The sequence below is a fragment of the Pelosinus sp. IPA-1 genome (assembly GCF_030269905.1).
Taxonomy (GTDB): Bacteria; Bacillota; Negativicutes; order DSM-13327; family DSM-13327; genus Pelosinus.
Window position 1 is genome coordinate 634,385 of sequence record NZ_BSVC01000001.1, and the last position, 115,343, is coordinate 749,727.

The following is a 115,343-nucleotide window of genomic DNA, read 5'->3' on the forward strand; positions in this document are numbered from 1 at the left end:
TTTTAATCACCTCCCAAGTGATAGGGATGAAAAAGTAGATTTATTGATATTATACATGTCGATAATTCATTTATGGAAGTAGTGTTATTTAATTCATATAGTTTCCCTGAGTATATTAATGCGATATATTTAGCTTTATAGACATTTTTTTTTGAAGCTATCTTGATGGAGGAAATTGAGACAGTCGTGTTAACAAAAGGGATACCGGGTGAACCTTGCCCCATTGCCAAAACACTTGACGTGATTGGAACCAAGTGGACCTTTTTGATTATTCGAGACTTACTCATCGTAAAAACGATGCGGTTTAGCGAATTGTTTAAGATCTATGGACGAGATAAGCCCGAAAAATTTAGAGGTTGTAGGACTTTATTATTGGATATAAGGTTGTTCAAATTGCCAAAAGGACCCGAGTGGTCCTTTTGGCTTATTAATTAGTTTTATTTTATAAACATTGGGCGTTTATTAGCCAGAGACTTTAGAAAAGGTTATTTAGTTACATCACATTGGTGTGAAGTAACTGAAATAACCTTTTTAACTGAATGGCTTTTGATGTAATTGTCAATACTATAAATAGGCTTCCAAAATAATTACTGGAGGTGATTATATGGGTAAGGGAGTAATGTCCCAAGAATACAAAGATAAATTAGCCCATGATCTTGGCTTCGGTGAGAAAGTGGAAGACGGAGATTGGAGCGATGTCACTACCGGTGAAGTCGGATCTATGGTACGTGAGGCTATAAAACGCGGTGAGCAGGCAATGATAGAAGAAGCAGAAAAAAATGGTAACAGTCATCAAAATATATAGTAGTCCTTTAGTCCAGAAGTTTTAAAAAACTTCTGGACTATACTTTCTATAGTAAGGGAATGTGCTTTTAAGGAGATGCTTTATGAAGTTACTTTTACATCCACTGCCAATACGGATTTTTCATTGGGTATTGTTTATTTGTATTATGGTACTATTATTTACTGGATTATATATAAACAGAGCTTGGGACATGGTACTACTGCCAATGCGAGTCAATCGAAAACTTCATACCCTTTTTAGTGCCGTCTTAATCGTGAATCTAATGGGGCATTTGTATTATTATTTATACACGAGAAAAATCACTGATGTTATATTTACACTTCGTGACTGGGTAAATATACCCAGTTTTCTACGTTATGTTTTCTTTATTAAGCCAGATCACCCTAACTTTGGTCGTTATAATCCAGGACAGAAGTTATTGTTTTCCTTTTGGTTTTTAACAATAATAATTGCTGCTATTACAGGCATCATCTTATTATTCCCCGAAAATTCTCAATGGTTTCAGCGAATGTTAGGTGGGTTAAACATCATTCGAATTTTGCATTTTTACGTAGGAATCTTTTTTGCTATGTCGATTCCCCTACATTTATATCTTGTATTTACAGAAAGTCCAGCCAATTTACAGGCTATGTTTACTGGATATATTAACAAAGATATAAAACCCGAGATAATCAAAAAAGAAAAGGAAGATCCAAGTATTTAATGTTAGGCTAGAGAGTCATAGGCGGTTTATGTTCTGGGGCATCTATCATATGGACGGCGCAGGTAAAGCAAGGGTCAAAGGAGCGGATTACCCGACCAATTTCTATTAGATCTTCTGTATTGGCGACAGGTGTATCTAGCAGGCTTTCTTCGACGGGGCCCCGTTTTCCTTGATTATCGCGAGGGGAAAAGGTCCAAGCGGTTGGTGTAACAATTTGATAATGTACAATTTTACTATCCTTTATTTTGATCCAGTGGCCTAAAGGTCCACGCATTGCATCTGTTAATCCAGCACCTTCACCCTGCATTGGCACCGCATATTTTGAAAGAGTAGGGCCACCAGGGACAAGCTGGCTAATCCAATCTTGCGCCATGCGGCATATTTTAAGTGTTTCGCGGGCACGTGTGATGATTCGATCCATAACGCCTGTGCCCCGTTGATATTCGCCACTAATCCAAGCCCTGGCAAGCGGACCTCCTTCAAAAGCATAACCCTCATAGCGAGGAGATTTTATCCAAGAATAAGCTTCTGCTTTATTTCGATCGGGTACTGTTTTTCCTTCTATAGGATTACGTGTTTCTTGGTCATCCTGGTACCAACTATGTTTTATGTCTTCACCAATTTTACTGGTATCAAGGGGCTGTACCTTACCTTTTTCAAAAATAACACCCGAAGGAAATTCCCGTTTGCCAGTTATCGGTTGGGGAAACATGCCGTAGGAGATCATATTACCTTTAGTACTGCCGATAGTATAGTAATCTTTATAATAATCGGCTAAGACGGCCACATCATAGAGATAGACGTTTTCAACCCAGTCCGTTAGTTCCTGTAAAATACCTAGGTACGCACTGATGCGATCAGCGGATGCTTGCTCAGTGACTCCAGTAACAAGAATTGTTTGCTGCATTGGAATTTTGGCACCAAAAATCGCCAACATTTCATGGGCACGCATCGCCTTGAGCATACCTTCTTTTGTATGAGCCATTAATTCGTCAGTCAGCTTTTTGGGTAAGCGATAGTCACCTTCAAGTCGAGGCGTATAGGGAGGCATGTTTGGACCTTTCAAATAATCATAAATGGCCAGAACGTAAAAATGACGGATCTGATTTTGTATAATATCTGCTGCAAAAATTAAATTGATGATGTGCTGACCATTTAATGTCGGTGATAATCCAAAGGCCTGCTGCATGGCAAATGTAGCAGTTACAGCATGTGCGCTGGAACAAATTCCGCAGATACGTTGTGTTAGAAGCGCCGCATCACGTGGATCGCGTCCAATCATCATTATTTCAAATCCACGAAACAAAGTAGCCCCAACTGTGGCATCCACTACTTTACCATTTTGAATATCAACATCCACTCTAAGGGGTTCGTGTACCCTTGTCATAGGGAAAATTACTTTTTTTGTCATACCTTTTCAGTCCTCATTTTTATCTTTGCCTTGAAGGATTTCAGCCAACTTACGTCGCCACCACTTGCGGTGTCGTACAGGATGATTCGCCTCTAACTTTCTTGTTTTAGCAAGTAAGGCGTTTTTTTGTTTTGTTAGCTCTTCTAATTCTTTTTTCGCTTGCTCTAGTGTCTCAGGTTCCGAGACTTCGAGAGGTTTGGTACCATCAACATAATGCTTATGTATTCGTTTTTTGTATATTCCAACCGCAAAATGTGTGGCAACGCCGCCTGTACCTAGAGCTACCATCGCTGCGCCGATCTTCTTTACATTTAATGCCGTGAAAGGAGTTTGAATGTCTGGTAAGTGGTTATAAAAAGGCATCATTCCATCTGGAAAATTAGGACTGGCGCAGCCAATGCAGGGAGCGCCAGCTTTGACAGGCCAATTAACATAATGATTCCACTGGCGTAGAGGGCAATCGGCATGAGTAACAGGACCTTTACAGCCTACCCGAAACAAACAACCCTCGCCACCAGGAAAATCAGCAAATATTCCATCCTCAAATTGCTGACGTCTTTGGCATAAATCGTGAATCGTTTTGCCAAAGAACATAAGGGGACGATTATAACTATCCAATTCGGGTACGCCATAAAACAAAAGATGACTAAAAGTTCCCGTCATCCAATCAGGATGAGCAGGGCATCCAGGGATATTGATCACTCGCCTATTTACTACTTCCCATACACCTTTCGCGCCAGCAGGGTTAGGATGAGCTGCGGAAGGGCCACCGAAGGCAGCACAATCACCAACAGAAATCACATATTTTGCTTTTGCCGCAATATCCATTATTGCTTCTAGACCTGTCACCATTTTGCCATTTCTGAGAAAGACTTCATTATAGCGGCCGTTATCAGCTGTCATTACAGATCCTTCTACGACAAGCCAAAACTTTCCGGCTTCCTTTTCTAACGTTTCTTCTAAAGCTTTGGTGGCATCTTCACCATTGGCAACATTTAATAACCAATGATAGCGAACATCTAGTATTTCTGACAGTAATTGTTCTAAGGTGGGGTTCACGGCATTTTCTAGTGATACAGAATTTCCCGTGCAAGAGCCAAGTTCCAGCCAAATTACAGGTGCCTTGTTGGTTTTACTTTGCGCAATGGCATTATGCATGATAGGAATTAGGTACTCTGTTAGGCTCATTCCCACAGCCGTCGACATACATAAACGAATAAATTCTCGTCTTGAAAGCATAATGAGTCATTCTCCTCAGTGTCACTATACTGTCTAGCTTTTCCAAGATTGCCTGAATTTATGTGAACGTGGGAAAATAACCCACATATCCTTCAAGAATAGCAATAATAAGGATATGCAATACTACTGTAAGGGTGATTTGTATGTTAACAGATTGGTATAAGGCGAAGAAACCACGCAAAATCGGAAAGCAAGGTAATCTGCATAATGAGAGCAGTAACGTGAAAAAATATGACGTTATTGTGGTTGGCGCGGGTCCCGCAGGAGCTAGCGCTGCTTATTTTATGGCAAAAGAAGGACTGGATGTTTTGCTTTTAGAGCGAGGACCTTTTCCGGGGTCTAAAAGCTGTGGTGGTACTTCACTGATTGCCGAACATACTCACAAATTATTCCCTAACTTCTGGGAAGAATGTCACTGCGAACGTATTGTAATCCAACAAGGTTATTGGTTTATGACAGAGGATTCGTTACTGTCATCTTCTTTTCAAAGCATGAAACTAGCTGCCGCTCCTTATAATCATTTTACAGTAAAACGCAGAAGTCTTTATCAATGGCTTGTTGATAAAGCTAAAGCCGTTGGGGCGTTTGTGTATTTTAATCATCATGTTGCAGAAGTAATATTTGACGGTACTCAAGCGATTGGCGTTGAAGTATCATTACCACAAAAATCTAGATTCTTTGCGAATGTTATTATTTTAGCTGACGGAGCCAATTCTTTGGTCGGTGAACGCTCTGGACTTATTCCTAGAGTATCACCCGAAAACTTAGCATTGTATGTAAAAGAAACCATTGCCCTCCCAGCCCAGGTCATTGAAGAGCGGTTTAATCTGTCTCCTGGTTATGGTAGCTTGATTGGGTTGATCGGTTATCCTACGGCTGGTTTTAATGGCACTGGTTCAATACATACTTTCAAAGATAGTATTAATATTAATGTTGGATTGGCAATTTCTGATTTTGCCATATCAGGCATTCGTCCCCATGAACTCTTAGACCGCGTAAAAATGCACCCTTTTATCCAAACTCTATTGATTGGTGGCAAGACAATCGAATATGGGGGCTCGGTAATTCCAGAAGGTGGGTATCATGCCATCCCGAAACTAGTTCATCCAGGTTTACTGGTAATTGGCGATGCCGCATCCCTAGTTAATGGCACCCATGGCATAAATTTGGCAATGTGGTCGGGATTCTTCGCTTCCCGAGCAGTTTATGAAAGTAAAAAAAACAGGGATTTTTCAGTAAAAAAATTATCGTTATATCGTACCTTGTTAGACGAAAGTTTCGTTATGCAGGATCTAAAAGCGAATGCCAAAATTGCCAGTCTTCAACGTGAATTACCTTATTTATTCGACTTATATACCAAGATAGCGAATGATACAGCCTATCATGTAGCAAAAGTATATTCGATGCCCAAAAAAGCGAAACGTAAATTTATTTTTAAGAAAATAACCAGTATCCAGCCTATTCTTAAAATGGCTAGTGATATATGGAAAATATTGAAGGTAGTAAAAGGATGAATAAAATTGATGATCGGCTAAAGTTTCTTCATTATCAAATCGATGAGGATTGGCAACATGTGATTGTTATAGACGAGGCGATTTGTCAAAATTGCCATAATAAACAATGCCTTACTTTCTGTCCATCGGGTGTATTTAGAGAAAATAAAGAAAAAAAACAACCGCTACTCATACTGTATAAACAGTGTATTGAGTGTGGCGGTTGCCGTCTGATTTGCAATAACATTGATTTTTCTTATCCCAAGGGGGGATATGGTGTTCTATTTATGGAAGGGGAGGAACAACTATAAAAGGAACTTAGTCATCTGATAAGAAATTAGCTTGTCCTTGTGAAAAGGAACCAATTCTTGCGAGTGATTCCACTCGGTAACCAGCTTGCGCTAATTTTTGGGCTCCAGGTTGGAATGACTTTTCAATTACAATTCCTATCCCTACAACCGTAGCATTTGCTTGTTTAACAATATTAGCCAAACCTGCAGCAGCTTCGCCGTTAGCTAAAAAATCATCAATAATCAGGACCTTGTCCTCTTTTTGCAAAAATTGCTTTGAGACAATAATGTCATTGCTTTCATTTTTTGTAAAAGAATAAACCTTTGTGGAGTATAAGTTATCATTAACAGTAACCGATTTCTTTTTGCGTGCGAAAACAACGGGTACTTTAAGTACCAGCCCTGCCATAACTGATATTGCGATTCCTGATGACTCAATAGTTAAGATTTTGGTAATTGACTCTCCTTCAAAGCGGCGAGCAAATTCTTCTCCGATTTTCATCATAAGTTCAGGATCAATTTGATGATTTAAAAAGGAATCAACTTTTAGCAAAGAATCATTTAGAACTAAGCCATCGGACTGAATCCTTTGTTTTAGTAAATCCATATAGCCTCCTTTATTTGTGGGAACAGTATAGTAAATAATTAACAAAGCCCTGACAGGGAAATTCGCCTTAAAAGATGAGCGAAAATTCCTCGTCAGGGCTTTTACCCTTCGATATAGTGTATTAACACTTGCATCACTGTTCACAACCACTATTTAAACATAAGACTGATTGTCTCGATAGTGTGGAACCCTAGATGCATTTTCACCCGTAGAAGGCAATTCATGGTTGCCTGTAGAAACTTTTGGGCCATATCCCCAAAAATATACGAGAATGTAGTAACATGTGAATTTATTCTAGCAGTCTCAAATCTCATTGTCAATGAAGAGTAAGACAAAAAGTTACTTATTTTGCGTTACGAGAATGTCTTATAAAAAAATGCCCCATTATTTCCTGGAAATAGTATAAGTTGGTGGTTATTAAAATAATAGGAGTGAGAGCGTATTTCTATCAATCTATATCTTTAGGTAGATGCATTTATTTAAATAATATTTTATATTAGAAGTAATTGATTTGACTATATCAGCAAGTGGCAGGAAAAATAGCACACTTTGTCAAAATCTAGCCGACTATTTAGATAGAATGAAGGATTACTAGTGAAAATGAAGAAATGATACACTAATAGTCTGTAAGTATTGGTAGTAGGAGGATAGCTGTGTGTCAAAAGTACTGGATATAATCAAAAAAGCGGAAAGCACTCATTCTTTAACCAAAGAAGAAATCGTAGAATTACTTAATTATGATGAGTGTGACCAAGAATTATTTATGGCAGCTGATAGGGTGCGCAGTCAATTCGTGGGAGATCAAGTACACTTGCGTGGTTTAATCGAGTTTTCAAATATCTGTCAACAGAACTGCTGCTATTGTGGACTAAGAAGGGATAATGCTAAAGTTAAGCGATATAAGTTACTGCCTAACGTCATTATTGAACTTGCTAAAAAAGCAAAAGATTATGATTATAAGACGGTTGTTCTGCAATCGGGTGAGAGTCAATCCTACACTGTAACTGAGATGGAACATATTATTCGCAGTATAAAGGCATTGGGATTGGCTATTACATTAAGCCTTGGTGAGAAAAGTAAAGAGGAATACCAAAAATACAGAGAAGCCGGTGCTGATCGGTATTTGCTTAGGATCGAAACTACGGATGAAAAAGTTTATGAAAGCTTACATCCAGGCATGAGTCTTACCAATAGAATGCGGTGTTTGGTTGATATAAAAAATCTTGGGTATGAAGTAGGAACTGGATGTTTGGTAGGACTTCCGAATCAAACGATGGAATCATTGGCTGGGGATATTTTATTTTTTAAGTCCTTGGATGCCGATATGATTGGACTAGGTCCCTTTATCCCTAATGAAGATACACCATTAGCGCAGGAGGTAGGTGGCAGTTTTACCCTTAGTATTAAAGTGATGGCTATTACTCGATTGTTGTTGCCCGATGCGAATATACCAGCGACTACAGCTATGGAAACTCTAAATAAAAATGGTCGTATGATTGCATTGCAAAGTGGTGCCAATGTTGTTATGCCAAACGTTACAGAAGGTGAGTATCGAGAAATGTATATGCTATATCCTGGTAAGATTTGCATTAATGATACACCAAAACATTGTAGAGGTTGTATTACAGGCAAAATTCAAGGGATTGGTAGACAGGTATCAACCGAATATGGTTATCGACAAAGAAAAAAATAGACTACATCTTTGCAGGAATATGCAGAAAAATGAAGAAATATGTATAGTGGTTTTTGGATTAATTTAGATAATTATATATATTATTCATAGGTTATACCTGTGAATAGAATTTTAGGGGGCTGTAATTTTGGAATTATCGACAGTATTAGGTGTTGTAGTTGGTTTCGTGGCTGTTGGCGTTGGGATGGTACTTAAAGGGGCAAATTTGGCGGTGTTAATTAATCCAGCGGCTTTTTTGATTATTCTCGCTGGTACAGCTGCTTGTTTGTTAAATGCTTTTCCTATGGAAATTCTTCAAAAATTTCCGACGCTAATTAAAATGCTATTTAAGAAGCCGGAGTTTATGTCAAAGGTTGATATGCTGAAAATGTTTGTGGAATTATCCCAAACAGCAAGACGTGAAGGTATTTTGGCACTTGAAAGCCGTGTAGACGAGGTGCCAGACGTTTTCCTTAAAACTGGTTTGAGTATGGTTATTGACGGTCTTGATCCGGACTTTGTAGGGGACGTATTGGAAGCTGAAATTCAGGGAATGGAAGAGCGACATCGTGTAGGAGCGTTAATTTTTTCCCAGGCCGGCTCCTATGCTCCAACGTTAGGGGTACTTGGTGCGGTAGTTGGTTTGATTGCTGCATTAGGAAATTTGAATGATATCGATGCTCTTGGACATTCTATTGCAGCTGCCTTTGTTGCTACTTTACTAGGGATATTTACCGGATATGTTATTTGGCATCCATTCTCAAATAAATTAAAAATGATGTCAAAAAAAGAAGTTGAAATAAGGAAGATGATGGTTGAAGGGATACTATCCCTGCAAGCTGGTGATTCACCTACAGCAATTGAAGCAAAACTTACTGTGTTTATTTCCCAAACAGAGAGAAATCAGATGAAGGCCAAAACGGAGGAAGCATAATGTCCAGACGGAAAAAACATCATGATGCTCATCATGAGGAACACATGGATGAATCATGGCTCATTCCTTATGCTGATATATTGACATTGCTGCTTGCACTGTTTATCGTGCTATTTGCATCGGCTCAAGTAGACCAAAAGAAATTTGATCAAATGGCTTATTCTTTTAATGCAGCTTTTAGTGGCAGCCCCTCTGTTTTTGATAACAATCGGGCTATAACGCCAGAAGTTGATGCTTCTAAGCCGAATCAAAGTACGCTTGATAGTACTACAGAGCAATCACATCTAAAAGAAACTGTTCAACTTTTAGAGATTAAAAAACAAATGGATCGTTATATTCAAGATAATAATTTATCTGGTGATCTAAATACTCTACTAACTGAAGACGGTCTGATGATTCGTATTAAGGATTCTGCATTGTTTACTTCAGGAAGTGCTGATCTGCGTCCCGAATCCTTGCGTTTGGGTGAAGAGATTGGCAAGTTATTAGCCCCATTATCGCAAAAAATCGTTATCTCAGGTCATACCGATAACGTACCAATTAACACGCGGGAATTTCCTTCTAACTGGGAATTGAGTGCAAAACGATCAATTAATTTTATGAAGTTCCTACTAGGTAAGGAAAGTAAATTACAGCCTGAAAAGTTTAGTGCGATTGGGTATGGCGAATATCGTTCACTTGAGCCCAATGATACGATTGATGGACGTGCGAAAAATCGACGCGTAGAAGTGCTCATTATGAGAAATTTTAAAATGTAAGTAAAAATGAAGGACTTAGCGATAGCTGAGTCTTTCATTTTTGTGTCTATTAAAATTTAGCCGCTTGTATTGGCAAAACTCGGTCAATACTGATACAATGCATAATAAAGAGTAAATTTGGAGTGACGTTAGTGATTATTGGTACTGGTATTGATATTATTGAAATTGATCGTATTAAAGCTGCTATTATACGCCAATCCTTTGTAGAGAGAGTGTTTACTTTAAGTGAACGAGAGTATTGTGAAAGCCGAGGCTTGCAAAAGGCATCTTCTTATGCAGCTCGATTTGCTGGTAAGGAAGCGGTAATGAAAGCCTTTGGTACGGGTTTAGCAGGTGGAAGTCTTCAAGATATTGAAATCTTTCTCAATGACAAAGGGTGCCCATATGTAAATTTAAGCGGTAAATTTGCCGCTTTGGCTAGAGCTTTGGGGGTTAACTCAATTCATATATCATTGACACACGCGCGGGAGTATGCCGCCGCACAAGCTATTTTATGGGGAGGTAAATAAAGATGAAAGTAGTGACAGTTGCCCAAATGCGAAAAATTGAGCAGGCAGCAATTGAAGAATATGGTATCCCCGGTATTGTTCTCATGGAGAATGCTGGTGTAGAAGTAGTAAAGCAAATAGAAAATGTACTTGGTAGTATACATAATAAAAGGATTTCTGTTTTTGCGGGTACTGGTAATAATGGAGGCGATGGCTATGTTGTCGCTCGGCATCTATATAACCAAGGTGCTAAGGTTAAGGTTTTTTTAATTGGAAGTAAAGCCAGTGTTGTAGGAGATGCATTGACTAATTTGCAGATCATTACTTACATGGGAATTGATGTACTAGAGGTAACTAACTCTCATGATTGGGATAAAGTAAAAATAGCGATGACGTTCACTGATTGTTTAGTAGATGCATTATTAGGTACAGGTTTTGCAGGACAATTACGAGAAAATATGACACAAGTTGTGGAAAGTATTAATAAAATGAATAAGGTGACGATTGCAATTGACGTGCCAACAGGTGTTGACGCGGATACTGGTCAAATTCAAAGTGTAGCAGTCAAAGCTAGTCATACAATAACCTTTGCCTTGGCGAAACAAGGACTTTTGCTATATCCAGCTGCTTCTTATGTTGGGGAGTTATGTGTTGCTGATATTGGAGTTCCCAGGTTGTTATTAAGCGATCCTCAAATTCAGCAAAATCTTATTACGAGTAAAGATGCTCGGGAAATATTTTCGAAGAGGCAACCAGATGTCCATAAGGGGAGTTGTGGAAAAGTCTTAGTCGTAGCTGGTTCTAAAGGTTTGACTGGCGCTGCTGCTCTTGCTTCTGATGCTGCGCTGCGTTCTGGTGCCGGCATGGTGACCTTAGGTATTGCCGAAAGTTTGCATGAAATTATGGAAATCAAATTAACGGAAGTTATGACGAGTCCTTTACCGGAAGCCGGAGATGGCTTTGTTGGAGAAGATGCTTTTGATGAAATTGTAACGCTTTCTTTGAAAAATGATGTAGTGGCTATCGGCCCTGGCCTAGGAAGACAGACAGAAACATTAGAGCTTGTGCGCCAAATCGTGAAAAATGTAGAGAAACCTTTAGTACTCGATGCAGATGCTCTATATGCACTAATTGACCATACTTCTATTTTATTAGAGGCGAAGTCAATGCCTGTGCTGACGCCTCATCCAGGAGAAATGGCGCGTCTTGTCGGTTTAACACCAGAAGAAGTAAATCAGGATCGGATTTACATTGCTAGGCAAGCTGCTACAGAGTGGGGAAGTATCGTTATTTTGAAAGGTGCACGAACAGTTGTAGCATTTCCAGATGGTGAGGTATATATTAATAGTAGTGGTAACGCTGGTATGGCTACAGCTGGTGCTGGTGATGTTTTAACTGGGGTAATTACAGGACTTATTGGTCAGGGGTTATCGAGCCACGAGGCCGCATTAGCTGGTGTGTATCTTCATGGATTAGCTGGAGACATTGTTGCTAGAGGTGGAATGATCGGTATGGTGGCCAGTGATCTTATTAAAGCATTGCCAGCAGCAATATTTGGAATTCAAGAAAAGGACTAAGCATAAAATAACCTTTTTTCATGCATACTTAATGGTGGTAGGTATATTTTCAAATATAATTTGCAGCCGGTTATCATCCGCCAAATGATAAAATCGTGTATAAAAAAATTGACATTTGTATATAAAAAAATTATAATCAATCTATATGAATGTATGTGTTAACTGGCGGGGGTGAAGGCGTGGCAGAATTGAGGCGTATTATGATTAGTATCCCGAATAGTTTGCTTCAAGAAGTGGATGGTATTATTGCTATAGAAAAATTAAGTCGGAGTCAATTTGTGCGCGACGCTATGCGTCTTTGTATTGAAGAACGTAAACGTAAAGAAGTGTATGATAGAATGCGTAAGGGATATCAGGAGATGGCGGGAATTAATCTGACATTAGCTGAGGAAGGATTGCTGGCTGATGCAGATACATTTGAAATGCCTACCCTGCTGGCGGAGCGTGAATAAAAATGGTCGTAAAACGTGGGGATATTTATTATGCCAATTTAAGCCCGGTAGTGGGTTCGGAACAAGGAGGGCATCGTCCCGTTTTAGTCATACAAAATGATGTTGGTAATAAATATAGTCCGACCGTTATCGTGGTAGCCATTACTTCACAAATTTCGAAAGCTAAATTGCCGACTCATGTAGAAATCAATTCGAAACAATCTAGTTTGGAAAAAGACTCCGTTATTTTATTGGAGCAATTACGTACTATTGATAAACGTCGATTAAAAGAGAAAGTCTCTCACTTAAATGATGATATTATGAGTATGGTTGATGAATCGATAAAGGTGAGTTTGGGTTTGGTTGAGGTATAATTTGTGATCTAAAGTGAACTGTTTTATTTTAACAAACAACTAGGACTTGGTGAAAACCAAGTCTTTTTAGTTAGAAAATGATATGTTGTGAGGAGTTTTATTATGATACGTAGATGGTTAGCAGTATTCATGTTGCTAATATTTGTTACTATGGTTGTAGCAGGTTGTAGTAAACAAAGTGTAAAACCAGCAGGGCAAGGGGGGCAAAAGCAAACTAGTTCAGCAAGTTCACCTCTTACTGTGAAGGTACTAGATATTGGACAAGGTGATGCGATTTTAATCCGCGTAGCTGGGCAAACTGTATTGGTTGATTCAGGAGATATTAATACTAGAGAAAAATTGGTGCAATACATAAAAAAAGAGGGCATTACCACAATTGATAAGGTAATCATTACTCACCCACATGCCGATCATTTAGGCGGAATGCCAGGAGTGTTAGATAATTTCAAAGTTAATCAGATTTACGATAGTGGACAAACTACGACCACTGCCCTGTATCGTCAGTATTTAACCCTAGTAAAAAAGAAAGAGATACCTTTTACCGTGCTTACTGCCGGTACTGAGATTGTTATTACTGATGATATTAAACTTAAAATTCTTGCGCCAGAAAAGCCATTTATAACAGAATCGGAGTTGAATAATAATTCTATAGTTACTAAACTGGTTTATAATAACTTTTCCATGCTATTAACTGGAGATGCGGAAAAGGAATCGGAAAACCGCATGGTGAAAACCTATGGAAATGAGCTTAAAAGTACTATATTGAAAGTTGGACATCATGGTAGCAACACCTCTTCGTCAATTGAGTTTTTAAAAATCGTAGCCCCGGAAGCTGCTATTATCTCATTAGGTGCTAACAACGATTATCACCATCCTCATCCCTCTACAATGAAAAAATTAAATGAGGCCAAGGTGAAAGTATATCGTACAGATACAGATGGGACGGTAACAGTAAATAGCGACGGAAAAACTTATACAATATCAAAGGAGCAGTAATATGAAGGTTCAAGCTGTCATTGATCGTTTTGAAGGAAGTAAGGCAGTATTATTAGTAGGTGAGGATGAAACGCAGGTATCATGGCCTTGCTGTAGCCTACCTAGTGAAGCGGCAGAGGGAGATATATTGCAGATTGCCTTGGAGGTTGATCAGCAAGCTACTAATGCGGCAAGGCTAGAGGCAGAGAATCTCTTGAAGGAAATTGTAAAGAGGAATCAGGAAAGCTAATGCTTTCCTGATTTTTTTTGTATTAAAGAATTTTTGATTTGAATTAGAGGAATAAGATATCCACCTACTTTGATCCCAAAAAGGCTTAAATCAAGCTGATTCTTATAGGTGTAAAAAACAGTCATAGTCTATGAGTGAATGTAGGAATTTAAAATAAAATTAAAAATTCTGAAAAAAGTGAAAATGATAGCAGGAGTTTTTTACCTTTGGAAGAATAAGTAATGTAAACGTTTACAAGATACAAATAGGAGTTTTTTAATGCAGAATGATAAGCAGGTTCTAAAAAATAAAACAATTAAAGATGTAGCGCAATTAGCTAACGTTTCTATAGCAACTGTTTCCCGTACATTAAGTGGTAAAGATAAGGTATCACCATTGCTAGCAGAACGTGTATCGGCAGCCATGAAAGAATTGCAATACCAACCTAATGATGTAGCCAGAGCATTAAAGATAAAAGAGTCACGCAGTATTGGGCTTATGATTCCGGATATTGAAAATCCATTTTTCCCAGCGTTAGTAAGGGGAGTGCAAGATGCTGCTAAAATCCATAATTATGCCGTTATTTTATGTAATACAGACGGAAGGCTAGAAGAAGAAAGAAATTATATTCATTTTTTGTATAGTAAACGAGTAGACGGTATTGTTTTTACTGACAGTGTTTATAACAAACAAAGTATTTCTCTCTTAGATTCTTTAGGTATTCCTGTTGTTCTCCTGGATAGACGAGTAAGTGGAATTCATGCCAGCACTGTTACTTCTGATAATCGTTTAGGTGCTTTTTTGGCTACGGAACATTTGATTCAATTAGGTAAGAAACGGATTGCATTTATTAGCGGGCCTTTAAAGCTGTCTTCTGGGGCCGATCGGGCGAGTGGTTATCAAGATGCCCTTGTTCGTTATAACATTCCGTATAATAAGAATCTAGCGTTTATTGGCGCGTTTACTTACGAGAGTAGTTATAAGGCAGTAGAAGATTTACTATTTAGTCGAGAAAAGTTTGACGCAGTATTTGCTTCTAATGATCTGATGGCAATTGGTGTTATTGAATGTTTAGCTAAATATGGTATAAGGGTGCCAGAAGATGTAGCGGTGGTTGGCTTTGATGATATACGTATGGCGGCATGGTATAAACCTTTGTTAACGACGATTCGGCAACCTGTATATGATATGGGGCAATATGCAGTGAAACTTTTAGTGGAGCATATTACGGGTGTAAGAGAGACTTATTATGAAAAGATATTTAAGCCTGAACTTATTATTCGTCAGTCTTCAGGCAGTGTGGAGGAAAGAAAATGAAGGATTTGGCAAAACCGATATTGGTTGTAGGTAGTTTAAATATGGACTTAGTAATAAGGGTAGCAAACTTACCGCTCAGGGGAGAAACAATTTTTGGAAAAACGTTTACAACCTTTCCAGGTGGCAAGGGCGGCAATCAAGCAGTGGCTGCATCTAAATTAGGAGCTAAGGTCACGATGGTAGGGGCAGTCGGACGAGACGATTTTGGCGACAAACTGCTTTGTAGCTTGTCAGAAGGGAATGTAGATACTTCCTACATAAGCAGAACAGAGAATTCTACTGGCACGGCGTTAATTACAGTGGATGATAATGGTGCTAATTCTATAGTTGTTGTGCCTGGGGCCAATAATGATTGTTTTCCAAGTGATATAGACAAAGTATTAGACTTAGTAGAGGGGCCGGGCATTCTTTTAGTGCAAAATGAAATACCAGAAGAAACGGTAAGATATGCGATTAGAAGAGCTAAGGAGCAAGGGTGGATTACTATTTTAAATCCTGCACCCGCTCGTCAAATTGATAATGAATTACTATCTATGATTGATATTATTATTCCAAATGAGACGGAGGCAGCTGTCCTTACTGAAAGTGAAGCTGGATCAGAGGAACAAGCTGCACAAAAATTATTAGCTAGAGGTGTTGCAGCTGTTATTGTTACATTGGGTAATAAAGGAGCGTTATACTGTACTGCAAAAGAAACTTGCTATATTCCAACCTATAGGGTGAAGGCTGTAGATACAACTGCGGCTGGAGACGCTTATGTAGGTGCCTTAGCTACTGCCTTAAGCCAAGGAAAGACAGTATTAGAGAGTGCAAAATTTGCTACTGCTGTTGCTGCATTATCGGTGACCCGAGCGGGTGCGCAGCCTGCATTGCCATGGCGAGAAGAAGTGGATGAATTTATTAGTAAGCAGGAGGAAAAGTAATGAAAAAAACTGGCGTATTAAATCAAGGAATTAGTGAAGTAATTGCTGGTATGGGACATGGGGATATGTTGGTTATTGGTGACTGTGGTTTGCCAATACCTTCTGGAGTGCGTCGTGTTGATTTGGCTTTAACTCATGGAGTGCCAGGGTTTTTAGAAACTCTTCAAGTAATTTTGCAAGAGTTAGAGGTTGAAAAGGCCGTGATTGCCACAGAAATGGAAACCATAAGTCCTAAAATGCTTGAGTCTGTAAAGGGGATAATGGGCGGCGTACTTTTAGATAAGTGCACCCATGAAGAATTTAAGGAAATGAATAAGAGGGCAGTAGCAGTGATTCGCACTGGTGAGTGTACACCTTATGCGAATATTATTCTAAGGTCTGGTGTTAATTTTTAAAGTGCGGGGGTGATAACAGTATGGAGCAGGAAATTATTTTACGCATGAACAACGTTAGTAAGGCTTTTCCAGGAGTGCAGGCACTGGATAGTATTAATTTTGAGCTCCGCAAAGGCGAAGTTCATTGCTTATTAGGAGAAAATGGTGCAGGTAAATCAACATTAATTAAGATTTTGAGTGGCGCTCACCAAAAAGACAATGGAACAATTTTTTTACATGGAAACGAGGTAGACATTCGGGATGCGCAAATGTCGCGTGATCTTGGGATCAGTACTATTTATCAGGAAATGAGCTTAATTCCAGCGATGAGTGTGGCAGAAAACATATTCTTGGGAGAGGAAATTGTCAAAAGCTCCTTCTGGATGGTAAATAAAAAAGAGATGGAGAAACGGACGCAAGCAATTTTCCAAGAAATGAATATAGATATTGATCCTAAGAAACTGATTAAGGAAATCAGCACGGCTCAGCAGCAAATGGTAGAAATTGCTCGATCTTTAGTTAAGAAAAGACAAATAATTATTATGGATGAGCCAACTTCATCAATTAGTGATAAAGATACTCATGAGTTATTTCGGATTATCCGCAAGTTGAAAAGTCAAGGAGTGGCAATTGTTTATATTTCTCATCGACTACAAGAGCTAGATGAAATTGTAGACAGAATAACCGTTATGAGAGATGGTCGAGATATAGGGACCGTCAATATGAAAGATGTGACGATTGACAAACTTATTAACATGATGGTGGGACGAACATTAGAGAAGATGGATAAACCAGTTAGTGACCATATTGGCGAGGTCATGCTGGAAGTAAAGAATATTAGTTGGGGTAATAGTGTACAAGATGCGAGTTTCAGCCTGAGGAAAGGCGAAATTTTAGGTTTTGCAGGCCTGGTTGGCGCTGGTAGAAGTGAGTTAATGAGACTTATCTTTGGTGCAGAAAAAATGGAAGCAGGCAAAGTAGTACTACATGGACAGGAAGTGGAAATTAATTCTCCTATGCAAGCCATTAAACATGGAATTGGTTATTTAAGTGAAGATCGCAAAAGAGATGGTCTCGTTCTTATCATGGGGATTGATCAAAATATTACGATGGCCAATTTGGCAAGTGTTTGCAAAGGCTTTCTCGTTAGCCGAAAAAAAGAAAACTTGGAAGCTAATAATACCATCAAGTCTTTAAACGTAGCTACTAGTTCTGCAGATAAGTTAGCTAAATTTTTAAGTGGCGGAAATCAACAGAAGGTAATTATAGGTAAATGGCTTTTAACGGATTGTGAAGTGCTAATTTTTGATGAGCCTACTCGGGGTATTGATGTAGGGGCTCGGGCGGAAATTTATAAATTAATGAATGGGTTAGCCGAAGCCGGCAAGAGCATTATTATGGTATCTTCCGATTTACCTGAAATTCTAAGGGTTAGTAACCGAATTATTGTAATGAATCAAGGACGAATTGTTGGTGAATGTAATAATGACGGTACAGTTGCCCAAGAAGATATTATGCCGTTGATGTTAGGGGGGATTAGTAATGTTTCATAAAATTACAGATCGATTTGGCATAGGAATTGCCATTATTATTTTATTTATATTTTTGTCGATTAGTAGTCCGCATTTTTTAGAAATTAACAATCTACTTAATATTTTATTACAGGTGTCTATTTCTACGATTATTGCTGTAGGTATGACTTTTGTAATAATGACTTCTGGAATTGATTTGTCGGTAGGCCCATTAACTGCTTTTTCCAGTGTAATTATCGGATTAACACTGCATTTAGATATAGGGATAGGTATACCTATCCTTACAGGAATTTTGGTTGGCGGTCTCTTGGGGCTTATTAATGGTGTATTAATTGCTCGACTTAAGATTCCAGCATTTATTGCTACTCTTGGCATGATGAGCGTTGCGAGAGGTGCAGCTCTGTTTATTACAAATGGGCAGACCATTCATATGTTTCCCAGTGAGTTTCGTTTTTTCAGTGCCGGCAGTATTGAAAAAATTCCAATTCCAGTCATTTATGCTCTAATTGTGGTAATTCTAGCGGTTTTTATTTTGAATTATACTAAATTTGGAAGATATATTTATGCGATTGGTGGTAATAAGGAAGCTGCTCGTTTATCGGGAATTAATGTAAAGGCAGTGGAAACTTGGGCCTATATCATCTCTGGTATAACTTGTGGTATTGGTGCTGTCATATTGACTGGTCGTTTGAATGCTGCCCAGCCGATTGCGGGTATTGGATATGAACTAGATGCGATTGCAGCAGTTATTATTGGTGGTACTAGCTTAAATGGTGGTGAGGGAACGATTACAGGTACGTTGATGGGGGCAATCCTTATTGGAATGTTGCGTAATGGGTTAAACCTTTTAAATGTCTCACCTTTTTTGCAACAAATTGTCATTGGCAGTGTTATCGTCGGTGCTGTGTTTTTTGACCAGTACAGAAGATCACGAAAAGATAGTAAAGCCGCTAAAGGACTTAGCAGAAGCAACGAAATTACAGAAGGTAACAATAGTATTACACCTAAACTATGATGCTTATTTCTAAAAAAAACGGTGGTGGCCAATTAGGCAAATGGCAATGCTGTTTGGTAATTGTGACATAAAACCATGCCCTTAAGTGGCAAATGAGTCCTTTGCCGCTTCTAAGGAATTTACAGGTGGGTACACAATCAATATCTTTTGAAAATTGAAGGGAGAGTTGAAAATGTCCATGTACAAAAAAACATTAGCGGTTGTGGTTGGCGTAGGAGTAATGGCTTCTTTATTAACAGGATGCGGTGGAACTGGTAGTGATAAACCAGCTGCTAAAACAGACAAAAAGGAATTAAAAATTGGTTTTGTTATGAAAACCCTGAGTAATCCATTTTTTATGAGTATGGAAAAGGGGGCGCAAAAGGCTGGAAAAGAGTTAGGTGTTAAATTGGATGTACAAGTAGGGCAGGAAGAAACTTCAATTGAACAACAAATTGCTATTGTAGAAAATATGATTGCAACTAAGGTGGATGCAATTTGTATTGCCCCAGGTGGATCGAAAGAAATTGTGCCTGTGTTGAAGAAGGCACAAGATGCTGGTATTCCAATTATAAATATTGATAATCGTATTGATGGTGATGCTGCTAAAGCAGCTGGTTTGAAACCGATTCCTTATGTTGGCGCTAGTAATATGGATGGTGGTTATTTAGCGGGTAAATATTTGGCCGAGCAACTCAAAGGTAAAGGTAAGGTTGCTATTATTGAGGGGATTCAAGGTGTTGATAATGCAGAGGGCAGAAAAAATGGGGCTAAAAAAGCGTTTGCTGAATATAAGGATATTCAAGTTGTAGCTTCTCAATCTGCAAATTGGAAAACCGAAGAAGGACTCAATGTAATGACAAACATTTTACAAGCCAATCCAGACTTAAATGGTGTATTTTGTGCGAATGACATGATGGCCTTTGGTGCCATTCAAGCAATTGATGCAGCAGGTAAAACAGGGAAAATAGTAGTTACCGCATATGATGCTTTGGACCAAGCTAAAGTTTATATTAAAGAAGGAAAAATGGTTTCTACTGTTGACCAAAAGCCAGATGATCAAGGTTATTATGGCGTAAAGTATGCAGTTGATTTGATTAATAAGAAAGAAGTTCCTATGGAATACATGGTAAAGTTGGAAAATATCACAAAATAAACATTCTTCTGTGCTCACCTAGGGGGTTGGACGAAGGACTCTAAAATAGCCTATACTCATTAAAAGGACTTGATTCAAATGAGTTATACTCAATCTGAATTATAGTCTTACTTATCCAAACTTAGCCGCCCTAAATTTTCATGAAATAAGATGAATTTCGTAGAGCGGATTATACCGGGTAAAAGGCCATAGCTGTATTTTTACAGTTGTGGCCTTTTTTTATTATGGGATCGGAAAGAGGAAGGTTTTCTTAGCTTTAAAAGTTAATCTTTATGCCGTTGCAGGAATTTTGTCAATCAGCGCGAATTTTAATAAAAGAACTCACAATATTGTTTTTATGCGGGATAAAACATAAAAATTGTCTTGTGTTTTGTAGATTTTTAGATGTCTTTCACATACGGAGGTGTTAAATTTGCGTCGATTTCGCTCTATATTTCTAAGCCTGCTTTTATTTATGATGTTTTTTGTACCTCAAATAAGCATGGCAGAAACGTTGGATAATAATGTACCTGACGCCAGGCCGGCTGCTAGCGTACCTATATTGAAATCAGCTATTTCATTGCCAGTGGCTGGGGCTGCTACGACAAATCAGCTAAACAGTGCTCGTTGGTTGGTGCATAAAGATGCTGTAGAGGGAACCAGCAAGTTACGACTGGTGATTGATACAAGTGATCCAGTAATAGTTAGTAGTACTTTAGATGGAAATGGCCCACAGTTAGTTCTTGATATAAAAGGTGCGGTAGTGGGCGATTTAGATGATTCCATCACTTTAGACGGTCAAATTGCTGAAAAAGTTAGGTTTATCAAAAAAGATGGTAATAATAGTCAGGCCATTGTGGACTTACCTGCTATGATTGATGATGGTGATTATAAAGTATTTACTTTGAAGAGTGATACTGCTAATAAGAAATCTTTTCGTGTTGTAGTGGATATTAATAAACCTGTACCTAAGGTAGTATACAACTTTACTCCTGGTCTAAGGAACAAGGTAATTGTCATTGATCCTGGCCATGGCGGCAGTGATCCTGGCGCAATCGGTCCCAATAAAGTGCAAGAAAAGACAGTAACTTTGGGAGTTGCACAAAAGGTAAAAGCAATGTTAGAAAACGCGGGAGCCAAAGTATTGATGACTAGGCAGACCGATGTAGATGTATATGGACCGAATGCTAGTGCAGTGGACGAACTAAAAGCAAGAACGATCGTTGCAAATAATAATAAAGCAGATGTTTTTGTCAGCATACACATTAATGCCTTTTCCAATCCAACAGTAGGTGGCACGGCTACCTATTATTATCAGAAAAGCAATTATGACGCTTTGTTAGCAACTTGCATTCAAGATGGTTTGGTGGCAACGGGTGGTCTTCAAGACCGAGGTACTTATCCTGCAGGATTTTATGTAATAAAACGTACTACAATGCCGTCAATACTAGCGGAGCTTGGTTTTATTTCCAATCCTGCCGAAGAAAAATTATTGAGTACATATCAGTTCCAGCAACAAATGGCGCAAGGAATTGTTCAAGGATTGGACAAGTTCTTTAGTCAGGCCGCTAAAAGGGGAGGTGGCTTATAATGTTTCCTAAGAGAATATTTCTAGTTGTTATGTTACTTCTTATGACAGTGATGCTAGGCGGGTGTGATAATACAACTCAACAGCCACCAGTTCCTTTGCAAAATGAAAACCCACAGCAGCAAGCTGCGCCAATAGAGGGAGCTACTGTTACACCTTCTTCAGTGGGACAAGATACGATGAAGATGACAGTATATTATGCAACCAAGGATGCGCTAAATTTAGTCGGGGAGCAGTATGTCGTTCCAAAAAACACTCATCCAGCGCAAACTGCGATGGAGCTATTAGTGGCTGGAACAAAGAACCCAGAATTGATTTCTGTAATTCCTGCTGGTACCAAATTACGAAATATTTCGGTGAAAGACCATATTGCTTATGCTGATTTCAGTGATCAATTAGTAAAAAATAACAAGGGCGGTTCAGCATCCGAGATCTTACTAGTAGCCTCCATAGTGAATACGTTGACTGAGTTTCATGACATAAAAAAAGTGCAAATTATGGTAGAGGGTAAAAAGATCGATACCATATCGGGGCATATGGATATTGGAGAACCTTTAAGTCGTTCTGAAAAAATTATAAAAAAGTAATATTTAGATAGCGAAAAAAGCGTGAGTAACAGCAGTAGTCTGATTTCAGATTACTGCTGTTGCCTATATACAAGAATGGTGCATTAAAAACTTAGATAAATGGTGATGATAATAGGTAAGCTTTAAAATTCGGGGAGAATAATAAAAAGATGCAGGAATTTTTTACTATTAAGCAGAATCGTTATATATTTATACTGGTTGGGTGGTGACTAAAATGGAGCTGAAGCAATTAGGGGAATTTGCCTTAATTGATCTAATAAAGAAAGATACAATTAAAAATAAGGGGAATGTTGTGTTAGGAATTGGTGATGATGCAGCTGCCCTTTTGCCAAGTCCTGGTCAATTGCAATTAGTAACAACAGACATGTTAGTAGAGCAAGTTCACTTTGACTTACGTACAACCACCCCTCGGCAGCTAGGATATAAGGCCATCGCTGTAAATTTAAGCGATATTGCTGCAATGGGCGGAAGCCCTAGACATGTAGTTGTATCGATTGCTTTACCCAAGCATTTGTCGGTAGATTTTGTCGTTGCGTTATATGAGGGTGCGAAAGAAATTTGCGAGGAATTTAACGTTAATATTGTGGGTGGCGATACTGTAGCAAGCCCTCAAGGGCTCATTATTAATGTAACTGCAATGGGAGAAGTAGCGCCAGAAAAACTGCAAAAACGATCAGGAGCCAGTGTGGGAGAGCTGCTTGTAGTGACTGGCACCCTTGGTGACTCAGGCTGTGGATTAGATCTTTTGCAAAAAAAAGAATGGAAAAAGTACGATTTCTTTATGCCATTAGTAACAAAGCATTTAGTACCGTTACCTCAGGTAGAAGCAGGTGGAAAATTAGCCTCTTTCGGGACAACCAGCATGAATGATATTAGTGATGGTTTGGCAAGTGAAGTAAATGAGATTGCTAAAGCTAGTCAGGTAGGAATGAGAATCTATAAAGATAAGATTCCATTATCTTCTGAATTGAGAGATGCATCATCTAGATTGGATAAATCTGGGATTAAATATGCTTTGTATGGTGGTGAAGATTATCAGCTAGTCTTTACCATTTCATCTGAGAATTTTAAATTACTATCGCAAGGTAGTGATAGGTTAAACCTAACGGTTATTGGTGAAGTGGTTGAAGAACAGCAAGGGGTGAGACTTGTTTCTGAGGATGGCAAAGAAACTCTGTTAGAACCAAAGGGATACAATCATTTCCGTTAAGCGAGGTAATTAGGAGGAACAATTTCTTATGTTAGAATTTAAAACAACCTCGCCTGAGGAAACCTTTGCATTTGGGCAATGTTTAGCAAAGGTATTATCGGCGGGACAGGTAGTATGTTTAGTAGGGGATTTAGGAGCAGGAAAAACTCTATTGGTACAAGGACTGGCAGCTGGATTAGATATACAGGATGCCATAAATAGTCCAACTTTTACTATTTTGAATGTATATGAAGCCAAGTTTCCTGTATATCATTTTGATTTATATCGATTAGAGGATGCAGAAGAATTATATGATATTGGATTCTATGAATACACAGAGGGTGATGGTCTTTCCATTATCGAATGGCCAGACAAATTCCCAGATCAATTGCCTGACGAATATTTATGGATTGAAATAAATTCGGATTTTGTAAATAATGGCGGTAAGGTAAATGAGCGGGTGATTCGTATTTCTGCTCTTGGTACTGCTTATGAACACATTTGTGAGGAGCTGAAACAGATATGCCCATTCTTGCCCTAGACACAGCTACCTTAGTATCCAGTGTCGCTTTGGCGACAAATGATACATTGTTAGCAGAGATTACATTACAAACAAAAAAAACGCACTCAGAATTACTAATGCCTCATATAGTCAAACTACTAGATATGGCAGAAGTAGGAAAGAGTGATATTAAAGCAGTTGCTGTTAGTATTGGCCCAGGGTCCTTTACTGGCCTGAGAATTGGTTTATCAACGGCGAAAACCCTGGCTTATGCTTTGAATATTCCTCTTGTAGGGGTGCCAACTTTGTCTGCGATGGCCTATGGTTGTCCAGTACCAGGTGTGATTTTAGCTCCTATGCTTGACGCACAAAAAGGCAATGTATACCAGGCATTATTTGAATGGCAGCAGGGTGAGCTAAAGGAAATTGAACCTGCAATTGTAATCCATGTAGATGACGCATTGGAAAAATTAAGCCAGCTGGATCGTCCCGTTATTTTACTTGGAGAATCCGCTGTGATGTATAGAGAAAAAATAAAGCAGATAGGGAAAAATTTAATAATAGCAGCACCTCATATTATTATTCAACGAGCAAGCAGCGTGGCTGGCTTAGGTCATAAATTAATAGCACAAGGCATACAGCATGATGTTATGAATTTGGAACCTGTATATGTTAGACGTTCAGAAGCTGAGGTGTTGTGGGAACGTCGTCATGGAATCACAGTATGAATTCAATTTCCATAAGACGTATGAATGCCTTAGATATTGATGGTGTACTCTTTGTGGAACAGCAGTCATTTACTACACCTTGGTCACGTGAGGGATTTGTTAATGAAATAAACAATGATTTATCCTATTACTTAGTAATGGTTGAAGCAGGTCAGATTATTGGATATGCGGGTATGTGGCTCATTGTTGATGAAGCGCATGTTACCAATGTGGCAGTTTTACCAACACATCGAGGGAGAAAACTCGGAGAACAGTTAATGACTGCTCTTATTGAGCATGCTAAAAAACGGGGAGCCCTTCGAATGACACTAGAGGTGCGTGCATCAAATGAGGTTGCTCAAAATCTGTATGGGAAATTCGGTTTTGTGCCCCAAGGGAGAAGGCGTAATTACTATGTTGAGACAAAAGAAGATGCAATTATTATGTGGTGCGATTTCCCGTAAAAAAAGAGCCACTTGCGTGGCTAATAGGGTGATTGATGATACTTACAATATGTAGCAGATAATAAAAGTGTGACAATACTTTTAGATTGTGTCAGATAGAAGAAAAGATGGAGGCCATTGTTTTGGAAAAAATGCAAGAAAATCACAAACCTTGTTTAACACTGGCTTTAGAAACCAGTTGTGACGAAACATCCGCAGCCGTAGTGGCTGATGGGCGTGTAATTTTATCAAATGTCATTTCCTCTCAAGTACCAGTACATCAAAAATATGGAGGGGTAGTTCCGGAGATTGCCTCTCGTAAACATATCGAAAATGTGATTCCTGTAGTTGACCAAGCTTTGCGTGACGCAGGTGTAACATTTAACGATATTTCAGCTATCGGTGTTACTTATGGTCCAGGTTTAGTCGGAGCTTTGCTGGTTGGCGTGTCCGTTGCCAAAGCCTTATCTTTTGCGACAGGTATCCCATTAGTTGGGGTCAACCATTTAGAAGGGCATATTTTTGCTAATTTTTTAGCTCATACTAAGTTAGAGCCACCTTTTATGGCCTTGGTTGTATCAGGAGGACACACTTCCTTAGTGCATGTCAAAGGGTATAACGAGTTCGAATTGTTAGGTCAAACCCGAGATGATGCTGCGGGTGAAGCCTTTGATAAAGTAGCAAGAGTTATGAAGCTGCCTTACCCAGGGGGGCCTTACATTGATCGTTTAGCCCTGACAGGTAATCCAGAAGCCATTGCTTTTCCAAGGGCTTTACCTGGAAAAGATAGTTTTGAATTTAGTTTTAGCGGATTAAAGTCAGCAGTACTTAATTATTTGAATAGTGCTGCTCAAAAAGAGGAAGAAATCAACAAGGCAGATGTAGCTGCTAGCTTTCAAGCTGCCATAGTAGATGTATTAATCAGCAAGAGTTTGCAAGCAGCAACGAATTGTGGTGTAAAACAAATCGTCTTGGCCGGAGGAGTAGCTGCTAATAGCAGTCTTAAAGCGAAAATGGAAAGTGCATGCCAAAAGGCGGGCTTTTCTTTATATTTCCCAGATATCATTTTATGTACAGATAATGCGGCAATGATTGCTTGTCGGGCCTATTATCAACATCTCGTTGGAGATTATGCGGACTTACACTTGAATGCAAAGCCTTCTCTAAAATTAGGTAACCGGTAAAGGGTTTCCATTACATAAAAGAAAGCGCCCGTAACCAGTAACAAGGAATTTTTAAGGAATAAGTGGAATAAGTATTTATAGTATTTTACATACAGTAGTTAGAATAGATGGAGGTACATATGGGAGTGGCTGGAGATGTTTGTCGGAAAATAACTGCATTAGCCCCTGCGCAAATAGCAGTATTAGATAATATTTGTGCAGTGTTAGGACTGGCGAGTGATCTAGCTCATGCTCAGGTTACCTTATATGCTAAGGCACGAAATGAAAATTTCCTGGTGATTGCTGCCCAGGTAAAGCCAAATACTAGCTTTGTACAACACAAGCCGAATTTACTTGGGAGTACTGTTTATGCTTCTGAAGAGCCGCTTATTTGGCGCAGCATTTCCAAAGGTGAGGCAATTCATGGGCAACGTGAATGGGCACTTGGCATGTGGATGGAAATGCAAGTCTATCCTGTACGGGATGCAAGTGGTAACGTAATTGCAGCGATCAGTTTTGAAACCAGTTTGGAAGAATCTCATATGGAAGGTCATCAATTGCTTGTAGAGACTGCTCAACTATTGCTGTCAACAGTGAAAATACCAAGCAGTAGTAAGTATTATCGATCTTTATCAGCGAGTGATGGTATTTTGATAATCAACGAACAAGGAAAGATTGTTTTTGCTAACTCAACAGCGGAGAGTATTTATAAGGTTCTAGCTGTAGGGTGTATTGTCGGAAGGCGTATTTATGATCGTCAGGCCAATATGGGATTAGCCCAGAAGGCGATAACCGTGCAAGAACCTTGTGAGACTGAATTAACTGCTGGAAATATGATTTTAGTACAAAGGGCCATTCCTATTGTCGTTAACCGGGTAAGTGTCTGTACAGTGATGATTTTGACAGATGTTACCGAATTAAAAAAGAAAGAAAAAGAGTTACTAATAAAATCTGCAGTCATTCAGGAAATACATCATCGAGTAAAAAACAATTTACAAACCATTGCCAGTTTGTTAAGGTTACAAGCAAGACGTACCAAATCACAAGAAGTAAAAGCAGCTTTAAGGGAAAGCGTAAACCGTATTTCCAGTATATCTGTTGTTCATGAATTTTTATCACAGCAAGATGCAGAGTTTATTGATGTGGCAGAAGTCGCAAAAAATATTCTCGATTTAGTCATACAAAACATGCTGGAACCCGATTTCAACTTGCAAACTATTTTCAATGGGGAAACAGTAGTATTCCCTTCTGAACAAGCTAGTAGTTTGGCACTCGTCATCAATGAACTCATTCAAAATTCAATAGAACATGGTTTTATTGGCAGGCATGAAGGTATCATTGGGGTGGACATTACGACGATGGAAGACAAGTATAAAATTGAAATATATGATAATGGTATTGGTATGCCACCAACATTTAATCCACAATTATCGAATAGTTTAGGATTGCAGATTGTACGCACTCTTATTGAAAGTGATGTTGGCGGTAGTTTTGAAATGTATACAGATCAAGGTACCCATGCTTGTATTACCATTCCCCGTAAGGTGGAGGGAGGAGTTTGAAAATGGAACCATTGCGGATTGTAATTGCAGATAATGAATCCATAATTCGAATGGATTTAAAGGAAATTCTAGAAGAGGCGGGTCATACAGTAGTAGCTGAAGCTTCTGATGGTTCACGGGCCGTTGATTTGGTCCGTCAATATAGACCTGATTTGGTTATCATGGATATTAAGATGCCAGAAATGGACGGTATTACAGCTGCCAAAATAATTTCTAACGAAAAACTTGCTCCAGTATTATTGCTTACAGCCTTTAGTCAAAAAGATATTGTAGAAAAGGCCAAAGATTCAGGGGTTTTGGCTTATTTAGTTAAGCCTGTGAAAGAAGTTAATTTATTCCCTGCAATGGAAATTGCTTTATCACGTTTTCAGGAATTTGCCGAATTAGAACAAGAATTAGAAAATGTAAAACAGTCCCTTGAGACTAGGAAGATTTTAGATCGTGCAAAAGGAATACTAATGGATGCATATAACTTGAGCGAAACAGAAGCATATAGGCGTATTCAACAGTATAGTATGAGTAAACGCAAAGCAATTAAAGATGTGGCTGAATCCATAGTGCAGGCAGCAACTAAGAGAAACTAAAAGTAGAAAAGCAGGTAAATTTATATTTTTTTTAAAAAATACTGATTTTTACCATGAAAACACTTGCTTTTTCTTGCTGAATTTTATATCATAAATTATGTGATTAGCACTCGCTAGCATTGAGTGCTAACAACGTTGCTACTATAATACACATCATGAAGGAGGATATTTCAATGATTAAGCCGTTAGGTGACAGAGTGGTCATTAAGGTCTTAGAGGGTGAAATGAAAACAAAAAGTGGTATCGTATTACCGGATACTGCAAAAGAAAAGCCACAAGAAGGAGAAATTATCGAGGTTGGTACTGGTAAAGTATTAGAAAATGGCCAACGTATTGCTCTTGATGTAAAAGTTGGCGATAGAATTATATTCTCCAAGTACGCTGGTACAGAAGTGAAATTCGAAGGACAAGAATATCTGATCGTAAGTGAAAGAGATATTTTAGCAGTTGTACAATAATAAAATTATTAATTAGGGGGATTACATAAAATGGCAAAGCAAATTTTATTTGATGAAGATGCACGTCGCGCGCTAGAAAGAGGCGTTAATGCTCTGGCAAATGCAGTAAAAGTAACATTAGGACCTAAGGGGCGTAATGTTGTACTTGATAAAAAATTTGGTGCTCCTACCGTTACAAACGATGGTGTAACAATTGCTCGTGATATTGACTTGGAAGATCCGTTTGAAAACATGGGTGCGCAACTGGTGAAAGAAGTTGCTACCAAAACTAATGATGTAGCAGGCGATGGCACTACTACTGCAACCTTATTAGCACAAGCTATGATTCGCGAAGGTATGCGTAATGTAGCAGCAGGTGCAAACCCTATGATTATTAAAAAGGGTATTGAAAAAGCAGTAAAAACTTTAGTAGAAGAAATTAAAAAATCCTCTAAAAAAGTAGAAACTAAAGATGCTATTGCTCAGGTTGCTTCTATTTCTGCAGCTGATGAAGAAATTGGTAACTTAATTGCAGAAGCGATGGAAAAAGTGGGTAAAGACGGTGTTATCACTGTTGAGGAATCCAAAGGCATGGGAACTAACCTTGATGTAGTTGAAGGTATGCAATTTGACCGTGGCTACATTTCCCCATATATGGTAACTGATACTGACAAAATGGAAGCGGTCTTAAATGATCCTTATATTTTGATTACAGATCGTAAAATTGGTGCGATTGCAGACTTACTTCCTACTTTAGAAAAAGTAGTACAACAAGGTCGGGAACTTTTGATCCTTGCTGAAGATATCGAAGGCGAAGCATTAGCAACCTTGGTTGTGAATAAATTACGTGGTACATTTAAAGCCGTAGCTGTAAAAGCTCCTGGTTTTGGTGATCGTCGTAAAGCTATGTTAGAAGATATTGCTGCTTTAACTGGCGGTACTGTTGTTACAGAAGAAATTGGTCGTAAGCTTGATACTGTTGAGCTTGTTGATCTTGGTCGTGCGCGTCAAGTTCGTATTTCTAAAGAAGAAACTACAATCATTGATGGTGCTGGCGATGTAACTCAAATTAAAGCTCGCGTTAGCCAAATCAAAACACAAATCGAAGATAGCACTTCAGATTTCGATAAAGAAAAATTACAAGAACGTCTTGCTAAATTATCTGGCGGTGTAGCTGTTATCCAAGTAGGTGCGGCTACAGAAGTAGAATTGAAAGAAAAGAAATACCGCATCGAAGATGCTTTGAATGCAACTCGCGCTGCTGTTGAAGAAGGTATTGTCGCTGGTGGTGGTACTACTTTCATTGACATTATTTCCGCTCTTGATAGTATTGAAGCAACTGGTGATGAAAAGACTGGTGTTGATATTGTAAGACGTGCCATTGAAGAACCAGTACGTCAAATCGCTAACAACGCAGGTCTTGAAGGCTCCATCGTTGTTGCAAACGTGAAGAAAGCTGGTAAAGGCATGGGCTTCAATGCATTAACTGAGCAATATGTTGATATGATTGCTGCAGGTATTGTTGATCCAGCAAAAGTAACTCGCTCTGCACTGCAAAACGCAGCTAGCATTGCAGCTATGGTATTAACTACTGAAACTTTAGTCGCTGATAAGCCTGAGAAAGACGGTGGCGCTGCTGCTGCTATGGGCGGCATGGGTGGCATGGGCGGAATGGGCGGAATGGGCGGCATGATGTAATATAAGCCTCAAACCCCTTTGCAGGAACGGGTTTGTCCGCTGAATTACACCAAATGCTAACATTTTGCTAACGTAAAAAAAAATTTTAGAGGCCTCGCATTAGTTGAGTAAACTTTTGTGCGGCCTCTTTTTTCATGTCCTTATTTCTGCTAGTATCCGATGTACAGTTTTTGGATCGGGTCTTTTTCATTTAATCATACGATTCATCCAGTTTCATACTTTAGATAGAAAAAAGGACTACTTGGCTATAGGCAGTCCCTGCAATCACATGCGGAGCAGAAGTGTGGCATCCAATATAAACTATCTTCTTTATTTATTCTCTTATCCGACAGAAGAGTATTCCATCCTATCTAGTTATTTGGAAAAGATTACCTGAACTACATGCGCGTCCAGACCTACATGTAGCCTATCAGTAACTGATGCTGCCAGTGGACACAATCTGGCTAAACTTGAACGTATATTAGGCTCTCCAGGAGCATATTATTCAATGCCGTATAAAAATGAAGGAGGTATAATAATGGCTGAAGACAATAGGAAGAAACATGATTGGGATTGTGATTGTGAGTGCGAGTGTGAGTGCCCTCCAACCCAAACACATGTACATGAATTTGAAGGAAGCGTCAAGATTGCTGAAGCGTCCACGGACCCCCATAACCATCGGTTTGCCGGGGTTTCAAGTGAAGTGATACCGTTTGAAAATAGTCATGTGCACGAATTATTTACAAAAACAGATTTTTACGAAGACCACCACCACGAAGTTGCAGTCAGGACTGGTCTCCCAATTGATGTAGGTAATGGCAGACACGTGCATTTTAAAGCTGACATAACCACTGTGGCTGATGGGCACGTTCACGAATTCCAAATTGCTACCCTAATTCAAGACCCAATTGGCGATTAACCTATTTATGGATCAAAGCTCCGCTTATTTGTGGAGCTTTGATATTTACTGAATATAGTAATAGTTCGTTTATCCACGCATCTTTAATGACCGTCGTTAAACAAGTTGCAAGGTAAAGAGTCGTAGGCGGCATGATGTACATCGAATGCTAACATTTTGCTAATGAATGTAGAAGTTGCTCGCAAGGTAGAATTTTGCGAGCAACTTCTTTTTTTATTTATCTTCATAAATTATCCTTTTATTGCATACATACTAATGTAGCGGCGGAAGGGGGACGGATATGGTTTTAAATCTAAGGCGTTTATTTAATCGTAGACATTTATTTTATGGGATGATAGGACTTTTTGCGATTAGTGCTGTGTATATTCAAGTGGCGGAACTTATTTCTTCAGGACCTATAGCGATTGCTGGTACTCGTACTGAACGTAAGGTAGTAGCGTTAACCTTTGACCATTCTTGGGGCAATAAGTTTACACCCTCAATCTTAGATACATTAAAACAGCATGATACGAAAGTAACATTTTTTATTATGGGACCTTGGGCCAAAAAGTATCCAGATGTGGCAAAACGTATGGTAACAGATGGGCATGAAATCGCAAGTCATGGTTATCGCCATGAAAATTATGGTGATAGAACAAGAGAATGGGTTAAGGAAGATATTGAAAAATCACATGAATTGATAAAAGAAGTGACTGGTGTAGATGCTACGTTAATTCGTCCACCGAATGGCCATTATAGTCAACAATCTTTAAAAGTAACAGATGAATTAGGATATAAAACTATTATATGGAATATTGACTCTTTAGACTGGAAAAATCCTGGTCGCGATGTTATTGTCGAAAGAGTTATGAAGCGTTTGAAACCTGGAGGGATTATTCTTATGCACGCATCTGATACTCCAGTTCAGACAGCGGAAGCATTACCTATTTTATTAGATAAAATAAAGGCTGAGGGTTATGAAATTGTCACTGTGGGTCAACTGTTAAGTCAACATGCACAAAATGGGATACTGAGACATTAAAAGATTGCTTTATAGCAGTCTTATTTTTTTTGTAATTGGCAGGGAAACGATAATAATACCGCGAAGAATAATAAGTTGCATAACTTGACAAAGTAGTATGATAAACTACATCATATAATGATGAGGTGTCAAAAGATGAATTTGATAGAGAAAGCCGTAAAAAAAGTAAATAGCGGTGAACGCTTGCATTTTGCGGAAGCATTAGCCTTATATCAAGATAATGATATCTTAAAGTTGGCTAGTCTAGCACGTAGTGTCAAAGAACGTAAATCAGGCAAACATGTGTATTATAATGTGAATCGACATATTAATTTAACTAATATTTGTGTATCAGGTTGCCCTTTATGTGCCTTTGGCTGCAAAGCGGAAGAAGAAAGGGCTTATGTTATGGATAAAGCAGAGGTAATCCGGATTGTAAGTCAAACAGTTAAAGATACCCCTGACCTTAGTGAAATACATATGGTAAGTGCACTGCATCCAGATAAGCCTTTTCCCTATTATCTTGAAATCGTCGCCGCAGTAAAGGCTGCTGCACCCCAGGTCCATTTGAAGGCCTTTACTCCTGTAGAAATTGTGCATTTTTCCAATATTTCTAAATTGAGCATTAAACTTGTGTTGGAACAATTAAAAGCTGCAGGCCTGGATTCTTTGCCAGGGGGTGGGGCGGAAATTTTAGATGACAGTGTTCGTAAGGTGATATGTCCTAATAAAGCTACGACGGCTGAATGGATAGAGGTTATTACTACCGCCCATTCTTTAGGACTGCCCACTAATGCTACCATGTTATACGGGCATATTGAAACCATAGAACAACGTATACAACATCTCATTACATTGCGCGAAATTCAGGATCAAACGGGCGGGTTTCAGGCCTTTGTAGCCTTTCCTTTTCATCCTGCCAACACGGGGCTTGCCGAGTTAGAGCGAGTAGCCTCCTGGGAAGATTTAAAAATGATTGCCCTTGCAAGAATTATTTTGGATAATTTTGATCATGTAAAAGCCTTTTGGATGATGTTAACATTACCGATTGCCCAATTAGCGCTAGGCTTTGGGGCAGATGATCTAGATGGTACAGTGGTAGAGGAAAGGATTATTCATGCAGCAGGTGCTACAACAAAAACAGGAATTACAAAAAAAGAAATAATTCATTTCGTTGAAGAGACGGGCTACCTTGCTGTGGAACGAGATACTTTTTATCATCCACTAAAAATATCGAGTGGAGTGAAAATAAATGAATGAAGCAAGTTTAGGAAATATTAATTTTATTAATTGTTTACCCCTTCACTATGGATTAGGCCATGGTGGCTTTGGGCAACATGTTCATATACAGTCAGCTACCCCTGCAGAACTCAATAACTCTGTTATTACGGGTAAATTAGCTGTCAGTCCAGTGTCATCTATTATTTATGCACAAAACAGTGAAAAGCTTGTGCTTATGCCTGATGTATCAATTAGTGCCAATGGTGCATTAGAAAGTATTGTATTGGTATCAAAAATTCCAATTGAAGAGATAGGTCAAGCTCGTGTCGCCTTGACGGCAAAATCAGCTACTTCCCACGGTCTGCTAAAAATTATTCTGCATCATGGGTATCAAGCTGCTCCAGAATATTTTATTAGTCCATTATCACTTGTTGAAGGAGTGCTTGATCAGGCACAGGCAGTATTATTCATCGGCGATGACGCTCTTACAGCATATCATAATCGTGTGCCCGGCTACTATTACTATGATTTAGGAGCTGAGTGGCGGAAGTTAACAGGTCTTGCTATGGTCTATGCGGTATGGGTTGTCAATCGAAATTTTTCCGTTTTACAGGCGAAGGCCGTACAAGTGTTATATGAAAAGGTGACAGGTGGGTTTGCCTATGGATTAGCTCATATCAAAGATGCTGCGGATACGTTGCGCGGTAAATTTCCTTTGACAGCGGCGCAACTCATACACTATATTGGCCTTCTCAATTATCAATTTACTCCTGCTCACCAGGAGGCATTATTAACTTATTATAAGATGGCACATGGTCTAGGGTTGATCCCTATAGTGCCAAAGCTTGAATTTGCAAAGGTGATACGATGAATAAAATACTTACAACAGAAAAAGCCTTAGAGATGTTATCGACTAAAGATGTGTTGGAACTTGGTCAGGCTGCGAATAAAGTGAGACAAGAAATGCATCCAGATAATCTTGTCACCTTTGTTATTGACCGTAATATTAATTATACGAATATATGCACCAGTGAATGCCGTTTTTGTGCTTTCTTTCGCGCAGAAGGGCATCCAGATGGGTATACCCTATCTAAGGAAATTATCTTTGAGAAGCTCAAAGAAACCATCGAGGCAGGGGGAACCCAGGTAATGTTGCAAGGTGGTCTTAATCCTGCTCTAGGATTAGAGTATTATATCGACTTGCTGACCTTTATTAAAAAGAACTTTAACATTGTCATTCATTCCTTTTCTCCAGCAGAGATTCTGCATATTGCCAAGAAAGAAGGTATCTCCGTCACAGAGACCCTGGTAAGATTAAAGGCAGCAGGTCTTGATTCGCTGCCTGGTGGTGGCGCTGAAATTTTAGTGGACGAGGTCCGTCAAAGGGTAAGTCCTAAAAAGATTAGTGCTAGTGATTGGCTTATGGTGATGGAAGCAGCTCACCAAGTTGGCCTGGAGACCACAGCTACTATGGTAATTGGTATGGGTGAGACGTATGCTCAGCGTATGGAACATATGGAGAAAGTACGTACTCTTCAAGAAAAAACGGGAGGATTTCGTGCCTTTATCATTTGGTCTTTTCAACCAGGAAATACACAAATGGGCGGAGAAAAAATTTCTGCATGGGACTATTTAAAGACATTATCAATAGCCAGATTGTATTTCCATAATATTAAACATATCCAGGGATCATGGGTGACCCAAGGACAGAACATTGGGCAATTGACATTAGCTTTTGGTGCTAATGATTTAGGGAGTATAATGCTGGAGGAGAATGTGGTCAAGGCCGCAGGTACATCTCATCAAATGACAATTGACAAGATGCTCAATTTAATCCGGGAAACAGGTAAAAAACCAGCGCAGCGTGATACCCAGTATAATATAATAAAAACATTTGCATAAAAAGCGGTAGTTATTTTTAGGGTATCAGGATATATAGGTTTTGTGAACCACAAAGACACAATCCTGATGTCGCTGGACACAAAGGGAATTAATAAAAATCTTTGTGCCTTTGTGGTTCAAAAAATATTTAATCGCAAATACATAGTGAGGATGGGTTAGATAAGATGGATTTACACGTTGAATATGCAGTGATTGGTGGTTCAGGAACCTTATCCAGTAATTTTCCTTTGGGAGCTGAAGATCCTGGAGTTATATTGATTGATGATGATTTACAATTTGCAACACCCTATGGATTAAGCCCTGTGTTTAGGCTGTTCAGTGTAGATGATAAGTTAGTACTCACTTGCAAGATGCATGGCTGGCGTAGTGGAGTAAGCAGGGCTGATGCATCACGTCAAATTTTTTGGGTTTTTCGTAAAGCAGGTGTAAAACGTATTATTAGTGAAGGTGGCGTAGGAACTGCGAATCACTTGTTAGATCCTCGTGATTTTGTCATTCCTGATGACTATCTTGATTTATCTGTACGCAAGGATGTAGAGCTAGATGGCAAATATTTGTTAATTATGCGTGATGCCCTATGCTCCGAAGTACGTAATACGTTAGTGAAAGCCACTCAGAAAAATTATAATGGACGTATTTTTACAAGAGGAATCTATGCCAATACGGATGGACGCCATTTTGAGAGTCCCGCAGAAGTTGCGATGATGAAAGGTCATGCAGATATTATTGGACAAAGTATTTGTCCAGAAGTGTATTTAGCAAGGGAAATTGGGGCATGTTATGCTGGGCTTTACTTTGTAGTAAACTATGGAGAAGGGCTAGTAAAAGAATGGTCTCATCAGGATTTAAAAGACATCTTCTATGATGATGCACCCATGGTAAGTCGGATTATTTTGGAGACAATTCGTAATTTATCAGCAGAGGGAAAATGTAGTTGTCGTGATTTAAGAAAAGAAACTTTGCTGAAAGGCATTTACAATAAGTAGCATTATGTGCTATATTTTGATTTAATATCTAAACGTAGGAGGAATATTTTTTACTATGCAAAATAAGGAAAATCAATTAATTCTAATTATGGACTTTGGTGGTCAATATAGTCAGTTGATTGCCAGACGTATTCGTGAGTGTGGAGTGTACTGTGAAATTGTGTCTTTTAAGACATCAATTGAAAAAATAAAAGCCATGAATCCAATTGGTATTGTATTCTCAGGTGGTCCGTCTAGTGTATATGCAGATCAAGCACCGAAATGCGATCCACAAGTATTTGAACTAGGCACCCCTGTATTTGGAATTTGCTATGGGATGCAATTAACAGCCCATACATTAGGTGGCGTTGTAGCTCATTCCGATTCTCGTGAATATGGTAATACTCACTTGGTTATTGATAAGAATACGGATGTATTTTCAGAACTAGGTTCAGAAACCCAAGTTTGGATGAGTCATGGTGATTATATAGAAACTCCTCCTACGAATTTTACTATTACAGCACATACTGCAAATACCCCTGTAGCAGGGATGGCCAATGCAGAACGTAAAATTTATGGTGTACAATTCCATCCAGAAGTCGTACATACGCCAGAAGGTATGAAAATGCTGAGAAATTTCTTATTTGACATTTGCAAATGTCGCGGCGATTGGAATATGGGTTCTTTTGTAGACCATGCCATTGCCTCAATACGCAAACAAGTAGGTAACAAACGTGTGCTTTGTGCCTTAAGCGGCGGTATTGATTCTTCCGTAGCGGCTGTGTTAGTTCATAGAGCTGTTGGTGATCAATTAACTTGTGTATACGTTAATCATGGCTTTATGCGTAAAAACGAATCAGAACAGGTTGTTAAAACCTTCCGTGAAGGGTTCAACATGAATCTAGTATATGCCAATGTCCCAGAACGTTTTATGAATCGTATTGCTGGAGTTGTAGAACCAGAAGAAAAACGTAAAATTATTGGCGATGAATTCATTCGTGTCTTTGAAACGGAAGCGAATAAATTAGGAGAAATAGACTTCTTAGTACAAGGAACCTTGTACCCTGACGTTATTGAAAGTGGCACGGATACAGCTGCAGTTATTAAGAGTCATCATAATGTGGGTGGTCTGCCAGAAGATATGAAGTTCGCTTTAGTTGAGCCATTACGTGATTTGTTTAAGGATGAAGTACGAGCATTGGCTAGAGAGTTAAATTTACCTGAGGAAATCGTATGGCGTCAGCCTTTCCCAGGACCAGGACTTGCCATTCGTATTATTGGCGAAATTACAGAAGAACGTTTGGAAATCCTGCGGGAAGCAGATGCTATTGTTCAGGAAGAAATTAAAAATGCGGATCTATATCGCAAGGTATGGCAATCCTTTGCTGTGTTGCCTGCGATGAAGAGCGTCGGTGTAATGGGTGATGAACGTACCTATGCTTATACAGTAGGATTACGGATAGTATCCAGCGAAGATGGTATGACAGCAGATTGGGTCAGGATGCCTTATGAAGTATTGGATTCAATTTCCCGCCGAATTGTAAACGAAGTAAAAGGTGTCAATCGTATTGTGTATGATATCACATCAAAACCACCTTCTACTATTGAGTGGGAATAAAAAGCAGGTAGAAAAAACACCGTTACAGCAAATGTAACGGTGTTTTACCTTACTAGTAAGATATGTTAAAAAACACAAAGAATAAGATATAATGTATTTATAGTAGTAAGGCAAGTAAGAGTTGAACAACAGATAGGGGGAACAAGGATGCTACGTGATAGTAATAAAGTGGCTCAATCCCAGAGGGGAAGTTTGTGGAAGGATGCTATTTTCATATTTTTCTTGGTATTTATTAGTCTAGTATCTGTATTATATATATATGCAAAATCATTGCTTATTTTATTATTTATAACGGCACTGCTATTTATTTTGCTTGACCCTATTGTCAAGAGAGTTTCACGTTCTATCCCTCACGGGTTGGCAGTTTTATTCGTTCTTATTGGCTTTTTTGGTATATTAGCAGTACTCGTGAGCATGATTTTTCGTACGATATTGCCTGATTTGGCAGGTTTTATCCGAGAGTTTCCAGCTTTTATTATTCACTTTGATTCATCCATCGTAGTTAATCTATTGCCTCCTGAGTTTACTGAATATGGAAATCAGGTGTTGCGGGATGCCGTAGTTTTTGCTGTGGATATAGTAAAGGAATCGGTTATTCCTTTACTGCGTACCTTTTCAGGGGTTGCAGAAATGATTGCTGTGCCTTTTTTAACTTTTTACTTATTAAAAGACGGACGAAAAATTTCGTCTTCCATTGCTGATTTTTTTCCTCCTCAGCAAGTGAAAAAATTTGCAGCTTTTTTTGGTGATGTAGGTATTGTACTAGGTGGATATATTAGAGGACAGATGCTAATTTCCATCGTTTCTGGTAGTGTTGTTTTTGTAGCAATGCATATTTTAGGTCTGCCTTATGCCCATGTGCTTGCAATGGTTTCTGCCTTGTCGGAATTTGTTCCTGTAATTGGCTCGGTTGTAGCAACTGTCCCTGGAACCTTAGTTGCCTTATCTTATTCACCATTACTGGCCTTTAAAGTGTTATTATTTTATGTTATTTTGCTAAAGGTAAATCACAATATTATATATCCTAAGGTAGTAGGCAAAGCCATCAAGATTCATCCTATATTTATTATGGTTACCATTTTGCTCTTTGGGCATCTTTTTGGAATTACTGGCATGTTATTTGCTGTACCGACTGTCGCTGTAGGTAGAGTATGGTTAATACACCTACTTGGTAAATCGAATAGCACTTCATGAGTGATTGAAAAACACAGACAGATCAACGATTTGTCTGTGTTTTTTTATTATTCTAAATATTATATTTTTTGGAAGGAATGGATGTACTTGGTGGCGAATTTTCTACAAGGTTGTAATATTGGTGCGGATTGTAAAAAGTGTTAACTTGGGAGGGGGGCGTGAATGGGAAAGATCGATGCTGTATATAAAGCATTAGTTGAATTAGAAACTCCTGAGAATGGGGTGACTACGGCTATGCTGAGTAGTTTCTTAAAGTTGGATAGAGCCAATGTTAGTCGTTATTTGAATCAGTTATGTGATGAAAAGCAAATTGAAAAAAACGATGGTAGACCTGTAGTATATCGTTCCATAAAAAAGAACGTAAAGCCGACAATCATGAATAGTTTAGATGGAATGATTGGGGCGAGTTTAAGTTTACAATTACCAATTCAACAGGCGAAGGCAGCGATTCTTTATCCTCCTAGAGGTCTCCATACCTTGATTTTAGGTGAAACAGGTGTAGGAAAATCAATGTTTGCCGAGCTAATGTATCAATTTGCAAAAGAATCTCAAGTAATAAATGAAAATGCACCTTTTGTTCGTTTCAATTGTGCTGATTATGCGGACAATCCTCAGTTGGTAATGGCACAAATTTTTGGTGTAAAAAAAGGGGCTTACAGCGGAGCAGATTGTGATAGAGAGGGATTGCTTAAAAAAGCGGATAAAGGGATTTTTTTCTTTGATGAAATACATCGTTTATCACCTCAAGGGCAAGAAATGTTATTTACCTATATTGATAAAGGATATTTCCGCCCTTTAGGAGATACTGAGAAAGTAGTACATGTTGAAGTGCAGATTATTGCTGCTACCACAGAGGACACTCATTCCCACTTGCTAAAAACCTTTACGCGTAGGATACCCATGACGATAACCTTGCCTTCTTTGCAAGAACGTAGCTTGAAAGAACGTTATTATTTAGTCGAAGAATTTATTAAAAGTGAAGCAAAAAGGTTAGGTAAAGATATTTATATCAACAAAAATGCGCTGCTATCTTTTTTATTATATGATTGTCCTAATAATACCGGGCAATTAAAAAGTGATATTCAATTATCTTGTGCAAAAGCGTTTCTAAATTTTAAAGCCCAAAGTCGTGACTATATTTTAATTGAGCAGGCTGAACTGCATCATCGTGTTAAATGTGGCTTTATGAAGATGCAAGAACATAGGGGTGAAATTAATAAATTTTTTAAAAAGAAGGAAGAAATCCTAGTTTTTTCTTATAATGATCAATGGCATGCAGCCAATATGGATGAAACAGAAGCAAATAAAAATGGTGAGTATTTTTACGATATTATTGAAGAAAAGCTAAATAAGTTAAAGAAACAAGGGCTAACAGAAAATGAAATTAATGAGATATTAAATATAGATATTGAAAGTTATTTTAAAAAGTATATAAGTGATTTGCCAGAGAAATTTCGTAAAGAAGAAATTGCTAAAGTAGTTGCTATTGGAATTGTCGATATAGTAGAAAAAATCCTTAATTTTGCCCAAACAAAACTAAATAAAGAATTTGACGAGAAAGTTTACTATGGGTTGGCTCTTCATTTAAATAAAAGTGTTGAGCGAATTCGACATGGTAATAAAATTTATCATCCTAAATTGGATTTTATTCGAACTCAATATGCGGATGAATTTTTAGTTGCAATCGAAATTGCTAAAATGATTGATACCCATTTAGAAATTGAAATACCGCTAGATGAAATTGGCTACATCACCATGTTCTTAGCTTCAAATTTATGCGAGAGTTACATAGAAGATTGTAGCAAAGTAGGGGTATTGGTCATTATGCATGGACATGCTACCGCTAGCAGTATGTGCCAAGTAGCCAATAGTTTAATTGGAGTTGAATTTGTCCAAGGACTCGATATGGCGTTAAGTATGAAGGTAGAAAAAATGTATGAAGAAGCTAAGAAGAAGATTATGGAAATGGATAAAGGTAAAGGTATTTTATTGCTTGTCGATATGGGGTCTCTTAATAATTTCGCTGATATGCTTACGGAAGAGACGGGTATAAAGGTAAGAGGTATAGATATGATTAGTACCCCTATCGTAATTGAGGCATGTAGAAAGGCTATCATTGGTAGTGATTTGGACTCAATCTTTCAATCCTGTCAAGAAATGAGCAGATATAGAATACAAACTAATTATGAAAAAAGGAGCTATAAGAAATTTTTAATTATTACTGCTTGCTTTACAGGGGAAGGAGCGGCAGAAGGGTTAAAGGAAATTATCCAAAACCATCTAGGACATAAATCCGTATTACATATCATGGCTCTTAAGATTTTAGATCATAATGACTTTTTGGGAAAAATACAAATGCTGAATAAAGAATATCAAATACTAGCAATTGTTGGTACGATCAATATCTCTATTGAAAATATACCTTACTTTTCTGCATCTGACATTTTGTCAGGAGATGGCATGGAAAAGATTGAATCTTTAATTAGTAGAGAGCAGGATTATATAAAAATTAAGAATTCTCTTAAGAGTCATATTAAGTCTGTTTCTGCTGAAGAACTTGTGTCAGATATACGAAAAATCATTCGAGATATTGAGCAGGGCTTATATATCATTATTCCTCAAGATGTTACTGTAGGTATTGTGCTGCATATTAGTTTCATGGTTGATAAATTAAAATCTGGTAATAGAGAAATTGTATTTCAAGATGTAAGTAGTTATCGCAGTCTGCATCATAGAGAATTTATGTTGATTAGTCAAGCTTTAAAACCATTGGAAAATAATTATCAAATACAGATAGTGCAAGATGAATTGGCATATATTGTCCGTATGGTTATCGAAAATAGCGTAAGTGTGTAAGCTTACTATACTGTGTAATAGAATCTCAAAATAGTGTGTAGGAAAACTGCACACTATTTTTTCATAATTCGTAATAAGATAACCTTTCAAAGTCCTATGGAGAAAGGCGAAATGAAAAATGGTGATTGAATTCTTAAAACGTTAATATTGGCATGTAACTTGCAACTAGAAATAGTGTACGGAAGTGGCTATAGGCTCACTATGGAGTCACGAGAACTTGAGTATTAACAAGGTAAATGTCTTGTGCAAGGAGGTGTCCATAGTCTATAGCAATAAAAAAGGGGGACTGTTAGTGAAAAGGATTTTATTGGTTTGCTCAGCAGGCATGTCAACAAGTTTATTGGTTAGTAAAATGAGGATCGCTGCGTCTGAGCAAGAAATTGAGGCTGAGATTCAAGCGGTGGCTGAGGCTGAGTTGAGTGATCATAGTGACAAAGTAGACGTTGTATTATTGGGCCCACAAGTAAGATTTCTGTTAAATAAGATGAAAGCTTCTTTAGAGCCAAAAGGAATTCATGTAGCTGTAATTAATAGTGTTGATTACGGTACTATGAACGGAGAAAATGTATTAAACCAAGCCATTGAATTAATTGGTTAGGAATTGAGTTGCTAAGCAATTAATAGAGTATTTACAATTTTACGTAAGGAAGGCGGTAAAATAAGATGGGATCTGTTATTGAATTTCTTGAAAAATATTTTGTTCCGTTTGCTGGACGAATAGGCTCACAGAGACATTTGGTAGCTGTTCGTGATGGTTTTGTAGCAATTATGCCCTTAGTACTGGTTGGTGCATTAGCAGTTTTGATTAATAGTTTTCCTATTCCTGCCTACCAGGATGTAATGAATAATATCTTCGGGAAATCATGGAAATCTTTTGGTGCCAACTTATGGACAGGTACCTTTGCTATTATGGCTTTGATTACAGTCATTAGTACAAGTTTCAGCTTGGCAAGATCCTACAATGCAGATGGATTAGCTGCGGCATTAGTTTCTTTCGGTTCTTTGATTATGCTTTATAGTGGATCAGAAAAAGATTGGGCCATTCCTTTTGGTTTTCTAGGTGCCCAAGGTTTATTTGTAGCTTTGTTTGTAGCGCTCATATCGACAGAGATATTTGTAAAACTTATGGGTAATCCTAGGCTGCTTATTAAAATGCCCGAGGGCGTGCCTCCAGCTGTTGCTAAATCCTTTGCGGCGTTAATACCATCGATTGTAGTGCTAACCCTATTTGGCGTTCTAAAATGCATAACAAATACCTTAGATATACCTAATATTCACCAAGCGATTTTTAATGCGATACAAGCCCCTATTGCAGGTTTAGCGGATCATTTAGGTTCTGCCATATTAGTTGCTTTCTTGGTACATATTTTATGGTTCTTTGGTTTACATGGCACTAATATTCTAGGACCATTGTTAAATGCTGTATATTTACCAGCTATCAATGATAATATTGCGGCTCTACAAGCAGGTACAGCCATTCCAAATATTGTAACCATGCCTTTCTTTGATGCCTTTGTGTGGATGGGGGGAGCTGGAACAACGATCAGTTTATTGGCTGCCTTGTTTATCGCTGGCAAAAGAAAGAGCAATCAGAGTATGGCTAAACTAGCCGCAGGTCCAGCTCTGTTTAATATTAATGAACCGATGATGTTTGGGCTACCAATTGTATTAAATCCCTTATATTTAATTCCTTTTGTATTAACCCCGATTGTATTAACAATCGTAACCTACATGGCGATTGCTTCTGGTTTAGTTCCTAAAACCATTGCTATGATGCCTTGGACCACTCCTCCAGTAATTGGTGGATTCTTGGTGACGGGTTCTGTGATGGGCGCTTTATTGTCATTCGTGAATTTAGTAATTGGAGTAATACTATACATTCCATTTATTATATTAGGGGAAAGGCATGAAAATAAATCCGATATTGCAGCCGCCAAAAGTCAGAGCATAAAAGGTACTAATGTCAGAAGCGAAGGAGTATAAGTTAAGCTATGGAGACCATAATACTAAATATCATAATACAAAGCGGCGACGCTAGAAGCTTTGCAATGGAAGCTATACAATGTGCTAAAAACGGAGAGTTTGATAAAGCAAGAGAATTGATGGAGCAGTCAAAAGATAAATTAGGCTGTGCCCACAAAGAACAAACCAAACTAATTCATGCAGAAGCCGGAGGAGGGAAAACAGAAATTTCATTACTATTGATACATGCACAAGATCATCTAATGACAGCAATGACGGTGAAAGATCTTGCAAATGAAATTGTTGAGGTTTATTCAAGGTTGTAATGCTTACGTACTATAGCCTAATAGGAAAGTAATATTTTCTATTAGGCTATTGCTTTATAGAATTGAGGGGGATTATATTATGCGACAATTGGGAATATCATTGTATCCAAATCATACCAGCGTGGCGGAAAATATAGCATATATTGAGCTTGCTTCCCAATATGGGTTTAAACGAATCTTTACTTGTCTACTATCTGTAGATCAAGATATTGAGCAAGCGATAAATGAATTTAAAATAATAACTGCCTGTGCAAAGCGAAATAATATGGAAGTGATTGCTGATGTTGCGCCAGCAATCTTCACAAAGTATGGAGTATCGTACCAAGATCTATCCTTCTTTAAGGAATTAGGTCTTGATGGTATACGTTTAGATTTAGGTTTTAGCGGGATAGAAGAAGCATATATGACTTTGAACCCTTATGGATTAAAAATAGAGTTAAATGCTAGTAATGGTACTAAGTATGTAGATAACATTGTTTCTTATCATCCCAATGTAGAAAATATTTTAGGGTGTCACAATTTTTACCCTCATGTTTATACTGGATTAGGATATAACCATTTCATAAAATGCAGCAAACAATTCAAAGATTTAGGGATTAGAACAGCAGCTTTTGTAAACTCCAAATCTGCTATGTTCGGCCCCTGGCCGGTAACAGAAGGGCTATGCACCTTGGAGATGCATAGGAATTTATCGATTGATGTGCAAACCAGGCACTTGTTTGCTACAAATGTAATTGATGATGTTATTATCGCCAATGCTTTTGCTTCCGAAGAAGAATTAAAATGTTTAAGTGAAATTGACAAATATATGCTAGAATTTACGGCTGTATTTGCAAATCATATTCCTGAGTTAGAAAAGAAGATTGTCCTAGAAGAATTTCACTTCAATCGAGGAGATGTGTCAGAGTATGTTGCTAGATCAACACAATCTAGAGTGAAGTACAAAGATCATAATTTTCCACCATTTAATACCCCAGACATAAAAAGAGGCGATATTTTAATCGAATCCTCTCTATATTCTAGATATGCAGGTGAGTTGCAAATTGCCTTAAAAGACATGAAAAATAGCGGTAAAACGAATGTAGTAGGTAGAATCGTTGAAGAAGAAATATTCCTATTAGACTATTTGGAACCTTGGATGAAATTTAAATTTACAGATCTAAATAAATAGTAATATGGGGCGCCTAATATAGGTGCCCCATTTAATTTTAGCCGTGCTTATTCATTGGATTGGTCATTGGATAACTGGTGTTGCATCCTCACAATAACGGCAATCGGACGGTCTGTGAACTATTTTAAATCAGCAAAACTGGTAGTGTGTAGAGAATACACGATATAAAAAGGTTTAAAAGCAGTGTGTAGTTACAAATACACACTGCTTTTAAACCTTTTTATGGTGTTTTAGGTAGCGTATGTCCCAATAATTCAATGGTTGGGCAGGCCTTATATTCTTTAATTATTTTTATATAAGCTTGGCATGCATATTGCATTATAGCTAAGTGTAAATAGTTAGAATTATCTAAAGGGTGAAGTAGTAGATTGTTGCTATCACTGAAGATGGGGAGAGATAGGGGGAAAGGAGATGTGATAGGTACAAGCCCAAAATCTCCAAGTAAGTGTTAACAATGAGTGCTCGTTTGAAGGAAATATTTAAGGGAACATGGAGACTTAGATAGTAATTCATCTTAAGTGCACTCAAATAAAACAAAATAAGATTCTAAGGAGCGTAAAAAGATGAACAAAAAAATTATCGCCACTGTGGTTGCCGCTTTTGTATTAGGTTCAGGAACTGCTCTTGCAGCTAGTAATCCTTTTGCTGATGTTTCCCCTAATGACTGGGCATATGGTGCTGTGAAAAATCTAGCACAGGCAGGCCTCATTGACGGTTATGGTGATGGTACTTTTAAAGGTGATAAGAGCGTTACTCGTTATGAAATGGCTCAACTAGTAGGGAAAGCGATGTATAGATCTGATAAAGCCAATGCTGAGCAAAAAGCTACCATTGACAAATTAGCTGCAGAATACAAAGATGAACTACAAAACCTTGGCGTTCGAATGGCGAAAGTGGAAAAAAGCGTTGACGGGGTAAAAGACTTAAAAATTTCTAACTGGATTCAATCTGAAGATACTTTTGGAAATACTCGGGGACTTACATTGCGTGAGTATGACTGGGAATACCGTTTGGCAGTTGAAAAGCAAGTAAGTGATAAAGTTCATGCAATGTATCAATTCAGAACCTATACTGGTCTAGATTCACAAAGATGGGGATATGGTAATGCCAGTGGCGTGAATGATAGAACAAACCAACGTGGTGCGTTGACTACACGCCAAGCGTGGGTTAGTTATCAGGCTAATGCCAATACTGGTGTTACTATTGGTAAACAAGTGCTTTGGGATGGATTTATTTGGGATGACTTCATTCGAGGTATTAGCATAAATACCAAATTAGGTGATAAGACGAGTTTAGTTGCTGCAACAGGCCGTTATGATCTTTCCAATGGTCCATATGACAGTGTTAATGGCTATAATGTAAATGGAGTAATTAATACAGCCTCTTTATCCACTAAAGTTGGTGATTTGGATATTGCCGCTAAATGGATAGTCGGTAGCTATGATCTTAGTTCTAATCGGGGTGGCAATATAGTTGGAGGATTAGCGAGTTACACCTTGCCAGGTGGTATTGGTCTCCAGGCTGGTTATGCTAAAAATACCCGGGAAAATGATCACAATAAATTGGAAAAATTTCAGATTTCCAAACGAGTTGGCGGTACAGATGTATTCATGCAATACTGGAAACAAGATTCCAAACTCAATGCACCGATGGAAAATGGAGACCATATGGCATGGTGGGGTGACATGTATGGTGGTCATGATATAAAAGGCTGGCGTTTAATTACAGATACGCCAATTGACAAACATTTTGATGTCTCCTGCTACTATGGTGATTATAAAGTTCAGGATACCAATACAAAAGCTAAGAAATATGGTGTTGATTTAACTTATAGTTTCTAGATTTTAAGAAAAATTATTACGCTTGACATGGAACCTTGCTTAGGACAGTAAAAAAAGACTATGCAATTTTCTTCTAATATAGAATAATACTCTTTAGAGACACTCTATGGCGATATTGATGGTGACATGTCTGCTAAAAAAATATGGCTTTAGCGTACAAGTAAGCTTCTAAATATATGAATTTCCTGAGTCTGAAGACTTATAGCCTAGAAACTAGGTTGTAAGTCTTATTTTTTTTACACATTACTCACGGAAAATTAGCCTGAGCTTAATGATAGTACGGTTTTGTAGCAAAATCAATGAGTTTAGACAAGAGGTTAAGGTGACAACTTTTGACTACTTTGCAATAAAATAGGAAGGTTATGGATGAAAAATGGCGAAAGTTGTATTACAGGTAAAACGTTTGATACGCAGGAGGGAAATGCTGTGAAATATGCAGTGTCTTTAAGCTTACTAACTGTGCTGATTATTACGTTTTTATTGGGTGGAACTTTCATTTTTCTAATCGAGCACGAATTGGCAGTAGATATTCCTTGGTTGAGGCATAAAGATGCTAATATTCTACATTCTGCTGCTAATGAAGATATAGAATCTTTTCACAACGACCGAAAAAAGATATTGGTTCTTCATTCCTATGACTCTGAGATGCCTTGGGTGAAATTAGAAGAAGAGGGGATTAAATCAGTTTTTCAACAGGAAAAGCAGGCGATACTTTCTTTTGAGTATATGGATACGAAATATAATATTACCCCTGATTATCTAAATAACTTATATAAATTTTATGAGCAAAAATATAAAGGAAAGAAATTTGATGCTGTGATTGTTACGGATGATGCAGCTTATGACTTTGCACGAACATACCAGCAAACCCTTTTTCCTCTCACTCCGATTATTTTCTGTGGTGTTAATTATTTTAATGAAGCAGATATAAAAGACAAGGAATGGGTAACAGGAGTTATTGAGGACGTTGATATAAAGAAAACAATTGAAGTTGCCTTAGCCCTACAGCCTCAAGTGAAAAAGATTGTTGTTATTAATGATGAAACTGCAGTTGGTAAGGCTAATAAGCAATTATTAGAAAAGAGTATGCCTATTTTTAAGGAAAAGGTACAATTTGTATTCTTAGAAAAAATGGCTATGTCAGAAGTTCTAGAGCAAGTAGGCAACCTTTCAGATGACACAATCGTATTACTGATGACTTTTAATGTAGATAAGAATGATACGATCTTTAGTTATGAGGAAAGTGGTAATTTAATTGGTGCAAGAAGTAGGGTGCCTGTATATTGTTTTTGGGACTTCTATTTACAAGATGGTATGTTAGGCGGGATGATAACCAGCGGGTATAATCAAGGAAAAACTGCGGGCCAGATGGCCCGAAAGATTGTGTTTGATGGTGCAAAATTAGCTGACATGCCTGTGATAACAGAAAGTACTAAGCAGTACATGTTTGATTTTAATGCACTACGCAAGGCTGGTATCAAGGAAGAACAATTACCAGCAGGTAGTGTTATTGTGAATAAGCCAGTTACCTTCTATGAAACGTATAAATCCTTAGTTTGGTTCTTGATGGCACTATTTGTAGTATTGCTGTTTTTAGTAACAGTATTAGCTTTTAATATAAACCGCCGTAGGAAGGTTGAGGAGGAGATCCGTCAGCTCAATAGGGCCTTAGAGAATCAAGTCACTGAGCGGACTAGGGCATTGCAGGATACCAATTCTACCTTAAGACAGACCTTGGAAGACTTACATCAGGCTCGTCGTCACTTGGTAGAGTCAGAGAAAATGGCCTTATTAGGTGAGTTAGTAGCAGGTATAGCACATGAAATAAACACTCCGATAGGAAATAGTATTACGGCAATTTCGCATTTGACAATGTTGACAGGAGAATTCAATCAAAAATTCTTGGATGGCCAAATGAAACGATCCGATTTAGAAATCTATTTAGATTCTTGTAATAAGGTAAGTAAAATTATTACTACTAATCTAGATCGTGCTGCAGAGTTGATTCGTAGTTTTAAACAAGTTGCAGTTGACCAGTTAGTTGAAGAACGGCGAAATTTTGATTTGAAAGAATACATACAGGATGTATTGGTAAGCCTAAATCCTCAATTGAAAAAGACTCAGCACAAAATAAACGTAACTTGTCCTGAGGGCATTAAGGTTTACTGGTATCCTGGAGCATTTTGGCAAATTATATCAAATATGCTAAACAATTCTATATTACATGCTTATTATCCAGACGAACTAGGCACGATTTCCATTACTGTTTCTTATGAAGCTGGGATTATCACCTTGATTTATGCAGATGATGGAAAAGGTATGGAGCCAGAGGTGCAAAAGAAGATCTTTGAGCCATTTTTTACAACACGGCGGGGTACTGGTGGTACTGGCCTTGGTATGCATATTGTCTATAATTTGGTGGTTTTTAAAATGAAAGGAACCGTTGAGTGTACTAGTCAGCTGGGAAACGGTACGGTTTTTACAATAAAACTTCCAGAACGTACTTAAGTTAAAGGAGAAAATATCATGGATGATGAATTGTTATTTGTAGAAGAGACGGATGTACGTGATAGTAAGGCAGCAGGACAGATAAAGGTTTTGATCGTTGATGACGAAGAAGAAGTACATATTGTTACCAAGCTAGTATTAAATAACTTTGTATTTGAAGGTAAAAAGATTGAGCTTCTTAGTGTTTATTCTGCTAGTGAAGCTAAGACGGTACTAGAGGAACATGGGGATATTGCTCTTATTTTATTAGATGTTGTCATGGAGAGAGCGGATGCCGGGTTAGAACTGGTAAAATACATTCGAGACGTTATGGAAAATAAGTTGGTGCGGATTGTATTGCGTACGGGCCAGCCCGGAGAAGCTCCAGAAGCCCAGATTATTGTTGAATACGACATTAATGATTATAAAGAAAAAACGGAATTAACAGCCCAAAAGCTGATAACTACCTTAATCTCTGCGTTGCGTTCTCATCGAGATTTATTGACAATTGCCATGAATAAACAAGGGTTAGAAAAAATTATCCAGTCTTCACCTGAGATTTTTCGTATGCAATCCATGCAAAACTTTGCCGCTGGTGTACTAATGCAACTCATCGCAATGCTTGGACTTAATAAGAATAGCTTGTATGTCAAGGTATCGAGTTTTGCCGCTACGCGAAAGAAGGATGGAGAAATAAAGGTTTTAGCAGCTACAGGTACCTTTGATAGTGAAACCTACGAAAATATTTCGATTGACGTGAAAAATAAACTTGATTACGTTCTTATGGCGAAACAAAGTATATTTTTTGAGGATTACTTTATTCTTTACTGGCAAAGTGCAGACGATTATGTGTATCTAATTTATATGGAGGGTGGACAAAGACTTAGTGAGTTAGATAGGCGTTTATTAGATGTTTTTTGCTTAAATGTTTCTTCTGCCTTTGAAAATCTTAAATTGCATTTAGAAATGTATAATACACAACGAGAGGTTTTCTTTAGGTTGGCCGAAGTGGCAGAAACGCGCTCAAAAGAAACAGGCAACCATGTAAGACGTGTTGCTGAATATGCTCGTTTGCTGGCTGAAAAATATGGATTACCAGATGATGAAGTGGATCTAATTCATTTAGCGACTCCTATGCATGATATAGGTAAGCTAGGGATCCCTGATGAGATATTAAATAAACCAGGGAAATTAACGCTAACCGAGTTTGAAGTTGTCAAACTTCACGCTAATATTGGCTATGATATGTTAAAGGGATCTCATTTAACGATGTTAAAGGCAGCAGCTATTATTGCGCAGCAACACCATGAACGATATGATGGCAAGGGATATTCTAGTGGGTTAAAAGGGGAAGAAATTCATATTTATGCTAGAATCGCCGCCATTGCCGATGTCTTTGATGCACTAAGCTGCAAAAGAGTCTATAAAGAAGCCTGGCCATTAAATGAAATTTTGACCTATTTCAAGGAGGCTAAGGGAGGACAATTTGATCCTGTATTAGTTGATTTATTTTTTACTAATTTGGATGAAATCATTAAGGTGAGAGAAAAGTATGCAGATGAATAATTGCGGCGTACTTCTGGGGGTTGTATAATATGGTTAGAATAAGATGGAGGTAGAAAAATGAGTTTACATATTGATGCAAAAGAAGGCGATATCGCTAGTACGGTATTAATGCCTGGTGATCCACTTAGAGCTAAGTTTATAGCGGAAAACTTTTTGGAAAATGCTGTTTGTTATAATGAAGTGCGTGGTATGTACGGGTATACAGGATATTACCAGGGCAAAAGAGTTTCTGTACAAGGTTCGGGAATGGGGATTCCTTCTATATCTATTTATGCCCATGAGTTAATGACGAGCTATAATGTGAAAAATATTATTCGGATTGGTACTTGCGGATCATTACAGGAAAATGTAAAAATTAAGGACATTGTTCTCGCTATGTCAGCTTCTCATGATTCTAATATTAATCTACAACGGTTTGAGGGTATGACCTTTGCTCCTACAGCAAATTTTGAATTATTAAAAAAGGCATATGATGTAGCGCAGCGGTTAGGGATTGAAACTAAAGTCGGAAATGTGTTTACAACGGATACCTTTTATCATGATGATTGTGAGGATTGGAAGCGTTGGACCAAATTTGGTGTATTGGCCGTCGAGATGGAAACGGCAGGATTATATACTTTGGCTGCAAAACATGGTGTAAAGGCGTTAACCATTGTGACAGTGAGTGATAGCTTAGTTACAGGTGAAGCTACTTCTGCTGCGGAACGGCAGACGACTTTTACGCAAATGATGAAAATAGCTTTGGAAATGGTAGAGTAAAAAAAGCATTGCACTTTATGAAGGTCTATAATATACTGTAGGAAATTACATATGACGCTGGGGGAGCCTTATGGCTGAGAGGGAATTTTCATTCCTGACCCTTTGAACCTGATGTGGTTAGTACCATCGTAGGGAAGCTATTTTATATTTGTGTATGTTATTTATAAAAGCTTATCCTCTTTGGATAAGCTTTTTTTATTTACCATTACATATTTCAATATTTCTCTGCGATCACTATCTATACTATTTCATTCTTAAATGCATTACAGAGGTGAGGTGAAAAAGTTGGAGGTTATGCTAAACGGAAACCTTGAAAAAATAGCGGAGGAGATAAATTTATCTACGTTTTTACTTAGCAAAGGTTTGAATCTTGACACCATTATTGTGGAATATCAAGGCAATATAGTAAAGAAAGAGGAATGGGCAACGATTACTTTGCAAGATAAGGATTGTTTAGAAGTACTAAAATTTGTTGGCGGAGGCTGATTTGATGAGTGATTCATTAATGATTGGTGGGAAAAGCTTAGAAAGTCGTCTATTTATTGGCACAGGTAAGTATTCTGCAGACACTATGATTCCCGAAATTATAGAGAAATCAGGATCACAAGTTATTACCGTGGCGCTTCGACGAATTGATTTTAATTCTCCTAGAGGGAATGTGATGGATCATATTCCTTCCAGTATGCAACTTTTGCCGAATACTTCTGGTGCGCGAAACGCACAGGAGGCAATACGAATTGCGCGGTTAGCCAAGGCCGCAGGATGTGGCAACTGGATTAAAATTGAGGTTATTTCGGATAATAAATACTTGTTGCCAGACGGTTATGAGACCATTAAAGCAACGGAAATATTAGCTAAGGAAGGGTTTGTAGTATTACCTTATATCAGTCCAGATTTAATGGTAGCAAAGAAACTAGTTGAAGTTGGTGCAGCAGCAGTTATGCCATTAGGTGCCCCCATTGGCAGTAATCGAGGTTTAAAAACCAAAGAATTATTAAAAATAATGATTGAGGAAATATCTTTACCAGTGATTGTTGATGCAGGGATTGGTAAACCTTCCGACGCTTGCGAGGCGATGGAAATGGGGGCAGCAGCTTGTTTATTAAATACTGCAATTGCCAGCGCAGACGATCCTGTCTTAATGGCTGAGGCTTTTGGTATGGCTGTAATTGCCGGGCGTAAAGCGTATTTAGCGGGTCTTGGGCGTTCTCATAAGTGGGCAAGTTCTTCATCTCCTTTGACTGGATTTTTACATAATTGAGGAGGAAACTATGAGCTTTTATGATGAGTATTTGCAATATACTGAAGGCAATATAGAAGAAGTATTTCAAAATACAACCTCTGAAGATATTGTAAAGATTCTTGGGAAAGAGCGATTAACAGTAAAGAATTTTTTAGCCTTATTATCTCCTAAAGGGGAAGAACATTTAGAATTAATGGCCCAAAAGGCAAATCAGTTGACAGTACAAAATTTCGGACGTGTCATTTTATTGTATACACCGATGTATTTATCTGATTACTGTACAAATCAATGCACCTATTGTGGTTTTAATATAACCAATACGTTTACCCGTAAGCAATTGACCATGGAAGAGGTAGAAAAAGAAGCCAAAAATATTGCGGCTTCCGGCATTCAACATATTTTAATTCTAACAGGAGATGCTCCAGTAAGAGCTGGCGTCTCTTATATGGAAGATTGTGTTCAGATCTTAAAAAACTACTTTTCCTCCATTGCCATTGAGGTCTATGCCTTAACAGAAGAGGAGTACGCCAAACTTGGAGAAGCTGGTGTAGAGAGCATGACAATGTATCAGGAAACCTACAATCCAATCATCTATGACAAACTTCATGTGAAAGGGCCTAAGAAAGATTATCACTTCCGCCTTGATGCACCAGAACGGGCTTGTCAAGCTGGTTTTCGCTCTGTAAATATTGGAGCTTTGCTCGGACTTGATGATTGGCGCAGAGATGGATTCTTTACGGGCTTACATGCTAACTACTTGCAAAATAAATATCCAGATGTTGAGATTAGTATATCGCTACCTCGTATACGTCCAACTATGGGGGCTTGCGAAACTGGAAACAACGTGAACGATAAGAATATGGTTCAATTTATGACCGCTTTTCGGTTGTTTATGCCAAGGGCGGGGATGCCTTTATCGACTAGAGAAAGTGCAGAATTTCGGAACCACGCTATTAAATTAGGGATTACGAAAATGTCTGCAGGAGTCAACACTGCAGTAGGGGGACATATTGAGGTTCAGGAAAACGCAGGACAATTTGCCGTTTCTGATACACGGAGTGTGAAGGAGATGTCTAAGGCCATTCTGCAATTAGGTTATCAGCCTGTATTTAAGGATTGGCAAGCGATATGACAGTAAAATATAGAAACTTATTTGAGAAAGCATTAGGTATGGCTCTAGGAGAGAACAATTTAGAAAAGATCCAACAGATTACGGTAGGTATCGGTGGAGCTGGGGGACTAGGTTCCAACTGTGCAGTGAATTTAGTGCGTAGTGGTTTTAGCAATTTTGTAATTGTAGACTTTGATACAATTGAGTTTTCTAATCTTAATCGGCAGTTTTATTTTTACAATCAAGTTGGTAAGTCTAAGGTAACGACCTTAAGGGAGAACTTACTGGCAATTAATCCTGCTATACAAGTAGAAATCTTGCAGGAGCGAATAGAGGAACACAATGTTGCTGCCCTGTTTAAAGATTGCCATATTATTGTTGAAGCCTTTGATCAAGCAAACTATAAGAAAATGATTGTAGAAGAATACCTACAGTCTGAAAAATTTATTGTATCTGCTTCTGGTCTCGCAGGTTATGCGGATAGTGATGAAATAAAAACTCATAAAATCAAAGAAAACTTATATGTTGTCGGTGATTTATCCTCTGCTGTCGGCAAGGAGCTGCCACCCTGTGCACCTAGAGTCAGTATTGCGGCAGCAAAACAGGCAAATCTTATTTTACAATTTGTGTTAAATAACCTCTAATGTCAAAAGGATAGAGGAAAGGTGGGGTGATTGTATGGATAGGAATTATTCCTTACCCAATGATTTATACTGTATTACAGCGGAAGACTTTTCCTTAGGTCGAAGCAATATCGAAGTAGTAAAACAATGGATTGACGCTGGTATTAAAATAGTTCAATACCGAGAAAAAGATAAAAGTATGAAATTGAAATATCAAGAGTGTAAAATCATTCGAAGGTTAACAAAAGAAACGGGCGTATTTTTTATTGTTAATGATGATATTGATTTGGCAATGATGGTGCAAGCTGACGGAGTACATATTGGACAAGATGATTTTCCTCTTGCGGCAGTTAGAGAATTGGTGGGGGATATGAGGATTGGGATATCAACTCATTCGCCTCAGCAAGCCCAAGAGGCTGTTGCTTCAGGCGCCGATTATATTGGGGTAGGGCCAATTTTTAAAACTTCCACAAAAAAGAATGTGTGCCAGCCAGTTGGACTAGAATATTTAGATTATGTAGTTAAGAATATACCCATTCCCTTTGTTGCAATTGGAGGGATAACAGAAAGTAACGTAGCAGAGGTTGTTAAAACAGGAGCAAAATGTATTGCTATGGTTACAGAAATAACGAAAGCTCATGATATGGGTGATAAGATTCGTAAGGTTAGAACAATAATAAAAAGTATGGGAGAGAATATATAATGACATATACGACACAAATGGATGCAGCAAAAAAAGGAATTGTAACAAAAGAAATGAGCGTAGTAGCTGCTAAAGAAAACATGGATGTAAAAAAACTAATGGATTTAGTGGCACAAGGAAAGGTTGCTATACCAGCTAACAAAAATCATACATCTTTGCAAGCGGCAGGCGTTGGGGAAGGGCTTAGTACAAAAATTAATGTCAACTTAGGTGTATCAGAGGATTGCTGTGATATTGAGCAGGAAATCTGCAAAGTAAAGAAAGCTATCGAACTAAAGGCTGATGCTATTATGGATTTAAGCTGCTTTGGTAAAACCAGGGAGTTTCGTCGTAGATTAATCGAGTTTTCGCCTGCGATGATTGGTACGGTTCCTATGTATGATGCGGTTGGTTTTTTAGATAAGGAATTAAAAAATATTACAGCAGAAGAATTCTTATCCGTTGTTGAGAGACATGCAGAAGATGGTGTAGATTTTATGACCATCCATGCTGGACTCAATCGAGAAACAGCAGGTAAGGTTAAGTTAGAGAAAAGGTTAACTAATATTGTATCTAGAGGTGGGTCGTTGCTTTTTGCTTGGATGGAACTAAACAATCAAGAAAATCCTTTCTACGAGCACTATGATCGAGTGTTAGATATTTGTGCTAAATATGACGTTACTATTAGTTTAGGAGATGCCTGTAGACCAGGTTGCATAAATGATGCGACCGACGCAGCGCAAATTCAAGAATTGATTGTATTAGGAGAATTAACAAAAAGAGCTTGGGCAAAAAATGTGCAAGTGATTGTTGAGGGGCCTGGTCATATGCCGCTAAATCAGATTACAGGTAATGTGATGTTGCAGAAGAAGTTGTGCCATGGTGCGCCTTTTTACGTCTTAGGACCCCTCGTTACAGACGTTGCACCTGGCTATGACCATATTACCAGTGCGATCGGAGGAGCGATTGCTGCTGCTGCTGGAGCCGATTTCCTATGCTATGTAACACCAGCAGAACATTTGCGTCTGCCAACGATGGAAGATATGAAGGAAGGTATCGTTGCTTCTAGAATCGCTGCTCATGCTGCTGATATTGCCAAAGGAGTGCCAGGGGCTAAGGAATGGGATAATCAGATGAGCCAAGCTCGTGCCGATATTGATTTTGATAAAATGATTGAACTATCCATTGATCCCGAAAAATCAGGAAGATATCGTAGAGAGTCATTACCTGAACATAGTGATACCTGCACCATGTGTGGCAAAATGTGCGCCATGAAAACTATGAAAAAAATATTAAATGGAGAAGAAGTAGACATTTAAATGAGTAAAAAGGAGGGTCTTTCACGAATGGTTCGTGAAAGACCCTCCTTTTTTCCAGGATCAGAAAGTATAACACTTTCTTGGTTCCAAGTAAGAACGACTAAGGCTTCTGCCTGCGTCCGAGGACTTGGCACAAGCCAAGTCTTTTCTTATTAATCTAGAAGTGCCTTAAGATGTTCTTCAATTTCTTCGCGACTTACCGCACCTCGAATGGTTTTCATAATATTGCCTGCTTTATAAAAATGGAGAGTAGGTATGCTCATTACATTAAATTGGTGAGTAAGACTGCGATTTTCAGAAGTATCTACCTTGCAAAACTTTATTTTTCCGTCATATTCTGCTGCCAACTCTTCAAATATAGGCATTAATCTTTTGCAGGGAATACATCTTGGGCCCCAAAAATCCAGCAATACTGGTAGTTGGCTTTTCAATACCTCTTGTTTGAAGTTTTCCTTAGTAATTTCAATAATCTCCATAAATTGATTACCTCCTTAAGTTGTTTTCCATAGACTCAGGAAAATATTCTTCTATATATTTTTCCGCATGGTAGGCGGCAATTGCTCCGTCGCTTACTGCGGTAACTACCTGTCGTAACAGCTTTTGCCTTACATCACCTACTGCGTAAACTCCTGGGATATTGGTGCGCATAAAATCATCTGTTTTGATATAACCTTCCTCTGTAAGTTCGATAAGGTTTCTTACAAAATGAGTATTTGGCTCATTCCCAACATAAATAAATACCCCGTCAATAGGTAGCTCGATTTTTTGCTCTGTTTCTAGGTTTTTTAGGATTACTTTTTTTACAGTTTCTTCGCCTAAAATTTCTTCGATCACCGTATTCCAGATAAGTTCTATCTTGGGATTTGACAATGCTCTTTCTTGAATAAGTTTTGTAGCACGCAAGGCGTTTCTTCTGTGGATGATAGTCACCTTATCAGCAAATCTTGTTAGATAACATGCTTCCTCCACTGCGGCGTTACCACCACCTACAACAACTATATTAGCGCCTTCAAAAAAAGCACCATCACAAGTAGCACAGTAAGAAACACCTCGTGACCGAAAAGTGTTTTCGCCAGGGCAATTCAGGTATCTTGGAGTGGCGCCGGTAGCAATAATTATTGTTTTACTAGCGAAAGTCCCTTTTGTGGTGTTAACAATATGGTATTTATCCATTGTCTCCAAGGAATGTACTTTAGCGATTAAATTCTTTGCCCCAAATCGTTGGGCTTGCTCTTCCATTTGCGTTGATAGTTCAAAGCCATTAATGCCTTGGGAAAATCCAGGATAGTTTTCAACTTCCTCAGTAGTAGCTACTTGCCCACCTATTCCTAGGCTTTCGATATATAGTGTATCTAACTTACTTCTGGCACTGTATAAGGCCGAGGTTAAGCCAGCAGGCCCAGCACCAATGATGATGACATCATAGGATTGCATGGAAAATCTCCTTTTTATATATTATTTTTGCTGGTTTAGTATGGTTGCAGAACCCTTTAAGTAATGAAAATAGTAATATTTTATAACAAGAAATCTACATGGTAATGCGTGGTATTGGAAATACTAGCAAGGGCACATGAGATACATAAAATTTTCTGTAAGGAATTTCTTAATATTATATTCAAGTAGTACGGTAAAGAAAACTTGTCACACTATAGTTTTAAATTCCACAGAAAAGGGTGGATCTTAGAATGGAATATGTCTTACTTTTACTCAGCATTATTATGATTAATCTTCTGCTTAGTGGTGATAACGCGCTGGTAATTGCGTTAGCGAGCCGCAACCTGCCAATCGAACAACAAAAAAAAGCAATGCTGTGGGGAAGTATTGGTGCGATTGTTCTCAGAGTTGCGTTAACTTTTATTGCGGTATTTATACTTAACATACCCTATTTACAAGCACTTGGTGGTTTTATGCTGCTTTGGATCGCAATCAAACTTGTGGCTGATCAAAAGGGACCTACTTTTTTAGAGGGCAAGAAAAATTTATGGGATACGATTAAGACGATCATAGCCGCAGACTTTGTCATGAGTCTTGATAATGTTATTGCTATCGCAGGCGTAGCAAAAGGGAAGATTAGTTTATTGATAATTGGACTAGCAATTAGCATTCCAATTATTGTGTGGGGAAGTAAGCTTGTGGGGATGCTGATTCGAAAATGGCCATCGGTCATACTAATCGGTGCATTTTTTTTAGGGTGGACAGCTGGTGAAATGATTTTCTCTGACAAAAGAATAGTTCTGGTAGTGAGTCAGTATTTGTGGATGGATAAAATTTTTTCTGGGATTTGTGGCTTGCTTGTTGTCTTTATTGGTAAAAGAATGAGATTTAAAAAAGATAAAAGTAGAAAATAAAGCCATTAAATCCGAACGATGAAGAAATATTTATGACAAACGTTCACATTTTGTTTGACAGTTTTTTCTCTATGCTATAAAATAAATAGCGTAAAGAAAATATAACTCGTATAATTTTGAGAATAAGGCTCAAGCGTTTCTACCGGACGACCGTAAATTGTCTGACTACGGGTGAAAGTGTACCTAGGGTTCCGCATAACCAAAACAGATTATGTTCTGTTTTTTTATGGTCCGTGACCAAGTGGTACAGGCACTATGGCAGTGCTACACCGATGGGATAAAAACCCGGGCGGGGAGGTTTCGCTCATTACCTGATGCGATCCTCCCTGCCCGGGTTATTCTTTTACAATGGAGGTGATATTACAGAGTTAACACGGTAAAGAAGTTACTTTCTAGATAAGGAGCGGCTCTTTTCATGTGTTCTACTAATTACATAAAAAAACAGTTTTTGCATGGTGTTAGTGTGTGTTATAAAAATATTATATTGAGGGAGAGGCATATATGTTAGAAAAATTATTTAAATTAAGTGAACGTAATACCAACGTACAGACAGAGGTAATGGCTGGTATTACTACATTTATGACGATGGCCTATATTTTATTTGTAAATCCTAGTATCTTAGGATCCGCTGGAATGGATAAGAATGCAGTATTACTAGCCACTGCAATCGGTTCAGCAGCCGTTACTATTATGATGGGGTTATTTGTTAATTACCCGATTGCTTTAGCGCCTGGTATGGGTTTGAATGCTTTTTATGCTTTTACAGTAGTTATCGGCATGGGGATTCCTTGGCAAGTTGCTTTAGGGGCTGTATTCATATCTGGTATTGTTTTCTTGCTCTTAACAGTAACTAAAATTCGCCAACTTTTAGTTGAGGGTATGCCTAATTCTTTAAAACACGCAATTACCGTAGGGATTGGTCTTTTTATTACAATTATCGGTTTAAAACTTTCAGGGATTATGAATATCCGGTTATCCTTGATTCCGCCTACTTTAGAAAAAATCGTGGCTGCAAAAGGTAATGGCTCACCACTGTCTTTCGAAACAATTATTGAAATGGGCAAACTCGCAGATAAAGAGATATTGCTAGCAATATTTGGGCTTGTTTTGATTAGCATTTTAATAGCGCGTAAAGTCAAGGGTGCTATGTTAATTGGTATTATAATTAATACTCTAGTTGGTATTGCTATGGGTATTGTAAAGGTTCCAACCGGATTTGTTCCTGTAGCTATGCCTGATTTTACTAACAATGCTTTTTTTGCTCTTGATATTCCGGGGGCTATCAGCATGGGATTAATGACAATTATCTTTACCTTTACTTTCGTTGAATTATTTGACACTATGGGAACTTTAGTGGGTACGACGAGCAAGGCTGGTCTAATGGACAAGGAAGGAAAAATCCCTGGAATTGGCAAGGCAATGTTAGTTGATGCCACAGGGGTAAGCCTTGGTGCTCTACTAGGGACAAGCACAATTACTGCCTTTGTTGAAAGTGCTGCTGGTGTAGGTGCAGGTGGTCGTACAGGTCTGACTGCTGTTGTCTGTGGAGGAATGTTCCTTCTGGCTCTCTTCTTTACTCCGATCGTTGGTTTGATTCCTGATGCTGCTACAGCTCCTGCTCTAATTATTGTAGGTTCTTTAATGATGGAAAGTGTAAAACATATTGATTTTGCTGATTTTACAGAAGCTATGCCAGCTTTTATGACAATTGTTATGATGCCTTTTACTTATAGTATTGCAAATGGTATTTCTTTTGGTTTGGTTTTGTTTCCTTTATTAAAATTAATTACAGGTCGCGGTCGCGAAGTACATTGGATTGTATACATTTTAGCAGTTCTAGTTGTTGTACGTTTAGGATTTTTGGCTTAGGTAAACTAGTAAACCCAGATGGTAGTGTATACGATATCTGGGTTTACAAATTATATTAACATTGCATACAATCGCCTTTTGCCCTACTGGCAATGGCAATTCTATAGATTATAGCAAATAAAAAGGGAGGAACTTTAGTGAAAGTAGCTATTATTATGGGTAGTGATTCTGATTGGTCTATTGTAGAACCAGCAAGCCAATTATTAACTGAATTTGGCATAGCGACAGAAGTTGTTGTGGCCTCAGCCCACCGTACACCAGATAAAGTTCATACCTTTGCAACAGAAGCGCGAGAACGAGGTGTAGAAGTTATTATTGCAGCAGCGGGGGCAGCGGCTCATTTGCCAGGGGTGATTGCGGCTTACACAACATTGCCTGTTATTGGTATCCCAATAAACAGCACTTGTTTAAGTGGACTTGATGCACTTCTTAGTATTGTACAAATGCCTGCGGGAATTCCAGTTGCTACTATGGCTGTCAATGGTGCTAAAAATGCCGCAATTTTTGCAGTTCAGATCATGGCAGGAAAACATGCCGAGCTGGCTGAGAAATTGAATGAAAATCGTAAAAAGATGGCAGAAGAAGTAGAAGGAAAAGCTGCAAGACTTTCAACAAAATTATTAGGTTAAAATATAGGAGGGATTTACAATGGAAAAACAACCATTATATGAAGGAAAAGCAAAAAGAATATTTGCTACTGATGTGGCAGATGAATTATTGGTCTATTACAAGGATGATGCAACTGCCTTTAACGGTTTGAAAAAAGGAACAATTGAAAGTAAGGGTGTACTAAATAATAAAATTACTACATTTTTCTTTGATTTATTAGGAAAGAATGGAATACCTCATCATTTTATTCGTTTGGTAAGTGAACGAGAACAATTAGTAAAGGCATTGAAGATTTTACCAGTGGAAGTAGTAGTGCGTAATATTGCAGCTGGCAGTTTGGCAAAACGGATTGGCTGGGAAGAAGGTAGAAAACTCCCTGCACCAATTGTTGAAATGTATTATAAAAATGATGACCTTGGCGATCCTCTAATTAACCAATACCATATTAAAGTTCTCGAATTGGCTACGGAAGAACAAGTAAAACAATTGGAAGAATACGCTCTTAAAATTAATGAAATTTTGACTAGTTATTTGCAAGAAAAGAAAATAGAGTTGATTGACTTTAAACTGGAATTTGGTACTCATAAAGGCCAAGTGCTTTTGGGAGATGAGATTTCCCCAGATACTTGCCGTTTTTGGGATAGCGAAACAGGAGAAAAATTGGATAAGGATAGATTCCGTCGTGACCTTGGCAACGTAGAAGATGCCTATAAGGAAATATTGTTCCGCTTAACAGGAGAAAAAGCATGACAAACCAAGTCCTGGATATCGATAAAATGCAGGAAGAATGCGGAGTATTTGGCATATACTCCCGTAAAGAGAATGTAGCATTAAATGCTTACTGGGGTTTATATGCACTGCAGCACCGAGGGCAAGAAAGTGCAGGAATTGCTGTAACCAATGGATCGTGGATGGATGTTTCCCGGGGAATGGGGTTGGTTGGCGAAGTATTTCGCCACCAATTGCCTAATCTTCCAGATCAGAATATTTCCATCGGACATGTACGTTACTCGACTACCGGTTCCAGTTCATTGATGAATACTCAACCCCTTATGGTAAAGTATTCAGGTGGGCATATTAGCTTGGCTCATAACGGAAATCTGACTAATGCGTTAGTGTTAAGAGAAAAAATGGAGGCACAGGGCAGTATCTTTCAAACCACCATTGATAGTGAAGTAATTGTCAACTTAATTGCTCGTTCCCGAAAAGCAACATTAGAAGAAAAAATTGTAGAAAGCTTATCCCAAATTGAAGGGGCTTATTGTTTAGTCATCATGACAGAAGAAAAATTAATTGGTGTTAGGGATCCTCATGGTTTGCGTCCCTTGTGTATTGGTAAGTTAAATGATGGTTATGTCATTTCTTCTGAATCCTGTGCCCTTGATACTGTTGGAGCAGAGTTTATCAGAGATGTGGAACCTGGTGAAATGGTTGTCATTGATGATAAAGGTCTGCGATCTCAACAATTCGGAAAGATTCGTGGGCAAGCATTGTGTGTATTTGAATATATTTACTTTGCACGTCCTGACAGTGTAATTGATGGACAAAGTGTGTACCAAGCTAGATTTGAAATGGGTAGAGAATTGGCGCGTCAGAGTGGCCTTAAGGCCGATATCGTTATTTCTGTGCCTGACTCTGGTACGACTGCTGCCCTTGGCTTTAGTCATGAATCTGGAATTCTTTTTGCCGAAGGATTGATAAAGAATCGATATATCGGTCGTACTTTTATTCAACCGGATCAAAAATCCCGAGATTTGAGTGTAAAAATCAAATTAAATGCAGTAAGATCGGTTGTTCAAGGGAAATCCGTTATTATGGTCGATGACTCTATTGTACGGGGTACTACAAGTGGGAAGATTGTGCGCATGATTCGTGAAGCAGGGGCTACTGCTGTTCATATGTGTGTCAGTTCCCCGCCAATTATGTATCCTTGCTATTACGGAATTGATACCTCTGTGCGTAAAGAATTGATTGCTGCTTCTAAAATGGTAGAGGAAATCAGAGAATTTATCGGCGCTGATTCTTTGCATTATTTATCAATGGAAGGATTGTCGAATTCTCTTAGCCAGGTAAAATATAAAGAAATGTGCTATGCCTGCTTTAACTCAAAGTATCCAGGCGATATGCCTTGTGAACAACCTTGTGGCGGCAGCAAATACGTTTTTGAGGAGGGCCATGTATGAGCCAATTAACCTATCGTGATGCTGGCGTGGACATAGATGCTGGTAATAAAGCTGTTGATTTAATGAAGAAACATGTGAGATCTACCTATCGTCCTGAAGTATTAGGTGATATTGGTGGCTTTGGTGGCTTGTTTGCTCTTGATGTGGCGAAATATCGCCAACCAGTGTTAGTATCAGGCACAGATGGTGTAGGAACGAAACTCTGTATTGCGTTTATGGCTGATAAGCATGACACGATTGGTCAAGATGCAGTTGCTATGTGTGTTAATGATATTTTGGTGCAGGGTGCTGAGCCATTATTCTTTTTAGATTATTTAGCAGTTGGTAAGTTATCACCCGAACAAGTAGCAGCCATAGTAAGTGGGATAGCAGGAGCTTGTCTAGAATCCGGTTGTTCCTTGATTGGTGGAGAAACTGCGGAAATGGCAAGTTTCTATAAAAATGGTGAATATGATATTGGCGGTTTTGCCGTAGGAGTTGCAGAACGATCTAAGCTAATTACGGGACAAAACATTAAGCCAGGAGATGCTTTGATTGGTCTTCCTTCCAGTGGATTACATTCCAATGGTTATTCCTTAGTACGAAAAATTTGCTTTGATGTAAAGAAAATGGATATGAATGAACAAATTCCTGAGCTTTCAAAAACCTTAGGCGAAGAATTACTAATTCCAACTAAATTATATCCTAAAGCCTGTCTGCCGTTAGTTGAAAAATTCGATATACGTGGTATGGTGCACATTACGGGTGGCGGATTTTATGAGAATATTCCTCGTGTATTGCCAGAGGGCTGTGGAGTTGAAGTTGATACAGAATCTTGGCCTAAACCTCCTATCTTTTCCTTGTTACAGCAATGGGGTAATGTTGCTTGGCCCGAAATGTATCGAACCTTTAATATGGGAATCGGCATGATCCTTGTAGTTCCTCAATCTGAGGTGAAAAGTATCCAAGAAGATCTTACAGCAAGAGGTGAAACTAGTTATATCATTGGTCATGTAACGGATGGGCCTAAGGAGACTGTGCTGAAAGGTGGCATCTTTGGTGAGTGAAACCATATTGGGCATATTGGCTTCTGGACGGGGCAGTAATATGCAAGCCATTTGTAACAGTATAGATGCTGGCAAGCTTCACGCAAAAGTAGGTTTAGTGATTAGTGATAAGGCCAATGCTAAAGTGCTGGAGCATGCAATGGCGAAAGGAATTCCTTGTATTTGTATTGAACGTAAGAATTTTGCCTCAAAGCAAGATTTTGAGGCCGCCATTGCAAAAGAGCTTACCTTATATAATGTCAAATTAGTAGTTTTAGCTGGTTTTATGCGAATTTTAAGTTCTTTTTTTGTAAATTTATTTCCTGGTAGCATTATGAATATCCATCCGTCCTTATTGCCAGCGTTTCCTGGCTTGGATGCTCATGAACAAGCTCTTGCTTATGGTGCAAAAGTTTCTGGCTGCACCATCCATTTTGTGGATGAAGGCATGGATACGGGGCCAATTATTATGCAACAGGCTGTACCAATTCTTGTGGATGATACAGTTGATAGCTTAGCTCAGCGTATACTCGCGGTAGAACATGAATTATACCCTCAGGCAATTGGCCTGTATTGTGATCAACGTCTTTCAATAGAAGGACGGAATGTGAAAATTATATAGTTACAAGTGAGGAATAAATATGAATATCAAACGTGCTTTGATTAGCGTTTCTGATAAAACTGGGCTTGTTGAATTTGCCCAGCAATTACATAAATATGGTGTAGAAATTATTTCAACTGGCGGTACTATGAAAACGCTGAAGGAGGCAGGTATACCTGTTCGTTATGTCAGCGAAGTAACTGGTTTTCCAGAAATTATGGATGGGCGAGTAAAAACCCTAAATCCTTATATTCATGGTGGCATTTTGGCTGTTCGTGATAATATTGCTCATTTAGAAGCGATGGAAAAACATCAGATTCCTGCGATAGATATGGTAGTTGTCAATTTGTATCCTTTTCGTCAGACGATAGAGCGTCCTGACGTTTCGCTAGAAGATGCAGTAGAGAATATTGACATTGGTGGACCGGCTATGATTCGGGCTGCTTCAAAGAATTTTCAGTATGTAACAGTTGTAGTAAATCCAGCACGCTATAATGATATTTTAGATCAATTGGCCAAAGAAGGCGATATTCTGCCCTCCTATCGTATGGCGCTGGCGAAAGAAGCGTTTCATCATACTGCAGAATATGATGCTTGTATTGCTAATTATTTGGCTGGTCAGTTGGGAGAGGGAACCTTCGCCGATACGGTCCATGTTGTCTATGAGAAAGTACAACCTTTACGTTACGGAGAAAATCCGCAACAACAGGCAGCTTTTTATCGGGAAAAAAATGCTACAGGTGTGGGTGTAGCAAATGCTCGCCAACTGCATGGTAAGGAATTATCTTTTAATAACATTGTAGATGTAGAGGCTGCTTATCATATTGTGGCTGAGTTTGATAAGCCAGCGGCTGTTATTATAAAACATACAAATCCTTGTGGTACAGGAATTGGGGTTGATTTGGCTGAAGCGTATGCAAAAGCATATCAAGCGGATCCTGTGTCTGCTTTTGGTGGGATTATTGGGCTGAATCGTGAAGTAGATGTTGCAACTGCCGTACAAATTGGCAAGTTATTTGCCGAAGCCATTATTGCGCCAGGATATACCCAAGATGCGTTAGATATTTTAACAAAAAAGCAAAACATTCGTCTCTTGGTTGCTGAAAAGATGCAACCCGGTTGTAAACAGGTTGACATTAAAACTGTTTCTGGCGGTATGCTGATTCAAGAAAAAGATACAGCTCTTGAAACCTTTCATGATATGAAGGTTGTCACAAAACGTCAACTAAGTAATACAGAATGGGAACAATTGCTTTTTGCTTGGAAGGTCGTAAAACACGTGAAATCCAATGCAATTGTAATAGCAGATGATAACCAAACCTTAGGCGTTGGTGCAGGACAAATGAATCGGGTAGGAGCAGCTGCGATTGCGTTAGAACAAGCTGGTGATAAGGCGCAAGGTGCTGTAATGGCTTCCGATGCATTTTTACCATTTCGTGATACAGTAGATACTGCAGCAAAGGCTGGAATTAAGGCGATTATTCAACCTGGAGGTTCTGTGCGAGATGCAGAGTCTATTGAAGCGGCAGATGAGCATGGTATTGCTATGGTATTTACAGGTGTCAGACATTTTAAACATTGATAAAATTATAGGGCAGTTTCCAACTGCCCAGTAGAAGGGATATAGCTATGAATCTTTTGGTTATCGGTAGTGGTGGACGGGAGCATGCACTAGTCTCCAAATTAAAAGAAAACAATAAAGTGGAAAAAATATACTGCATTCCTGGTAATCCAGGGATTGCTGAGCTTGCTGAATGTGTTGAGATAGATAGTATGGATAATAACGCTCTCACAGCATTTGCTGCTGCTCACAACATTAGTCTTACAGTAGTGGGTCCTGAAATGCCTTTATCTAATGGTGTTGTAGATGCCTTTAGGGCAAAAGGGCTTACGTGTTTCGGGCCTACCCAAGCTGCTGCTCGTATTGAAAGTTCAAAAACCTTTGCCAAGGAGTTAATGGAAAAGTATGATATTCCTACTGCTAAATTTGCGGTATTTAATCATGCAGATGCAGCCAAGGACTATCTAAAAATTCAAGGTGCACCTGTAGTAGTCAAAGCAGATGGCTTAGCGGCAGGTAAAGGTGTAGTGGTAGCTATGACGCTAGAGGAAGCTTTAGCGGCAGTTGATATGATTATGAGTGACGGAGTTTTTGGTCAGGCAGGCAGCCAAGTCGTAATTGAGGAATTTTTAGTAGGTGAGGAAGCATCAATCTTGGCCTTCACTGATGGGAAAACCATTATTCCTATGGTAGCTGCGCAAGATCATAAACGGGTATATGACAACGATCAAGGACCGAATACAGGAGGAATGGGGGCTTATGCGCCTGCTCCAGTGATTACCCCAGCCATTCGTGAACAAGTTCTCAAAGAAATTTTGGAGCCAACGATTAAGGCTATGGAAAGGGAAGGATGTCCCTACTCCGGGTGCTTATATTTAGGATTAATCATGACTGATGATGGTCCAAAGGTCATTGAATTTAATGCTCGTTTTGGTGATCCAGAAACGCAAGTTGTGTTACCCTTATTAAAGAGTGATTTGGTGACTGTCATGGAAGCTTGTATAAATGGGACATTAACTGATACCGCAGTAGAGTGGAAAGAGGAAGCGGCTGTGTGTATCGTATTGGCAGCAGGGGGATATCCGGCAGAATATCGTAAGGGTGATAGCATTCACGGTATTGAGGAAGCACAAAGGCAAGGTGCTTATGTGTTTCACGCTGGCACTGTAAGTCAAAATGGCCAAGTGGTGACAAATGGTGGACGTGTTCTGGGAGTAACTGCTACATCGAAAGATATTCTACAAGCGGTAGAGAAGGCTTACAAGGCTGTAGAAAAAATAAAATTTAATGGCATGCATTATCGCAGTGATATTGCTCATCGGGCAATAAAAAGGTAGATAGGGATTTTCCCTATCTACCTTTTTATTATGGAAACAAATTATAAGCTGCAAAGAAGTGAGGAAAAAATAATTTAACCACAGAGGCACAGAGTGCGCAGAGGGCTATATTATCAAGACCTATTTATCTTCTCTCTGTGATCTCTGCATCTCTGCGGTTAAAAAGATCTATAAATTATATTGTAATATCCATATTGAGTGCCAGGATTTTACATTTTAAAAACGAATATAGAATGTATTATGAATGATTAACTCTTCTTATTCTGGGATCCGTAAAGACATCAGCTTCGTCTGTTGAACGGGTAGAGAATTCTGAGATGACTGCACCTAGTTTGCCTGCTTGGAACCAATGCAAAGTATCAGGATACAATGTATATTGCTCTCCAGGGGTTAGGAGTATTTCTTTCCATACGGTATAGTACTGCTGGGATCCCCTTGGGGGCTTACAAAAAGGATGTTCTGTTTTTTCTCCTTCTACATAGAGATAGACCGTGCCATATCTACAGCGAAAAGTTTCTTCCTTGCCTGCTATATCGTTGATTGTTGGATGCTTATGCTCAGGACAAGTCTGGTGAGGCATGAGAACCATTTCTTTGGCGCACACTCTTTCCGTATTGATATAAGTTAGTAATTGTAAACCTGTATTCTGTAGATCTTGCAAACCGAAATCTGCTATTTCAATACGAGCTTCTTCTTCCTTCGTAATAGCAATACCAGCTTGGCTGTAATAGGTAAGAACTTCTTTTAAAACCTGTTCTTTTTCTTGTTTATGGCTCATTCTGAGGCCTCCTATCCTCAATAAAGGATATTATTTCATCTATGTTTTTAATACCACTCGATGCACCTACTGCCATAACACAATGGGCACCTACTGCATTGGCGAACTGACCACAACGCCTTAAATCCCAATTGTGTATAAGTCCTGTTATAAACCCAGCAACAAAGGAATCTCCAGCCCCATTTGTATCGACAGCATGCACCTTAAAGGCTGGTAGGTAGTGCTCTTCCTGCTCATTTTTTATAAAGCATCCTTTAGAGCCGCACTTAATAACTACATTCTTAGTTCCGGCATCTAAAAATATTTTCGCCATTTCCTCTACGGTATTTTTTCCAGTGAGCATCTGTGCTTCCTCTAAGCTAGGAATGAACAAATCAAGATGGGGAAGGCAGGGGCCAATCACATTCATCCATCTGCCAGTTGGATCCCATGCCGTATCAAGTATAGTATACTTACCAATGTTCTGTGCTTTTTGCAATAATCTAGCAGTCGGCAATCCATCCAAAGCAGGCAGTAGTAAAGAGCCAGCAATAAACAAAAATTTGCAGTTTTCAATGGGGGTAAAATTGATATCTTCTTCTATAAAAATGCCATTTGCGCCGCTATAGTAAAGAAAACTTCTTTCTCCGTCAAGATCGGAAAGCACAATAGAGGTAGAGGTACCTACCTTTGTCGTACTTTTTAAACCGTCGATGTTCACATTTTCAGATTTTAATTGGTTACTGACGAAAGAACCAAGGCCATCTTCACCGATGAGACCGATTACTCCTACATCTTCACCTAGCCTTGCTAAAGCAATGGCTGTATTTGTTGCACACCCGCCAGTATGAAGTTCCATTTTATCAACGCTGATAAGTTTACCTTTTGCCGGAAAATGGGTTACTGGTTTTGCAATGAGATCTGCAACTAGAATGCCGAGACAGATAACTTTGCTCATCATGTACCTCCTGATAGGAATCGTTGATACGAATTACGCTTTTCCATCACTCATAAAAGTTTGCATATGTTCTTTTACTGTTTCGTAAGTACCTTCAATTGCAAAATCCATAATTGAAAAATAAGCAGGCCTGCTATTAGCATCACAATAGGTTTTTATTTTCTCGCTAGAAGATAACTGAAGGGCAGTACCGACATTGATTTTGCGGATGCCATTTTTGATACAAGTTCTAAAGTCCATAGGACTTATTCCAGATCCACCATGTAGTACAAGGGGTACTTCTGTGGATTCTCTTAAAGCTTTTAGCCTATCAAATCGTAGCAAAGGCTCTTCAATATATTGTCCATGAAGGTTACCGATCGATACCGCTAGAGCATCTACTAAAGTACGATTGGTAAAAGTTATGGCTTCTGCTACATCAGTGAGATGATGGTCTACGCTCTTATTGCCGTCCTCCGCTCCACCAACTTGCCCGAGTTCCGCTTCAACAGTTATGTCAAAGGAGCGTCCTAGCTTTACGATTTCTTTAGTTAAGCGAATATTATCCTCTAGTGAATAACTTGCACCATCAAACATAATAGAGCTAAAACCATTCTTAATGGCACAAGAGATGCTTTCAAAGGAGGTACCATGATCAAAGTGTACCGCAACTGGCACATCTGCCTTATAGGCTGCTTCAATCATTATAGGCGCCATATATTCAAGGGGGGCGTGAGGGAGGTGAACTTCTGCCAATTGCAGTATAACAGGGGATCTGAGGTCTTCAGCAGCTTTAATAACGCCTCGTATTGTCTCCAAGTTGACCACATTAAAAGCACCAACAGCATAACCTTTCTTTTTCGCATCGCCAAGAAGTGGCTTTAACGTTGTTAATGACATGTTTTTTCCTCCTCATTAAAATCGATAAGAAAAATAAATATTGCCTAAAGAAGACTATAGAAGATAGTATAAGATCTAGATAGATATAAATCATCTGTACTATGTCACAAGTAGTAAGTTACAAATGTCATTAACTGAATATTCAAAAATAATGTTGTATGCTGTAGATTTATGTTTCGTCCCAGCATGGATAGTCAGTGAATAGGGGATAAAAAAATGAATCACAAGAATCTCTATATACTAAGAATGATGATGTTTTTTGTAAATTTTATTATTATCTTATTTATGTCAATTATTATTTATGAAACGACGGAACTGATTTGTGAAAATTATATGGCAAGGGAATTCTTGGAAAAGATAAAATACATCCCCACTACACCTTGGAAAGTGCCTCTATTTTCCATATCTCTTCTTACTATATTTATGATAGGGGTTGGAATACGGGAAAAGTTTGGTGAGTATGTCAAACCAGTGCTTTATCTATTTTCCATAGTAGATATACTGCTTTGCATTGCGATTATGTATTATCTAAATATGAGCTATAAGGGAGTGGTACTACTTTCCATTGTCAATATTATCGTTTATATCGAAGGAAATAAGAAAAAGTACTTATTTCTTATTTCAACAGTACTTGTTTATATGCTGTTTGATTATGATATTTTTTCGATTCGGTTTAACTTGTTTTCCCTTAACGACTACATACAACATTATACATTTTCTCAGCGTCTTTATATTTTTGGTATTCGCAATATGTTGTTTTCAATAAATGAAGTATTATTTATCCTCTTTATGATTTTAGTCATTCAGAATCAAGTAGACGAAAAGAAAAAAATTAAAGAATTATATGATGAGTTGTATCAAACAGCGGAAGAATCAAAAATAGTTAACATTCAATTGCAGGAGTATAGTAGAAAATCAGAGGACATGGTGAAGACTAAGGAACGCAATCGTCTGGCTAGAGAAATTCACGATACAATAGGTCATACTCTCACAGGTATCGCTACAGGACTTGAGGCCTGCATTGAAATTATAGATTGGGATGTAAAAAAGACGAAAAGCCAGATGATCAAAATATCGGAACTTTCAAAAGAGGGGCTGTTGGAAGTAAGACGCTCCGTAAGTGAATTAAGGCCAGATGCAACTGAAAGGTTATCCCTTATCCCCGCAATCCAAAAGCTTGCCGACAATATTACGGAATGTACAAAAACCAAAGTTAATTTGAGTATAGTTGGAGCGGTTAGAAAACTTTGGATCGAAGAAGAGGAAACGGCCTATCGCTTTATTCAGGAGGGCATCACTAATGCGGTGCGTCATGGAAAAGCAAAGGAAATTAATATTAGTTTTCAATTTAATCATAATACGATAAAAATTGAAATTATTGATGACGGGATTGGTTGTGCCGTAATTGAAGAGGGGTTTGGTTTGAGTCACATTAGAGAAATGGTTGGACTTTTAAATGGGAAAACAAATTTTTTTAGTCAAATAGGTACAGGCTTTACTATGTATGCTGAATTGCCTATAAGGTGGAGGTGAAAGTATGATAAAAGTTTTAATTGTTGAAGATCAGGAAATTATAAGGCAGAGTCTTGAAATCATGCTACATAACAAAGCTGGCATCGAAATTGTTGGAACAGCAGAAAATGGCAAAGAAGTATTAAAACTGGTTAAGAAGCTTTTGCCGGATGTAATCTTAATGGATATTCGTATGCCAGAAATGGATGGAGTACAATGCATTGAGATTGTAAAAGAAGCCTTTCCCAAAACCAAAATAATCGTTTTAACTACCTTTGATGATGATGAGTATGTATTTAATGCCTTAAAAAATGGTGCAAGCGGGTATTTACTAAAAGGAATTTCAGTAAAGGAACTGGTAGAGGCTATTAAAATCGTCTATGGTGGCGGTGCATTAATTAATCCTAATATAGCAGTAAAGGTTTTTAAGTTTTTTTCTCAGATGGCACATGCAGATTATATAGTAAGTGTGGCGAAAGATGCCATCAAAGATTTAAGCAAAAATGAAATGAAAATTATACAGTTTATTGGGATGGGTATGTCCAATAAGGAAATAACAGAAAAACTAAAATTCAGTGAGGGAACGATAAGGAATTATATAAGTAGTATTTTAAGTAAACTTAGCTTACGTGATAGAACACAGATTGCTATCTATGCGGTGCAATCAGGTTTAACTATAAAAGAAGTGAATGATTAGCATGAGAATACAGTTACGAAATGTAAGAAAAAAAAGCGTAGTCTTGACCTTTTTTGTTTTATTATTTCTTACCGCCTTAAGCTTTCAAATCTATCAGCTAAATCAACCTGTTGTTCTTGAAATTGGTGTGTTTGCGGGAAGCTACTGGGATGTTCCCATTCAAGACAGTAATAAATTTTTTGATGAGGCTATTGCCGAATTTGAAAAAGAGAATCCAGGAGTAAAAGTCAAATACAGAAGCGGAACTCTAAAACGAAATTATTCGGAATGGTTATCACAAAAGATTATAAAAGGCAATGAGCCAGATATTTTCTGCATTCTCCCTAAGGATTTTAATACCTTTGTGTCCATCGGAATTTTAAGAGATCTAGATAAAGACATCACTCGTGACCCCCAATTTGATACAAACAAATTGTATGCAAATGCAATCCAATCTGGGCAATTTCAAGGACATCAATATGCACTACCAAGCGAAATAGCTCCCGCTTTGATGTTTGTCAATAAGACTCTTCTCACCAAAGAAGGAATTAGTATACCAAAGGGAGATTGGACCTGGGATGATTTTTATGATATATGCAAAAAAGTGACTAAGGATACAGATGGAGATGGGCAAATTGACCAATTTGGTACATTTGGCTTTGGCTGGCAGGACGCTGTCTATACAAACGGACAAAGGCTTTTTGCACCCGATGGTAGTGCCGCTTATTTCGATAATCCTGGGGTTTTAGAAGCGGTGGAATTTGTAATGAAACTCAATAGTTTACATCCTAATGCTAGAGTTACATCCAATGATTTTGATGCGGGTAGGGTAGCCTTTCGGCCCTTTTTATTCTCTACCTATAAAGCATATAAGCCATATCCTTATCGCGTGAAAAAATATGGTCAATTTGAGTGGGAATGTATAAAGCTACCGAAAGGTCCGAGAGGGAAGAATGTTTCTGAACTACATAGTTTACTGATGGGGATCAGTTCTCGGACAAGACATGAAAAGGAAGCTTGGGAATTTTTGAAATTTTTAGTGTACAAAGAAAGCACCCAAACCAATGTACTAAAATATTCTTATGGTATCCCTGTATTACGCTACATTACAGAATCAGAGTTTGGTGAGCGTGTTTTTTCAGCAGTTAGCCCAGAAGAAACATTTATAAATAAATCCCTGCTAAGTGAAGTAATTGAACAGTCAATTGTTACACCAAAATTCCAAAAATACGAAGAAGCAGTTACAATGGCGGATAAAGAGATTTTTCAAGCAGTTACGATGGAGGTGGATGCAGGTAAAGCACTAGATGAGTTAAATAAGGATGTAAACAACTTTTTGAAAAATAATTAAAATAAGTAAATAAAATCTATCAGAATATTCGGTTATATTTGTCATTGCCTAGTGACAAATATAACCGAATAGTTATGACAGAAGACATATGATTTTAGTTCACAATAAATTTATAATAGGCTTGTAAATATAAATCAATAGGTGGAGGGTTAGTATGAAAAAAGTATTGTCAATGGTATTGGCCCTGGTTTTTTGTATAGGCTTACTTGCAGGGTGCTCTAAGTCTGTTGATCAGCCAAAGGCAACTGAGACTGCGAAGAAATACAAGTTTGGATATACTTGTATGACAATGAACAACCCCTTCTTTATTACTCTTGAAAAATCAATCCGAGAAGCAGTGGAAAAGGATGGCGGTACTCTTATTACTCTAGACCCTCAGCTGGATACACAAAAACAAATTGCACAAGTTGAGGACATGATTGCCCAGAAAGTAGATCTTATTTTCTTAAATCCCGTTGACTGGAAAGGAATTAAACCGGCACTGGATGCGGCTAAGAAGGCAAATATTCCTGTAGTTAATTTTGATGCCCAAGTATTTGACAAAGAGTTAGTCAATTCTATTGTGGTATCTGATAATTTTAACGCTGGTAAAGTTTGTGGCGAGGATCTTGTAAAAATGATGCCAAATGGCGGAAAAATTGCGGTTATTGATTCACCAACTATGAAATCTGTTATTGATCGAATTGATGGTTTCTTTGCCGGCCTTGGCGACAAAAAAGATAAGTTTACTGTAGTTGCTCAACAAGATGGAAAAGGACAGCTGGAGATATCCATGCCAATAGCAGAAGCTATGCTTCAAGCCAATCCTGATGTGAAAGCATTTATGGGAGGAAATGACCCAACAGCTCTTGGTATTATCGCTGCTCTTAAAACTGCAAATAAAAAAGGCATATTAGTTTATGGTGTTGATGGTGCGCCTGAATCGAAAGCAGCTATTAAAGATGGTGATATGACAGGAACTGGTGCTCAATCTCCAATTAACATTGGTAAGGAATCTTATAAAATAGGCATGCAAATTCTTAAAGGTGAGAAGTATGAAAAGAATGTACCTGTTAAGACAGAACTTATTAATAAGGATAATGTAGATAAATTTGGTATTAAGAATTGGCAATAATTCTTACATAGGTTAGTTAGCAGTCAGAAAGTTTTATCTGGGATAACCAAATAAAACTTTCTGACATTCTTATTATCGGCAAAAAAAAATCGAAATGTAGTTGTTGAATCAGTGCAAGAGTGATTACGAAAAGCAAAGTAGGTGAAGTGATGAGTAAAGTTGTTCTTGAAATGAAGAATATTCACAAGCGCTTTCCGGGGGTGTATGCATTAAAGGATGTAAATTTCGCATTAGAGGCTGGAGAGGTACACGGAGTATTAGGAGAAAACGGCGCAGGTAAATCTACACTGATGAAGGTGCTTGGAGGTATATATAATGTAGACGAGGGTGAAATATACATTGATGGGCAAGGGGTAAAAATTCACGATGTACTCGACTCGCAAAACGCAGGTGTAAGTATTATTCATCAAGAGTTGGTATTAGTACCCCACATGTCAGTTGCTGAAAATATTTTTTCTGGCCGAGAACCGACAGGAAAGTTTGGTTTTATTAAACAGGACATCATGCTCCAAGAGGCACAAAAATTGTTAGATTTTTTTAATCTGGGAATTGATGCTTCTCAGCTAGTGTATAAGCTAAATATAGCAGAGCAGCAAATGGTAGAAGTTGCGCGGGCTATTTCTTTTAATTCTAAGATACTTGTCATGGATGAACCGACCTCGTCACTAACAGAAAAAGAAGTGGGATTCCTTTTTGAAACAATAGCAAATTTAAAATCCCAAGGGGTAGGAATTATTTATATCTCTCATAGAATGTCGGAACTTTTCAGGATTACTGATCGAATTACAGTGATGCGTGATGGACAATATATTGGCACGAAGGTAACAAAGGAAACAAATGTAAATGAGCTAATTTCAATGATGGTTGGCCGCGAGCTTACTAGTTATTATCATAAAATAGCCCATGAGCTTGGAGAGAATGCTCTTGAAGTAAGGAATCTGTCGAGGAAAGGTGTGTTTAGCGATATTAACTTTGAGATAAAAAAAGGTGAAATATTAGGCTTTTCGGGCCTTGTTGGCGCAGGACGTTCGGAAATTATGAAATCAATATTTGGTCTTGACCCTATAGATTCTGGTGAAGTTTACATACATGGCAAAAAGGTAGTGATACAATCGCCGAGTGATGCCATGGATCTAGGGATTGCCCTTGTTCCAGAAAATCGCAAGGATGAAGGACTAATACTAAAGGGAAGCGTAGGCTACAATATGACTCTGCGAGTCTTAGATGAATTTATAAAAGGTATTAGTGTAAATACAAGAAAAGAAGAGGAAATTATCAATACCTATGTAGAAAAACTCGGAATTAAATCGGCTAGTTCATCCCAATTAGTCAGCAATCTCAGCGGTGGAAATCAACAAAAGGTGGTTATTGCCAAATCCTTAGCCGCCAAGCCTCAAATATTAATACTCGACGAACCGACTAGAGGGGTAGATGTTGGTGCCAAAGCGGAGATTTATGCAATTATGAACCGTCTTGCACAAGAAGGAGTATCTATTATTATGATATCTTCAGAGTTGCCGGAAGTTATTAATATGAGTGATCGAGTTATCGTTATTCACAATGGCAGTATAGCAGGAATACTAAATCGAGATGAATTCTCACAAGAGAAAATAATGCATATGGCAACAGGAGGTTTGTAATTATGATGAAAGTGGTTACGAATAGTAAAACAAATCTTTTTGAGAAAATAAGCGTAGATATTTTACAATTTATGAAAGAAAATTTTGGTATACTAATCGGTTTTGTGGCTTTATGTGTAGCATTATCGATTATTTCTCCAGCTTTTCTAACAGAAGCAAATATTCTTAATATTTTACGGCAAGTATCAACAAACGCAAATCTTGCTTTAGGCATGACCCTTGTTATTATTATATGTGGTATTGATCTTTCCGTAGGTTCGATTGTTGCTTTATCAGGAACGGTGACAGGTGGATTAATTGCCTTTAGTGGTGTGCCGATCTCCATAGCAGTTTTGATAGGAATTTTAGTAGGGACGCTCGCTGGCGCGTTTAATGGTGTGGTGGTAGCTTATACAGGTATACCTTCTTTTATCGTGACACTTGCAATGCTCAATATAGCCCGGGGTGCTGCTTATGTGTATACAGGCGGACAACCAATTCGAGTAATGAATGAAGGGTTTAATGTAATTGGCGCAGGATATTTAGGACCAATTCCCTTACCTGTGATTTATTCTTTTATATTTTTAATCATTACTTTCATTATTCTCAATAAGACAAAGTTGGGCAGGCATATTTACGCAGTTGGTGGTAATAAGGAAGCTGCTCGATTTACTGGTATTAAAATCAAAAAGGTAGAAATTTTTGTTTACACATTCTCAGGTTTTTTAGCTGCTTTTTCTGGTGTTGTATTAGCAGCTCGTATGTTTTCTGGGCAGCCGACAGTCGGCAATGGATTTGAGCTGGATGCAATTGCAGCTGTTGTTCTTGGCGGCACGAGTATGACGGGCGGGATTGGTAAGATTGGTGGCACTTTAATTGGTGTGCTAGTCATTGGTGTACTAAATAATGGACTCAATCTCCTAAATATTAATTCATTTTGGCAACTCATTATTAAGGGAATTGTTATTTTAGCCGCCGTCTATGTAGATATGATGAAAAAGAGAAAAGAAGCAAGGGCGTAACGAAAAAAACACAGACTAAGGGGGGGATTTTATGTTTGATGTAGTAGCTCTAGGTGAACTGCTAATTGATTTTACACCTGCAGCTCTTTCCGTTGATGGGAAGCTGCAGTTTCAATAAAATCCAGGGGGGGCGCCTGCTAATGTACTAGCAGCTCTGACAAAGTTAGGGGGAAAGTCAGCATTTATCGGTATGGTAGGACAAGATCAATTTGGATTGTTTCTAAAAGATGTTCTTGTCCAAAACAATATTAATGTAACGGGTCTAAAGGTTTCCTCTCGAGCACATACTACCCTGGCTTTTGTACATTTAGATTCTAGCGGCGACAGATCTTTTAGTTTTTATCGTAACCCAGGAGCGGATATGCTATTGGATAGTCAAGATGTGGACTATGAGGTCATTGCCAAAACAAAAATCTTTCATTTTGGATCCCTGTCTATGACGGATGAACCCGTTCGAAGTGCGACCTTAGCAGCAGTCCAATTTGCTAGAGAAAAGAAACTCATTATTTCTTATGACCCTAATTTTCGTCCTCCTTTATGGGCAAGTACCAAGGAGGCCATAAAACATATGAAAGTTGGTTTATCCTATGCAGATATTGTGAAAATATCTGATGATGAATTAAAGATGATAACTGGAAAAGATGACATAGTGGAAGGAGCATCGACTCTCTACCAAGCAGGCAACAAAATTGTATTGGTCACATTAGGAGCAGAAGGCTGTTATTATCAATACCCAGGGGGGCAAGGAAGGCTTTTGGCCTATCCTGTAAAACCGGTTGATACAACAGGGGCTGGTGATGCATTTCTAGGGGCTTTTTTGTATCAGCTAGGGAATCGTAGTTTAACAGAAATTATATCTTTGCCGCAAAAAGAATTTGAGGGTATGATTGATTTTGCGAACGCTGCTGGTGGTTTAACGACAACTAAAACAGGAGCCATTCCAGCATTACCTTCTTTAAGAGAAATTAGTGAACTTTGTCAAGGAATATAAGTTACCAATAAAAGTAAGAACGGAGCTATTGCTAACTATATCAAATTGTGATATAGTTAGTTTTAATTTAATATATTAACTCTTATCAAGAGTGGTCGAGGGACTGGCCCGATGACACCCAGCAACCGGCAGCAATGCAGTGGTGCTAATTCCAGCAGGATTTATCCTGACAGATGAGAGAGGGCTAAAATGTTATTTAAGTCCCTTTCATTATGAAAAGGGTTTTAAATAACATTTTTTTTTAGAGGGAGGAGAATTAAATGGCACATGTTAATTATGCTGCTTATATAGCAACCGAAAATAAAACAAATGATTCATCATCATCAGTGAAGGAAAAGGGAAGCATTACCCAAGGAAGTGATGAAATTATTATTAGGATTAAGAATGGTTCTGTAATTAGTTTTGTTAAGAATGTCCATTTCTCTGCTCTAGAAGGTTTAAATGGTGATGGAATTTAAACCTTCTAGTGGAGTAAAAGGTTGAAAATTATTGGCAGATATGTGGCATCATGGTATATTAGGAGTAATGAAAAACTTCACTTCTAAAGTAATGGTATGAAAAGGAGAATAACTGTGGAAAGTGTCACCAAGAAACTAGAAGAACTAGATAAATTACTTAGTGGATTAGGAAGAATTGTAGTAGCCTTTTCTGGAGGTGTGGATAGTAGTTTCTTAGCAGCGGCAGCAGCAAGGGCTGTAAAAGGAGAGGCAATAGCTATTACCGCTTTTTCTGAAACCCTACCAGAAAGTGAAAAGGATGAAGCCATCTTAATTGCAAAGAAAATTGGTATTCAGCATATACTTTTAAATATTAGTGAATTAAACAGCCCTGATTTTGTTGCAAATGACAAAAATCGTTGTTACTATTGCAAGCAGGAAAGGTTTTCAGTATTAGTGGACTGGGCTAAGAAAAACAATTATAATTGGGTACTTGATGGATCTAATGTGGATGATTTATCAGATTATCGTCCAGGAATTAAGGCTGTTGAAGAATTAGAATATGTAAGAAGCCCATTAATTGAAGTCGGATTAACAAAGGCAGAAATTAGAGAGGCATCTAAGGAATGGGATTTACCGACCTGGAATAAACCAAGTGCGGCTTGTCTTTCTTCGCGGGTAGTTTATGGGCTCTCCATTACGGGAGAGAGACTTGGGCAAATAGAAAAAGCCGAAGCGTTAGTAAAAAGATTTTGCACAGGGCAAGTCAGGGTAAGGCACCATGGGGATATTGCTCGCATTGAGGTATCTCCTGAAAATATTAGTGCCATTAGTAATCCCAATATTGCTAACGTGATTGATAAAGGTCTTAAAGAATTAGGGTTTACCTATGTTACCCTTGACCTTGCTGGATACCGGACGGGTAGTATGAACGCTGCGATACTATAGGTTCAATTTAGATATGAAAAAGTAGGCAGGACTTGATTCCATGCCTACTTTTTAGTATATCAGAAGATGCATAACTTTCTTTAACTTCTTGTTTTAAGAAGAGTTCGCTGACGAATCCGAATTGATACGAAAAGTAAGCAAATAGTGATAGCTTAAGAATTTTAACTATATTTATTTAAAGTGTAGTTGATTGTTTTTGTATCTAATTTGTCAGAACTAATCCCTTGTCGCCTTTAGCGTAACATCTATTTTAAATGTTTGTGTGCCTCCACTAATCAAGCCATTAGGTTCTATCTCGCAAGCAGCAAAATAATCATAGTCTGTTACTTGTGCCGTACCCGTAATAACGTCACCTGGTATTACTCCCGGAATTGCTACGGGACCTGTAAACTCAAAAAGTTGTTGATGAAAGTGAACAATACCGCCGTAACATTCAACTAGTGAACCCCACCCATCTAAACATTTGAACTCATCTGTTTTTTCCTCAGATGCTTCGGAATCGCGATCCTTTTTACCTTCTTCGTTCTGCTCATCTTGGCTTTTTTTACCATGAGGATGTAGATAATAGAATGTATGTTCTACGGCTCCTTTAACTAGTACCTTATCATTGAATACAGTATAATCAGTAATCTCTGCAGTAAATAATTCGCGGATTATCTTTGACATCGGTGGTTTAATTTTAATATAAGTTTCACACAGTAACTGAGCTGTTCCATTACCGACAACTTGCCTTAACTCAGTGGGGTTTATGATTTCCATTTTAGAACCTCCTTATAAATTCCAATAGAGCTACTTCTTAGCTTATATGGAATTGTTATGTTATAGTATATTTTGCTGCTTGGTTGAATGTTACATATATCCTCATTACTTATTAGAATTTTTCTAAATACAATTATACATATATCTATACCCTTCTTTGTAGGAAAAGCCCTTGTCAGAGGTACTCTATGTAGGTATGGCTTCAAAAGTACCTACTATAATATTAAAAACCGCCCAAATAGTTCGAATTGATGCGACTATTTAGGTGGTTTTTATTTATCAAATCTATTCAAAAGATCTTCTGTAGCTAAAGTTTTTCACTTACTTTGATTGCTTTTCCAAACAGCCATCGGCGTCCACCACGCGATCTCGGAATGTATTTACACAGAATTTTCCAGATGTCTTCTACCATATCTCGCCGTGTCTTAATATAATGAATAAGCCCTTGCCGTTCGGGCTCATCTGGCAGCCATTCCTCAGGAATTTCCCGTACTATTGTTTCAATGTGTTCATCACTGAGTTCCGTCACTTTTTCCAAGTAGGGAAGGAAATCTTCTGGAGAAAGACGATCTCTGAGTAACAATCCATAGGAATAACGATAATAAACCCTTATTTTCGTAGCCAAGTGAGTAACCGACTCTAACGTCCATCTGCCAGACCCAAATAGGTGAGAATTATCAATGGCATATATTTTATAACCAGCTTCTTCCCGCCGTATTAGAAGGTTTTTCTTATTATTTGTTCGATCCGAGTTGTGAAATATATGGTCAAATAACATGACTCCAGCCATTTCAGCCACATTAACTGCTTTACTTAAATTATGCTTTCCTAGATATTGTGTATGTTCTAAATACTGAGAAGCAAAATGCCGTCCTGGGTTTACGCCTAATTCCATAAGTGATGGGCTTTCTTGTAGCATTTGCTCGTTAATCCCTATAATACCACTAGGCGGAAAGCACAGGTTCATGATTTCACCAAATTGTACCGCCAAAAATTCGCTTGCCAATACCCTGGAACCAAGCTGATTATTTTGGAATTTAACCACATAGATTTTTCCGTCATCAGCGCGAAAAAATTGGGGCGCTGTGACTCCCACCCCCACAGCGCCAAGATGTTCTGTGGCCATGAGCATGCTAGTAACCTCCTCTAATGATAGTCTAAAACAAAAAGACCCAGTAAGAAAGCTTACCCTGGGTCTTTCGCTATTTAGGATTTAGTTGCGCATCAGTTTTTACGACATGCGCAACCATTAGCGAATTTAAGCTCAGTCTTGTTAAAAGATAATGTTAGTCCTAGAACTGGAAGATGGTGTTTTTGAGATTCATCCCCGTTCTATCATTGGATTAACAAGGACAGCGATTGTTTCCAGAAACTGAAGTTATAGCTTCGAGATTAATTACGACTGTCCGGACGTCACTAGCTGAAATAGAAGAGCTGGCACCAGGAACAAAGATATCATCTACTGACAGTATTGCCAATTCATCTTCGACATCACCGAGCACTCCTGTAAACAAGAAACCTCCAAGGGTTGTTATTGCGACACAATCACCAACCATACGGCACAGGAAGCGGATTAATTCATGGCTTTCCTGACGTTCGGTGGATTCATCAACGGTAAGAGTACGCCCGCCCTTATTTCCTTTACCGCCGCCAGTATTACTGTTGGTGTTGTGACTGTTGGTGTTGTGACTGTTGGTGTTGTGACTGTTGGTGTTGTGACTGTTGGTGTTGTGACTGTTGGTGTTGTGACTGTTAGTGTTATTGCTACTGCTACTGCTACTGCTGCTGCTTCTTCCACCATCGATTGGATCTTCTACTATTCCAGTACCTTTGCCAACTATCTGCCATAGATCAATACGGGCGAACTCCACAAACCGAACTTCTCCTCCTGGAGAAAGAATTTCCACATCAGCTGAATCCGCTGTAATTGCTGGGGTAAGAAGGGCAATGCGGCAGTCATCGATTGCCTGCAAACGGCCGAAATAAGTAAAACCGTCAAAGCCAAATAATAGTACATCTGTGTTTAATTCGCGTTGCAATTCTCTGATGAGCCTTTCATTGCGAATCTCCGCAAAAATACTCATAATGTATATTCCTCCCTATTTAAGTTATAATAATAAACTTACTATACTGTATGATTACAGAGTTGATAGTGTTACTGTTTAGATCTGTTCTTCAAAAGAAAAAGGCCAATTATGTCTAGATCATGTAGTTTGGAAAAGTAATGATGAAATGTTATCTACAATTATTGCGGCAGTGATATCTCTACTTAAATGTGTACAAGGGCGATACTATTTTTCATAACCCAAGCATCACCGTAATCAGATTGTAGGGTCATGGCTTGACGATAAAACCACTCTTGATAGAAAATGTTTTCTACATCGCAAATAGCCTGTAGCATGAAATCCTGATTGATGGGTTGATCATTCATAATGCAGTACCCTAGGGCAAAGGAAATGGATGCTGCATAAGAAAAGGCCATTTTATAATAGGCGAGATGGGATAATTCAAAGAAGAAATGCTTACTTAGTACAAAATTCACCAAATAATTTTCTAGGACAACATCAATGGCGTGATTTTCGGTAATGAAATATTCATCTAGCTTTTTCTTATATTCCTCATGGCTTAAGGTCATAATTTTCGAACGCACCATTTCTAGTGATTTTCTAAATGGATAGGAGGTGTTTGATATGCGAGTCGGTGTGATACCGGGGGGCAAGGGGGGGCCATTTCTGGAGATATTTCTAGTCAAATATTTATTTATAGTGAAGCAAAGCTGCTCAAAATGTTTTTTTGTATTTGGCTCCATAATGAAACGCCGATTACCGTCCAGAGCCTCTTCTATGGTATGATTTAGGTACTCAGTCCTGTCACTATAAAAAGGATTGGTTAATGAAGCAACTACCTGCCCTAAAACAATTAATCGTTGGGTGAGGGAATACTCGCGATTTTGTAGCAGGCTTATAAAAATATCCTCTAAGTGATAATACTGTCTGCGAAAATCATCTTGGGGGACTGCTATTGGAGAATATTCTTCAAAGGTCTTTGGTGGGATAAAATAAAAATCGTCCTTTCGTTGGAGGTGGGGGGAAGAGTCAATTTCCTCAATAAAAATTTGCTGCTGGGCTAATGTACCTACTGCAGTTAGACAGGTTAATGATAATGAAAATTCTAGGCCTCGTGGTGAAGCAAATATACGTCTAGGGTAAATTTTGCATATATCGGCCATAAACTCGCTGCCAAATTCGAGCTGGATATTGCATAAGCTGTTATCGCTGAGAAATGGACACTTTCCATTAGCGAGAAACCGAATTCGCTGACCTTTATGTCGAAATAACATGGCTTGGTAAAACTCCTGTTGTCGACCTAATTTTTTAAAGGGCTCGAACATTGTATCAAATGATAAATCATCGATTTCGATGTTCCATTTGTTGGTACAGCAGGCGCCACATTGATTACATGAGAAAGCTTTGACATGGTTAGGAACTCGCAATATTGGAGGAACTTTTAGATTGGTCAAAATAGTCACTCCTTCATATGCCATCATATCTATTACTATATTCAAGATCTATTACTGATGTGAGAAAAGGTTTAACAGGTTATATGCTAAGTTGAGGGTAAAATAGGTGAAAAAAAGCCAGATTCCCGATGGGAGTCTGGCTTTTTCGTAAGGCAAAAAGGTTGATCAAATTTCAGTTTTAGTAGAGTTTAGTTATGTTAGGGATTATGAAGGAGAAGTTGTCTTTACTTTATTTTTTGACAATTTTCTTATCCAGGTATTAATTGGATGTTTTTGGAAGAATAAGAAGATGATAGGAATTATAATTAGGGTAAAGACTGTGGAACTTAATAAACCACCGATAAGAACCCAGGCCATACTTACCCTTGTTTCTGCCCCTTCTGTTATGGATAATGCAGTTGGCAACATCCCAACAACCATTGTGAGGGTTGTCATGAAAATTGGTTTTAATCTCGTTTTTCCTGCCTCAATAATAGCATCGAAAGCTCCCACTCCTCGATCCATTAATGTTAAGGTATAATCCAAAAGCAAAGTACCGTTTTTGGCAACCAAGCCATCCATAACCAATATACCGATGAGAGAATACAGATTTATCGTATTGTGGGTGATAACTAGAAATAGTAAAGATCCGATCATTCCTAATGGGAGAGAAAACATACGAATAAATGGAGTTAACAGGGATTCATAAAGAACTGCTAAAAGCATATATACCAGAATTAGAGATAGGGCTAATGCTTGGAACATTTGACCAAAGGTATCACTCATACTATTTGCTTGACCTGTGTAGCGGTAGCTTATATCAGGACCTAGCTCTTTCGAAGTGAGTTTCTTTGAAATTTCTTGTAATACTTCATTTAGAGGACGATCCGTTATATTAGCTTGTAAGGTAATGGATCGTTGTTTATCCACGCGTTGCAACATAACGGGTCCAGTTCCTTCTCGAAGATTAGCTACATCCCCTAAGGATATTTGATGATTACCAGCCATAATAGGCAGTGAACGAATATCGTTTATTGTAAAACCATCGCTCCCTTTGAGGCGAATTGTAATATCCGTATCTTGACCATCATTCGTTGGATCATTTGCGTAGGTACCAGCTTTTTGTCCGGCGATAGCGGCATTAAATACATTTGTCACCTCGGATACGGAGCTATTATAAAATTTTAGTCTGTCACGATCAACAGTAAGTTGTATTTCAGGCATACCTTCTGTATAGGAACTACGGATATCTTTAATGCCCTGTATTTGAGAAAGTATAGTTTGAGCTTGATAGGAAGCTTTGACTAAGTTATCCATATTGGCGCCAAGCAATTGAATTTGGATTGGTGCTCCACCACCGGCTCCGCCGCCACCACCGCCTGAAACGCCTGCCACTGAAGATTGAGATTCATTGACTCTGACGATAGCATTCGGTATATTTTGTTTTGCATAAGCACGGACAAGATCAGTAATTTGCCAAACCGTACGATTACGGTCTTTACGATCAACAAGTTGAACACTGAGAGAACCGTTATTGCTAGAGGGAGAACCCGTGCTAGAGAGATAATTGGTTACTTCAGGTATGGAGGATAGATATTGTTCTAGGTTTTTTATTACATTATCAGATTGACCAATATTTTGCCCAACAGGTAATTCGACAGAAATTCGAAAGCTGCCTTCATCGGTGCGGGGCATGTATTCAGAACCAATGACTCCAAGAGGAATCAAAGCGATAGTGGCTAAAAAAAGTACCAAGATAGCTGCAATGAGTTTTTTGCTGTGTCCTAAACTCCAGCGTAGGATACTTTCATATTTAGTAATTGCACTATGTTCCAAGCGATCCATAAAATCCCACACTGCACCCTTAGACTCAACGAGTCCATTTTTAAACAGGCGTGAGGCAAGCATTGGAGTAAGGGTAAAGGATACAAACATAGAGAACAAGGTAGCAAAGACAATAGTCAAGCCAAACTGGCGAAAGAATTGTCCCGTCATACCTGTCATAAATGCGATAGGCATAAATACAACAACATCGCAAAGTGTGATAGCAATTGCTGCCATACCAATCTCATTACGACCATCTTCAGCAGCTGTGGCAGCATCCTTTCCCATTGTTAAATGACGATGGATATTTTCCAATACAACGATAGAATCATCCACTAGGACGCCAATACAAAGTGACATACCCATTAGTGACATCATATTGAAACTAAAGCCTGCAATATACATGGCAAAAAACGTAGAGATCATAGATGTGGGAATGGCAATAATTACGGCAGCAGTAGAACGCCAGCCTCGTAAGAAAAGGAACAGGATCAGTCCTGTAGTAAACAAACCTTCTATAAGACTTCCCATCGTATTGTGCAGAGAATTAGCAACATATGTTGAGGCATCTGTAACAATCGTAAATGTATAGTCTGGATATTCAGTTCGTAATGTTTCTAATTGTTGTAAGGTAGATTTAACCGTATCAACAACACTGGCATCACTATTTTTATAAACTGATAATGAAATGGCATCAGAACCGTTTACACGACTATAGCGGCTAACTCGTACATCTTGTTCCTTAATAGTTGCAACATTTTGTAATAATATAGGAATGCCGTCGCCATTCGCAATTTGTAACTTGGCAATCTCATCGGGATTTTTATATTGGGCAAGTAGACGAACATCGCTTTGCGTTTTATCATTATATACAGTACCGGCAGGAAGTAGGGTATTTTCACTCTTTATTTTGCCAACAATTTGATTGATTGCTAAATTGTAAAAACGCAGCTTATTTTTATCAAGCTCAATGGCAACTTCTTTATCTCTGCCGCCATATAAGATAACTTCTGAAACTCCGTCGCCTCGTTGTAGGCGTTCTTTAAAAACATCATTAGCTTTTGTATAAGTATCGGCTAATGGCTGATTCGATGTTACTGCAATTTCTAATATAGGGGTAGCGTTAATATCTCGCTTGACAACAGCGGGTTCATCTATGCCATCCGGTAATTTACGACGAACAGAATTCACCTGTTTGGTGGCGTCAATTGAGGCAATATCCGCATTTGCTGAAAAGTCGAATTCTAAAACAATGTTCGCGTTTTCGGGCCTCGCAGTAGATGTCATATGCTTTAAATGGGCAACTGAAGATAAGGAATCTTCTAAGGGTTTAATAACCTGCTGCTCCATTTCTTCTGTTCCTGCACCAGCATAATGGACAGAAACTGTAACATATGGAGTATTTAGAGCAGGTAATAATTCGACACCAATACTATGGAGACTATATAAGCCAAGCACAACAAAGAACAGAATAATCATTGTGATGCCGATTGGTTTTTGTATAGAAAATCTTGTAATATTCAAAAGTACCACCTCGTATCTAATGTTAATATGTTGTAATTATTCTGTAAGTTTATTTAGTGTAACGTCTGTGCCCGTTTTAAGCCTAGATAAATTGCTGATAGCTACTTGCTCGCCATCGTTGAGTCCATTAAGGATCTCAATATTGGTATCATTACGTAAACCTAGCTGGACAATGCGTTCTTCTATTTGGTTGTTACTATTGACAACGAAAATACGGTCTTTACCATTTAAAGAAATAACGGCTTCTTTTGGTACAAATAAGGTTTGGGGCCTTAAAGCAACATTAATAGTAGTTCGCGCAAACATACCGCTTCTAATACTATTATCTGGTTGATCAAGAGCAACACGGATGGTAAAGGTTTGTGTTTTACTATCCATTGCTGGGCTGATATAAATGATTTTACCAGTATAGGACTTTCCTAGTGATTCAATTGAAATCGTAGTAGGTACTCCTAATGCAATTTGTCCGATATCTTGTTCTGATACAGTGCAATCTACATAGATGTTACTATTATCTACGATTGATAGTACTTTCTGGCCAGCTGAGATAATATTGCCAACCTCAACCTGGCGAAAGCCAATGATGCCAGCGCGGGGAGCCCGTAAAACAAGGTCGGATTTTTGATTCTGAAGGGCATCAATGGCACTTTGTGCTTTATCGCGACTGGCTAATTTTGATTGAACAGAAGCTGCACTTCCGGCACTCAATTGTTTTGACCAAGTATCTAAAGCAGCTTGAGAGGAAGCCATTTGCTGCTCTGCATTATCAAGTGCCTCTTTTGAGATGGCCCCTTGAGAATATAGGGTTTTATATCGATCATAATTAGTGACGCTATGTTGATAATCGGATTGGGCTTTTTGATAATTTGCTTCAAATGTAGCATTGCTTTCAATCGCATCTGCGCTAGCTTGTCGATAACTAGCAGTGTTTTGAGATATGGAAATATCAACATCGCTGCTATCTTGGCTCAGTAAAATTTGTCCAGGAGAAACCTGTTGACCTAGCTCAACGTTAATTTGGGTCACTTTTCCCGTATATTTTGCTGCAATATCTACTTGGGATTCAGGAACGGTTTGCCCTGTTAGGTCAATTTTTCGTATCATATCTTTACGTTGCACTGTTATCACATCAACTGCTGGTTTGGTATCTTCAGGTCGTTGTCCTTTAACGATATTTTTTGCGTAAATTCCGCGATATGCAAAGAATAGAAGAGCGAGGATTGCGATGCCAAAAATAATTAGTTTTCTTTTATTACTTAATAAGCCCTGTCTCATTTGCTTCACTCCTAGTTGATTTTTCCATACTGTTTATACGTTCCTTGAGGTTAAGTGCGTTTTGAGTCATTTTTTCCAGGAGACTAAATGCCATAGCTTTTTCCTCTGGTGTAAATCCATGGGTAAGTGAGGTAGTCCAGAGTGCTAATGTAGCTTCAAGCTTTGGCTGAAAATCGCGACCCTTCTTGGTTAAATATACTTTATAGGCACGTCGATCAATTGGATCAATTTGTTTTGTAACATATCCCAAGGTCTCTAATTTCATAATGGCACGAGCAATTGTTGTTTTATCAATATTTACATATTTACTAATTGTATCTTGTGTAATGCCTTCTTGACGAAAAAGGTATCTTAAGCAAGCGAAGTAGCCATTTCCGCTTCCGAGACCAAACTCGGCTAAATGATAATCAAAAAAAGTTTGACCGGATCGATGTAAACAAGAGATCCATTTTCCGATGTAAGGTGTCTTTTTCAATGGAGAGCCTCCTTAGATGATAGGATGAATATATATATGATACCAAACTGATAGTTGCTAGCGCAACTATTAGTTTGGTATCATATATATTCCCTGCTTCTAGGGTAGCTTTATGGTAGATGTAAGTGTTGGAATAGCGATATATTATGGCTAGAATACCATAGAAATGTGACAGGAAAATGACAAAAAAATTCGCTGTCGATCTTAGGTGAGCAAGTAAGCCATACCATGAAAAAATAACATGTGGAATACATTGAAAATTTGAAATATTTGTATTATAATAAAGATAAGATGGAAGGAGGGTAGAGTAGGGAAGACAAAGAAAATTTGAGATTGGAATGGGGTGGTTCGATTACTGAATTTTAAGCAAAGTGAACCACAATTTAATATATAAGTCAGTACTGTAATGAAAGTAGTACAACTTGCGTTGTACTGGGAATTAGGGCATTGATCGGTAGCCCTTCCCTTAATGGACAGTATGTTTAGTGAGATAAGAAAAGACTTGGCTCGTGCCAAGTCCTTGGACGCAGGCAGAAGCCTTAGTCGTTCTTACTTGGAATCAGAAAGTGTTATATTTTTTATTTCCGTAAAATAAAACGGGATATTCAAGTCTTTTTTGACTTGAATATCCCGTTTTATTGATATAGGAATATCAATAAGTTTGTTTTTATGAGAATGAACAAAATATAAAACTTACTAAGGTTTTAGAAGGTCAAATTACTTGGTAGTCAAAGTAACCATAGTATTTCTTTTTATCTTAGGGCTTTTCAGTAGCGAGAATTTGGGCTAGAGGATCACCTATTTCACGTTTTACTATGGTATCTAAGGCTGCCGCTGCTTTGGCTATGACATTTCTACATTTGATTTCATTCGTGCGGTGGCGGGCTTTTAATGGATCACAATGAATCTCTCCCATTTCCTCCCGATAGTTTTCAAAGAGTTCTTGGGTTAATTCCTTGATTTTTTTACTTTCATGGGCATTGTTTTTAACAAAAAGAATGCCCAGTACCATAATAGCTGCGGTTAACCCACCACAGACGCTGCCGATGGCCATGCCACCGCCGAATCCAGAAGCCATCCGCAAAGAATTTTTATCTAATCCTAGTTTGTAAACTTGATTTGCACCATACAGTATTTTTTCTGCGCAGTTTAGATCTTCTTCTTCCCCGTAGCCTTGTTCAATTAAATTTCGTAACATAGCTATTCCTCCCATTATTATATATACAATTGTTGTATTTATATTATAAAGAAGATTGTAGATGTAAGCCAAGTTTTTTATTGCTTTTCTTTGAATAATTTGGAATTAGCTGGCGAAGTTACAGTTTTTTAGGTAAAATATAAAGAAGACTTGATTCAGATGGAGTTTTAACTCCATCTGAATCTTAGCCCTTCTTATCCAGGGACTTAGCCGCTCTTAACTCCCACTTATATAAGTGAGCCTTGGGTCCGGAGACCCCTAGAGCGAACTTATTTTGAGTTTACAGCCTGTTTCCCTGACCTTCAAGGGCAGGGAATTACAGACTGTTAAAGAGATGAAGATGGGAGTCTTAGAGCGGTTTAGTCATCGGATAAAAATAGTAGTTTACATTTCAGGAGCATTTTTAGTAAATGTATTTTACTTAAAATAAGTATAAATGCAAATAACAATCATGTTGGAGGCGTAGTAAAAATGGATACAAGCAGGGAAAAAGCATGGAGTATATTAACAACTCATGTACACGAAAAACCTCTTTTGAACCATTGTCAGGCAGTAGAGATCGCAATGCGGGCTTATGCAGAAAAATATGAAGAAGACGTAGAATATTGGGGTGCTGTAGGTTTACTCCATGATGTTGATTTTGAAAAATATCCTGAAGAGCATCCAAACCATACTGGGCAAATACTAGTACCTCATGGGTATACAGCAGCGTTTATAACAGATATCGAATCCCATGCTAGGGATTGGGTACCTGAGAGAAGTTTATTACAAAAGGTATTGCTAGGTGTAGATGAACTTACGGGATTTATTATTGCATGTGCCCTAGTGCGCCCAGATAAAAGTATTGAAAACTTGCAAATTAAATCGATCATGAAAAAAATGAAAGACAAAGCTTTTGCTAGAGCTGTCAATCGTGAAACGATAGTTCAAGGTGCAGATATGTTAGGAATTGAGTTACAAGAACATATTGAATTTGTGACTGCGGCCTTAGCGAAGGATTTTGTAATTTAACAAGTGTACCACTTACTATTAGTCTTTCCCCAGTAATGTATGTGTTAATTAATAGAAAGAAGTTATTTCATCTAAGACATTAATATTATGGAATACAAGAGGCGCTACCCACTGCGAATGGTAGCGCCTCTTGATTGAACAAACCCTTTCTTAATCCATCATATTTCTAATAATACTAGCAAGAAGGCGTAGGCCATTTTTCAGTTCAGATATTGAGACATATGAGTATGATAGACGAAGATGGCGGTTCGATAGGTTGTCATATATATTACCCGGATGAATTAATAGACCTTTATCTAAGGCTTCTGTAAATAATCTTTGCATAGAGACTGGCTGAGTCAATGTAAGCCAAATATAAAACCCACCCGTAGGTATTTTCCAGGTTGCGATGTCTGAAAAGTAGGTGTCTAAGCTTTGAGAAGCAACATCTCGACGGATTCGTAATTTTTCTCGTACTTTTTCTAGGTGTTTTTGGTATAATCCACTGTTAAACCACTCAGCAGCAGCCCATTGGGATAAGGAACTTGAGCCATAATCGTTTTGCATTTTAATATCAGCTAATCGTTCAATGACTGGTTCAGGGCCTACAATCCAGCCAATGCGTAATCCAGGGCTTAATGATTTGGAGAGGCTCCCGAGATACAGAACAAGCCCCTCGCGATCCAAAGCTTTTAGAGGTATAGGCGGTGGGTTTGAATCTAGCCAGAGTTCTCGATAGACATCGTCTTCAATTACAGGTAATTGTTCTTTTTGACACAATGCAATAATGCTTTTACGACGTTGTTCGGACATAAGAATACCCGTGGGGTTGTGAAAACAAGGAATCGTATATAATAAATTCGCATTTTTATGTTCCTTATGAAAAGCGATGGGGGCAAGTTGAATCCCCTCTTCATCAAGAGGGAGACCAGCGAACTCCATACTCATGGATTGGAAGAGTTTAAGGGAATATAGATAAGAGGGTTTTTCTAGTAGAACCGTCGATCCTTTTGGCAGTAAGCTGCAGCATATCAGTTGGAGAGCTTGCAATGCGCCAGATACAATCATAATAGAGGAGGGAGAGGCATCAATTCCAAAGGATCGTAAATAAATACTGATCTGTTCTCGGAGGGGAAGGAGTCCTTTAGGTTCTTCGTAACCTAATGAGAGAATAGAACTAGGCAGCTTTTTTAGTATGGAGTTCATCATAGCCTTTGGGAACAATTCAGGTGAAAGCTCTCCAGTACCTAATCGAATGATATTTGGCTTAAATTCTGAATGATTAATTTCTTGTATGGTATGAAGGTTAGGTAAATGTATCCCTTTATCAAGATAAGAATTCCAATTTACAGTTGGATGGGATGTTAGTACTGACCAAGTGTTATTTGCTACCCATGTACCGCTGCCTATTTTACTTTTCAGTAGTCCGTCTGCAATTAATTCTTCCAAGGCGATTTTCAGTGTACTGCGATTTACTTGGAAATTGTTAGCAAGGACGCGTTGGGGAGGTAATTTGCTATGTAGTGGCCATTCACCAATGGTAATTTTATTCTTTATGTATTCTACGATTTGTTGATATAAAGGGACAGCATCTTTATGATTAGGTACCCAATCAATTGATAACACAGTACTCTCCTTTACACTTGTTTTTGCTATTATAACAATTGGATGGGATAACAACAAGCCAATTGGGTGAAGACATTTTAGATATACTTTATTATACTGTATAAAGAAGACTTGATTCAGATGGAGTTTTAACTCCATCTGAATTTTAGTCGCACTTATCCAGGGACTTAGCCGCTCTTAACTTCCACTTATATAAGATGGGAGTCTTAGAGCGGTTTAGTCATCGGATAAAAAAGTATAAGGAGCGGATTTGATGCAAGCCTTTCTTCACGGAATGGTGCTAGCTATGGGGCTTATATTGCCTCTTGGAGTACAAAACTTATTTGTCTTCACCCAAGGCGTAACCCAGCCAAGTTTGTTGCGAGTTTTGCCAGCTGTTATTACAGCTTCCATATGTGATACCGTTTTAATATTACTAGCGGTAGAAGGTGTTTCTGTATTTGTTGCGAGTTTTGTGCTATTTAAGATACTGCTACTTACTTTTGGAATTATTTTTTTATGTTATATGGGCTGGATCACTTGGAATAGTATTCCCGTGGGTACAAATAATGATGAGACAAAGAGTGTAACGGTGAAACAACAAATTCTTTTTGCAGTGAGTGTTTCATTATTTAACCCCCATGCTGTACTAGATACGATTGGTGTTATTGGGACCAGTTCTATTCACTATGTGGAAAGAGAAAAATTCTTGTTTACAATAGCTTGTATTTTGGTATCTTGGTGTTGGTTTCTTTTTTTATCAGTGATCGGAAGGGTTATCGGCAAAAGAAAAGGCTTTAGACAAGTATTTGGATTGATTAATAAGGTTTCCGCTGTTTTTATGTGGCTATCCGCTTTGTATATGATTTATAATAGTACTATCTGATAGAGGGCAGTAAGATAAGATAGAAAAAGATAGATTTTGTTTTACTATGAGTGCTAAAATAGGAATCATGGATGCCATGGGTTGGAAAGATGAAGAAAAATGAGGTTAATACTACAGGTTTAGATGGGACATCAGATGAAGAAATTCTATATCAGTGGGCTAAGTTACAATAAAATGAACTTACCTATTTGAATGGTAAGGGATCCAAATGGTAGTGCGTTCTATATGGATAGGAGGTAAGATTATGAAGAAAGCTCCTGTATTATTTTTAGGACATGGGTCGCCAATGAATATCATACTTGAGAATGAATACACAAATAGCTTAGTTAGGTTAGGAAAAATTCTTCCAAGACCTAGAGCTATTTTAGTTGTATCAGCTCATTGGCTTACAAAAGGTACTTTTATTACAGCTAGGGAAATACCTGAGATTATCTATGACTTTTATGGATTTCCTCAAGAATTATATGATATTCGTTATCCATGTCCAGGTGGTAAAGAGCAAATAGAAGAAGTCTCATCTGTGTTTAAAAATGCGTCAATTGGTTATGATAATCAGCGGGGGCTAGATCACGCTGCCTGGTCTGTTTTGAAACATATGTATCCTGATGCAGATATACCTGTGATGGAATTGAGTCTTGATGTTCAAAAGACACCTCAAGAACATTATGAAATAGCTCGCAAATTGGCTCCCTTGCGGGAACAGGGATTTTTGATTATTGGCAGCGGTAATATTGTACATAATTTACGTCTCGTTGATTGGGATATGGAAGCCGCACCTTTTGAGTGGGCTGTAACTTTTGATGCCACAGTGAAACAATGTTTACTAGAACAAAATCATCAGCCACTCGTGGAATATGAAAAAATAGGTAAGGATGCTATGTTATCCATACCTACCAATGAACATTATTTACCAATGTTATATGCTGCAGCGTTGCAAGATCATGATGAAGTCCTTCACTTTTCTTATGAAGGATTTCAAAATGCGTCCATGTCCATGCGGTGTTTTTCAATCGGTGATTTATCCGATGACTAAACCGCTCTAAGACTTCCATCTTCATCTCGTTAACAGCCTGTAATATCCTATCCTCTGGTTAGGATAACAGTCTGTAAAACTCGAAGTAAGTTCGCTCTAAGGATTTTCGAATCCAAGGCTCACTTATATAAGTGGGAGTTAAGAGCGGCTAAGTCCCTGGATAAGAAGGGCTAAGATTCAGATGGAGTTAAAACTCCATCTGAATCAAGTCTTCTTTATAACTACTGAATGTTAGTGAATGATTTAAAAGTGAAGCAATAACACAGGGGGAGACAAGGCATAAATGATAAGGAACATGTACGATAAAGTCGGGGAATCAGTCAGTTTTATTAAGGGAAAAATAAATCGTACGCCGAAAATTGCTGTTATTTTAGGATCTGGTCTTGGCGAATTGGCAAATGGACTTGAAAATAAAGAGTATGTTGATTACAAAGACATTCCTAATTTTCCACAGTCTACAGTAGTGGGGCATGAAGGCAGGCTTGTTTTTGGCAGTGTAGATGGTGTTGAGGTACTGCTAATGCAGGGACGGTTTCATTATTATGAAGGCTATTCTATGAAAGAAGTAACCTATCCTATTTATGTGATGCAGCAATTAGGTGTCAAAAAACTGATTGTCACAAATGCCTGTGGTGGCATCAATAGAGATTTTGCGCCAGGTACCCTAATGATTATTAAAGATTTTATAAATTTATTTGGTGACAATCCATTGATTGGAATCAATGATGAACGTTTTGGTCCCCGTTTTCCTGATATGTCTGAACCTTATAAACTTGAAATGATCGATAAAGCAAAAAGTATTGCTGATGCGATAGACATTCCATACAAAGAAGGAATTTATGCTGGTTTTATGGGACCTTATTATGAATCAGCAGCAGAAATTGTGGCAATTGGCAGGATGGGAGCAGATGCAGTAGGAATGTCGACGGTTCCTGAAACAATCGCTGCGAACTATTTGGGAATTGATGTCCTTGGAATCGCGTGTATCACAAATATGGCTACGGGCATACAGACGGGAAAACACTCCCATGCCAATGTTGTAGACATTGCCCAGAGGGCATCTAGTAAATTAAGTGCATGGGTAATGAAAGTGATCGCGGAGATATGAGACTTAGCCGCTTTAGAACCCCAATTTTATAAGAGGGGAGTCTTAAGCGGCTTACTCATTGGAAATGATATAGTAAGGGTCATACCACTGATAAATGTAATTCGATTTTTAAAAAATATAAGTTATAGTTATTGACAGAAAGTTTGGTTGTAAGTATAATGGTTACAACGAGAGGGTGAAGCATATGAAAATTAGTAGCCGCTTTTCTGTAGCAGTGCATATTCTAGCATTATTGGCAGTCGATAAGGGGTTTCATAATACATCGGAATGGATTGCTGGAAGTGTAAACACAAATCCTGTGATTATTCGTAGAGTCATTGGGAAACTAAAGAAAGTCGGATTGGTAAATGTACGTCCAGGAACTGGAGGGGCCTATCTAACAAAAGGATTAGATGAGATCACCTTATTAGATATCTATCGTGCTGTAGAGGTTGTCAAGGAAGAGAACCTTTTTAGTTTTCATGAACAGCCAAACCCTAAGTGTCCAGTTGGAGCAAATATCCAATGTGTGCTAGAGTTGAATTTAATTCGTGCCCAATTGGCGATGGAAGATGTGTTAGCGAAAGTTACAATGCAACAGTTAGTTGCAGGTCTGATTGAAAAAATAGATTCAGATTAACTTCGCTTTTTTTTTAAAGAGGGTTGTAACTGTAATGGTTACAATTGAGAAAATTACCTGCTTTGTAAAATTCTTAAGCAGTAAAAATAGTATGAAATTATCAGTGGAAATGAAAGGAAGGAATGTATGATGAAAATTGCATTAATAGGGGCAAATGGAACAGTAGGACAACGTATTCTAAAGGAGGCTCTAAGAAGGGGCCATGAAGTAATCGCTATAGTGCGTGATGTATCTCGTATTACGGAGAAAAATGCGAATCTACAGATAGTATCTGGCGATATTTTAAATCCAGTAAGTATTACTAAGGCAGTAACTGGTTCTGATGTAGTCATTAGTGCCTATGGGCCAAAACATGGTGAAGAGTATAATATGGAAAATAGCGCTAAAAGCTTGCTTAATGGAGTGCAAAACGCTGGAGTCAATCGCCTTTTGATTGTGGGAGGAGCTGGCAGTCTAGAAGTAGCTCCTGGTTTACAACTTGTAGATGCGCCAAACTTCCCTGAAGATTGGAAACCAATTGCCAAGGCTCACGGAAAGTCATTAGAAATATTCCGAAGTGCAGACCTTGATTGGACTTATTTTAGCCCAGCAGCTATGTTTGCACCTGGAGAGAGAACAGGTAAATTCCGTATTGGTAATGATCAGCTTTTAACAGATGAAAAAGGAGAAAGCCATATTTCCATGGAAGATTATGCTATTGCTATGATTGATGAAGTTGAAACTCCTCATTTTACCCGTAAACGCTTTACTATTGCTTACTAATAAAAAACGTAAGAAAATCCCAAAACTAATGTATTTTAGTCGTGGGATTTTTTACTTTTTTCTTGTTCTAGAAGCATTTTATAATGCCTTTTTGGTGAAAGGCCAAAGGTCTTTTTAAAAGCTCTAACAAAGTTTGAATAATCACCAAAACCACATTCAAGATAAGTAGCTGTAATTGAATTGCCTTTTCGAATCATTGCATTCGCTGTAATTAATCGCTTTTGTAGGATGTAATTATGTATGGTATAGCCAGTTTGTTGTTTAAACTTTCTCATTAAATAATACTTACTTAAGTAGAAAGTAGCCGCTAGCGTATCCATAGATAAATCTTTCGTTAGATTTGCATTAATATAATGTAAGATGCGTCCGATGGTTTCATCATATTCTATATCTGGGTGCTCAGGATTAATTTCAATACCCAAAAACATCCGATTGAGTTGAACAATAAACTGTAGGAATAAGGAATTCTTAAGTACCTTACTACCAAATTCTTGGCTATTACAAGCATCTTCCAACTGGAGTAGAATATTCTTTATTCCTAGAAGTAACTCGGGGGATAAACGCAGCAAATTTAGTTTCTTTTCAGCCGCTTCTTCAAAGCAGGTTAATAAATTGCATTGGTCATCATTATGCTGTAAAAGAAAAGAAGAATTCACCCAAATGACAAAACGTTCGTAAGTTTCCTGCTGATCAATCATCGGTTTATGAATTTCATTATTATTTACTAAAAGAATATCCCATGGTTTTAATTTATAAGCTTTGCCTTCAATTAAATAAGTTACCTTTCCAGAAATGAAAATAATAATCTTATTAAAATCATGATAATGGAACTCAAACTGCATATCTTTATTATCACTTATATGGAAAAACTCAAAATCTTTATGCAGATACCCTCTTTTATGGTGTATTTCGGAATGTTCTTGGTTCATAAGTATCCCTTCTTTATCTGGAGTCGTCATTTTGGAGCAGTTTTTACAATATTGTAAGCAGTTTAAGCAATAAAAGCTGTAGAAAATATGACTATAATAAGTATAGCAAATAAAATCAACATCATTCATCATGAAAATAAAAATATTTTAATTAGTAATCTATTTATTTGAATTACTAAGAACTTTTAGGGGGTAAAAATATGGAAAAGAAAAATATTGCTATATTGTTTGGTGGAAATTCAACAGAACATGAAGTTTCTTTGCAATCAGCAAAGAATGTAATTGGCGCAATTGATAAAGAAAAATATGAAATTACTTTAATTGGTATTGACAAAGATGGACAATGGTATTTATGTGATAATGAGGATTTTTTGGTCAATGAGCATAACCCAAAAGAAATTAAACTGAAACATACGGAGATTTCTGTTGTCTTACAGCAGGGGAAGGTCGAACAACAACTTTTGTGCTTTGGAAAAACCAATTTTACGAAAAACATTGATGTGGTTTTTCCTATCCTCCATGGCGCATATGGCGAGGATGGAACAGTACAAGGGTTGTTAAAACTAGCCAATTTGCCTTTCGTAGGCCCTAGTCTTTTGGGTTCAGCGATTGGTATGGATAAGGATGTTACGAAACGCTTACTCAGAGATGCTGGAATCCCCACTGCGAAATGTTTGACATACAAGAAGTGGGAGCAGGACAAGATAGACTTTACTACGGCAGTAGAAGAATTAGGGTTGCCGATTTTTGTGAAACCTGCCAATCTTGGCTCTTCAGTAGGAATTAATAAGGTCAGAAATGAAGAGGAATTCTGTAAGGCGATACAAGAAGCCTTTGCCTTTGATAGTAAAATCTTGCTAGAAGAGTTTATTCAAGGTCAGGAAATTGAATGTGCCGTTTTAGGCAATGAAGCTCCTAAGGCTTCTATCTTGGGAGCCGTCATTCCACAACAGGATTTTTACTCCTACGATGCAAAATACATTGATGATAAAGGAGCAAAATTGCAAATTCCTGCAGAACTTTCAAGTGAATTGACTTATAGGATGCAAAATCTTGCCAAAAAAGCCTTTCAAGTCTTATGTTGTGAAGGAATGGCAAGAGTTGATTTTTTCTTAACGAAGGAATCTGCAATTTATATTAATGAGATTAATACAATCCCGGGTTTTACAGCGATCAGCATGTACCCTAAACTTTGGGAATATAGTGGCATTGCTTATAAAGACCTAATTGATAAACTAATTCAGCTAGCTTTAGAAAGATATCAAAGAGAAGAAGCAATACAAAAAAAATATTTTTAAATCAGTAAAGCAGTCAGGAATATTCCTGACTGCTTTGTTAAAATAGGTAACCTTGTTAATTACTTGACAATCATGACAGGGATAGGAGAATATTGAGACACATTTGCACTAATACTGCCTAAGAAAAATTCACTAATACCACTCAGACCTCTCGAACCAATGACAATTAAATCATAACTATCATTTTTGACAAGGGATAATACACGTTCTGCTGGGTGGCCAAATTCTAAAGTGGCTTCAAAGTTAGGGTATTCAGCCATTCTTTCCTTTGCCAATTCAATGATTTTATAACCTGTCGTTTCCACTTCCTCAATATTAATAGAGAGAAAAGGAACCTCACCATTGATCCCAATGGTTGGTAGGGTATAGTGGGCTTGCACCACATGAACAATACTGATCTTACTATGGAACTGTTTTCCTAATGCACAGGCATAATCTAAGGCACGCCAAGCTGCTTCAGAGCCGTCAACAGGAACCAAAATTTTATCAAACATCACTAACACCTCCATTTAATACTTAGGACTGAAAGTGATACTCTAGTTATATATAGTGTAACATAAATACGTTGAAAGTGATATAATAAATCCACTAATTTAGTTAAAAGGTAAATTGTAGGGGAAGAGGGAATAATATAATTAGGATCAGAATTGTAAGGAGGGGGTACTGTGGAATCTACAGTGATGATTGCTAACATCGCATTTATTCTAGCTATTTTAGCTGGTGTTATAATGACAATAATCGGTTTACCTGGTAATCTTCTTATTCTTTTGACGGGCCTTTTATATGGGTATTATGACCATTTTGATAAGATGGACTATGCTGTTTTGGTGATTGTACTGGGAATTTTTATTATTGCTGAAATCCTTGAATTTGTTGCAGGGGTAGTCGGGGCAAAAAAAGAAAAAGCCTCTAAACGGGCAATGTTTGCCACGTTTATCGGCACTATAGTAGGAGGCATATGGGGGACGGCCATTTTACCAGTGATCGGCTCTTTATTGGGGGCGTTATGTGGGGCTTTTATTGCAACTGCCTTGGCAGAATACAGCAAAACAAAAGACCTAGAACAAGCTAAAAGAGTAGGGAAAAGCGTATTGAAAGGGCAGATTATTGCGATCATTATTAAATCGACAGCTGCCGTTAGTATGGCAATACTATTATTGTATCAACTGAACTGGCATTAAGACGAAAGTGACAAGTTAGTCTAATTTACTGCCTTTGGCACTGAGGAAAAGCTGACCCTTGGAATCAATCACTCCATACATAACTTGGGAAGCACTTTTTATATTTTGTTGTACTAATTGCTTTTCTAACCACTCATGGCTCAGGTTTTGTTTAGCTAGATTTTTTTCAATAATTTCTCCATCCATAATAATTTCGATAGGAAGGGTAGGATTGGGGAGATGGATATTCATATCGCTTTTGGTTAATGGTTGAGAGGCAGATTTTTTTATAATACTCATTTCTCCTGTTGTCTCAAGAATGGCATATTGTACTTCACTTATATCTACAATATCTTTTCCGCGTAACATAGCATTTAGTTCATCTAGATCAAATCGTAAGGGTCTCATATTTTCTTTGATGATACGACCATCTTCAATAATTATGCTGGGAGAACCTTCAATCAACTTTCTAAAAGGACGGCTTTTTAATGTACAAACTGATATTAAGTAAGTAAGCACCACAAATAGTACCAGGTCATAATAACTACTCCATAATTTATCAGGATCAGCTGCTGCTATAGTACCTGCAAGTGATCCTATGGTGATACCGCTGACATATTCGTAAAAAGTTAACTGTCCGACTTGGCTTTTGTCAAGAAGACGGGTAAAGATCAGTAAAGTAATAAAAACCAAAGTGGTTTGCCAGGTATCTTGTAGTAGGATATCCAAAGTCATATTGTCACATCTCCTCAAATTGCCATAATTATATGGGGTTAATATGAAACTTAGAAAAAACTTAGTAGAACAAAGTATTGTAATCGCACATAAAGTTAGGAGGAAGCAAGTTGTTTAATATTGTCAAGAAAATGCCAAAAGCCTTATGGATTGTTGTTTTGGCTCATGGCGTTACTGATTTGTCTGCAGGTGCCTTGTTAGTGGCATTACCGTTTTTAAAAGCTAAATTCGCGTTAAGTTATGCAGAGGTTAGTGCAATTGCTCTTATGCAAAATTTTACGTCGTCTGTTAGTCAGCCTTTATTTGGATATTTTAGTGATCGTAGCCCTCGCCCTTGGCTTATGCCAGTAGGGTGTTTACTTTCAGGGGTGGCTATGGTCGCCTCTTTGCTAGTACCACATTACTATCTAACATTGCTGTTTACGGCAATTACGGGCCTTGGTATGGCAGCGTTTCATCCCGAGGCAGCCAAAACAGCCAATCGCCTGAGTGGCAAAGCAAAAGGCAAAGGAGTCAGTTTATTTGCGGTGGGCGGTAATGGAGGTTTTGCTATCGGATCATTACTATTAGCTACCTTATTATATAGTGATGTTAGTGCAGGAGTTTTATTTTATATTGTCCCTTACGCTTTACTAGGAATTCCACTCATTCAAATGACTCGAAATTTACCAAAACCAGAAGTCAAACAGGTTGGTAGCTTAAAAACTTTAAGAGCTTCTATTAATTGGCCCTTATTATCGCTGCTAGGGATGGTGTTATCAAGGTCAACAGTAGCGGCAGGCATTAGCACCTTTGTACCCCTATATTATGTATCTTACCTTCATGGTAGTGAGATGTATGCAAGTTCCCTACTAACCGTATATTTGGCGACTAGTGCCCTTGGAACACTAGTTGGTGGTGCGATGAGTGATCGGTTTGGCAGCAAACGTGTTATGCTATATTCTATTTTACCCATTTCTCTATTATTATATTTGTTTCCCATTGTCGGAGATGTTGGAGCATTTGTAGTACTATCATGCGCAAGTATATTATTATCAGCAACTTTTACTAGCAGTTTGGTGTTAGCACAAAAGATGATGCCCAATAATGTAGGAATGGCCTCAGGGTTAACCATTGGTTTAAGTGTTGGTTTAGGTGCTATGGGAGTATTAGCCTTAGGCAAGGTGGCTGATATTTGGGGAATGCCCTTAATATTTACAATCTTAGCTTGTTTGCCTGTTGTTGGCTTTGTTTTGACCTTATTTGTAGAAGAACCTAGGGAAGAAATAGTAGGCTTGGTAGTGCAAGTTAGCAAGTAGTTAATTTATTACGTTATCGGCAAGCAAGTCCTATAGAAATACAAATCAGTATTCATGTATAATAAGATATAGGATAAAGCGATGAGGAGGATTTATATGTACGATATTTGTATTATTGGTGCTGGTACCGTGGGGGCTAATATAGCAAGAGAATTAGCAAAATATAAGATGAGTGTGTGTCTCTTAGAAAAAGAAGAAGATGTAAGCTGTGGAGCATCCAAAGCAAATAGTGGTATTGTTCATGGTGGATATTCTGATGAACCAGGCACAGTAAAGGCTGAGTTATGTGTCAAGGGAAATAGAATGTATGACCAATTAAATAAGGAGCTACATTTTGGGTATAGAGAAACTGGATCTATGGTTTTAGGTTTTCGTGATGAGGATACGAAAACATTAGAAAAGCTATATCAATATGGCATCCAAAATGGAGTTGGAGGACTTTCCATCATAGATGGGGATAAGGTTAGAGAGATGGAACCTTATGTAAGTAAAGATGTAAAAGCGGCACTTTATTGCGCCAATGCAGGGGTAACTTCCCCTTATGAGTTTGTGGTAGCCTTAATGGAAAATGCAGTAACCAATGGGGTAGAATTAAAATTAAATACAGAAGTTACTGGTATAGAAAAAAGAGATGACTATTTTATCGTGTCCACCAATAAGGGAGAAATACGGGCAAGTTATGTAATTAATGCAGCGGGTGTATATAGCGATAAAATAGCAAGTATGGTAGGAATCGATGATTTTAAAATTACACCTCGGAGAGGTCAATATGTTCTTCTTGATAAAGAAGAGAACTATTTAGCTAGTTCCGTTATCTTTCAAGTTCCTACCGAACTCGGCAAGGGCATTCTTGTTACCACTACATATCACGGAAACCTAATGGTAGGTCCCAATGCAGAAGAGATTGATGATAAAGAGGATGTAAGTACGACAGAAGAGGCGCTAGAGTATATCGTAAAAACAGCAAGATTATCAGTACCTGCTTTTAATATGAAAAAAGCAATCACATCATTTGCTGGCAATAGACCTGTTTCCAACAAAAAAGATTGGGTGATTGAGGAAAGTCGTGTAGGACGCTTTATAAATTTAGTTGGTATTGATTCTCCAGGGTTAACTGCTTCCCCAGCAATTGCATTAAAGGTCGTTGAAATACTTAAGAATGCTGGTTTAAATTTTATCAATAAACCTGATTTCGAACCAAATCGTAAACCAATTATCAAAGTGAAAGAGGAAGCATTCAAAGGTGATATAAATGCTGAAAATCCTGATGAACATATCATTTGTAGGTGCGAGCAAGTAACAGAAGCTGAAATAGTTGATGCCTTACATAGAGACCTGCCCATAAAATCAATAGATGCCATAAAAAGACGTACCCGCGCTGGTATGGGCAGATGTCAAGGTGCATTTTGTCGTTCACGGGTAAAAGAAATTATTGCTCGGGAGCTTATGATTCCAATAGATGAAGTAACGCAAAGGGGAAAAGACTCTCCAGGTTTACCTCAAAGAGTAAAACGTGGAGACTATACGAAGTTATAGGCTTGTCTATAATAAATAGCCTTGGCACTTTTCATGTCAAGGCTATTTATTTAATTGAGTGTGTAGTAAGCACAATAGTATAAAAACGCCACTTATAAATTGAAGTTTTGAACGTGGTATTAAAAAAGGAGAAAATATGAAAATTAATTTTACTAAGAAAGAATATCAAACTCTATTAGATATGCTTTACGCAGCGGATTGGATGTTACATGCTCATTCAGAAGAAAAAGGTGACGAAACAAGTGCTTACCAAGAACTAGGACAAAAAGTAATGGCAGCAGCGAACGAATTTGGTATGGAAAATCTGATAGAAAAAAATGATAAAACAGGTGAAATCTATCTTAATAAGGAGTTTACAACAAATTCTAACATTGTAAAACATCTTGAAAAATATGAAAATGCTACTTTTTGGGAAGAGTTAATTGAAAGATTAGCAAGACGAGATTTTATAGATACCTATGGTGAAATGAATATTCTACAAATGGCGATTAATGAGCGATTTGAAAAAGAGATGGTTTTTCATAAAAAATACGATGAAGAATTTGGTGAGAATGGTTTAAAAAACATTAAAGTATCTTCTAGTAATAAAGGTGATAACTAAAAAGAATAAAACTATATTTTCTGGTTATCAGAAAATTTGGTAAATGTCAATAAAATTATTAAAAAAAATAAAATATTTTTTATTGGTATATAGGAGTTTTAAAATTAATGTCGAATGTAATCTGAGTATAAAATTGTGGTGAAGTAAAAATGGTGTAAAACAATATTATAATTCATGAATATTGTATACATTTTACTTGTCGCATTTAGTAACATAAAGAGAAAGAAGGAGATACTTATGAGAAAAATGAAGACGATGGATGGGAATACTGCAGCAGCTTATATTTCTTATGCCTTTACAGACGTGGCGGCAATCTTCCCAATTACACCATCCTCACCTATGGCAGAAGCCGTTGATGAATGGTCAGCTCAGGGTAAGAAAAATCTTTTTGGCCAAACTGTAAAAGTTATGGAAATGCAGTCAGAGGCTGGTGCAGCCGGTGCAGTGCATGGTTCTTTGCAAGCAGGTGCGTTAACTACTACATATACGGCATCACAAGGTCTTTTGCTAATGATTCCTAACATGTATAAGGTAGCTGGAGAGTTGTTGCCAGCTGTATTCCATGTTAGTGCTAGAGCATTGGCTACAAATGCTCTCAATATATTTGGCGATCATCAAGATGTTATGGCTGCTAGACAAACTGGCTGTGCTTTACTTGCTGAAAGTAGTGTACAAGAAGTTATGGATTTAAGCGCTGTAGCTCATTTATCAGCATTAAAAGGAAAAGTTCCTTTCATCAACTTCTTTGATGGATTTAGAACATCCCATGAAATTCAAAAGATCGAAACCATCGAATATGATGAATTAGCAAAACTCTTAGATCAGAATGCTGTTGATTCTTTCAGAAGAAATGCATTGAATCCTGATCATCCAGTTCTTCGCGGTACTGCACAAAATCCTGATATTTATTTCCAAGAAAGAGAAGTTTCCAATAAATATTACGATGCTTTACCAGAAATCGTAGAAAACTACATGGCTGAAATTAATAAAATTACAGGCAGAAATTATCATCTTTTCAATTACTATGGTGCGCCAGATGCAGACAGAATGATTATTGCTATGGGTTCCGCATGTGAAGCAATTGAAGAAACTGTAGATTATTTGAATGCAAATGGCGAAAAAGTTGGTTTATTGAATGTTCACTTATACAGACCATTCTCTATCGAACATTTCTTCAAATATATTCCTGAAACTGTTAAGAAAATTGCTGTTCTTGATAGAACAAAAGAACCTGGTTCTTTAGCTGAACCATTATACCTTGATGTAAAAACTGCTTTCTATAATCGTGCATCACGCCCTGTAATTGTCGGCGGTAGATACGGTTTAGGTTCTAAGGATGTAGTACCAGCTCATATCGTTGCTGTTTATGAAAATCTAAAAGCAAGTGAACCTAAAGATGGCTTTACTTTCGGTATTGTTGATGATGTAACTTTCAAATCTCTGCCAACTGCTGCAGATGTTGATACAACTCCTGAAGGAACAAAAGCTTGTAAGTTCTGGGGTCTTGGTTCTGATGGTACAGTTGGTGCTAACAAGAGTGCGATTAAAATCATCGGTGATAAAACAGACATGTATGCACAAGCATATTTCGCTTATGATTCTAAAAAATCAGGTGGTATCACAGTATCTCACCTTAGATTTGGTAAAAAACCAATTAAGTCTCCTTATTTGATTAACAAAGCTGATTTTGTTGCTTGTCATAACCAATCCTATGTTGATAAATATGACGTATTGGCTGGTTTAAAACCAAATGGCAATTTCTTATTGAATTGTATTTGGGACCAAGACGAGTTAGAAGAAAAATTACCAGGTTTCATGAAACGTTATATTGCAGTAAACAACATCAATTTCTATACATTGAATGCAGTTAAAATTGCGCAAGAAATTGGTTTGGGCGGCAGAATCAATATGATTATGCAATCCGCATTCTTTAAAATTGCACATATCATTCCAGTTGAAGATGCTGTTAACTATCTAAAAGACGCAGTTGTAGGTTCTTATGGTAATAAAGGTCAAAAAGTAATTGATATGAACAATGCTGCAATTGATAAAGGCGTAGAATCAATTGTAAAGGTAACAATTCCAGAAAGCTGGAAGAATGCTGCTGATAGCAAAAAAGATGCAGCACTATTTGCTTGTGCTTGCAGTTCTGAAGCTAAGAAAGAAGTACCTGAATTTATCGAAAAAATCCTTGTGCCAATGAATAGACAAGAAGGCGATTCATTGCCAGTTAGTGCTTTCGTTGGTAGCATGGAAGATGGTACATTCCCACTTGGAACATCTGCTTATGAAAAACGTGGTATTGCGATTAATGTTCCTGAATGGCAAATGGATAAATGTATCCAATGTAATCAGTGCGCATTTGTATGTCCACATGCTGTAATCAGACCTGTTCTAGTGAATGAAGAGGAAATGAAAAATGCTCCAGAAGGATTTACTGCAAAAGCCGCGGTCGGCGCTAAAGACTTGCAGTTTAGATTAGCAATTTCCCCTCTTGATTGTACTGGTTGTGGAAACTGTGCTGAAGTTTGCCCTGCAAAAGAAAAAGCATTAATCATGAAACCACTTGATACGCAAATGAATGAAGTACCATTGTGGGATCATCTAGACAATATTTCGAAAAAAGAAAATCCTATGAATAAGAATACTGTTAAGGGAAGCCAATTCGAGCAGCCTTTATTAGAATTCTCTGGTGCTTGTGCAGGTTGTGGTGAAACTCCTTACGTTAAACTTGTTACCCAATTGTTCGGTGATAGAATGATGGTTGCTAACGCTACTGGTTGTACATCTATCTGGGGCGGAAGTGCTCCGTCGATACCATATACAACAAATAATGAAGGACATGGTCCAGCTTGGGCTAACTCCCTATTTGAAGATAATGCTGAATTTGGTCTTGGTATGCATTTAGGCGTAAAAGCGTTAAGAGAAAAATTAGCTGCTACAGTGAAAGAAGCTATGGAACTCAACGTTAGTGCAGAGCTAAAAGCTGCTTTGGCAGATTGGTTAGATCATAAGGATAGCGGTGAAGCAAGTCGTTTGAGAGCTGATCGTGTCACTGCCCTTGTTGCTGCGGAAAAAGGCGACAATGCAATATTGAACGAAATTGATAAAAACAAAGATTTCTTAGTTAAGAGATCACAATGGATCTTCGGTGGCGACGGCTGGGCTTACGATATCGGCTACGGCGGTTTAGATCACGTGTTAGCGTCTGGAGAAGATGTAAATGTTTTAGTACTTGATACTGAAATCTATTCAAATACTGGCGGTCAAGCTTCTAAATCAACTCCTGCCGCAGCGATTGCTCAATTTGCTGCTAGCGGAAAAATGACGAAGAAAAAAGATCTTGGTATGATGGCTATGAGTTATGGCTATGTGTATGTAGCGCAGATTGCTATGGGTGCTGATAAAAATCAAGCATTAAAAGCAATTGCTGAAGCAGAAGCATATCCAGGTCCATCCCTTGTAATTGCATATGCTCCTTGTATCAGCCACGGTTTAAGAAAAGGCATGGGCTTTAGCCAACTTGAAATTAAAAATGCTGTAGAATGCGGATATTGGGGCATGTACAGATATAACCCAGCATTGAAAGATCAAGACAAGAACCCGTTCATTCTGGACTCCAAAGAACCAACAGCTAATTTCCAAGAATTCTTGATGGGCGAAGTAAGATTTGCATCCCTTAAGAAACAATACCCAGAAACAGCTGAAGCATTATTTGCGAAAACAGAAAAAGACGCTAAAGAAAGATTGGCAACGTATAAAAGACTTGCTCAATCATAAGAAGTAAAAAGTAACTCCTTCGAATATAAGAGGCATTTGATAGCTCGCTATGCGAGCCGTCAAATGCCTCTTTGTTCTATAATCAGAAAGTATAAGTTTTTTGGGGTAAAACCACTGAACCACAAAGATGCAATGCAGCACACAAAAGAGCACGTTAAACACAGAGAACACAAAGATGAACAAAGAACACAGAGACATTTTCTACCCCTTTGTGTTCTCCGTGTCCGCAAAGCGGCTTTGTGTCTTTGTGTTTCAAAACGTTTATTTAAAAAAGGACGCGAAGCGTTTTTCTTATGGCGTTCAATTATTGAGATACTTTTTGTATTAAAAAAAGTGTAACATATCAAGAAAAATATTGTATAATTATATCCAATACTAGATTAAAATTACGCTTCTGCATTTAAATTTAGTGTTAGAAGCATATAATACTATTTTTAGATTAAGGAGGTTATATAATTATGGATATTATATACCGTACTGGAAGAGAAGAAGATAGTCTCAAAATTGCTGAAGGAATCGATCGTGCATCAGGTGGCATTGTAGAATTTTTGTTTCATGATTTGCTAGATCAATATACGCCCACCCAAGTAATGGCGAAATCAATAAAAGAAAAGCAGGGAACTGATTCCTATGAAAATGCAATTGTTGCAGAGTATCAAGGGAATATTGTAGGCATTGTTTATTCTTATTCAGCCCGATATCATGGCATTACCGATAATACTAGAAGTTTCTTTCCTAATGACCGACTCACATTTCTAAAAGATTTCTATAATTCGCGAGTTGAGGATAGCTGGTTTTTAGATTCCATTTATGTAGATGGTGCATTTCGTGGCACAGGTATTGGGAGTAAATTAATTGAATTGACAAAGCAAAGAGCAAAAGACAATGGGTATAACAGACTAAGTTTAATGGTGATGGCTGATAATGCAGTAGCAAGACGAACCTATGAACGCAATCAATTCGAAATTGTAAAACATATCGATGTGCAAGAACATAGATTAATTCCTCATAAAGGTGGAATCTATCTACTGGTCAGTAACCTGAATGACAACATCTCCGATAATGAAAAGTTAGGCATCATGACTTGATTTTCTGACAATTCTGTGATATTATACGAAATGTAAAACGATAGTATTTCTAGGGTACACGTTACTCTTAGCTATGTTCAACCGACTCATCGATTTTGGGAGCCTACGATTATGTAGCTATCACGCCTCCTAGGAGAGGACGGTAAAAGCATGATTTTTAAAGCACCCACCTGCTGGATAGCGGGGTTTGAACATAGCAGGAAAACGATAAATTGGATGTACTATCTTTATAAGTTTTTAAGAGCATAGGTTGTAGCCTGTGCTTTTTTGTTTACGGCATAGTTAAGAGTATCGAGTTAAAGGAAAAACCAGCACTGAGTAAGTGCTGGTCTTCAAAGAAGGACTTTATCTTTTTACTTAATGTAACGACGCGCTCCAATATAATGTTCCGTGTAATAAGCGTCACTCAAAGAACTAATTGTTACTTGTTTTGCAACGGAACTATCATGAATAAATTGTTGATTACCCATATAGAAACCAACATGAGATGCACCAGGTTTATATGTGGTGAAGAAAATTAAGTCGCCAATTTGTAGATTTGATTTATCTACAGGAGTACCTATTTCATATTGCTCAGCTGCAGTCCGAGGAAGAGTAATACCATTTTCTTTCATAACAAGTTGGGTAAAACTTGAACAGTCAAGCCCGGTAACAGGTGATTCTCCTCCAAAGACATAAGGGACGCCCAAATAGGTTTTGGCAGTTGCGATTATAGCATTACCTTTGTCTGTATTAGTAAGTGACTTACCATCATTAGATGGTGCTAAAGGCGTGATATTGACGGCTGGATTTTGGAGCGGATTGCTTTTCCCTAATAAATTTCCTAATAACATGCCAATCAATACATTTAAGAAATTAAAGGAAGACGATTTATTATTGTCCGAAGACATAGTTTGGGATAATGTATCCAAAGGCGAAGCCGCCATTGCCGCAGGTATTGGCATAATTAAAGTGAAAGAGAAAGTGAGAAGGGTAAGAAGTATAATGGGCTTACGGTATTTATTCATATAATAACCTCCTATTTTAGTAGAGTGATAATTTATAATTACTAACAGAATAATAATACTGAAAAAAATGTATTATGTAAACAGGTAATATCTACAATTATCCTAGATAAAGAAGACTTGATTCATATGGAGTTTTAACTCCCACTTATAGAAGATGGGAGTCTTAGAGCGGTTTAGTAATCGGATAAATTGCTAGACTTTTATACTTAGAATGAAATACAATAGATTATATATAGGAAAGTAAGTGTATTATTGTTATTGCACCAAGGAGGGATCTGTGCTTGCGAAAGTTTATTCTTGTGTATAACCCTGTATCAGGTGATGCAAGTTTTAAATTTAAATTAGATCATGTGATTGAATGTTTTCAAAAAAAGGGATGTATCATCATTCCACTGCGAGTTAGTAATGAACAAGAGACTAAGAGTTTCGTTATGTTATCTCGGGAAATAGCTGTAGATGGCATTATTGCATCGGGTGGGGATGGAACCATTCATGAGGTGATAAATAGTATGCTTGAAGGTGAAATTGATTTGCCATTAGGCATTATTCCTAGTGGTACATCAAATGATTTTGCGGCTTATCTACAATTAGATAAAAATATTGAAACTTGTGTAGAAGTTATTACTGCAGGAAAAAGCAAAACCTTTGATGTAGGAAAAGTAAATAATAAATACTTTTTTAATGTTGCTAGTGCTGGACTGCTGACATCAGTAGCCCACAGTGCGGATAGTATGCTAAAAAATACACTGGGGAAAATAGCTTATTATTTAAAAGGCCTTGGAGAGCTGCCTAATTTTCGAGCTTTAAAAATGCGATTTGTTGCTGATGGCCAAGTCATAGAGGAAGACGTATTTTTGTTTCTTGTAATGAATAGTGGCAATGTAGGGGGATTCCCTAATCTAGTACCAGACGCTAAGATTGATGATGGTAAACTTGATTTATTTATTGTAAATAAATGTAATCTGCCAGAATTAATGGGTTTATTTATCAGCTTTTTAAAAGGCATACACTGTAATAGTAAATATGTTACTTGTATACAAGCCGAACATATTTACATTGAATGTACAGAAGAGGTAGATAGTGATTTGGATGGAGAGTTAGGTCCTAAGCTTCCCCTTGATATTCGGGTTGCTCCAGGAAAAATCAAAGTTTTTAGTATGTAACTGGCTATGATACCACCTTTAAAAAATTAGATAAGTATTGACAGAGATCATTTATATATGGTATTATCAAAAAAATAAATAAGCTCTTATCGAGAGTGGTCGAGGGACTGGCCCTATGACACCCAGCAACCGGCAGTAATGCAGTGGTGCTAATTCCAGCAGGATAATTATCCTGAAAGATAAGAGGAAGACGTTTTTCATTGCATAAACCTCTTTCCTCGGAAAGAGGTTTATTTTATTTAGAAAACATAAAATAGGAGGATATTATGAGATTAGACTCTAAAATTGTACACATTGGTGTCTGTACGGATACAAAAACAGGAGCGCTAAGCACACCTATCTATCAATCCGCTACCTTTCGCCATCCGGCTCTTGGTGAGAGTACTGGTTTTGACTATACCCGTAGCCAAAATCCTACAAGAAAAGTATTAGAAGAGGGAATTGCTACATTAGAAGGCGGTGCAGTAGGATTAGCCTTTTCTTCAGGCATGGCTGCGATTACAGCGATACTAATGATTTATAAATCAGGAGATCATTTAGTTGTAGTAGAAGACTGTTATGGTGGTACCTATAGAGTGATCGATAAGATATTCAGTAATTTTGGGTTAACGGTAAGCTTTGTAGACGGCAGTAGTAAAGAAGAGGTAGCACAAGCGATTACCCCTCTAACGAAGGCTATTTTGGTAGAAACACCTACCAACCCATTAATGAAAATTGTTGATATACGTGCTATAATTGCACTAGCGCAGGAAATGAATATTCATACAATCGTTGATAATACTTTTTTAACGCCTTATTTTCAACGTCCCTTAGAACTCGGAGCTGATATCGTAATTCACAGTGGTACTAAATATTTAGCAGGTCATAATGATCTAGTCTGTGGATTGGTTGTTGCTCGAGACGCTGAGTTAGGTGCCCGTATACGCTATGTACAAAATTCAACAGGCGGAGTTCTTGGGCCGAGTGATAGTTGGTTATTAATTCGCAGTATAAAAACCTTAGCATTGCGTATGGAAAAGCATAATGAAAATTCTCAAATTATTGCCAAATGGCTAAAAAAGCATCCCAAAGTGGTAAATGTATATTATCCAGGTTTAATGGAGCATCCAGGGAAGGAAATACATGATAGTCAGTCCTCGGGTTATGGAGGCATGCTGTCCTTTGTTGTTGATAATTCCCAATTGGCAGCGCAAGTATTGCGAAAGGTTAAATTAATTCGATTTGCTGAGAGTCTAGGCGGGGTAGAATCCCTTATTACATTACCAGCGGTGCAGACCCATGCGGATGTGCCTAGTGATGTTCGTGAGCGACTAGGAATATCGGACTGTTTATTACGTTTATCGGTAGGTATTGAAGATGCTCAAGATATTATCACTGATTTAGAACAGGCACTTTCGGAATAAAGGAGAAGTCAATATGAAGGAAAAAAGTTCATTTTCTGCAAAAGCACTTGCAGTCATTGATGAGAGTATCCAAAACATAGATTTTGGTGAAATCGTTTTAGTAGTGCAAGATGGACACATTATTCAGATTGAGCGTACTGAAAAAATTATTATTTCAAATCAGAAAAAAACCCAAACTGGAAAAGAGAAAAAAAGTATAGAGGAAACCAGTGTTCTTCGCAATAAAATATTAGGAGAACTATCTTCTTTAAAATATGGGCAGTTGGTTATAAAAATAAAGGATGGTAAAGCAGTTCAGGTTGAAAAAACCGAAAAGCGTCGTTTTCCTGAAGTCGAAGGAATTTATGGCGATGGTATTTAAAAAGGATTGACAAAGTTTGTTATTTGTGTTAATTTATATTTAATGAAATATTGAGCGGCTGATCAGAAAACTGAAGGCTAAGGAATGCTCCTTTTTGAGGGGAGCTTCCTTAGCCTTTTTCTTTTCGTAGCTAGCTAATAAAATTGGTGGAGGTAATTTACTATG

General features: G+C 38.0%; 110 protein-coding genes, 1 other RNA gene, 1 pseudogene and 5 riboswitches (1 of these 117 cut by a window edge). Of the genes and pseudogenes, 91 read left to right on the forward strand and 21 right to left on the reverse strand.

Going from position 1 to position 115,343, the window contains the following annotated elements:
• The first annotated feature begins 165 nt into the window (after window positions 1-165).
• The 3 genes from QSJ81_RS02880 (at window position 166) to QSJ81_RS02890 (ending at window position 1,508) form a co-directional block, all read left to right on the forward strand.
• Entirely contained in the window at window positions 166-435 is a 270-nt protein-coding gene (locus QSJ81_RS02880; protein WP_285715906.1) for a winged helix-turn-helix transcriptional regulator, read from the forward strand.
• A gap of 169 nt (window positions 436-604) precedes the next feature.
• Window positions 605-805, forward strand: a complete 201-nt coding sequence (locus QSJ81_RS02885) for a small, acid-soluble spore protein, alpha/beta type (RefSeq protein WP_285715907.1) — start codon at window positions 605-607, stop codon at window positions 803-805.
• Window positions 806-887: 82 nt separating this feature from the next.
• Complete coding sequence (locus QSJ81_RS02890; RefSeq protein WP_285715908.1) at window positions 888-1,508, forward strand: cytochrome b/b6 domain-containing protein; 621 nt, start codon at window positions 888-890, stop codon at window positions 1,506-1,508.
• 7 nt (window positions 1,509-1,515) lie between these two features.
• Here the strand turns inward: QSJ81_RS02890 and QSJ81_RS02895 are convergent, their stop codons facing one another.
• A complete protein-coding gene (locus QSJ81_RS02895) occupies window positions 1,516-2,919 on the reverse strand; it encodes a nickel-dependent hydrogenase large subunit (protein ID WP_285715909.1) in 1,404 nt (467 codons plus the stop codon).
• A gap of 6 nt (window positions 2,920-2,925) precedes the next feature.
• Entirely contained in the window at window positions 2,926-4,158 is a 1,233-nt protein-coding gene (locus QSJ81_RS02900; RefSeq protein ID WP_285715910.1) for a hydrogenase small subunit, read from the reverse strand.
• A gap of 143 nt (window positions 4,159-4,301) precedes the next feature.
• Between QSJ81_RS02900 and QSJ81_RS02905 the strand changes: the two genes are divergently transcribed.
• Together QSJ81_RS02905 and QSJ81_RS02910 are read left to right on the forward strand one after the other, a co-directional pair.
• Window positions 4,302-5,672: an FAD-dependent oxidoreductase gene (locus tag QSJ81_RS02905; protein ID WP_285715911.1), complete on the forward strand. Its 1,371-nt coding sequence runs from the start codon at window positions 4,302-4,304 to the stop codon at window positions 5,670-5,672.
• Window positions 5,669-5,962, forward strand: coding sequence for a ferredoxin family protein (locus QSJ81_RS02910; protein WP_285715912.1), 294 nt, complete (start codon window positions 5,669-5,671; stop codon window positions 5,960-5,962). The genes QSJ81_RS02905 and QSJ81_RS02910 overlap by 4 nt, the downstream gene beginning before the upstream one ends.
• Before the next feature lie 7 nt (window positions 5,963-5,969).
• On the opposite strand, the gene QSJ81_RS02915 is transcribed toward QSJ81_RS02910, so the two are convergent.
• Window positions 5,970-6,548, reverse strand: coding sequence for a xanthine phosphoribosyltransferase (locus tag QSJ81_RS02915; RefSeq protein WP_285715913.1), 579 nt, complete (start codon window positions 6,546-6,548; stop codon window positions 5,970-5,972).
• Between the two features lie 189 nt (window positions 6,549-6,737).
• A riboswitch (purine riboswitch) is annotated at window positions 6,738-6,837 on the reverse strand.
• Between the two features lie 366 nt (window positions 6,838-7,203).
• On the opposite strand from QSJ81_RS02915, the gene hydE reads away from it, so the two are divergent.
• The 49 genes from hydE (at window position 7,204) to thiC (ending at window position 57,465) form a co-directional block, all read left to right on the forward strand.
• Entirely contained in the window at window positions 7,204-8,241 is a 1,038-nt protein-coding gene (hydE, locus tag QSJ81_RS02920; RefSeq protein WP_285715914.1) for a [FeFe] hydrogenase H-cluster radical SAM maturase HydE, read from the forward strand.
• 127 nt (window positions 8,242-8,368) lie between these two features.
• Complete coding sequence (gene motA, locus QSJ81_RS02925) at window positions 8,369-9,154, forward strand: flagellar motor stator protein MotA (RefSeq protein WP_038669214.1); 786 nt, start codon at window positions 8,369-8,371, stop codon at window positions 9,152-9,154.
• On the forward strand, window positions 9,154-9,912 hold the full coding sequence (gene motB, locus QSJ81_RS02930; protein ID WP_285715915.1) for a flagellar motor protein MotB: 759 nt from the start codon (window positions 9,154-9,156) through the stop codon (window positions 9,910-9,912). The genes motA and motB overlap by 1 nt, the downstream gene beginning before the upstream one ends.
• A gap of 131 nt (window positions 9,913-10,043) precedes the next feature.
• Window positions 10,044-10,421 (forward strand): holo-ACP synthase, encoded by a 378-nt coding sequence (acpS, locus tag QSJ81_RS02935; RefSeq protein ID WP_285716061.1) that lies wholly within the window; start codon window positions 10,044-10,046, stop codon window positions 10,419-10,421.
• Between the two features lie 2 nt (window positions 10,422-10,423).
• Entirely contained in the window at window positions 10,424-11,977 is a 1,554-nt protein-coding gene (locus tag QSJ81_RS02940) for an NAD(P)H-hydrate dehydratase (protein ID WP_285715916.1), read from the forward strand.
• Window positions 11,978-12,156: 179 nt separating this feature from the next.
• On the forward strand, window positions 12,157-12,429 hold the full coding sequence (locus QSJ81_RS02945) for a CopG family ribbon-helix-helix protein (protein ID WP_038669226.1): 273 nt from the start codon (window positions 12,157-12,159) through the stop codon (window positions 12,427-12,429).
• A 2-nt stretch (window positions 12,430-12,431) separates the two neighbouring features.
• On the forward strand, window positions 12,432-12,782 hold the full coding sequence (locus QSJ81_RS02950; protein ID WP_285715917.1) for a type II toxin-antitoxin system PemK/MazF family toxin: 351 nt from the start codon (window positions 12,432-12,434) through the stop codon (window positions 12,780-12,782).
• A gap of 102 nt (window positions 12,783-12,884) precedes the next feature.
• On the forward strand, window positions 12,885-13,778 hold the full coding sequence (locus QSJ81_RS02955; protein ID WP_285715918.1) for a ComEC/Rec2 family competence protein: 894 nt from the start codon (window positions 12,885-12,887) through the stop codon (window positions 13,776-13,778).
• Window position 13,779: 1 nt separating this feature from the next.
• Complete coding sequence (locus QSJ81_RS02960; RefSeq protein WP_285715919.1) at window positions 13,780-14,007, forward strand: DUF3006 domain-containing protein; 228 nt, start codon at window positions 13,780-13,782, stop codon at window positions 14,005-14,007.
• A 258-nt stretch (window positions 14,008-14,265) separates the two neighbouring features.
• Window positions 14,266-15,303 carry a LacI family DNA-binding transcriptional regulator gene (locus QSJ81_RS02965; RefSeq protein WP_285715920.1) on the forward strand — a complete coding sequence of 346 codons (1,038 nt, stop codon included), beginning with the start codon at window positions 14,266-14,268 and terminating at the stop codon, window positions 15,301-15,303.
• Window positions 15,300-16,226 (forward strand): ribokinase, encoded by a 927-nt coding sequence (gene rbsK, locus QSJ81_RS02970; RefSeq protein WP_285715921.1) that lies wholly within the window; start codon window positions 15,300-15,302, stop codon window positions 16,224-16,226. The genes QSJ81_RS02965 and rbsK overlap by 4 nt, the downstream gene beginning before the upstream one ends.
• Window positions 16,226-16,621: a D-ribose pyranase gene (rbsD, locus tag QSJ81_RS02975; protein WP_285715922.1), complete on the forward strand. Its 396-nt coding sequence runs from the start codon at window positions 16,226-16,228 to the stop codon at window positions 16,619-16,621. Before rbsK ends, rbsD begins: the two co-directional genes overlap by 1 nt.
• A 20-nt stretch (window positions 16,622-16,641) precedes the next feature.
• On the forward strand, window positions 16,642-18,153 hold the full coding sequence (locus QSJ81_RS02980; RefSeq protein ID WP_285715923.1) for a sugar ABC transporter ATP-binding protein: 1,512 nt from the start codon (window positions 16,642-16,644) through the stop codon (window positions 18,151-18,153).
• Entirely contained in the window at window positions 18,143-19,147 is a 1,005-nt protein-coding gene (locus QSJ81_RS02985) for an ABC transporter permease (RefSeq protein WP_285715924.1), read from the forward strand. The genes QSJ81_RS02980 and QSJ81_RS02985 overlap by 11 nt, the downstream gene beginning before the upstream one ends.
• 172 nt (window positions 19,148-19,319) lie before the next feature.
• Window positions 19,320-20,282 carry a sugar ABC transporter substrate-binding protein gene (locus tag QSJ81_RS02990; protein WP_285715925.1) on the forward strand — a complete coding sequence of 321 codons (963 nt, stop codon included), beginning with the start codon at window positions 19,320-19,322 and terminating at the stop codon, window positions 20,280-20,282.
• A gap of 403 nt (window positions 20,283-20,685) precedes the next feature.
• The gene (locus QSJ81_RS02995; protein ID WP_285715926.1) at window positions 20,686-21,852 is read left to right on the forward strand and encodes an N-acetylmuramoyl-L-alanine amidase family protein; all 1,167 of its coding nucleotides are present in this window, start codon (window positions 20,686-20,688) and stop codon (window positions 21,850-21,852) included.
• The gene (locus QSJ81_RS03000; RefSeq protein ID WP_285715927.1) at window positions 21,852-22,436 is read left to right on the forward strand and encodes a GerMN domain-containing protein; all 585 of its coding nucleotides are present in this window, start codon (window positions 21,852-21,854) and stop codon (window positions 22,434-22,436) included. Before QSJ81_RS02995 ends, QSJ81_RS03000 begins: the two co-directional genes overlap by 1 nt.
• A gap of 214 nt (window positions 22,437-22,650) precedes the next feature.
• On the forward strand, window positions 22,651-23,646 hold the full coding sequence (thiL, locus tag QSJ81_RS03005) for a thiamine-phosphate kinase (protein ID WP_285715928.1): 996 nt from the start codon (window positions 22,651-22,653) through the stop codon (window positions 23,644-23,646).
• A 28-nt stretch (window positions 23,647-23,674) separates the two neighbouring features.
• Window positions 23,675-24,166: a tRNA (adenosine(37)-N6)-threonylcarbamoyltransferase complex ATPase subunit type 1 TsaE gene (gene tsaE, locus QSJ81_RS03010; protein ID WP_285715929.1), complete on the forward strand. Its 492-nt coding sequence runs from the start codon at window positions 23,675-23,677 to the stop codon at window positions 24,164-24,166.
• Window positions 24,148-24,855: a tRNA (adenosine(37)-N6)-threonylcarbamoyltransferase complex dimerization subunit type 1 TsaB gene (gene tsaB / locus QSJ81_RS03015; protein WP_285715930.1), complete on the forward strand. Its 708-nt coding sequence runs from the start codon at window positions 24,148-24,150 to the stop codon at window positions 24,853-24,855. Before tsaE ends, tsaB begins: the two co-directional genes overlap by 19 nt.
• Window positions 24,852-25,298 carry a ribosomal protein S18-alanine N-acetyltransferase gene (gene rimI, locus QSJ81_RS03020; RefSeq protein ID WP_285715931.1) on the forward strand — a complete coding sequence of 149 codons (447 nt, stop codon included), beginning with the start codon at window positions 24,852-24,854 and terminating at the stop codon, window positions 25,296-25,298. Before tsaB ends, rimI begins: the two co-directional genes overlap by 4 nt.
• A gap of 131 nt (window positions 25,299-25,429) precedes the next feature.
• Window positions 25,430-26,461, forward strand: a complete 1,032-nt coding sequence (gene tsaD, locus QSJ81_RS03025; RefSeq protein ID WP_285716062.1) for a tRNA (adenosine(37)-N6)-threonylcarbamoyltransferase complex transferase subunit TsaD — start codon at window positions 25,430-25,432, stop codon at window positions 26,459-26,461.
• A gap of 119 nt (window positions 26,462-26,580) precedes the next feature.
• A complete protein-coding gene (locus QSJ81_RS03030) occupies window positions 26,581-28,002 on the forward strand; it encodes a histidine kinase N-terminal domain-containing protein (protein ID WP_038669283.1) in 1,422 nt (473 codons plus the stop codon).
• A 2-nt stretch (window positions 28,003-28,004) separates the two neighbouring features.
• The gene (locus QSJ81_RS03035; protein WP_038669286.1) at window positions 28,005-28,586 is read left to right on the forward strand and encodes an ANTAR domain-containing response regulator; all 582 of its coding nucleotides are present in this window, start codon (window positions 28,005-28,007) and stop codon (window positions 28,584-28,586) included.
• 173 nt (window positions 28,587-28,759) lie between these two features.
• Window positions 28,760-29,044, forward strand: coding sequence for a co-chaperone GroES (gene groES, locus QSJ81_RS03040; RefSeq protein WP_038669289.1), 285 nt, complete (start codon window positions 28,760-28,762; stop codon window positions 29,042-29,044).
• Window positions 29,045-29,074: 30 nt separating this feature from the next.
• The gene (gene groL / locus QSJ81_RS03045; RefSeq protein WP_285715932.1) at window positions 29,075-30,721 is read left to right on the forward strand and encodes a chaperonin GroEL; all 1,647 of its coding nucleotides are present in this window, start codon (window positions 29,075-29,077) and stop codon (window positions 30,719-30,721) included.
• A gap of 517 nt (window positions 30,722-31,238) precedes the next feature.
• Window positions 31,239-31,619 (forward strand): YmaF family protein, encoded by a 381-nt coding sequence (locus QSJ81_RS03050; protein ID WP_285715933.1) that lies wholly within the window; start codon window positions 31,239-31,241, stop codon window positions 31,617-31,619.
• 280 nt (window positions 31,620-31,899) lie between these two features.
• Window positions 31,900-32,640, forward strand: coding sequence for a polysaccharide deacetylase family sporulation protein PdaB (pdaB, locus tag QSJ81_RS03055; RefSeq protein ID WP_285715934.1), 741 nt, complete (start codon window positions 31,900-31,902; stop codon window positions 32,638-32,640).
• Window positions 32,641-32,775: 135 nt separating this feature from the next.
• Window positions 32,776-33,879: an aminofutalosine synthase MqnE gene (gene mqnE, locus QSJ81_RS03060; protein WP_285715935.1), complete on the forward strand. Its 1,104-nt coding sequence runs from the start codon at window positions 32,776-32,778 to the stop codon at window positions 33,877-33,879.
• On the forward strand, window positions 33,872-34,711 hold the full coding sequence (locus QSJ81_RS03065; RefSeq protein ID WP_285715936.1) for a menaquinone biosynthetic enzyme MqnA/MqnD family protein: 840 nt from the start codon (window positions 33,872-33,874) through the stop codon (window positions 34,709-34,711). Before mqnE ends, QSJ81_RS03065 begins: the two co-directional genes overlap by 8 nt.
• Window positions 34,708-35,742 (forward strand): cyclic dehypoxanthinyl futalosine synthase, encoded by a 1,035-nt coding sequence (gene mqnC / locus QSJ81_RS03070; protein WP_285715937.1) that lies wholly within the window; start codon window positions 34,708-34,710, stop codon window positions 35,740-35,742. Before QSJ81_RS03065 ends, mqnC begins: the two co-directional genes overlap by 4 nt.
• 164 nt (window positions 35,743-35,906) lie before the next feature.
• On the forward strand, window positions 35,907-36,728 hold the full coding sequence (locus QSJ81_RS03075) for an MTAP family purine nucleoside phosphorylase (RefSeq protein WP_285715938.1): 822 nt from the start codon (window positions 35,907-35,909) through the stop codon (window positions 36,726-36,728).
• 55 nt (window positions 36,729-36,783) lie between these two features.
• The gene (gene guaA, locus QSJ81_RS03080) at window positions 36,784-38,325 is read left to right on the forward strand and encodes a glutamine-hydrolyzing GMP synthase (protein WP_285715939.1); all 1,542 of its coding nucleotides are present in this window, start codon (window positions 36,784-36,786) and stop codon (window positions 38,323-38,325) included.
• Window positions 38,326-38,472: 147 nt separating this feature from the next.
• Complete coding sequence (locus QSJ81_RS03085) at window positions 38,473-39,519, forward strand: AI-2E family transporter (protein ID WP_285715940.1); 1,047 nt, start codon at window positions 38,473-38,475, stop codon at window positions 39,517-39,519.
• Window positions 39,520-39,681: 162 nt separating this feature from the next.
• Window positions 39,682-42,375, forward strand: coding sequence for a sigma-54-dependent transcriptional regulator (locus QSJ81_RS03090; RefSeq protein WP_285715941.1), 2,694 nt, complete (start codon window positions 39,682-39,684; stop codon window positions 42,373-42,375).
• 292 nt (window positions 42,376-42,667) lie between these two features.
• Window positions 42,668-42,973 (forward strand): PTS sugar transporter subunit IIB, encoded by a 306-nt coding sequence (locus QSJ81_RS03095; RefSeq protein ID WP_285715942.1) that lies wholly within the window; start codon window positions 42,668-42,670, stop codon window positions 42,971-42,973.
• 65 nt (window positions 42,974-43,038) lie between these two features.
• Window positions 43,039-44,358 (forward strand): PTS sugar transporter subunit IIC, encoded by a 1,320-nt coding sequence (locus QSJ81_RS03100; protein ID WP_285715943.1) that lies wholly within the window; start codon window positions 43,039-43,041, stop codon window positions 44,356-44,358.
• Window positions 44,359-44,366: 8 nt separating this feature from the next.
• Window positions 44,367-44,663 carry a PTS lactose/cellobiose transporter subunit IIA gene (locus QSJ81_RS03105; RefSeq protein ID WP_285715944.1) on the forward strand — a complete coding sequence of 99 codons (297 nt, stop codon included), beginning with the start codon at window positions 44,367-44,369 and terminating at the stop codon, window positions 44,661-44,663.
• A 79-nt stretch (window positions 44,664-44,742) separates the two neighbouring features.
• A complete protein-coding gene (locus QSJ81_RS03110; RefSeq protein WP_285715945.1) occupies window positions 44,743-45,834 on the forward strand; it encodes a DUF871 domain-containing protein in 1,092 nt (363 codons plus the stop codon).
• 563 nt (window positions 45,835-46,397) lie between these two features.
• Window positions 46,398-47,675 (forward strand): S-layer homology domain-containing protein, encoded by a 1,278-nt coding sequence (locus QSJ81_RS03115; protein WP_285715946.1) that lies wholly within the window; start codon window positions 46,398-46,400, stop codon window positions 47,673-47,675.
• A 366-nt stretch (window positions 47,676-48,041) separates the two neighbouring features.
• Entirely contained in the window at window positions 48,042-50,183 is a 2,142-nt protein-coding gene (locus QSJ81_RS03120) for a sensor histidine kinase (protein WP_285715947.1), read from the forward strand.
• 18 nt (window positions 50,184-50,201) lie between these two features.
• Window positions 50,202-51,728 carry a DUF3369 domain-containing protein gene (locus QSJ81_RS03125; protein ID WP_285715948.1) on the forward strand — a complete coding sequence of 509 codons (1,527 nt, stop codon included), beginning with the start codon at window positions 50,202-50,204 and terminating at the stop codon, window positions 51,726-51,728.
• Window positions 51,729-51,785: 57 nt separating this feature from the next.
• Window positions 51,786-52,487 (forward strand): purine-nucleoside phosphorylase, encoded by a 702-nt coding sequence (deoD, locus tag QSJ81_RS03130; RefSeq protein ID WP_285715949.1) that lies wholly within the window; start codon window positions 51,786-51,788, stop codon window positions 52,485-52,487.
• Between the two features lie 49 nt (window positions 52,488-52,536).
• Window positions 52,537-52,639, forward strand: a riboswitch (TPP riboswitch).
• Window positions 52,640-52,781: 142 nt separating this feature from the next.
• Window positions 52,782-52,973: a sulfur carrier protein ThiS gene (thiS, locus tag QSJ81_RS03135; RefSeq protein ID WP_285715950.1), complete on the forward strand. Its 192-nt coding sequence runs from the start codon at window positions 52,782-52,784 to the stop codon at window positions 52,971-52,973.
• Window positions 52,974-52,977: 4 nt separating this feature from the next.
• Window positions 52,978-53,748, forward strand: a complete 771-nt coding sequence (locus QSJ81_RS03140; protein ID WP_285715951.1) for a thiazole synthase — start codon at window positions 52,978-52,980, stop codon at window positions 53,746-53,748.
• Between the two features lie 10 nt (window positions 53,749-53,758).
• A complete protein-coding gene (thiH, locus tag QSJ81_RS03145) occupies window positions 53,759-54,862 on the forward strand; it encodes a 2-iminoacetate synthase ThiH (RefSeq protein WP_285715952.1) in 1,104 nt (367 codons plus the stop codon).
• Window positions 54,859-55,485 (forward strand): sulfur carrier protein ThiS adenylyltransferase ThiF, encoded by a 627-nt coding sequence (thiF, locus tag QSJ81_RS03150; RefSeq protein WP_285715953.1) that lies wholly within the window; start codon window positions 54,859-54,861, stop codon window positions 55,483-55,485. Before thiH ends, thiF begins: the two co-directional genes overlap by 4 nt.
• 34 nt (window positions 55,486-55,519) lie before the next feature.
• Window positions 55,520-56,167: a thiamine phosphate synthase gene (thiE, locus tag QSJ81_RS03155; protein WP_285715954.1), complete on the forward strand. Its 648-nt coding sequence runs from the start codon at window positions 55,520-55,522 to the stop codon at window positions 56,165-56,167.
• Window positions 56,167-57,465 carry a phosphomethylpyrimidine synthase ThiC gene (thiC, locus tag QSJ81_RS03160; RefSeq protein ID WP_285715955.1) on the forward strand — a complete coding sequence of 433 codons (1,299 nt, stop codon included), beginning with the start codon at window positions 56,167-56,169 and terminating at the stop codon, window positions 57,463-57,465. The genes thiE and thiC overlap by 1 nt, the downstream gene beginning before the upstream one ends.
• Before the next feature lie 152 nt (window positions 57,466-57,617).
• On the opposite strand, the gene trxA is transcribed toward thiC, so the two are convergent.
• A complete protein-coding gene (trxA, locus tag QSJ81_RS03165; RefSeq protein ID WP_038669352.1) occupies window positions 57,618-57,941 on the reverse strand; it encodes a thioredoxin in 324 nt (107 codons plus the stop codon).
• Window positions 57,942-57,948: 7 nt separating this feature from the next.
• A complete protein-coding gene (trxB, locus tag QSJ81_RS03170) occupies window positions 57,949-58,899 on the reverse strand; it encodes a thioredoxin-disulfide reductase (RefSeq protein WP_285715956.1) in 951 nt (316 codons plus the stop codon).
• A 251-nt stretch (window positions 58,900-59,150) separates the two neighbouring features.
• On the opposite strand from trxB, the gene QSJ81_RS03175 reads away from it, so the two are divergent.
• The 9 genes from QSJ81_RS03175 (at window position 59,151) to purD (ending at window position 68,998) form a co-directional block, all read left to right on the forward strand.
• Complete coding sequence (locus QSJ81_RS03175; RefSeq protein ID WP_285715957.1) at window positions 59,151-59,813, forward strand: TerC family protein; 663 nt, start codon at window positions 59,151-59,153, stop codon at window positions 59,811-59,813.
• An 86-nt stretch (window positions 59,814-59,899) separates the two neighbouring features.
• Window positions 59,900-60,001: riboswitch (purine riboswitch) on the forward strand.
• A 313-nt stretch (window positions 60,002-60,314) separates the two neighbouring features.
• Window positions 60,315-61,682: an NCS2 family permease gene (locus QSJ81_RS03180; RefSeq protein ID WP_285715958.1), complete on the forward strand. Its 1,368-nt coding sequence runs from the start codon at window positions 60,315-60,317 to the stop codon at window positions 61,680-61,682.
• Window positions 61,683-61,819: 137 nt separating this feature from the next.
• On the forward strand, window positions 61,820-62,311 hold the full coding sequence (gene purE, locus QSJ81_RS03185) for a 5-(carboxyamino)imidazole ribonucleotide mutase (RefSeq protein WP_285715959.1): 492 nt from the start codon (window positions 61,820-61,822) through the stop codon (window positions 62,309-62,311).
• 19 nt (window positions 62,312-62,330) lie between these two features.
• Complete coding sequence (purC, locus tag QSJ81_RS03190) at window positions 62,331-63,041, forward strand: phosphoribosylaminoimidazolesuccinocarboxamide synthase (RefSeq protein ID WP_285715960.1); 711 nt, start codon at window positions 62,331-62,333, stop codon at window positions 63,039-63,041.
• Complete coding sequence (gene purF / locus QSJ81_RS03195; RefSeq protein WP_285715961.1) at window positions 63,038-64,474, forward strand: amidophosphoribosyltransferase; 1,437 nt, start codon at window positions 63,038-63,040, stop codon at window positions 64,472-64,474. Before purC ends, purF begins: the two co-directional genes overlap by 4 nt.
• Window positions 64,471-65,520 (forward strand): phosphoribosylformylglycinamidine cyclo-ligase, encoded by a 1,050-nt coding sequence (gene purM, locus QSJ81_RS03200; RefSeq protein ID WP_285715962.1) that lies wholly within the window; start codon window positions 64,471-64,473, stop codon window positions 65,518-65,520. Before purF ends, purM begins: the two co-directional genes overlap by 4 nt.
• Window positions 65,513-66,121 carry a phosphoribosylglycinamide formyltransferase gene (gene purN, locus QSJ81_RS03205; protein ID WP_038669377.1) on the forward strand — a complete coding sequence of 203 codons (609 nt, stop codon included), beginning with the start codon at window positions 65,513-65,515 and terminating at the stop codon, window positions 66,119-66,121. Before purM ends, purN begins: the two co-directional genes overlap by 8 nt.
• A gap of 19 nt (window positions 66,122-66,140) precedes the next feature.
• On the forward strand, window positions 66,141-67,682 hold the full coding sequence (gene purH, locus QSJ81_RS03210; protein ID WP_285715963.1) for a bifunctional phosphoribosylaminoimidazolecarboxamide formyltransferase/IMP cyclohydrolase: 1,542 nt from the start codon (window positions 66,141-66,143) through the stop codon (window positions 67,680-67,682).
• A 47-nt stretch (window positions 67,683-67,729) separates the two neighbouring features.
• Window positions 67,730-68,998 (forward strand): phosphoribosylamine--glycine ligase, encoded by a 1,269-nt coding sequence (gene purD, locus QSJ81_RS03215; RefSeq protein WP_285715964.1) that lies wholly within the window; start codon window positions 67,730-67,732, stop codon window positions 68,996-68,998.
• 238 nt (window positions 68,999-69,236) lie between these two features.
• On the opposite strand, the gene QSJ81_RS03220 is transcribed toward purD, so the two are convergent.
• From QSJ81_RS03220 to QSJ81_RS03230, 3 genes are read right to left on the reverse strand one after another with little or no spacing between them, the layout of a single operon-like run.
• The gene (locus QSJ81_RS03220) at window positions 69,237-69,776 is read right to left on the reverse strand and encodes a D-lyxose/D-mannose family sugar isomerase (RefSeq protein WP_285715965.1); all 540 of its coding nucleotides are present in this window, start codon (window positions 69,774-69,776) and stop codon (window positions 69,237-69,239) included.
• Window positions 69,766-70,713, reverse strand: a complete 948-nt coding sequence (locus tag QSJ81_RS03225; RefSeq protein WP_285715966.1) for a carbohydrate kinase family protein — start codon at window positions 70,711-70,713, stop codon at window positions 69,766-69,768. Before QSJ81_RS03225 ends, QSJ81_RS03220 begins: the two co-directional genes overlap by 11 nt.
• Window positions 70,714-70,746: 33 nt before the next feature.
• The gene (locus QSJ81_RS03230) at window positions 70,747-71,592 is read right to left on the reverse strand and encodes a class II fructose-bisphosphate aldolase (RefSeq protein ID WP_285715967.1); all 846 of its coding nucleotides are present in this window, start codon (window positions 71,590-71,592) and stop codon (window positions 70,747-70,749) included.
• 216 nt (window positions 71,593-71,808) lie between these two features.
• On the opposite strand from QSJ81_RS03230, the gene QSJ81_RS03235 reads away from it, so the two are divergent.
• The 9 genes and pseudogenes from QSJ81_RS03235 (at window position 71,809) to larE (ending at window position 81,262) form a co-directional block, all read left to right on the forward strand.
• The gene (locus QSJ81_RS03235; protein ID WP_285715968.1) at window positions 71,809-73,125 is read left to right on the forward strand and encodes a sensor histidine kinase; all 1,317 of its coding nucleotides are present in this window, start codon (window positions 71,809-71,811) and stop codon (window positions 73,123-73,125) included.
• Window positions 73,126-73,129: 4 nt separating this feature from the next.
• Window positions 73,130-73,801, forward strand: a complete 672-nt coding sequence (locus QSJ81_RS03240) for a response regulator transcription factor (protein ID WP_285715969.1) — start codon at window positions 73,130-73,132, stop codon at window positions 73,799-73,801.
• Between the two features lies 1 nt (window position 73,802).
• The gene (locus QSJ81_RS03245; RefSeq protein ID WP_285715970.1) at window positions 73,803-75,131 is read left to right on the forward strand and encodes an ABC transporter substrate-binding protein; all 1,329 of its coding nucleotides are present in this window, start codon (window positions 73,803-73,805) and stop codon (window positions 75,129-75,131) included.
• Window positions 75,132-75,285: 154 nt separating this feature from the next.
• A complete protein-coding gene (locus QSJ81_RS03250) occupies window positions 75,286-76,245 on the forward strand; it encodes a sugar ABC transporter substrate-binding protein (RefSeq protein ID WP_038669412.1) in 960 nt (319 codons plus the stop codon).
• A 149-nt stretch (window positions 76,246-76,394) separates the two neighbouring features.
• Window positions 76,395-77,885 (forward strand): sugar ABC transporter ATP-binding protein, encoded by a 1,491-nt coding sequence (locus tag QSJ81_RS03255; protein WP_285715971.1) that lies wholly within the window; start codon window positions 76,395-76,397, stop codon window positions 77,883-77,885.
• A gap of 2 nt (window positions 77,886-77,887) precedes the next feature.
• Window positions 77,888-78,886: an ABC transporter permease gene (locus QSJ81_RS03260; RefSeq protein WP_285715972.1), complete on the forward strand. Its 999-nt coding sequence runs from the start codon at window positions 77,888-77,890 to the stop codon at window positions 78,884-78,886.
• A 133-nt stretch (window positions 78,887-79,019) separates the two neighbouring features.
• Window positions 79,020-79,877 (forward strand): annotated as a pseudogene (locus tag QSJ81_RS03265) (carbohydrate kinase family protein); the annotation flags it as partial.
• A gap of 79 nt (window positions 79,878-79,956) precedes the next feature.
• A riboswitch (SAM riboswitch) is annotated at window positions 79,957-80,057 on the forward strand.
• A gap of 80 nt (window positions 80,058-80,137) precedes the next feature.
• On the forward strand, window positions 80,138-80,335 hold the full coding sequence (locus tag QSJ81_RS03270; protein ID WP_285715973.1) for a hypothetical protein: 198 nt from the start codon (window positions 80,138-80,140) through the stop codon (window positions 80,333-80,335).
• 114 nt (window positions 80,336-80,449) lie between these two features.
• The gene (gene larE, locus QSJ81_RS03275; RefSeq protein WP_285715974.1) at window positions 80,450-81,262 is read left to right on the forward strand and encodes an ATP-dependent sacrificial sulfur transferase LarE; all 813 of its coding nucleotides are present in this window, start codon (window positions 80,450-80,452) and stop codon (window positions 81,260-81,262) included.
• A 216-nt stretch (window positions 81,263-81,478) separates the two neighbouring features.
• Here larE and QSJ81_RS03280 read toward each other — a convergent pair whose 3' ends face one another.
• The 3 genes from QSJ81_RS03280 to QSJ81_RS03290 all read right to left on the reverse strand — a co-directional run bounded on the left by QSJ81_RS03280 (window position 81,479) and on the right by QSJ81_RS03290 (window position 83,535).
• Complete coding sequence (locus QSJ81_RS03280) at window positions 81,479-82,021, reverse strand: SPOCS domain-containing protein (protein WP_285715975.1); 543 nt, start codon at window positions 82,019-82,021, stop codon at window positions 81,479-81,481.
• A 307-nt stretch (window positions 82,022-82,328) separates the two neighbouring features.
• The gene (locus tag QSJ81_RS03285; protein ID WP_285715976.1) at window positions 82,329-83,153 is read right to left on the reverse strand and encodes a HipA family kinase; all 825 of its coding nucleotides are present in this window, start codon (window positions 83,151-83,153) and stop codon (window positions 82,329-82,331) included.
• Window positions 83,154-83,364: 211 nt separating this feature from the next.
• Window positions 83,365-83,535 (reverse strand): hypothetical protein, encoded by a 171-nt coding sequence (locus tag QSJ81_RS03290; protein WP_285715977.1) that lies wholly within the window; start codon window positions 83,533-83,535, stop codon window positions 83,365-83,367.
• A 66-nt stretch (window positions 83,536-83,601) separates the two neighbouring features.
• Here QSJ81_RS03290 and QSJ81_RS03295 point away from each other — a divergent pair, with 66 nt between their 5' ends.
• Window positions 83,602-83,871, forward strand: a complete 270-nt coding sequence (locus tag QSJ81_RS03295; RefSeq protein WP_285715978.1) for a hypothetical protein — start codon at window positions 83,602-83,604, stop codon at window positions 83,869-83,871.
• 419 nt (window positions 83,872-84,290) lie between these two features.
• On the opposite strand, the gene fliB is transcribed toward QSJ81_RS03295, so the two are convergent.
• The 5 genes from fliB to QSJ81_RS03320 all read right to left on the reverse strand — a co-directional run bounded on the left by fliB (window position 84,291) and on the right by QSJ81_RS03320 (window position 91,816).
• On the reverse strand, window positions 84,291-85,586 hold the full coding sequence (gene fliB / locus QSJ81_RS03300) for a flagellin lysine-N-methylase (protein WP_285715979.1): 1,296 nt from the start codon (window positions 85,584-85,586) through the stop codon (window positions 84,291-84,293).
• Window positions 85,587-85,745: 159 nt separating this feature from the next.
• A complete protein-coding gene (locus QSJ81_RS03305; RefSeq protein ID WP_285715980.1) occupies window positions 85,746-88,868 on the reverse strand; it encodes an efflux RND transporter permease subunit in 3,123 nt (1,040 codons plus the stop codon).
• Window positions 88,869-88,904: 36 nt separating this feature from the next.
• The gene (locus tag QSJ81_RS03310) at window positions 88,905-90,143 is read right to left on the reverse strand and encodes an efflux RND transporter periplasmic adaptor subunit (protein WP_285715981.1); all 1,239 of its coding nucleotides are present in this window, start codon (window positions 90,141-90,143) and stop codon (window positions 88,905-88,907) included.
• Complete coding sequence (locus QSJ81_RS03315; RefSeq protein WP_285715982.1) at window positions 90,121-90,618, reverse strand: MarR family winged helix-turn-helix transcriptional regulator; 498 nt, start codon at window positions 90,616-90,618, stop codon at window positions 90,121-90,123. The genes QSJ81_RS03310 and QSJ81_RS03315 overlap by 23 nt, the downstream gene beginning before the upstream one ends.
• A gap of 757 nt (window positions 90,619-91,375) precedes the next feature.
• Window positions 91,376-91,816, reverse strand: coding sequence for a C-GCAxxG-C-C family (seleno)protein (locus QSJ81_RS03320; RefSeq protein WP_285715983.1), 441 nt, complete (start codon window positions 91,814-91,816; stop codon window positions 91,376-91,378).
• A 471-nt stretch (window positions 91,817-92,287) separates the two neighbouring features.
• On the opposite strand from QSJ81_RS03320, the gene QSJ81_RS03325 reads away from it, so the two are divergent.
• Window positions 92,288-92,827: an HAD family hydrolase gene (locus tag QSJ81_RS03325; RefSeq protein ID WP_285715984.1), complete on the forward strand. Its 540-nt coding sequence runs from the start codon at window positions 92,288-92,290 to the stop codon at window positions 92,825-92,827.
• Between the two features lie 150 nt (window positions 92,828-92,977).
• Here QSJ81_RS03325 and QSJ81_RS03330 read toward each other — a convergent pair whose 3' ends face one another.
• A complete protein-coding gene (locus tag QSJ81_RS03330; RefSeq protein WP_285715985.1) occupies window positions 92,978-94,432 on the reverse strand; it encodes an aminotransferase-like domain-containing protein in 1,455 nt (484 codons plus the stop codon).
• 253 nt (window positions 94,433-94,685) lie between these two features.
• Between QSJ81_RS03330 and QSJ81_RS03335 the strand changes: the two genes are divergently transcribed.
• From QSJ81_RS03335 to QSJ81_RS03355, 5 genes are all read left to right on the forward strand, one after another.
• On the forward strand, window positions 94,686-95,297 hold the full coding sequence (locus QSJ81_RS03335) for a LysE/ArgO family amino acid transporter (protein WP_285715986.1): 612 nt from the start codon (window positions 94,686-94,688) through the stop codon (window positions 95,295-95,297).
• A 244-nt stretch (window positions 95,298-95,541) separates the two neighbouring features.
• The gene (gene ygiD, locus QSJ81_RS03340; protein WP_285715987.1) at window positions 95,542-96,330 is read left to right on the forward strand and encodes a 4,5-DOPA-extradiol-dioxygenase; all 789 of its coding nucleotides are present in this window, start codon (window positions 95,542-95,544) and stop codon (window positions 96,328-96,330) included.
• Window positions 96,331-96,613: 283 nt separating this feature from the next.
• Entirely contained in the window at window positions 96,614-97,438 is an 825-nt protein-coding gene (locus tag QSJ81_RS03345; protein ID WP_285715988.1) for a purine-nucleoside phosphorylase, read from the forward strand.
• Between the two features lie 184 nt (window positions 97,439-97,622).
• Entirely contained in the window at window positions 97,623-98,057 is a 435-nt protein-coding gene (locus QSJ81_RS03350; protein WP_285715989.1) for an Rrf2 family transcriptional regulator, read from the forward strand.
• A 126-nt stretch (window positions 98,058-98,183) separates the two neighbouring features.
• Window positions 98,184-98,819: an NAD(P)-dependent oxidoreductase gene (locus tag QSJ81_RS03355; RefSeq protein ID WP_285715990.1), complete on the forward strand. Its 636-nt coding sequence runs from the start codon at window positions 98,184-98,186 to the stop codon at window positions 98,817-98,819.
• A gap of 35 nt (window positions 98,820-98,854) precedes the next feature.
• On the opposite strand, the gene QSJ81_RS03360 is transcribed toward QSJ81_RS03355, so the two are convergent.
• The gene (locus QSJ81_RS03360) at window positions 98,855-99,748 is read right to left on the reverse strand and encodes an AraC family transcriptional regulator (RefSeq protein WP_285715991.1); all 894 of its coding nucleotides are present in this window, start codon (window positions 99,746-99,748) and stop codon (window positions 98,855-98,857) included.
• A 200-nt stretch (window positions 99,749-99,948) separates the two neighbouring features.
• Here QSJ81_RS03360 and ddlA point away from each other — a divergent pair, with 200 nt between their 5' ends.
• Window positions 99,949-101,046, forward strand: coding sequence for a D-alanine--D-alanine ligase (gene ddlA, locus QSJ81_RS03365; protein ID WP_285715992.1), 1,098 nt, complete (start codon window positions 99,949-99,951; stop codon window positions 101,044-101,046).
• A gap of 59 nt (window positions 101,047-101,105) precedes the next feature.
• On the opposite strand, the gene QSJ81_RS03370 is transcribed toward ddlA, so the two are convergent.
• The gene (locus tag QSJ81_RS03370; protein ID WP_285715993.1) at window positions 101,106-101,540 is read right to left on the reverse strand and encodes a universal stress protein; all 435 of its coding nucleotides are present in this window, start codon (window positions 101,538-101,540) and stop codon (window positions 101,106-101,108) included.
• 171 nt (window positions 101,541-101,711) lie between these two features.
• On the opposite strand from QSJ81_RS03370, the gene QSJ81_RS03375 reads away from it, so the two are divergent.
• Window positions 101,712-102,227, forward strand: a complete 516-nt coding sequence (locus tag QSJ81_RS03375) for a DUF456 family protein (RefSeq protein WP_285715994.1) — start codon at window positions 101,712-101,714, stop codon at window positions 102,225-102,227.
• 15 nt (window positions 102,228-102,242) lie between these two features.
• Here the strand turns inward: QSJ81_RS03375 and QSJ81_RS03380 are convergent, their stop codons facing one another.
• Window positions 102,243-102,941 (reverse strand): YetF domain-containing protein, encoded by a 699-nt coding sequence (locus QSJ81_RS03380; protein ID WP_285715995.1) that lies wholly within the window; start codon window positions 102,939-102,941, stop codon window positions 102,243-102,245.
• A 110-nt stretch (window positions 102,942-103,051) separates the two neighbouring features.
• Here QSJ81_RS03380 and QSJ81_RS03385 point away from each other — a divergent pair, with 110 nt between their 5' ends.
• From QSJ81_RS03385 to ssrS, 6 genes are all read left to right on the forward strand, one after another.
• On the forward strand, window positions 103,052-104,239 hold the full coding sequence (locus QSJ81_RS03385; protein ID WP_285715996.1) for an MFS transporter: 1,188 nt from the start codon (window positions 103,052-103,054) through the stop codon (window positions 104,237-104,239).
• A 96-nt stretch (window positions 104,240-104,335) separates the two neighbouring features.
• Window positions 104,336-105,775, forward strand: coding sequence for an NAD(P)/FAD-dependent oxidoreductase (locus tag QSJ81_RS03390; RefSeq protein ID WP_285715997.1), 1,440 nt, complete (start codon window positions 104,336-104,338; stop codon window positions 105,773-105,775).
• Window positions 105,776-105,911: 136 nt separating this feature from the next.
• Window positions 105,912-106,376, forward strand: coding sequence for a hypothetical protein (locus QSJ81_RS03395; RefSeq protein ID WP_285715998.1), 465 nt, complete (start codon window positions 105,912-105,914; stop codon window positions 106,374-106,376).
• 237 nt (window positions 106,377-106,613) lie between these two features.
• Window positions 106,614-110,156 carry a pyruvate:ferredoxin (flavodoxin) oxidoreductase gene (gene nifJ, locus QSJ81_RS03400; protein ID WP_285715999.1) on the forward strand — a complete coding sequence of 1,181 codons (3,543 nt, stop codon included), beginning with the start codon at window positions 106,614-106,616 and terminating at the stop codon, window positions 110,154-110,156.
• A gap of 458 nt (window positions 110,157-110,614) precedes the next feature.
• Window positions 110,615-111,244, forward strand: a complete 630-nt coding sequence (locus QSJ81_RS03405) for a GNAT family N-acetyltransferase (protein WP_285716000.1) — start codon at window positions 110,615-110,617, stop codon at window positions 111,242-111,244.
• 43 nt (window positions 111,245-111,287) lie between these two features.
• Window positions 111,288-111,467: non-coding RNA, 6S RNA (ssrS, locus tag QSJ81_RS03410), on the forward strand.
• Between the two features lie 130 nt (window positions 111,468-111,597).
• Here ssrS and QSJ81_RS03415 read toward each other — a convergent pair.
• The gene (locus QSJ81_RS03415; protein ID WP_285716001.1) at window positions 111,598-112,251 is read right to left on the reverse strand and encodes a C40 family peptidase; all 654 of its coding nucleotides are present in this window, start codon (window positions 112,249-112,251) and stop codon (window positions 111,598-111,600) included.
• Window positions 112,252-112,532: 281 nt separating this feature from the next.
• Between QSJ81_RS03415 and QSJ81_RS03420 the strand changes: the two genes are divergently transcribed.
• The 4 genes from QSJ81_RS03420 to cysK form a co-directional block, all read left to right on the forward strand.
• The gene (locus tag QSJ81_RS03420) at window positions 112,533-113,414 is read left to right on the forward strand and encodes a diacylglycerol/lipid kinase family protein (protein ID WP_285716002.1); all 882 of its coding nucleotides are present in this window, start codon (window positions 112,533-112,535) and stop codon (window positions 113,412-113,414) included.
• An 83-nt stretch (window positions 113,415-113,497) separates the two neighbouring features.
• A riboswitch (SAM riboswitch) is annotated at window positions 113,498-113,600 on the forward strand.
• An 80-nt stretch (window positions 113,601-113,680) separates the two neighbouring features.
• Window positions 113,681-114,817 (forward strand): trans-sulfuration enzyme family protein, encoded by a 1,137-nt coding sequence (locus tag QSJ81_RS03425; protein ID WP_285716003.1) that lies wholly within the window; start codon window positions 113,681-113,683, stop codon window positions 114,815-114,817.
• A 13-nt stretch (window positions 114,818-114,830) separates the two neighbouring features.
• The gene (locus QSJ81_RS03430) at window positions 114,831-115,178 is read left to right on the forward strand and encodes a DUF2292 domain-containing protein (protein WP_285716004.1); all 348 of its coding nucleotides are present in this window, start codon (window positions 114,831-114,833) and stop codon (window positions 115,176-115,178) included.
• A gap of 162 nt (window positions 115,179-115,340) precedes the next feature.
• A protein-coding gene (gene cysK / locus QSJ81_RS03435) for a cysteine synthase A (protein WP_285716005.1) crosses the window boundary here: on the forward strand, window positions 115,341-115,343 show its start. It continues 936 nt past the right edge of the window; the window shows 3 of its 939 coding nt (coding positions 1-3); the start codon lies at window positions 115,341-115,343; the stop codon falls past the right edge of the window.

Excerpts from the sequence above, each read along its gene's own strand:
- QSJ81_RS02955 (WP_285715918.1), top strand. The coding sequence starts at position 12,885 with ATGATACGTAGATGGTTAGCAGTATTCATGTTGCTAATATTTGTTACT.
- QSJ81_RS03085 (WP_285715940.1), top strand. The coding sequence starts at position 38,473 with ATGCTACGTGATAGTAATAAAGTGGCTCAATCCCAGAGGGGAAGTTTG.
- deoD (WP_285715949.1), top strand. The coding sequence starts at position 51,786 with ATGAGTTTACATATTGATGCAAAAGAAGGCGATATCGCTAGTACGGTA.
- groL (WP_285715932.1), top strand. The coding sequence starts at position 29,075 with ATGGCAAAGCAAATTTTATTTGATGAAGATGCACGTCGCGCGCTAGAA.
- QSJ81_RS03380 (WP_285715995.1), bottom strand. The coding sequence starts at position 102,941 with ATGACTTTGGATATCCTACTACAAGATACCTGGCAAACCACTTTGGTT.
- rbsK (WP_285715921.1), top strand. The coding sequence starts at position 15,300 with ATGAAGGATTTGGCAAAACCGATATTGGTTGTAGGTAGTTTAAATATG.
- QSJ81_RS02880 (WP_285715906.1), top strand. The coding sequence starts at position 166 with ATGGAGGAAATTGAGACAGTCGTGTTAACAAAAGGGATACCGGGTGAA.
- rimI (WP_285715931.1), top strand. The coding sequence starts at position 24,852 with ATGAATTCAATTTCCATAAGACGTATGAATGCCTTAGATATTGATGGT.
- QSJ81_RS03405 (WP_285716000.1), top strand. The coding sequence starts at position 110,615 with ATGGATATTATATACCGTACTGGAAGAGAAGAAGATAGTCTCAAAATT.
- QSJ81_RS03035 (WP_038669286.1), top strand. The coding sequence starts at position 28,005 with ATGGAACCATTGCGGATTGTAATTGCAGATAATGAATCCATAATTCGA.
- QSJ81_RS03230 (WP_285715967.1), bottom strand. The coding sequence starts at position 71,592 with ATGTCATTAACAACGTTAAAGCCACTTCTTGGCGATGCGAAAAAGAAA.
- QSJ81_RS03285 (WP_285715976.1), bottom strand. The coding sequence starts at position 83,153 with ATGCTCATGGCCACAGAACATCTTGGCGCTGTGGGGGTGGGAGTCACA.
- QSJ81_RS02960 (WP_285715919.1), top strand. The coding sequence starts at position 13,780 with ATGAAGGTTCAAGCTGTCATTGATCGTTTTGAAGGAAGTAAGGCAGTA.
- QSJ81_RS03225 (WP_285715966.1), bottom strand. The coding sequence starts at position 70,713 with ATGAGCAAAGTTATCTGTCTCGGCATTCTAGTTGCAGATCTCATTGCA.
- purD (WP_285715964.1), top strand. The coding sequence starts at position 67,730 with ATGAATCTTTTGGTTATCGGTAGTGGTGGACGGGAGCATGCACTAGTC.
- QSJ81_RS03355 (WP_285715990.1), top strand. The coding sequence starts at position 98,184 with ATGATGAAAATTGCATTAATAGGGGCAAATGGAACAGTAGGACAACGT.
- QSJ81_RS03105 (WP_285715944.1), top strand. The coding sequence starts at position 44,367 with ATGGAGACCATAATACTAAATATCATAATACAAAGCGGCGACGCTAGA.
- QSJ81_RS02895 (WP_285715909.1), bottom strand. The coding sequence starts at position 2,919 with ATGACAAAAAAAGTAATTTTCCCTATGACAAGGGTACACGAACCCCTT.
- QSJ81_RS03255 (WP_285715971.1), top strand. The coding sequence starts at position 76,395 with ATGAGTAAAGTTGTTCTTGAAATGAAGAATATTCACAAGCGCTTTCCG.
- mqnE (WP_285715935.1), top strand. The coding sequence starts at position 32,776 with ATGAATTTGATAGAGAAAGCCGTAAAAAAAGTAAATAGCGGTGAACGC.
- QSJ81_RS03175 (WP_285715957.1), top strand. The coding sequence starts at position 59,151 with ATGGAATATGTCTTACTTTTACTCAGCATTATTATGATTAATCTTCTG.
- nifJ (WP_285715999.1), top strand. The coding sequence starts at position 106,614 with ATGAGAAAAATGAAGACGATGGATGGGAATACTGCAGCAGCTTATATT.
- QSJ81_RS03310 (WP_285715981.1), bottom strand. The coding sequence starts at position 90,143 with ATGAGACAGGGCTTATTAAGTAATAAAAGAAAACTAATTATTTTTGGC.
- rbsD (WP_285715922.1), top strand. The coding sequence starts at position 16,226 with ATGAAAAAAACTGGCGTATTAAATCAAGGAATTAGTGAAGTAATTGCT.
- thiF (WP_285715953.1), top strand. The coding sequence starts at position 54,859 with ATGACAGTAAAATATAGAAACTTATTTGAGAAAGCATTAGGTATGGCT.
- QSJ81_RS03050 (WP_285715933.1), top strand. The coding sequence starts at position 31,239 with ATGGCTGAAGACAATAGGAAGAAACATGATTGGGATTGTGATTGTGAG.
- purC (WP_285715960.1), top strand. The coding sequence starts at position 62,331 with ATGGAAAAACAACCATTATATGAAGGAAAAGCAAAAAGAATATTTGCT.
- trxA (WP_038669352.1), bottom strand. The coding sequence starts at position 57,941 with ATGGAGATTATTGAAATTACTAAGGAAAACTTCAAACAAGAGGTATTG.
- purH (WP_285715963.1), top strand. The coding sequence starts at position 66,141 with ATGAATATCAAACGTGCTTTGATTAGCGTTTCTGATAAAACTGGGCTT.
- tsaE (WP_285715929.1), top strand. The coding sequence starts at position 23,675 with ATGTTAGAATTTAAAACAACCTCGCCTGAGGAAACCTTTGCATTTGGG.
- QSJ81_RS02940 (WP_285715916.1), top strand. The coding sequence starts at position 10,424 with ATGAAAGTAGTGACAGTTGCCCAAATGCGAAAAATTGAGCAGGCAGCA.
- QSJ81_RS03075 (WP_285715938.1), top strand. The coding sequence starts at position 35,907 with ATGGATTTACACGTTGAATATGCAGTGATTGGTGGTTCAGGAACCTTA.
- QSJ81_RS03240 (WP_285715969.1), top strand. The coding sequence starts at position 73,130 with ATGATAAAAGTTTTAATTGTTGAAGATCAGGAAATTATAAGGCAGAGT.
- QSJ81_RS03065 (WP_285715936.1), top strand. The coding sequence starts at position 33,872 with ATGAATGAAGCAAGTTTAGGAAATATTAATTTTATTAATTGTTTACCC.
- thiS (WP_285715950.1), top strand. The coding sequence starts at position 52,782 with ATGCTAAACGGAAACCTTGAAAAAATAGCGGAGGAGATAAATTTATCT.
- QSJ81_RS02905 (WP_285715911.1), top strand. The coding sequence starts at position 4,302 with ATGTTAACAGATTGGTATAAGGCGAAGAAACCACGCAAAATCGGAAAG.
- QSJ81_RS02980 (WP_285715923.1), top strand. The coding sequence starts at position 16,642 with ATGGAGCAGGAAATTATTTTACGCATGAACAACGTTAGTAAGGCTTTT.
- thiE (WP_285715954.1), top strand. The coding sequence starts at position 55,520 with ATGGATAGGAATTATTCCTTACCCAATGATTTATACTGTATTACAGCG.
- QSJ81_RS02950 (WP_285715917.1), top strand. The coding sequence starts at position 12,432 with ATGGTCGTAAAACGTGGGGATATTTATTATGCCAATTTAAGCCCGGTA.
- QSJ81_RS03360 (WP_285715991.1), bottom strand. The coding sequence starts at position 99,748 with ATGAACCAAGAACATTCCGAAATACACCATAAAAGAGGGTATCTGCAT.
- QSJ81_RS03140 (WP_285715951.1), top strand. The coding sequence starts at position 52,978 with ATGAGTGATTCATTAATGATTGGTGGGAAAAGCTTAGAAAGTCGTCTA.
- QSJ81_RS03390 (WP_285715997.1), top strand. The coding sequence starts at position 104,336 with ATGTACGATATTTGTATTATTGGTGCTGGTACCGTGGGGGCTAATATA.
- QSJ81_RS03270 (WP_285715973.1), top strand. The coding sequence starts at position 80,138 with ATGGCACATGTTAATTATGCTGCTTATATAGCAACCGAAAATAAAACA.
- QSJ81_RS02890 (WP_285715908.1), top strand. The coding sequence starts at position 888 with ATGAAGTTACTTTTACATCCACTGCCAATACGGATTTTTCATTGGGTA.
- mqnC (WP_285715937.1), top strand. The coding sequence starts at position 34,708 with ATGAATAAAATACTTACAACAGAAAAAGCCTTAGAGATGTTATCGACT.
- QSJ81_RS03235 (WP_285715968.1), top strand. The coding sequence starts at position 71,809 with ATGAATCACAAGAATCTCTATATACTAAGAATGATGATGTTTTTTGTA.
- pdaB (WP_285715934.1), top strand. The coding sequence starts at position 31,900 with ATGGTTTTAAATCTAAGGCGTTTATTTAATCGTAGACATTTATTTTAT.
- QSJ81_RS03110 (WP_285715945.1), top strand. The coding sequence starts at position 44,743 with ATGCGACAATTGGGAATATCATTGTATCCAAATCATACCAGCGTGGCG.
- QSJ81_RS03335 (WP_285715986.1), top strand. The coding sequence starts at position 94,686 with ATGCAAGCCTTTCTTCACGGAATGGTGCTAGCTATGGGGCTTATATTG.
- QSJ81_RS03320 (WP_285715983.1), bottom strand. The coding sequence starts at position 91,816 with ATGTTACGAAATTTAATTGAACAAGGCTACGGGGAAGAAGAAGATCTA.
- QSJ81_RS02990 (WP_285715925.1), top strand. The coding sequence starts at position 19,320 with ATGTCCATGTACAAAAAAACATTAGCGGTTGTGGTTGGCGTAGGAGTA.
- QSJ81_RS03395 (WP_285715998.1), top strand. The coding sequence starts at position 105,912 with ATGAAAATTAATTTTACTAAGAAAGAATATCAAACTCTATTAGATATG.
- QSJ81_RS03220 (WP_285715965.1), bottom strand. The coding sequence starts at position 69,776 with ATGAGCCATAAACAAGAAAAAGAACAGGTTTTAAAAGAAGTTCTTACC.
- tsaB (WP_285715930.1), top strand. The coding sequence starts at position 24,148 with ATGCCCATTCTTGCCCTAGACACAGCTACCTTAGTATCCAGTGTCGCT.
- purM (WP_285715962.1), top strand. The coding sequence starts at position 64,471 with ATGAGCCAATTAACCTATCGTGATGCTGGCGTGGACATAGATGCTGGT.
- QSJ81_RS03345 (WP_285715988.1), top strand. The coding sequence starts at position 96,614 with ATGATAAGGAACATGTACGATAAAGTCGGGGAATCAGTCAGTTTTATT.
- QSJ81_RS03280 (WP_285715975.1), bottom strand. The coding sequence starts at position 82,021 with ATGGAAATCATAAACCCCACTGAGTTAAGGCAAGTTGTCGGTAATGGA.
- motB (WP_285715915.1), top strand. The coding sequence starts at position 9,154 with ATGTCCAGACGGAAAAAACATCATGATGCTCATCATGAGGAACACATG.
- QSJ81_RS03325 (WP_285715984.1), top strand. The coding sequence starts at position 92,288 with ATGGATACAAGCAGGGAAAAAGCATGGAGTATATTAACAACTCATGTA.
- QSJ81_RS03125 (WP_285715948.1), top strand. The coding sequence starts at position 50,202 with ATGGATGATGAATTGTTATTTGTAGAAGAGACGGATGTACGTGATAGT.
- thiC (WP_285715955.1), top strand. The coding sequence starts at position 56,167 with ATGACATATACGACACAAATGGATGCAGCAAAAAAAGGAATTGTAACA.
- thiH (WP_285715952.1), top strand. The coding sequence starts at position 53,759 with ATGAGCTTTTATGATGAGTATTTGCAATATACTGAAGGCAATATAGAA.
- QSJ81_RS02915 (WP_285715913.1), bottom strand. The coding sequence starts at position 6,548 with ATGGATTTACTAAAACAAAGGATTCAGTCCGATGGCTTAGTTCTAAAT.
- QSJ81_RS02900 (WP_285715910.1), bottom strand. The coding sequence starts at position 4,158 with ATGCTTTCAAGACGAGAATTTATTCGTTTATGTATGTCGACGGCTGTG.
- QSJ81_RS03120 (WP_285715947.1), top strand. The coding sequence starts at position 48,042 with ATGAAAAATGGCGAAAGTTGTATTACAGGTAAAACGTTTGATACGCAG.
- QSJ81_RS03260 (WP_285715972.1), top strand. The coding sequence starts at position 77,888 with ATGATGAAAGTGGTTACGAATAGTAAAACAAATCTTTTTGAGAAAATA.
- QSJ81_RS03090 (WP_285715941.1), top strand. The coding sequence starts at position 39,682 with ATGGGAAAGATCGATGCTGTATATAAAGCATTAGTTGAATTAGAAACT.
- QSJ81_RS03430 (WP_285716004.1), top strand. The coding sequence starts at position 114,831 with ATGAAGGAAAAAAGTTCATTTTCTGCAAAAGCACTTGCAGTCATTGAT.
- QSJ81_RS03295 (WP_285715978.1), top strand. The coding sequence starts at position 83,602 with ATGGCTTTCCTGACGTTCGGTGGATTCATCAACGGTAAGAGTACGCCC.
- QSJ81_RS03100 (WP_285715943.1), top strand. The coding sequence starts at position 43,039 with ATGGGATCTGTTATTGAATTTCTTGAAAAATATTTTGTTCCGTTTGCT.
- guaA (WP_285715939.1), top strand. The coding sequence starts at position 36,784 with ATGCAAAATAAGGAAAATCAATTAATTCTAATTATGGACTTTGGTGGT.
- purF (WP_285715961.1), top strand. The coding sequence starts at position 63,038 with ATGACAAACCAAGTCCTGGATATCGATAAAATGCAGGAAGAATGCGGA.
- QSJ81_RS02985 (WP_285715924.1), top strand. The coding sequence starts at position 18,143 with ATGTTTCATAAAATTACAGATCGATTTGGCATAGGAATTGCCATTATT.
- QSJ81_RS03180 (WP_285715958.1), top strand. The coding sequence starts at position 60,315 with ATGTTAGAAAAATTATTTAAATTAAGTGAACGTAATACCAACGTACAG.
- ddlA (WP_285715992.1), top strand. The coding sequence starts at position 99,949 with ATGGAAAAGAAAAATATTGCTATATTGTTTGGTGGAAATTCAACAGAA.
- QSJ81_RS03030 (WP_038669283.1), top strand. The coding sequence starts at position 26,581 with ATGGGAGTGGCTGGAGATGTTTGTCGGAAAATAACTGCATTAGCCCCT.
- ygiD (WP_285715987.1), top strand. The coding sequence starts at position 95,542 with ATGAAGAAAGCTCCTGTATTATTTTTAGGACATGGGTCGCCAATGAAT.
- QSJ81_RS03245 (WP_285715970.1), top strand. The coding sequence starts at position 73,803 with ATGAGAATACAGTTACGAAATGTAAGAAAAAAAAGCGTAGTCTTGACC.
- thiL (WP_285715928.1), top strand. The coding sequence starts at position 22,651 with ATGGAGCTGAAGCAATTAGGGGAATTTGCCTTAATTGATCTAATAAAG.
- tsaD (WP_285716062.1), top strand. The coding sequence starts at position 25,430 with ATGCAAGAAAATCACAAACCTTGTTTAACACTGGCTTTAGAAACCAGT.
- QSJ81_RS03415 (WP_285716001.1), bottom strand. The coding sequence starts at position 112,251 with ATGAATAAATACCGTAAGCCCATTATACTTCTTACCCTTCTCACTTTC.
- QSJ81_RS03425 (WP_285716003.1), top strand. The coding sequence starts at position 113,681 with ATGAGATTAGACTCTAAAATTGTACACATTGGTGTCTGTACGGATACA.
- QSJ81_RS03115 (WP_285715946.1), top strand. The coding sequence starts at position 46,398 with ATGAACAAAAAAATTATCGCCACTGTGGTTGCCGCTTTTGTATTAGGT.
- QSJ81_RS02885 (WP_285715907.1), top strand. The coding sequence starts at position 605 with ATGGGTAAGGGAGTAATGTCCCAAGAATACAAAGATAAATTAGCCCAT.
- QSJ81_RS03370 (WP_285715993.1), bottom strand. The coding sequence starts at position 101,540 with ATGTTTGATAAAATTTTGGTTCCTGTTGACGGCTCTGAAGCAGCTTGG.
- QSJ81_RS03250 (WP_038669412.1), top strand. The coding sequence starts at position 75,286 with ATGAAAAAAGTATTGTCAATGGTATTGGCCCTGGTTTTTTGTATAGGC.
- QSJ81_RS03000 (WP_285715927.1), top strand. The coding sequence starts at position 21,852 with ATGTTTCCTAAGAGAATATTTCTAGTTGTTATGTTACTTCTTATGACA.
- groES (WP_038669289.1), top strand. The coding sequence starts at position 28,760 with ATGATTAAGCCGTTAGGTGACAGAGTGGTCATTAAGGTCTTAGAGGGT.
- QSJ81_RS02965 (WP_285715920.1), top strand. The coding sequence starts at position 14,266 with ATGCAGAATGATAAGCAGGTTCTAAAAAATAAAACAATTAAAGATGTA.
- QSJ81_RS03350 (WP_285715989.1), top strand. The coding sequence starts at position 97,623 with ATGAAAATTAGTAGCCGCTTTTCTGTAGCAGTGCATATTCTAGCATTA.
- trxB (WP_285715956.1), bottom strand. The coding sequence starts at position 58,899 with ATGCAATCCTATGATGTCATCATCATTGGTGCTGGGCCTGCTGGCTTA.
- QSJ81_RS02910 (WP_285715912.1), top strand. The coding sequence starts at position 5,669 with ATGAATAAAATTGATGATCGGCTAAAGTTTCTTCATTATCAAATCGAT.